At 44.5% G+C, this 89,102-nt stretch carries 61 protein-coding genes and 1 pseudogene; 14 read left to right on the top strand and 48 right to left on the bottom strand.

Annotation, left to right across the window (positions count from 1 at the left end; translation table 11 throughout):
* The first annotated feature begins 246 nt into the window (after window positions 1-246).
* On the top strand, window positions 247-3,087 hold the full coding sequence (locus RDN93_RS04770; protein ID WP_308744431.1) for a glycoside hydrolase family 3 N-terminal domain-containing protein: 2,841 nt from the start codon (window positions 247-249) through the stop codon (window positions 3,085-3,087).
* A gap of 23 nt (window positions 3,088-3,110) precedes the next feature.
* On the top strand, window positions 3,111-4,262 hold the full coding sequence (locus RDN93_RS04765) for a lactonase family protein (RefSeq protein WP_308744430.1): 1,152 nt from the start codon (window positions 3,111-3,113) through the stop codon (window positions 4,260-4,262).
* 173 nt (window positions 4,263-4,435) lie between these two features.
* On the opposite strand, the gene RDN93_RS04760 is transcribed toward RDN93_RS04765, so the two are convergent.
* The 9 genes from RDN93_RS04760 to RDN93_RS04720 all read right to left on the bottom strand — a co-directional run bounded on the left by RDN93_RS04760 (window position 4,436) and on the right by RDN93_RS04720 (window position 24,796).
* On the bottom strand, window positions 4,436-6,937 hold the full coding sequence (locus RDN93_RS04760) for a hypothetical protein (RefSeq protein WP_308744429.1): 2,502 nt from the start codon (window positions 6,935-6,937) through the stop codon (window positions 4,436-4,438).
* Between the two features lie 11 nt (window positions 6,938-6,948).
* Entirely contained in the window at window positions 6,949-9,297 is a 2,349-nt protein-coding gene (locus RDN93_RS04755) for a beta-galactosidase (protein WP_308744428.1), read from the bottom strand.
* A gap of 42 nt (window positions 9,298-9,339) precedes the next feature.
* Window positions 9,340-10,851: a RagB/SusD family nutrient uptake outer membrane protein gene (locus RDN93_RS04750; RefSeq protein ID WP_308744427.1), complete on the bottom strand. Its 1,512-nt coding sequence runs from the start codon at window positions 10,849-10,851 to the stop codon at window positions 9,340-9,342.
* Between the two features lie 12 nt (window positions 10,852-10,863).
* Window positions 10,864-13,956, bottom strand: coding sequence for a TonB-dependent receptor (locus RDN93_RS04745; protein WP_308744426.1), 3,093 nt, complete (start codon window positions 13,954-13,956; stop codon window positions 10,864-10,866).
* Window positions 13,957-13,968: 12 nt separating this feature from the next.
* The gene (locus RDN93_RS04740; protein ID WP_308744425.1) at window positions 13,969-15,318 is read right to left on the bottom strand and encodes a hypothetical protein; all 1,350 of its coding nucleotides are present in this window, start codon (window positions 15,316-15,318) and stop codon (window positions 13,969-13,971) included.
* A gap of 12 nt (window positions 15,319-15,330) precedes the next feature.
* On the bottom strand, window positions 15,331-16,947 hold the full coding sequence (locus tag RDN93_RS04735; protein ID WP_308744424.1) for a glycosyl hydrolase 53 family protein: 1,617 nt from the start codon (window positions 16,945-16,947) through the stop codon (window positions 15,331-15,333).
* 76 nt (window positions 16,948-17,023) lie between these two features.
* Window positions 17,024-20,305 (bottom strand): DUF5107 domain-containing protein, encoded by a 3,282-nt coding sequence (locus RDN93_RS04730; protein WP_308744423.1) that lies wholly within the window; start codon window positions 20,303-20,305, stop codon window positions 17,024-17,026.
* Between the two features lie 158 nt (window positions 20,306-20,463).
* Window positions 20,464-21,846: a sugar porter family MFS transporter gene (locus RDN93_RS04725; RefSeq protein WP_308744422.1), complete on the bottom strand. Its 1,383-nt coding sequence runs from the start codon at window positions 21,844-21,846 to the stop codon at window positions 20,464-20,466.
* A gap of 133 nt (window positions 21,847-21,979) precedes the next feature.
* On the bottom strand, window positions 21,980-24,796 hold the full coding sequence (locus RDN93_RS04720; RefSeq protein ID WP_308744421.1) for a sugar-binding domain-containing protein: 2,817 nt from the start codon (window positions 24,794-24,796) through the stop codon (window positions 21,980-21,982).
* A 171-nt stretch (window positions 24,797-24,967) separates the two neighbouring features.
* Here RDN93_RS04720 and RDN93_RS04715 point away from each other — a divergent pair, with 171 nt between their 5' ends.
* Window positions 24,968-25,858, top strand: coding sequence for an AraC family transcriptional regulator (locus tag RDN93_RS04715; RefSeq protein WP_308744420.1), 891 nt, complete (start codon window positions 24,968-24,970; stop codon window positions 25,856-25,858).
* Here RDN93_RS04715 and RDN93_RS04710 read toward each other — a convergent pair whose 3' ends face one another.
* From RDN93_RS04710 to RDN93_RS04670, 9 genes are all read right to left on the bottom strand, one after another.
* Window positions 25,859-28,084 (bottom strand): beta-N-acetylglucosaminidase, encoded by a 2,226-nt coding sequence (locus RDN93_RS04710; protein WP_308744419.1) that lies wholly within the window; start codon window positions 28,082-28,084, stop codon window positions 25,859-25,861.
* 166 nt (window positions 28,085-28,250) lie between these two features.
* Complete coding sequence (locus tag RDN93_RS04705; RefSeq protein ID WP_308744418.1) at window positions 28,251-28,898, bottom strand: M23 family metallopeptidase; 648 nt, start codon at window positions 28,896-28,898, stop codon at window positions 28,251-28,253.
* A gap of 33 nt (window positions 28,899-28,931) precedes the next feature.
* Window positions 28,932-29,597, bottom strand: a complete 666-nt coding sequence (locus RDN93_RS04700; RefSeq protein ID WP_308744417.1) for a phenylalanine--tRNA ligase beta subunit-related protein — start codon at window positions 29,595-29,597, stop codon at window positions 28,932-28,934.
* Window positions 29,598-29,652: 55 nt separating this feature from the next.
* A complete protein-coding gene (gene pgeF / locus RDN93_RS04695) occupies window positions 29,653-30,465 on the bottom strand; it encodes a peptidoglycan editing factor PgeF (RefSeq protein ID WP_308744416.1) in 813 nt (270 codons plus the stop codon).
* Window positions 30,462-31,628 (bottom strand): GTPase ObgE, encoded by a 1,167-nt coding sequence (obgE, locus tag RDN93_RS04690; RefSeq protein ID WP_308744415.1) that lies wholly within the window; start codon window positions 31,626-31,628, stop codon window positions 30,462-30,464. Before obgE ends, pgeF begins: the two co-directional genes overlap by 4 nt.
* A 73-nt stretch (window positions 31,629-31,701) precedes the next feature.
* Window positions 31,702-32,271 carry an adenylate kinase gene (locus tag RDN93_RS04685; protein ID WP_308744414.1) on the bottom strand — a complete coding sequence of 190 codons (570 nt, stop codon included), beginning with the start codon at window positions 32,269-32,271 and terminating at the stop codon, window positions 31,702-31,704.
* A 58-nt stretch (window positions 32,272-32,329) separates the two neighbouring features.
* A complete protein-coding gene (hpt, locus tag RDN93_RS04680) occupies window positions 32,330-32,866 on the bottom strand; it encodes a hypoxanthine phosphoribosyltransferase (protein ID WP_308744413.1) in 537 nt (178 codons plus the stop codon).
* Between the two features lie 41 nt (window positions 32,867-32,907).
* Window positions 32,908-34,452, bottom strand: coding sequence for a peptide MFS transporter (locus tag RDN93_RS04675; RefSeq protein ID WP_308744412.1), 1,545 nt, complete (start codon window positions 34,450-34,452; stop codon window positions 32,908-32,910).
* A gap of 245 nt (window positions 34,453-34,697) precedes the next feature.
* Window positions 34,698-34,922, bottom strand: a complete 225-nt coding sequence (locus RDN93_RS04670) for a winged helix-turn-helix domain-containing protein (RefSeq protein WP_308744432.1) — start codon at window positions 34,920-34,922, stop codon at window positions 34,698-34,700.
* A gap of 594 nt (window positions 34,923-35,516) precedes the next feature.
* On the opposite strand from RDN93_RS04670, the gene RDN93_RS04665 reads away from it, so the two are divergent.
* The 3 genes from RDN93_RS04665 (at window position 35,517) to RDN93_RS04655 (ending at window position 38,478) form a co-directional block, all read left to right on the top strand.
* Complete coding sequence (locus RDN93_RS04665; protein ID WP_308744411.1) at window positions 35,517-37,028, top strand: NAD(P)H-hydrate dehydratase; 1,512 nt, start codon at window positions 35,517-35,519, stop codon at window positions 37,026-37,028.
* Window positions 37,029-37,101: 73 nt separating this feature from the next.
* The gene (locus tag RDN93_RS04660; protein ID WP_308744410.1) at window positions 37,102-38,169 is read left to right on the top strand and encodes a DUF4831 family protein; all 1,068 of its coding nucleotides are present in this window, start codon (window positions 37,102-37,104) and stop codon (window positions 38,167-38,169) included.
* 24 nt (window positions 38,170-38,193) lie between these two features.
* On the top strand, window positions 38,194-38,478 hold the full coding sequence (locus RDN93_RS04655) for a hypothetical protein (RefSeq protein WP_308744409.1): 285 nt from the start codon (window positions 38,194-38,196) through the stop codon (window positions 38,476-38,478).
* Window positions 38,479-38,613: 135 nt separating this feature from the next.
* On the opposite strand, the gene RDN93_RS04650 is transcribed toward RDN93_RS04655, so the two are convergent.
* The 15 genes from RDN93_RS04650 to RDN93_RS04580 form a co-directional block, all read right to left on the bottom strand.
* Window positions 38,614-38,961: a PqqD family protein gene (locus tag RDN93_RS04650; RefSeq protein WP_308744408.1), complete on the bottom strand. Its 348-nt coding sequence runs from the start codon at window positions 38,959-38,961 to the stop codon at window positions 38,614-38,616.
* A gap of 7 nt (window positions 38,962-38,968) precedes the next feature.
* Entirely contained in the window at window positions 38,969-40,357 is a 1,389-nt protein-coding gene (locus RDN93_RS04645; RefSeq protein ID WP_308744407.1) for an MFS transporter, read from the bottom strand.
* Between the two features lie 255 nt (window positions 40,358-40,612).
* Window positions 40,613-41,008 carry a preprotein translocase subunit SecG gene (gene secG / locus RDN93_RS04640; RefSeq protein WP_308744406.1) on the bottom strand — a complete coding sequence of 132 codons (396 nt, stop codon included), beginning with the start codon at window positions 41,006-41,008 and terminating at the stop codon, window positions 40,613-40,615.
* Window positions 41,009-41,014: 6 nt separating this feature from the next.
* Window positions 41,015-41,773, bottom strand: a complete 759-nt coding sequence (locus RDN93_RS04635) for a tetratricopeptide repeat protein (protein WP_308744405.1) — start codon at window positions 41,771-41,773, stop codon at window positions 41,015-41,017.
* 5 nt (window positions 41,774-41,778) lie between these two features.
* Complete coding sequence (locus RDN93_RS04630; protein ID WP_308744404.1) at window positions 41,779-42,306, bottom strand: LptE family protein; 528 nt, start codon at window positions 42,304-42,306, stop codon at window positions 41,779-41,781.
* Window positions 42,293-43,537, bottom strand: coding sequence for a sigma-54 dependent transcriptional regulator (locus tag RDN93_RS04625; protein WP_308744402.1), 1,245 nt, complete (start codon window positions 43,535-43,537; stop codon window positions 42,293-42,295). The genes RDN93_RS04630 and RDN93_RS04625 overlap by 14 nt, the downstream gene beginning before the upstream one ends.
* A gap of 84 nt (window positions 43,538-43,621) precedes the next feature.
* On the bottom strand, window positions 43,622-44,716 hold the full coding sequence (gene pdxA / locus RDN93_RS04620) for a 4-hydroxythreonine-4-phosphate dehydrogenase PdxA (RefSeq protein ID WP_308744401.1): 1,095 nt from the start codon (window positions 44,714-44,716) through the stop codon (window positions 43,622-43,624).
* 4 nt (window positions 44,717-44,720) lie between these two features.
* Window positions 44,721-45,761 carry a DUF4837 family protein gene (locus RDN93_RS04615; RefSeq protein ID WP_308744400.1) on the bottom strand — a complete coding sequence of 347 codons (1,041 nt, stop codon included), beginning with the start codon at window positions 45,759-45,761 and terminating at the stop codon, window positions 44,721-44,723.
* A gap of 18 nt (window positions 45,762-45,779) precedes the next feature.
* Window positions 45,780-46,814: a 23S rRNA (adenine(2503)-C(2))-methyltransferase RlmN gene (rlmN, locus tag RDN93_RS04610; RefSeq protein ID WP_308744398.1), complete on the bottom strand. Its 1,035-nt coding sequence runs from the start codon at window positions 46,812-46,814 to the stop codon at window positions 45,780-45,782.
* Window positions 46,815-46,955: 141 nt separating this feature from the next.
* A complete protein-coding gene (locus RDN93_RS04605) occupies window positions 46,956-49,097 on the bottom strand; it encodes a SurA N-terminal domain-containing protein (protein ID WP_308744397.1) in 2,142 nt (713 codons plus the stop codon).
* A 119-nt stretch (window positions 49,098-49,216) separates the two neighbouring features.
* Window positions 49,217-50,473: a hemolysin family protein gene (locus tag RDN93_RS04600; protein ID WP_308744396.1), complete on the bottom strand. Its 1,257-nt coding sequence runs from the start codon at window positions 50,471-50,473 to the stop codon at window positions 49,217-49,219.
* A gap of 53 nt (window positions 50,474-50,526) precedes the next feature.
* Window positions 50,527-51,141, bottom strand: coding sequence for an LPS export ABC transporter periplasmic protein LptC (gene lptC, locus RDN93_RS04595; RefSeq protein WP_308744395.1), 615 nt, complete (start codon window positions 51,139-51,141; stop codon window positions 50,527-50,529).
* A gap of 43 nt (window positions 51,142-51,184) precedes the next feature.
* Window positions 51,185-52,510 carry a hypothetical protein gene (locus tag RDN93_RS04590; RefSeq protein ID WP_308744394.1) on the bottom strand — a complete coding sequence of 442 codons (1,326 nt, stop codon included), beginning with the start codon at window positions 52,508-52,510 and terminating at the stop codon, window positions 51,185-51,187.
* 63 nt (window positions 52,511-52,573) lie between these two features.
* Window positions 52,574-53,863 (bottom strand): outer membrane protein transport protein, encoded by a 1,290-nt coding sequence (locus RDN93_RS04585; protein ID WP_308744393.1) that lies wholly within the window; start codon window positions 53,861-53,863, stop codon window positions 52,574-52,576.
* Window positions 53,850-54,581 (bottom strand): type III pantothenate kinase, encoded by a 732-nt coding sequence (locus RDN93_RS04580; RefSeq protein WP_308744392.1) that lies wholly within the window; start codon window positions 54,579-54,581, stop codon window positions 53,850-53,852. The genes RDN93_RS04585 and RDN93_RS04580 overlap by 14 nt, the downstream gene beginning before the upstream one ends.
* A gap of 192 nt (window positions 54,582-54,773) precedes the next feature.
* Here RDN93_RS04580 and RDN93_RS04575 point away from each other — a divergent pair, with 192 nt between their 5' ends.
* The 5 genes from RDN93_RS04575 to RDN93_RS04555 all read left to right on the top strand — a co-directional run bounded on the left by RDN93_RS04575 (window position 54,774) and on the right by RDN93_RS04555 (window position 62,771).
* On the top strand, window positions 54,774-55,961 hold the full coding sequence (locus RDN93_RS04575; RefSeq protein WP_308744391.1) for a DUF4105 domain-containing protein: 1,188 nt from the start codon (window positions 54,774-54,776) through the stop codon (window positions 55,959-55,961).
* Complete coding sequence (locus tag RDN93_RS04570; RefSeq protein WP_308744390.1) at window positions 55,961-57,535, top strand: alkaline phosphatase family protein; 1,575 nt, start codon at window positions 55,961-55,963, stop codon at window positions 57,533-57,535. The genes RDN93_RS04575 and RDN93_RS04570 overlap by 1 nt, the downstream gene beginning before the upstream one ends.
* A gap of 105 nt (window positions 57,536-57,640) precedes the next feature.
* Window positions 57,641-60,961: a preprotein translocase subunit SecA gene (secA, locus tag RDN93_RS04565; protein ID WP_308744389.1), complete on the top strand. Its 3,321-nt coding sequence runs from the start codon at window positions 57,641-57,643 to the stop codon at window positions 60,959-60,961.
* 195 nt (window positions 60,962-61,156) lie between these two features.
* On the top strand, window positions 61,157-62,263 hold the full coding sequence (locus RDN93_RS04560; protein ID WP_308744388.1) for a DUF6340 family protein: 1,107 nt from the start codon (window positions 61,157-61,159) through the stop codon (window positions 62,261-62,263).
* A gap of 61 nt (window positions 62,264-62,324) precedes the next feature.
* Entirely contained in the window at window positions 62,325-62,771 is a 447-nt protein-coding gene (locus tag RDN93_RS04555; RefSeq protein ID WP_308744387.1) for a hypothetical protein, read from the top strand.
* 617 nt (window positions 62,772-63,388) lie between these two features.
* Here the strand turns inward: RDN93_RS04555 and RDN93_RS04550 are convergent.
* The 7 genes from RDN93_RS04550 to RDN93_RS04520 all read right to left on the bottom strand — a co-directional run bounded on the left by RDN93_RS04550 (window position 63,389) and on the right by RDN93_RS04520 (window position 77,015).
* Window positions 63,389-65,512, bottom strand: a complete 2,124-nt coding sequence (locus tag RDN93_RS04550) for an alpha-N-acetylglucosaminidase (protein WP_308744386.1) — start codon at window positions 65,510-65,512, stop codon at window positions 63,389-63,391.
* 72 nt (window positions 65,513-65,584) lie between these two features.
* Complete coding sequence (locus tag RDN93_RS04545) at window positions 65,585-67,918, bottom strand: beta-galactosidase (RefSeq protein ID WP_374047363.1); 2,334 nt, start codon at window positions 67,916-67,918, stop codon at window positions 65,585-65,587.
* Between the two features lie 81 nt (window positions 67,919-67,999).
* On the bottom strand, window positions 68,000-69,562 hold the full coding sequence (locus RDN93_RS04540) for a DUF4874 domain-containing protein (RefSeq protein WP_308744384.1): 1,563 nt from the start codon (window positions 69,560-69,562) through the stop codon (window positions 68,000-68,002).
* A gap of 28 nt (window positions 69,563-69,590) precedes the next feature.
* Window positions 69,591-70,901 carry a SusE domain-containing protein gene (locus RDN93_RS04535; protein WP_308744383.1) on the bottom strand — a complete coding sequence of 437 codons (1,311 nt, stop codon included), beginning with the start codon at window positions 70,899-70,901 and terminating at the stop codon, window positions 69,591-69,593.
* A 16-nt stretch (window positions 70,902-70,917) separates the two neighbouring features.
* Window positions 70,918-72,432: a RagB/SusD family nutrient uptake outer membrane protein gene (locus tag RDN93_RS04530; RefSeq protein ID WP_308744382.1), complete on the bottom strand. Its 1,515-nt coding sequence runs from the start codon at window positions 72,430-72,432 to the stop codon at window positions 70,918-70,920.
* Between the two features lie 12 nt (window positions 72,433-72,444).
* Window positions 72,445-75,828: a TonB-dependent receptor gene (locus RDN93_RS04525; RefSeq protein WP_308744381.1), complete on the bottom strand. Its 3,384-nt coding sequence runs from the start codon at window positions 75,826-75,828 to the stop codon at window positions 72,445-72,447.
* Between the two features lie 170 nt (window positions 75,829-75,998).
* On the bottom strand, window positions 75,999-77,015 hold the full coding sequence (locus RDN93_RS04520; RefSeq protein WP_308744380.1) for a FecR domain-containing protein: 1,017 nt from the start codon (window positions 77,013-77,015) through the stop codon (window positions 75,999-76,001).
* Between the two features lie 136 nt (window positions 77,016-77,151).
* Between RDN93_RS04520 and RDN93_RS04515 the strand changes: the two genes are divergently transcribed.
* Window positions 77,152-77,727, top strand: a complete 576-nt coding sequence (locus RDN93_RS04515) for an RNA polymerase sigma-70 factor (protein WP_308744379.1) — start codon at window positions 77,152-77,154, stop codon at window positions 77,725-77,727.
* Between the two features lie 61 nt (window positions 77,728-77,788).
* On the opposite strand, the gene RDN93_RS04510 is transcribed toward RDN93_RS04515, so the two are convergent.
* Window positions 77,789-79,684 (bottom strand): ATP-binding protein, encoded by a 1,896-nt coding sequence (locus tag RDN93_RS04510; protein WP_308744378.1) that lies wholly within the window; start codon window positions 79,682-79,684, stop codon window positions 77,789-77,791.
* A gap of 118 nt (window positions 79,685-79,802) precedes the next feature.
* Window positions 79,803-82,442, bottom strand: a complete 2,640-nt coding sequence (locus RDN93_RS04505; protein ID WP_308744377.1) for a valine--tRNA ligase — start codon at window positions 82,440-82,442, stop codon at window positions 79,803-79,805.
* A 254-nt stretch (window positions 82,443-82,696) separates the two neighbouring features.
* Here RDN93_RS04505 and RDN93_RS04500 point away from each other — a divergent pair, with 254 nt between their 5' ends.
* Entirely contained in the window at window positions 82,697-83,749 is a 1,053-nt protein-coding gene (locus RDN93_RS04500; protein WP_308744376.1) for a DUF3810 domain-containing protein, read from the top strand.
* An 86-nt stretch (window positions 83,750-83,835) separates the two neighbouring features.
* Window positions 83,836-84,624, top strand: a complete 789-nt coding sequence (gene mazG, locus RDN93_RS04495) for a nucleoside triphosphate pyrophosphohydrolase (protein WP_308744375.1) — start codon at window positions 83,836-83,838, stop codon at window positions 84,622-84,624.
* A gap of 118 nt (window positions 84,625-84,742) precedes the next feature.
* Here mazG and RDN93_RS04490 read toward each other — a convergent pair whose 3' ends face one another.
* From RDN93_RS04490 to RDN93_RS04465, 6 genes and pseudogenes are all read right to left on the bottom strand, one after another.
* The gene (locus RDN93_RS04490; protein WP_308744374.1) at window positions 84,743-85,198 is read right to left on the bottom strand and encodes a hypothetical protein; all 456 of its coding nucleotides are present in this window, start codon (window positions 85,196-85,198) and stop codon (window positions 84,743-84,745) included.
* Window positions 85,199-85,224: 26 nt separating this feature from the next.
* Window positions 85,225-85,602 carry a hypothetical protein gene (locus RDN93_RS04485; RefSeq protein WP_308744373.1) on the bottom strand — a complete coding sequence of 126 codons (378 nt, stop codon included), beginning with the start codon at window positions 85,600-85,602 and terminating at the stop codon, window positions 85,225-85,227.
* 47 nt (window positions 85,603-85,649) lie between these two features.
* The gene (locus RDN93_RS04480) at window positions 85,650-86,201 is read right to left on the bottom strand and encodes a sigma-70 family RNA polymerase sigma factor (RefSeq protein WP_308744372.1); all 552 of its coding nucleotides are present in this window, start codon (window positions 86,199-86,201) and stop codon (window positions 85,650-85,652) included.
* Between the two features lie 25 nt (window positions 86,202-86,226).
* A complete protein-coding gene (locus tag RDN93_RS04475) occupies window positions 86,227-87,774 on the bottom strand; it encodes a L,D-transpeptidase family protein (protein ID WP_308744371.1) in 1,548 nt (515 codons plus the stop codon).
* Complete coding sequence (locus RDN93_RS04470) at window positions 87,764-88,702, bottom strand: ribonuclease Z (RefSeq protein WP_308744370.1); 939 nt, start codon at window positions 88,700-88,702, stop codon at window positions 87,764-87,766. The genes RDN93_RS04475 and RDN93_RS04470 overlap by 11 nt, the downstream gene beginning before the upstream one ends.
* 134 nt (window positions 88,703-88,836) lie before the next feature.
* A pseudogene (locus tag RDN93_RS04465) lies at window positions 88,837-89,102 on the bottom strand (30S ribosomal protein S1); the annotation flags it as partial.

The following is an 89,102-nucleotide window of genomic DNA, read 5'->3' as shown; positions in this document are numbered from 1 at the left end:
TAAAATTTTGATAACTGAGATTTAAGTGGAAATTACCGACCCACTGCATGCTTACCTACCATTTCTGCCCGCTGTCAAATCCAGTCAACCCCAAATTTTCATTCGTACAGAATAGCGATTGTTCAGAACGCTTTCCAAGAGTGCAAAGATAGGAAATGTTTTCGGAATTACGAGAAGACGTTAGCAAATATTATATCAAAGCACTATCTTTACGGAGCAAATTTATTCTTAACACAAAAATATATTATGAGAAAACTTTTACTGACCAGCTTATTTCTAGGAAGTTGTGCACTCCTCCCGGCACAAAAAACGACTAGAATACCTGATGTTTATAAACCCGTCCGTACGGAAATGTACAAGAAAGGATGGATAGATTTCAATAAGAATGGTGTTAAAGATACCTACGAAGACCCGGCAGCACCTATCGAAGCACGCATAGAAGATTTGCTCAGTCAAATGACACTGGAAGAGAAAACATGCCAAATGGTGACTCTTTACGGGTACAAACGGGTTTTAAAAGATGACTTGCCTACTTCCGAATGGAAAAAACAGCTTTGGAAAGACGGTATCGGAGCTATTGACGAGCATCTGAACGGTTTCCAGCAATGGGGACTTCCACCGTCGGACAACGAATATGTATGGCCAGCTTCCAAACATGCCTGGGCACTGAATGAAGTACAACGTTTTTTTATCGAAGAAACACGGCTTGGTATTCCTACCGACTTTACCAATGAAGGGATTCGCGGAGTGGAGAGTTATAAAGCTACCAACTTCCCTACCCAACTGGGCTTGGGACATACATGGAACCGGCAACTTATTCATCAGGTAGGACTGATTACCGGACGTGAAGCCCGTATGCTGGGATATACCAATGTATATGCCCCGATACTCGATGTAGGACGCGACCAGCGTTGGGGACGCTGCGAAGAAGTGTATGGAGAATCTCCTTATCTAGTTGCGGAATTAGGAATCGAGATGGTGAAAGGCATGCAGCATAATCACCAGGTAGCAGCTACCGGAAAGCATTTTATCGCTTATAGCAACAATAAAGGCGCACGCGAAGGAATGGCTCGTGTCGACCCGCAGATGTCACCGCGCGAAGTGGAGATGCTTCATGTCTATCCTTTTAAAAGAGTTATCCGTGAAGCAGGATTACTCGGTGTGATGAGTTCTTATAATGACTATGACGGCTTTCCGATTCAGAGCAGCTATTACTGGCTGACTACCCGCTTGCGCGGAGAAATGGGATTCCGCGGATATGTCGTTTCGGACAGTGATGCCGTAGAATATCTTTATACCAAACATGGGACTGCCAAGGATATGAAAGAAGCCGTTCGCCAAAGCGTGGAAGCCGGATTGAATGTGCGTTGTACGTTCCGTTCGCCGGATTCGTATGTATTACCTTTAAGGGAGTTGGTCAAAGAAGGGGGATTGAGCGAAGAAGTTATCAATGACCGTGTACGCGACATTCTGAGAGTGAAGTTCCTTGTCGGCTTATTCGATAATCCTTATCAGACGAATTTGAAAGGAGCGGATGAAGAAGTAGAAAAGAAAGAAAACGAAGAAGTCGCTTTGCAAGCCTCCCGTGAATCTATCATACTCTTGAAAAACGATAAGAATGTATTGCCGCTGGATGCTTCAAGTATCCGAAAGATAGCAGTCTGCGGTCCGAATGCGGATGAACATTCGTATGCACTCACTCATTACGGCCCTTTGGCAGTAGAGATTACCTCTGTCCTAAAAGGTATTCAGGAAAAGATGAAAGACAAAGCAGACGTACTTTATACCAAAGGATGCGACTTGGTAGATGCCAATTGGCCGGAATCCGAATTGATAGACTATCCTCTGACAGATGAAGAACAAAAAGAAATAGATAAAGCTGTCAGTCAGGCAAAACAGGCAGATGTAGCAGTCGTAGTATTAGGCGGCGGACAGCGTACATGCGGAGAGAACAAATCCCGTAGCAGTCTCGACCTGCCCGGTCGTCAGCTCGATTTGCTGAAAGCGATAGTAGCTACCGGAAAGCCTGTTGTACTAGTGCTAATCAACGGGCGCCCGCTTTCTATCAACTGGGCGGATAAGTTTGTTCCTGCTATCCTTGAAGCCTGGTATCCGGGCTCCAAAGGTGGAATAGCGGTAGCCGACGTGCTTTTCGGAGATTATAATCCGGGTGGGAAGCTGACTGTCACTTTCCCGAAAACAGTAGGACAAATCCCGTTTAACTTCCCTTGCAAACCCTCATCACAGATTGACGGCGGTAAGAATCCGGGACCGGACGGCAATATGTCACGCGCCAACGGTGCATTATATCCTTTCGGATACGGGCTAAGTTATACTACTTTCGAATATTCCGACTTGGAAATCTCTCCGGTGGTTATCACTCCCAATCAAAAGACTTATGTCACTTGTAAAGTTACCAATACCGGAGAAAGAGCAGGGGACGAAGTAGTACAACTGTATGTGCGTGATGTACTGAGCAGTGTCACCACTTATGAGAAGAACCTTGCCGGATTTGAACGGGTACATCTGAAACCGGGCGAGACAAAAGAAATTACTTTCCCTGTCGACCGTAAAGCACTGGAATTATTGAATGCCGATATGCATTGGGTAGTAGAACCGGGTGATTTCACATTCATGATAGGAGCCTCTTCTACGGATATTCGTCTGAACGGAACGCTGACTGTTGTTGAACCGGGGCAAACACCTGCCGCAAACACAACCAAAGCCAGCAGCCCTGTCAGCGCCAGCACCAACGCAGAAACAGCGGATAATGTTATTGACAATAATTTAACTACATCCTGGGAAGGCAATAAAGGAGATTACATTACCTTTACCTTACGGAATGGAGCTAAAATAGACGGAGTATCCATTGCCTTCTCCCGTGATAACGGACTGGAGACAGACTTTGAGATACAACTATCCAGTGGCGGCGGACAATTCCTCACTGTATATTCCGGTACTGTGAAAGAGTACAACAAACTGTTGGACTTCCGTTTCAAAGGAACTACCGCCAGCGATTTACGCATTGTATTAGATAGTGACCGGATAGGGGTAGCAGAGGTAAAACTACCTCAATTAAAGAAGTAATAATCAATACGAAAACAACCCATATGATAAAATTTATCGCCACTATCTGTATAATCAGTATGACCACAATCAGTTGCACATCAAAAAAAGCTGCCCGGACTGAAAGTCCCGAATCAGTGAATCAGGAGTTAACAATGCTCGTAGGCACATATACCATAGGAGACAGTAAAGGACTTTACAGCTACCGTTTCGACGAAGAAACCGGGACAGCCACCGCACTCAGTGAAGTGGAAGTAGAAAACCCTTCCTATCTTGCACCTTCTGCCGACGGAAAATTTGTGTATGCAGTCAGTGAGTTCAATAATGAACAGGCTGCCGCCAACGCATTTGCCTTCGACAAGGAAAAAGGGACTTTCAAATTGCTGAATTCACAGAAGACCGGTGGAGAAGACCCTTGCTATATCATTACGAATGGAAAGAATGTGATAACCGCCAATTATAGTGGCGGCAGTATCTCCGTTTTTCCCATCGCAAAAGACGGTTCACTCCTGCCCGCTTCCGATATTATAAAATTCGAAGGTTCGGGAGCCGACAAAGAACGGCAGGAAAAGCCACACTTGCATTGTGTCCGTATCACTCCGGACGGTAAATACATGTTTGCCGATAATTTAGGGACAGACCAGATACATAAGTTTATCATTAATCCGAACGCAGATGCAGAGAACAAAGAGAGTTTTCTCAAAGAAGGTTCTCCTGCCGCCTTTAAAGTGGAAGCCGGTTCAGGTCCCCGACACTTGACGTTTGCCCCGAACGGCAACTATGCTTATCTGATAAACGAACTTTCGGGCACGGTAATCGCTTTCGGATATAAAGATGGAAGCTTGGAAGAGATTCAGACAATAGCCGCCGACACAGTCGGAGCAAAAGGTAGTGGCGATATTCATATCAGCCCGGACGGTAAGTTTCTATATGCCAGTAACCGGCTGAAAGCGGACGGTATCGCTATCTTCCGTATCGACTCTGAAAACGGGAAGTTAACGAAAACAGGCTACCAACTGACAGGGATTCATCCGCGTAACTTTATCATTACGCCTAATGGAAAATATCTATTGGTGGCTTGCAGGGATAGTAATGCGATTCAGGTTTATGAAAGGGATACAGATACAGGATTACTATCGGATATACATAAAGATATAAAGGTAGACAAACCGGTTTGTGTGAAATTTGTGCCGTAACTTATGGCATAACTGACAAAAAAGTTAGCCACAGCCTATTCAGACAAGGGATTATTCTCACCACAGTGAGAATAAATACTCATAGGAATGAGAAAAAGTTCTCACTGCGATGAGTATTTTTTCTCATTGCAGTGAGAATACTTGAGAATTTTTGATACGGTTTCACTTGACTATCAACGGAACAATAAATCTATTCTTTCCACAATAATTCCCTTGTTCTTCCGGTTGCCGATATCGTAAAGCTCATCCCGAAGTGAAATCTGAACAAAGTCGATAATCTTCCAATCCAATGCAATACCATTATTCTCTTGTGCGGAAGCCGGATACCAATAAGGATTCACTCCCGGCCAGTCCTGAGGCAACATAGCCGCTTTAGTAGGTACAAGGTCAGATACCGGAATTAGAATATCTGATGCTTCGGCTTTCAAATCAAACGCAGTACCATATCCCCTGCCCTCTTTATCAACAAGGTTACAGATTGCTCTATCCGTACCGTTCAATCCATGAGCACGGATACGGATATACGCAGGAGCCGTCCTACTCTTACTTCGACAGGCCATCCGGTCACCTATATAATGGGAGAAAGTCACATCACAAGGAGCTATATAATCTTCCTTTTTCTCCAAATCTGAAACAAAAAGCCGAAAAGCAGGCAGTAATTCCTCTCCTGACACTACCGTGCTGAACTGTGATTCGGGACTTCTGAACGTACGTGTACGACGGATATGTTTCCAGTTGTCCTGTGCCCCCAAAAGGGATAAAGGAGTTGTTTCGTTTACCAAACGCATAGCATAAGTAGCTTGCTCATAATAGTCCCACCGTTCGGGAGTACAGTATGTCTTTTCCGGAAACAAGATTGTATCTTCTCCCGTGTCTACACCAAAATGATATTCATAATCCCCTTTAGCAAGCCAACTTAAATCGACTTTCGCTGTATAAAAGAAACCGTCTTCCGCTGTCATTGGTACGCTTTTGCATCCCCAAGGTTTCAGCATCAGGTAGACGTTTACCTGTTGAGGACGTTTGGGGCCGAACACTTCACACCGGAATGTCACTTCCTTATCAGAGGTAAACTCCGCCCACGTATGATTAACTATTTTCCACTCTTTCATCGGAGTTTGATAGAAATCCTTGGCGGGAAGTTCTTCCTTACTAACCAATTTCCCATCCGTCAGCAGATACTTTCCGGGCAAGACAGCCATTTCTGTTTCAAGACCGGGGAGCTGTATCTTTATTTTCCGTTCATTATACGCTGACTTTCTTGATACCCTATGCTTGTTCAGCATTTTGTAAGGGTCGTCAACTTCCATAATATCAGGGTAAATTTCCAGTTGCCAGGTATTATTACTTTGTTTATCCAGGAAATAAATACCTGTCCCCGAATAACGCACCACCGGAGAAGAGCCTACCCCGGCAATATGCTTCAATGCTTCCGGATTCTTGGGACGGGTGGACGTAGTATTTGAATAATAGAACATATCTCCGGAGTTCAATTCACTCAACTGCCCATCGTAACTCACCCGAAAGTTATCGAAAGTATTATTATCAGGATAATACCCGAAGTGCTTGCCACGCGGAACACGACGCATCACTTCGGCGGCAATCATACCGCTCACCGCTTTTGAAGGCGTAAAGACCATATTGAAAAAATGAGTCTGCCAGCCTAAATTCATCGGAGCCGTACGCAGCATATCATAAGAAAAGACTGCAGCAAACTGAATACCGCCCCGCCGGAACTCGCGAGCCATAGCCGGATACATAAAACCGGAAGCCATATCAGTAGCATCAAACTCATAAACGATTTTCGCCTTTCCGCTCAAATCGGGATGAAGCATCTGCTCGTAACGGTCAACAAACAGCAAGCCGTTCCCTTCAATAGAATGATTGTTGTTCAACGCACTCGGATACCAGGCATAGGTAGAGCCTTGTATGTCCGATTTCCGAATGGCAGAAGCTACGCGGAAGTCCTGACTGACATTGTAGAAAGTCAGTTTTTTACAACCGGTGCTACGGATTGCCTTACACATCCGGTTGATATATCGTACCATGCCGGAAATATCTTCCGGGAACTGGGCAGGTTCGTTGATAAGCTCGACAAACAGAATGTTCGGTTCATCCTTCAGGCAATGACCGGTGTACGGATTACGATGATTCAGCAATTGCTTTATATAGTTTTCCTGTGCACGAATGGCCTGTTCATCATGAATCAGTGCACTTTTCGGATAATACTTCGCCAGCCCCGTATTCGTCGTGTCACTCATTTCCGGCCATTGTGAATCATAAGTCACGATGGGACTAAGCAGCATATAAATGTCCCTTTTACTCGCTTCGGCTATAAGATAGTCCAACAGATGCAAATGTTCATTTTCCTGCAAATTTCCTTGGCGGTCTGTATTCTGATAGTCTCCCCAAAAGCAAAGACGTAATCCGTCCCAGTTCATGCGCTTGAAATGTTCCAAGTCTTCCACAATCATTTGTTTGCGTTCACCGCCAACATAACCTGCCGCACGGAAATCGCAAGCTGAAGGCAGGCAATAATTGGCACCGAACAAGGCTACTTCCTTTTTATTTTCCGTCCAACGTATCACACCCTGCTTGTCCATATATACCTTCTCGGCACAATACCCCATTGTGCTGAGAAGAGTAACCAATAATGTAAATAAGCTTTTCCTCATAAATTTAGGAACTATTTATTTATCTTCACTTGATATTGAGGGATAATTTCCACGTTCTTAATCTCAAGCACTTGTCCATCTCCTTTAAAAGCAGGAATTGCAGACTTGGGAAAATCTTGCAAACAAGTAGCGTCCGAACGCAAAGGACGGAAGTAAAACGACATAGCTTCTTTGTTCATCATTTCTTTGTGGCGATTAAGGCCAATCATCCATGGCTGGGCATGCCAGAATTCATCCTGTACCATCTTTCCACCGAGAAAAGCCATCGCCACATCGCCCGTATAGTCTATCTTCATGAAGTACTCATTCACCTGCGGCACATGGACGGTATCGCAGAAGGCTACGGTGACACGACGGGTTGTTATCCTCTCTACGCGACATTCGGGACTGACAGTTTCAACTTGTACTGTCTGTTGTTGCCATCCCTTTGCCGAAGGATACAGGATATAGTCAAAGGCATTATTACCAAGTTGTTGCAAAGTAATGCCCTCCGCTGTCGGCAGTACGGTAGCAGTCGTTATCAGCAGCTTCCCGTCCACCTTGATAGCATTGAGTGCCTGTTCGTGATTCAGTGTCGTTATCTTTATTTTCTTACCGTTGCGGGGTGTTATGGTGACAGTACTTCTGAGACCGCTTGTAACGGCATATTTAGCCTTACCTTTGACCGTTCGGGCATCAAAACAATACTCTGGTTTCATACCTTCTGGGGCGAAGAAAATGTAGTGGTCGACACCGTTATCATTGATTTTCATCAGAGGTTGTGCCGTAGCATAACGGAGTTTGGCATTTCCGAGCATCATGTTGAACGGCAAAATCATACTTTCATCTTTCGGCAACATAAAAGTTCCCTGTTCGGGTATGCGCAGTGTTTCACCACGAAGATTCAGTTGCAGTTGCAGTCCATCCATATCATGACGCAATGTGTCATGGTCCTGAAAGTTTATCATAAAAATGAATCCGCTGTCGTCTTTCATCCGGGCAGCGTAACGCAACTCGTCACGATTGTCGGGTGTCATCTTTTCCCAACCGTCCGGCAACACAGTTTCCATAGGAGCAAGATAACTGCCGAAGTCGGCAAGAAACGAATGGATGGTACGCAGGTAACGATAAGACGGATGTTCCAGTCCGAACTCGCCAAGGGGAGCCTGGAAATCATAGGAAATCTTGGGCATTCCCATCGGTTCGTCCTGATAGCTTCCTATATTATCCTGACGTAACGGAGTGCTACCGCCGTGGTACATATAGTATCCGATACCGTTGCTTCCACTACCGAGCGTACGAATCATTAATGCCTGGGCCGCACGTGCCGTAACGATAGGTCTGCGCCGATAAATCATCTGTATGCCGGCACCCATTTCTGCACAGAATGAAGGAAACCGTTCCGCATCGTAACGTACCGGAGCATAATCAGGTACACGGTGTATATCCTTAAACATACAGAACGGTGACATTCGCGGTTCTTCCCAAAAAGGATATGTGTAGGCAGATGTCACGGGGATTGCTTCATTGTCGATAACAGCCGCATTTCCCCAACCAGTGGCGGTATAGAAGGGAGTGATGATGCCTTCTTCCTGTGCTATTTTTTTAAGAGTACGCATATGTTCTTCCCCAAGTTCGGCAGTAGTGACTTTCTTATCCATCACACTTACACCAATCATTGCATAGTCAATGTCATAACTTGCCACTGTAAAGTCCAGCGGTTCACCGGGATAATTTACCCCCCAGGGAGATGCGGAATGTTGCATCTCATTTTCTATCTGACAACCGATTATCGGGCCACCGTCCTTATAATACAATCCTTGCAGTTGCCGGCCTATCTCATGATAGAGCCTTTTTACATAAGAGAGGTATAGCGGCTGATTGCTGCGTACATCCACCGGACGGGCGAAAAGCCAATCAGGCATAGAGCCGTTACGTATTTCACCATGACAGAAAGGACCTATGCGCACTATTACCGGCATATCATGTTTTTTGCAAAGTTCTATGAAATGACGTAAGTCCTTATTGCCACTCCAGCAAAACTCACCTTCCTCTTCTTCATGCAATCCCCAGAAAATATAGGTTGGCAATACATTCACCCCACCGGCTTTCATCTTTATAATCTCCTGTTCCCATTGCGCACGTGGATAACGGGTAAAATGGAATTCTCCCATAACGGGTATCACAGGCTTTCCGTCAATAGACATATAATAGCTATTTACGGAAATGTTTCCACCTGACGGGTTAGTACCGCCCATTTTAAGGTGCCCCGTATATATAGTCTTCTCTTTTGCCGGAGCAGAAAGCTCATATATCTGCTGTGCATGAAAAGTTGTAGCGTATAGAGCAAGTGCCAAAGCTGTATAAATCTTATTTTTCATAATAACTGTTTTTTATGTAATTCTTATGTATAGGTCTTATCACTATCTATCATAATTATTTTGCTTGATAGCCCCTTTCGACTCATCAATGAAACTCTGTGGAATCCAAAAGCGATTGTGCCCTTCGTGCACATTGAAGTAGCCACGACCTTCGGATTTATTAATTGCGTCAATGCGATTATTCGCATATTCCACGTACTTCCCGAAACGAATCAAGTCCTGGCGGCGAAGACCTTCGAGATAGAATTCATGTCCGCGCTCTAAAAGCAGGGCATCATTGAAGGCTTCCTTTGAAGCGGTCTGTGCATCATCCAGAACCGGCAAGTTGGCACGGTTACGAACACGGTTTACCAAAGCAATCGCTTCCGTCGTTGGGTTGCCCTCGTTACGGTTGATACACTCGGCAAGTGTCAACAACACATCAGAGTACCGATAGATAACCACGTCAATACCGCTTTGCCCGTCTTTCATATCCGGGTCCATCCCGTATTTCAGAGGTAACGCCCCTTTTGCCAACTGGCTGCTGTTTGTACGGTCTATCTTCTCCCCTTTCTTATTCGTATAACTAGTCACTACATTTTTCAAGCGCAAATCACCTTCTTCAAATGTGCCATAAAAGTCCCAGGGCATCACATAACCGCCCCAACCAGTCGCCTTTTCAGCCCACGGATAATCAGCGGGAAGCACCTCGACAGTCATATAATTCGAATACCAACTAGCTGTATTATTGCAGGCCAGTTGCAGAATCACCTCATTATTGCCTATTCCCTCTTTGGAGAAAATAAAATTATAATCAGGCTGCAAACTATATACACGCCCTTCCATCTCCATCAACTCGCGGGCTAAAGTTTCCGCTTTGTCAAAATAGCCCTTTATCATGTAATATTTCAGCAGAATCATACGGGCAGCCCCTTTTGTCATGCGTCCGCGCGCTTCCGCCACTTCAGGCAAATCACGAATCGCATCCCGCAAATCCGCTTCCATCATCGCGTCATATTCTTCTTCGGTCAGCCGAGGCAGATAGACAAAAGTCTGAGGGTCGTCCAACACTTCGTCCGAAGCCACCGGTACAGGGCCGAACATATCATAAAGGTAAAGCCCCATCCATCCGCGCAAAGCCTTCGCCTCGCCCGAATAAAGTGCCTTCGCATCTTCACTCACCGGAGAGTTCTCAATACGGCGGATGGTATTGCGCGCTTTGGAAAGGAAATTATAACGTTCGAAATTCGAGTAAGCATGATTCTGAATACTCCCGCCCACAGTGGCATACCATTGCTGGAAATAAAGTTCGTCCGACTCCCACGCCCAGCAGCTCCAAAGCACATCGGTCGTCATATCACCAATAATCTGATACCCCATGTAATCCGCCGAATAAACAGCTTTGAAATCACCGGGATTAAAATCGTAGTAGAGCGAGTTGACCGCCAGTTTCAGGTCAGTCTCCGTCTTAAAGAAGTTTTCCGGAGAGATTTCGGTATAATCCAGACGTTCCAGTTCGCAGGAAGTCATCGAAAACAGCATCAAGGCTGTTATTATATATTTCATTGTTTTCATACCCAGTATATATTAGAATTTCACATCCAGACCGATAGCAAACGAAGACTGGTTCGGATAAGCTCCGATACCGTTTCCAGTTTCAGGGTCCATTCCCTTATAAGGAGTAAATACAGCCAGATTGCGTCCGGCAGCATACAGCCTGACTGAACGAATCTTGTTCTTAAACCATTGTGCGGGGAACGTATAACCGATTGATACATTATCCAACCGCAGATACCAAGCCTTTTCGAGGAAAAAGTCACTCTTGCTCGGGTCCACCCCAGAAGACGCTTCCGCCACTCCCGGCAATGTCCCCATCGGATTGGCAGGCGACCAGCGGTTCTTCACTTCTTTCAAGACATTGATGCCATACGTAATGTCCTCAATACCATATATGGACTGTAACTTGATGTCGTTCACCTTCCATCCGTTCAAAGAGCCGTACAAGTAGATGTTAGCGTCCCAGTTCTTCCACCGGAATGTATTGTTGATACTGAAAGGAATCGGAGTGTTATTCGCCAGTACCACCATATCCGCCTCATCCAATATTCCGTCTTCGCCCGCAACCCGGATATAGCGACCTTCGTTATCACGCATTTTTTCTCCATTCTCATCGAGTTTATAACCATACAAGTCCTGATAAAGAATAGCTCCGGCACCGGATTTCTGCAAATGCTTGTAGGACTGGTCCATCTGAATCAGACCGTTCGTTTTGTATCCGTAGATGTTGTCCCATCTTTCCACATAGTCCTGATAAACGGCAGGAATAAAATCCGGGTCGCGCTTCGTGGTGTGGTTACGGTAATAGGAAAAATTGACGTCAGTAGTCCAGCCAAAGTTCTTGTTGTCAAAGTTCACGCTATGAATACCTATATCAATCCCCCGTGCACGGTAAACGGTTGCCGAATTATAGTCTATCGCCTTCACCTCGTGATAAGACATCAAATCTTTAGACAGAATGACATCTTTGCGCAGACGTTGGTACAGGTCAATAGAACCGGACAGGCGGTTGTTGAAGAAACCGAAGTCAATACCGAAGTTATAATCGGTCAGCGTCTCCCACTTCAACTTATCGTTGCCCAGCTTGGAGATAGCCATGCCATTCACCAGGCTTCCGTTAGGTGCAAATGCACCTTGCGAAACTTTATAATAGGTATTGATGCCGGTCAGGTTGCCCGCATTACCGGTTTGCCCCACACCTGCACGAACTTTGAGGTTAGTCAGCCAACTGATATCCTTCATCCAGCTTTCTTCATTCATACGCCAGGCCGCCGATACTCCCGGGAAAGCGCCCCATTGGTGTTCCTTCGAGAAGTTGGACGAACCGTCTACGCGAAGATTGACGGTCAGCACATATTTGGATGCCAGCGAATAATTCAGACGTGCCAGGAATGAAGCCATCTCACTGGCTCCTTTATACGAACTGATAGTCGGCTTTTCCTGTTCGCTCGTCCCGATATTGTTCATCAAAGAGCCGTCATAAGGGAATTGCGAAGCAACAATACCCATCCCTTCCCAAGAAGACCTTTTATATTCGAAACCTGCCATCAGGTTTACATCATGAATCTCATTGAAAATTTTGGTGTAATTGGCAATGGCGTTGAACAGGTTCATTTGCGATTTGGCATTCTGCTTGGAAGCCTGCCCGTCCATGCTATATCCCTTTTTCGTTGTGGTGGGAATGTATTGGTCGGCCTGCACATCTTTCATGTCGAAGCCGACGGTAGCCTTCAACAGCAAATCCTTGATGGGGCGGAACTCCAGATAACCACTGACAAAAAGGTCACGGCTCACTGTCTGGTCGGTTATGTCCAACAGGGAAACCGGATTCGGATAAATGTCGCGAATCGGATTAACCGAGAACTTTCCTTCTTCGTCATATACCGGTACGGTAGGAATAAATGTCATTGCCGAATAAATCAATGCCGAATTGTCCTGCCGCTCATTGCCCAATGGCACGTCGTGATATTTAATCTGGGAGAAAGTAGAGTTGATACCGGCTTTCAGCATGCGGTTGATAGTCTGGTCGACATTCAGACGCCCGGTGATACGGTTCATCGAGTTGTTTTTGGCGATTCCCTGATGGTCATAATAACTCAATGAAAACAAATATTTCGTAGCGTCCGTACCGGCAGAAACCGAAAGGTTATGTTCGTTTACGATACCTACACGGGTCACTTCATCCATCCAGTTCGTTCCGTCGCCTACAAAATTAGCAATCTGCCCGCCGGTATATTTCTTTTCATCCCCACGTCCCAGTTCATCAAACACCTTATTCTGTTCAATCATGAAATCACGCGCATTCAGAAAGTCCGGTGTGTCTTTAATGTACTGGAAAGCAACCGAACCGGAATAAGAAATGTCGGGTTTACCTGTTTTCCCCCGTTTGGTAGTAACCAGAATCACACCGCCCGAAGCATCCGAGCCGTAGATGGCAGCAGCCGAAGCATCTTTCAGAATATCAATCGTCTCTATATCATTAGGATTAAGGTTAATCAGGGCATTGTCTTTCTCACCACCGCTATATGCTGTTCCTGCCGTCACCGTTTTGGAAGAAGCCTGCGGCACACCGTCAATCACAATCAACGGGCTCTGCCCGGAAAGACCGCCCCGGATGGATATATTCATCGAAGCACCCGGATTGGCACTGTTTTGCGTGATATTCATTCCCGATGAACGTCCACGCAACATGGAGCCAACCGAGGCTGACGCAGCCGTCGGCAATTCATCCGCTTTGACAGAAGCCACCGCACCGGAAATACTACTTTTCTTAGCCGTACCGTAACCGACCACCACAATCTCATCCAACGTTTTATTGTCTTCTTTCAATATAAACTCCATCGGTGTGGCGCTGGCTTTCTTCTCCTGAGAGATATAGCCGATATACGAAACCGTCACCGTTGCTCCCGAAGGCACATCCGAAAGATTAAAACGACCGTCCAAATCTGTGATAGAGCCATTGGTAGTGCCTTTCACCACTACACTTGCCCCGATGATAGCTTCACCCGCCGGGTCTTTCACTACTCCTTTCACCTGAATACTCTGTGCAATCAGTGAAGTAGCCATCAACAGGAAGGACAATAGAAGTCCCGCCTTTTTCGTAATTGAATATCTTCTTTTCATACCTGTTTCATTTTATTCTGTTACTTTCTTGATTGTAGCCCACAGTTCGGCTGTATCGAAGGTGACTTTCACTTTCCCGGCATAATCGGTCGTGAAACTGATACAACTTCCCGTTGCCGATTCAAACCACCAGTTGCCGGCCGTATCAGCGCGGAATACCCGTGCCCAACCGCTCGTGTAGAAGCAATACTGACGGTCGCCGGCATAATCGCCTAAAACGGCAGTCTCCACCTCATAACGATAAGTATCCGTCTGTGTCATCTGGTCGGAAGCTCCCCAATCGGCAAAGCTGAAACCCGTGCCCGACATCCAAAGAGGTTCGGTGCAAGTGCCCGACGGAATCTCCATATTCCAAAAACTGTACGTATGCCCATTCAAATCAATCCAAACGCTATAATAACCTTTCTTCGGAAGAATGACAGGAACTACATAACCATTCTTATTCATCAGTTTACTGCTGACATAAGGGCTCGTTCCGTACAAATCTCCATCCATCGACTTCACCGGTACAAAGAAAATCTCCGTATTATCAGCCGGAGCGTAGAATTTGCCTTCATATTGATATTCCCCTTTACGGTCCATGTAGCGATAATAGCCGTTCACGTAGTCATCAGGATTCTCACCGGCGTTGACAATATACATCTGCGCATAGTCCTGAATCGGGTCTTCGTCTTCCGCCAGCATAACAACGACCGTCGTATTGACAACCGTTTCATTTCCACCGGTATCCGTTATAGTCAAAGTGACCGGAAACTCTCCCGTAGTAAAATCGACAGTACGTTTCAATTCACCACTCCGCCCTGTGGCTTCCGCTGTTTCGTCTATTTGCATGCCCGGTATTTGCAGACGGATATTCTTCAGTGCACGGTCGTCGGTAAACTTCACGTTCAGATTCCAGATTCCCTTATTCGTCGCAGTATTGAAATCCACCGCTATACGTGCCGGAAGCTGTGTCTGCATAACCGGACTTTCCATATCCGCAACATAAGTCAATAAAACATTCTTCTTTGTCTCCCATCCGTTCACATCACGAATCGTTATCAATAGATGTTCCTCGAAAGTCGCGGTTTCCGGCACAATCAGCCGATAGTCATAATTAAAAACCTTAGGCTTCTGTCCATTCAAATCATAGACTTTATGTATCCCCCAGTTTTCACAATTCAATGTAATACTAGCCAGACCGGCATAGTTGGAAGCTGTTCCCGACACTAACACCGTATCACCGGGAAATGTCTCTATCTCTTCATTTGCCACATAAAGACCGGGAGCCACATCTTCCTTATCATCATCACAACTGACTGCCGGACAGACGAGTGCCAGCAACAGAACTAGTTTTCCGATTGTTATTAAAACGTTCTTCATGGTATATTCTTTTTAGTTATTATACTTGAATGCATCCAACACTTCCAATCTATTCCCCGAGAAATCGAACAGAGTGGTATTGCTAACATAATTCTTGGCACCCAATTCCCATCCCATGCCTTCAACTTCAATAAAAACAGGGTCCCAATAAAGAAAGCCAAGTATGCGACAGTCTTTCGCCTGCTTTATCTCCTTCACAAGTTCGAATATAAAGTTCTTTTGCCCGAGGGGAGAGAAATCCGGATACGGGCCATTATCCGACAATTGTCCCGGAGTTCCGTCAGGCAAAGTTCTGTTCCAGCTATAGCCGGTTTCCATAATCAGGATATCCTTATCGAACTTGGCAGAGATATAATCCGCCCATTCGCGCATCTGTGCAGCACTTTTCTGTGTCCAGAAAGGATAGTAGGAAGCTCCGATTACATCATATTTGGTATTCCTGTTCTTCAGTTCGCCAAAATACCAGTTATATTGGGCTTTGTCCCCGGCGGCGTTCAGATGAATGATTACTTTCGAATCTTGCGATACCGCCTTCACTGCATCATAACCCGCATTATACAATTCGGAAAGTTGGGCGAAGTTTTCGTAACTGCCTTCGGGATATAATATGCCGGCTTGTGTTTCGTTGCCTAAAGCCACAAATTCGGGAGTAGTACCCTGCGCTTTCATCTTATTCATAAAGCTGAAAGTAAAATCATAGAGCGCTTTCTTTAATCCGGCAAAGTCCAGTCCTTCCCAATCATGCGGTTTAGTCTGTGTTTCTCCATTCGTCCAGTAATCGCTATAATGGAAAGTCAGTTGTATCTGCATACCGGCTTCTTTAGCCCGTTTGGCCAGACGTAAAATATCATCAGGACCGGAAATACCTTCGGGCAAACGGTTCGACGGAGAATAATCTGGATTTCCGGGGTCATTGTACAGACGGAGACGGACGATATTAAAACCATTGTCCTTGAGAATCCCGATGCAGTCTTTTTCTTCCCCGTTTTCATAGAACTTGCCGCCCATTTGTTCTACATAAGTCAGTTGTGATATATCACCGCCTTTCAGCAGGTTATATTCCTTCTCCGTTTTCTTCAAACGCAGCCCGTCGAAACGGCTCCAGTTTGCTTCGGCAGATTCACTGTATATTTCAATTTCGCATTTTCCGCCTTCTACTTTTATTCCGCGCACATAGGAGCGAATCCAAGTAGAGGGAGATGCCTGCAATGAAGTTATTTTCTTTGTATCATTGCCGGCTGCCACATAACAGGCTATTTGTCCTCCGGTACTCTTATAATAAAATTCAAGGTCATAAACGCCATCTTCCAGACCGTTGACAGTCTGACGGGTGGATACCTTATATGCCGAAGCTGCCCCATAGTGTAAAGCATAGCTTCCTTCACAACCTCCCTTCACCACTTTTGCAGCAGAATTATCCCCGCTGACTGTCCATCCTTTCGGAGAAGCTGTTTCAGCAGCATCTTCCTCAAAACTGCCGTTGGGTACTTTCACCACTACAACAACAGGTTCAGGGTCGGCAACTGCCACGGGGTCGTCCGAACAAGCGACCATAGTACACACAACGGAAAAACCAATGGCAATAAAGCCGGTAATTTTCATTATTAAACAGTTTTTAATAGTTCTCATATCATTGTTATTTAAGGTTTAATATAAAAACAGGAGTTCGTGACGATGCCTTTCTAAGCATCGTCACAAAGTTGTCCTATCCTATCAGGCTCCGAAAAGCCTGAATACCCTGATGATTAATATCCAATCTTTCTACCTCACTTAATAACCGGACGGATTTCTCCTTTTGGCCCAGTCCCCAATATCCTAATGCCATCATATATTTGCAGTGAATTACATTCCTTATCGTCAAGTCATCCTCCCAAATCAACAAGTCGGGTAGCGACACTGCAAAATAATCCATTTTAATCTTGTCAAACAAGTGTTTTTCGCCATAAGAAGTCAATTTATGAAAGCGGCCGTTAGCCTCATCCATACGCCCGAGTTTCAATAATGCCAAGCCTTGATAGAATATTTTATCGGGTTTCGCATCGTTGTAGTACATGGCAGCGGCAGGTTCGGTCGGTCCGATGATTGCCTGTTCCCAGCACTCTGTTGCTTTGTCATGTTGCCCCAAGCCTTCGTAGGCACAGCCCAGGAAGTAGTAGAAATCATTCTCTTGTGCGCCATATAATTTACCCTCACCGAGATGATGCGGATATACCAGGCATTCTTGCAATAATGCGATAGCTTCCTGATAATTACCGGCTGCCAATGCCTGTTTTGCCAATTCCACACGTGCCAGTTGATATTGGGCAGGCACTTTTCCTTCCCCACCCTCCCAGGGATGGAAGTTATGCGCGTCCAGTACCGCTTTCGCCTTTTCGTACTCGCCCGTTTGATTCAATAAGGTGATTTCTTCCAATATAAGGTCATCACGCAGCTTTATCAGTTCAGGATATTGTTGCAGGAAAGCCAGGCGTTCTTTGTGCGAACGGCGGACACGTTTGTAAAGCTGGTCAAGTTCCATCAAGATACGTGCGTCGGTTGTGTCAAGACGGAAAGCACGTTCCATACATTCGATAGCTTTCGCTTCCTCATTCTTTTTATTGAAAGATACCAGAGCCAGATTGCGCCACACGGTCGGAAAAGTATCGTCCAGCCTTACGGAAGTTTCCCATGCTTCCATAGCCAGGTCATACTGGCGCTTGTCGTAGTAAAGATTACCCAAATAGTAAGGAGCTCTCGCATCGTCCGGATTCTGTTCCATGGCACATTGCAAGGCAAGAATTGCTTCCAAACGGTTGGGGAAACAGTAATCGGGACAAGCCTTGACTGCGTCCGCAAATGCTTGTTTCACTCCGGGAAGTCCTCCCTGGTGCAGACACCAACCCAGGTAATAGTAAGTCATCGGAGTGACAACACCTTCGGCAATAGCTATGTTCCATAAAGAAGCCGCTTCCTGCCAACAGCCTGCGGCGCAATAGTCAAGAGCTATTTCATCATAGTTGTGGGGTTCGTTGCGCATCATTTCTTTCAAGACAGTCAGTTCGTCGGCTACGTTCGTTATCAAATACTTCTCATAGCGACAACCAAAGTTGAATTTATCAATAGCCAATGAGTCTTCAATCAGTTGCAGGGCTTCTCCGGTTCTATTCATCCGGCGGAGAATAGCAGTTTTTAAAGCGCGGGCTTTATGATTATGCCAGTTGCGGATAAGCGAGCGGTCAATTTCGTCCAATGCATCTTCCAAACGATTTTGCAGGATAGAAATCTGCGCACAGGCAAAGTATCCGGCATCCTGCCAGGCGGCATTCCAACAAGATTTATAGAAACGGTCGTAAGCCTCATTGTAACGTCCCTGATATTTCAGGGCAAGTCCGAGATTATAAATAGGTTCTCCGTCGTATGGATTCGGATTACGTTTCTGCAAGGTCTTTACGGCTGTAAGCAGATATTGCTCCGCTTTATGGAAACGGCCTTTACGGATATACCACAGACCAAGCGCGTTATTACTACGCACATCAATCGGGTCACGGCGCAATGCTTCTTCATAGTATTCGACGGGATTGTATGTGGCATGCCTGTATTGTTCCAAGTGTAAACCGGTCAGATAAAGCTGTTCGGTAGTTTTTATTTCTTCCGGAAGCAGGGCCGCTTCAGCGGCATCGGGAATAGGTTTTACTTCTTCCGGTTCCGCATGCCAATAAAGTAGTTCCTTTCCGTTTGCCGTGATTTCAAGAATCAGTTTGTCGAGCTTCTTGCCATTCACATTTACCGTTTCATCCAGCAGTTCTTCCGGGGTGACGGTTACTTCCTTATTATAATATACTTTGCTGTCTTCATCTTTCAATACTACGTTTATAGTTTGGCGTGAAGTTGCAAATATCTTGAAACGGACACTGTCCTCTCCTTCCGGTTCAATGTTCATCAACAAATCTCTGCTGGCATTCTTCACCACTCCCAATTCCCGGTAAGGCAGGAAATATTGAACAAAGCTCTTTTCTTCGTAAGGTTGCAGCCAGGTAAAGTCCGGTTGGTTTTCGGTATATACACCTGCCATTAACTCAATATACGGTCCGTCTTCGTCGGTCAGGTTACGGTCCCACGCGCGACCGAAATCACCGTTCCCCCAAGTCCACTGTTTCTTGCCCGGAGAAATGTGGTGGTTGGCTACATGAAGCATGCCGGCACGGGTATCGTTCTCATATCCACCCTCGAAGTTAAAGCGGGAGTTGACGGCCATATAGGAAGTAGGAACTTTGATATTCTTATAGTTCGAGATGTCTACTCCGGCAGAATAGTCCATCTTGTAGTAAGTACCCGTTGCGATGGGGAAACTGGATACGGCACGTTTTCCATGGTCGAACACGGCATTGATATCGGGCGGGAATACGCTCTGATAGTAATCGTTTACCGCTACGGCGGGGTTTGCCCACCACAGGAAAGTCTGCGGTACTTCGGTACGGTTGTAAAGCACCCCTTTGATTTCAAGAAAAGCATGTCCCGGACGAAGTGTAAACCCTGCCATTCCTTTCTGGTGAAACATACGCTCCATTTCATTCACCCATACCGTGACACTCCCGTCGGCATTTTCCTCAATAGTCGTATCCACAGGCATGTAGGTGCTGGGGCGGTGATGTTGAGGCCAGTTAAACTCGATGCCGCCTGAAATCCACGGTCCGGCAAGCCCTACCAGAGCAGGCTTTATCACATGATTATAATAAATAAAATGACGTTGCCTGATTTTATCATATGCCATCTGTACACGTCCGCCCAATTCGGGCAGAATCATGACTTTAATGTATTCGTTTTCGATAAAAATAGCATTGTATTCCTTATCCACTTTCTCATCGGACATCGATTCAATCACAGGATAAGGATAAACGACCCCGCTGCTGCCTTGATACACACGCTTCTCCAAGAAAATTGGATTCTTCTCCGGTTTGCCTACTTCATACGTAGGGATAACCACCTTTTCTTTCCATGCTTTTACCATCGTATTATTGATTATAAATTTGTTTTTTTATTCGTTGACAAAGAAATCAAGAGACAAAGAGGGTGAGGGACAGGGAGATTTTACATTCTCCCTGCCTGATTGATAATGTTATCCAATACCTATTTACTTACTTATTAATTTGCCAACCTGTTATTTTTTTATTTGATTAAATCCTTTTCCAATGCTTCCAGTGATTTACCTTTCGTTTCGGGCAATGCACGGAAGAAGAACAGATAGCCGACAGCACAAATGGCTGCATAAATCCAGAATGTACCGCTGCTTCCCAATAAATTATTCAGTAGCGGGAAAGTGTATGTCAGCGTGAAACTACCTACCCACAAAGCAAACGTACAGGTTGCCATCGCAACGGCACGCACCCGGTTAGGGAAGATTTCGGCAAGCAATACCCAAGTGATAGGCCCTAGAGACATCGCATAGCAAGCGATAGCCAAAACAACGAGTACCACCATAAAGAATCCGCTTACTTCGAAGAAATAGCAAGTGCCAAGAATGAGATAAATACCTGCCAACCCTCCAGCTCCCAACAACATCAAGACGCGGCGTCCCAAGCGTTCAACTGTATAGATAGCCACAAAAGTAAAGATTACATTTGCCACACCCGTCACCACAATATTAAAGAGAACATCTCCCAACGAATATCCTGCGGACTGGAATATCTCCTGTGCATAATTGAAGATAACATTCGTGCCGCACCACTGCTGGAACACCGCCACAATAATACCAAGAACAAGTACCTTGCGGAATGGACGACTGAACAATAACCGTAATCCTCCTTCCGACTTCGAAGAATCGGTTTCTTCTACCAGACGAAGTTCCTGGTCGGCATAATCGTCACCACCTATTTTACTAAGCACACTCCATGCTTTCTCTTCTTTTCCTTTCATTGCCAGCCAGCGGGGACTTTCGGGGATGAAGCATGCCAACAACAGGAATATCGCAGCAGGGAAGGCAGCCGCCCAAAACATCCATCGCCATCCCATTTGCCCGTTCCATGAAGCACAAATATCCACAGGGGAAAAGCCAGCGGGAATAGGTTCCGCAATCAGCCAGTTAGTGATTTGAGCACCCAGGATACCGAGTACAATCGTCAATTGATTCAGTGAGACGAGTTTTCCCCTGATTGACGTAGGAGCTACTTCGGCAATATACATGGGAGAAAGTCCCGAAGCGATTCCGATGCCGATACCGCCTAAAAAACGGGCTGCCAAAAACCAGCTAAATACGGAAAACGCTCCGGTAGCGTAAGCGGAAGACAAGAATATGAAAGCAGAAATTATCAGGAGAGACTTACGGCCATAACGGTCTGCCATCATACCCGCCACCATAGCGCCAATTAAACAACCGAGCAAAGCGACGCTCATAGCAAGCCCTTGCATGGCAGGTACATCGGCAATATCGAAATAAAGTTCGTAGAAAGGTTTCGCTCCCCCTATCACTACCCAGTCGTAGCCGAAGAGAAGTCCGCCCATTGCAGAGACTAAACATATAAAATAGACAAACTTTTTATTATAACTTTTCATACCATTAGAAGATTTATTATTGATACTGCAAAGATAGAGCATGTCAAGAGCATAAAAAATAGAATTTCATTCGATAAAGATGGACAATTTTATTTTTTACTGTTTCTTCCGAACACCCGACATTCCTTTGTTTCTAGTCCAATCCCCTATAAATGGACGTCGCTTTTGTTTCTATTACTTCACCTTCATTCTTTAGTATCAGGCTTCTGATATCATCCTCACCAAGCACCGTCCGGGGAGCAAAACTTTCTGAATTCATATATGTAACCAGACTGTAAAGCATCTGTTGTATTTCGGGCTTGTCACTTCCCTCGGAAAGAATATCCATAGCACTCATTATCAGTTTGCCCTTTCCACATCTGGTTTCAAAGACAGACACCAGCTTTCTGTTATTCGTAAAATTATCAACAGATTCCACAATCGGCTCAACCGGTGGCAACGAATCGGCAACGAGCACCTTCGACCTTTTCACCAAATTCCACCATTGCCAGTTACTATGCATTTCCGTAGGGAAGTGCCGCAAAGCTACATGCCGAGGATTGCACAAAAGTCCCATTGTTCCTGCCTGCTTTGGAAAATGAACAGGACTCCAGAAGACGGGAAGAAACTTCCCTTCCAATCCTTTCAGATAATTTACTTTGGGAGAAAGCAATACTTTTCTTCCTTGATTTAATGCTGCCAGAGCTTCTTCTACATTCTGCGTCAGCAGGACATCTCCGACATTCAATGATTCGATATGAGGATATACCCAAACCGACCATGTGTTTTTCCATTGAGTTCCTTCGATGGATACTGTGAAATACAACCTTGAAGCTTTACACACACTTTTAAGCTCTGCACGAATGTCCCCGCATTGTGTCACGTTTCCTTTGGATATACTTTCAACATCCAGTCTGCCGTTTGAAATTTGCGTCCCTGCTTCATCGGCCAACTGCCACAATATCCGCTTATTGTCGATAGCCGTATCCGAATAATTGGCAACTTCAATAGATGCAGCGAATGTCTCATCTCCCGAATAAGTGGCTTTGGCGAAACGAGCCAGCGGAACAACCGGCGCACAGAACTGCCTGAAAACGGATGGTTCAATCAGCCCTTTTGAATCCCAAAAAGCATCTAAAAGTCCGACCAATGCAGTTCCCTGCCCCGGGAAGTCATGCAAATCCAACAACTGAAAACCACTGAACTTTTTAGTTTTCATCGCTCTTTCTATCTCTTCCTTGTATAACAAGACCGCCAACTTTCCCGATGCTTCCAAAAAGTCTCCCGCTTTCGAATATAATCCTTTCCTCTGCAAATCCTGTTTGACAGCCTTAAAATTCAGAGGTTCCAATACTCCCGTGTATTTTTCTATTTCTTTCAGATTTGGAAACACCGCATACTGCCCAATCTCGTGAGAGATAAGAGGAACATTCATGTCCTGCATGGCAGCACTGTAATCTTTATAGAAACAAGGCGGCTCTTGGTCGAAAATACCTTGTCCCCTCACCCAGCCTTTATCCGTCCATTGCGTAACAAAGAAGTCATCTTCCGGCTCCGGTTTCGCTCCATGTCCTTTTTCAAAAGTAAAAGTAGAAGTTGTGTATAAGCGCCTGCTGTCTCGCCCTTTCATGTATCTGACCATGTCATTCAGCAGTTTAAAGTCATACTGAAGCTCATTGCCGACACTCATCATACAAAATGACGGATGATTTCCATAGGTTTCGATTATCCGGTCAAATTCGTTATAAAGAAACTTGGTCATAGCCTCATCCTTGCCGATAGTATAAGACCAGTTCGGCAGTTCCACCTGCAAATAGAAGCCTAACTTATCCGCAACACTAAATGCCGCTTCCGGCGGACACCAGGAATGAAATCTCAAATGGTTCAGCCCCCACTCTTTAGCCGTAGTAAAGACTTTCATCCAACCTTCTTCAGTCATCGGCGGAGTACCCGTCAGAGGAAAAATGCAACATTCCAATGTTCCGCGCAGGAAAATTCGATTGCCGTTGACTGTCAGGATACCTTGACCGTTATCTATCTCACGCATCCCGAAAGAAACATCTTTCCGTTCGGTTTTCTTCCTGTCAAAACGGCAAACAACAGACAAGTTATATAACTCAGGAGTAAACTCATTCCATTTCTTTATATCCATACCCAACTGACAGTCATATTCAAGCTTCTGCCTACCTCCTTTCAGTGTAACCTGAAATTCTTTTTCTTCAAATTTCTGTCCAACACTGGGTTGCCCGACCTGCAAAGTAAGTTTCACTTTCTCCTGTTTGTGTCCGCTATTCTCCAAGGTAACAGCCACGCGTATCTTCCCGTTCCTGACATCAGGATAAACATTCACATGCTCAATACGGATTTTCTGCCGGGTGGTCAGTTTCATTTTACCCAACACTCCATTCCACATAATCTGAGTGTCATTGGTATAGGCATGCGCCAAGTCGTTCGCAGAAATATCATATCGCTTTCGATTGTCAATACGCAAAGTTATCATATGTTTACCTGCCGGCAGACCTTTCGGTAAGACAAACCGGTGGGGAGCAATCAAGCTTTCCTGCGCACCCGCCACTTCTTCTCCGCCAATCCACAAGCGGCTCTGCCACAGAACCCTTTCGAAAGAGAACTCCAACGGTTGTCCCGCCATACTTTTTGGGATATCAATCTCACGGTTATACCAGGCAACTCCTACATAAGAGTTCTTACGAGTCAGACGAAGCAACTGCGGTTTTTCCAGTTTGGGAACAAGCTGGTTGGGAATCCCTTTTTGAGCTAAGTCCGTAGTTCCGGGCAGGCTTATACTCTCAGAGAAGGATTTCAGATACCATTCCTCTTTTTCTCCCACATTCATACTATCTAAAGCCAATCCCCAGTTTCCACTCAAGTCCAACAAACTTTGGGCAGTAGAAATACTGGAAATTCCTAATAATACTATTAACAAGAAAGATTTCATATTATAACTTTTCATACCATTAGAAGATTGATTAATTAATATTGCAAAGATAGGAGTGGTTGAGTAGACAAAAAATAGAATTTCATTTTATAAAGATGGACAATCTTATTTTTAATGTATTATTTGACAGATAACATACATTGTTATATATTTGCGCAGAACAGTCGAATCATATACTATGAGATTATGGTAAAGTTGAAAGATGGATTTACCGGAGAAAGAGCCTTGGTGCTTCCCCGCATTATCGTTGACAAAATGGAAGAAGACCCTCTTACTTCCATGCTGCACATCACCGACATCGGATATTATCCGAAAGCCAAGCATCATTTCCGGGAACGGAAAGAGCCTGTCAACCAATATGTATTTATCTATTGCATAGACGGAGCCGGATGGTATCGCATCGGCGACCAGGAATATATGGTATCCGCCAACCAGTACTTTATCCTCCCTGCGGGAGTTCCCCATGCCTATGCTTCCGACAAATCGTGTCCATGGACTATCTACTGGATACACTTCAAAGGTATCCTTGCACCGTATTACGCACAGGAAGCCGGCAGACCGATGGATATTCAGCCCGAACTACATTCACGCATCAGTACCCGGATTAACCTGTTCGAAGAAATATTCAACACGCTGAAAAACGGATATAGCAATGAGAACCTGCGCTATGCGTTCTCCATGTTCCACTTCTACCTGGGAACATTACGATACATACAGCAATACCGTAACGCCGCAAACAATGATTCGCAGGAAGACGAGAATATAAGCGAACTGGCGATTCATTATATGAAAGAAAACATGGAGAAACATCTCACCTTGCAGGATATAGCCGCCCAAATCGGGTATTCTCCTTCCCATTTCTCCATGTTGTTCAAAAAGAAAACGGGGCATAGCCCACTGACTTACTTCAACCTATTAAAGATACAACAAGCCTGTCTGCTGCTCGACACAACAGACATGAAAATTAACCAGATATGCTATAAGATAGGTATAGAGGATACCTATTACTTCTCCCGCCTATTCAGCAAAATCATGGGAATGTCGCCACGGGAATACCGCAAGTCGAAGAAAGGGTAATTACATCCCCTTTTCTATCGTCAGCACGAACTGGCGCAGATACACTTCTTGTTCTTCATTGCCCGTATTTGTAAACCGGACAAACCTCACCGGAGCTTTCTGCAATCCCGCTGTAAGCTTGCTGCCTTTTTGTATCAGGTCTATCGCCTTCCATTCCTTACCGTCTACGGAGATTTCAAAACGTCCCCATGCAGATGGCTCTTTCTTTCCGAAGTCGATTTGTATGCTCTCTGCCGGATAAGTATTATCCAGTTCTATTTCAAGCATTTTTCCCGCTCCCCATTTCACCACTTCATTGGACGGTGAAATAAGCACCCGGTTCACTTTTATTTGCAACGGCAGGTTCTTTATCTGGTCTACGTCACTTATAAGCCTGTGCGGCATATAGTCTGTAATAGCATCCAGAGAAGTTCCGTTCTTTTGATTATAGCGTTCGACGGTAATTGCAAAAGTGCGGTCAATCAATGGTTTTATCACTCTTGTAGCTGTCTTTACTCCCGGTTGGTAGGGGTTCTGATTGTACGTTTGGTCAATATCAAACATTTGTTGCTGCAAGGCTTTCACATGGTTATACTTCCGAAGGAAATAAGAATGAGAGAAGTTATCCCGGCTCTTCACCATATTCAACACTTCTTTCCCGGTTTCAGCCAGCAGTCTGAACTGATACAGCCAAGGGGTTATCTCTTGAATCAAGGGTTTATTTTCTGTATTAATCAGCAGGATATCAGCAGATTCCGTCATGCGTTCGAATGCATTCTGCAATGCTTCAAAGTCTGCCATTTCATACTTCCCATTCTCCACATAGCTTTTAAGGAAACGTTCGGCAGCAGGCTGAATGTCCTGTGATTCTTCACGGCGGTACTGATGCCCGTTGACGCCCAAGTCAGCATTATGTATAGCAAAACATTCAAGTTCTTCCGCAGCATCCGGCAGGATAGTACGGATAGCAGCTTTCCATGTTTGCCAGGTATCATACTTCGTAGGGTTCCAGGCATAGCTTGCCACACTGTAAATAGCAATTTTAGACGCTTCAGCATGCTCCATCGGATTCGTGACGAAGCCGGACATCTGACCGGAAATCGTGGTGTCATTGCCATAAACCGGGCCGAGAAGCAGATGGTCGCGTACATAATCAGATACAGGGAAATTCCACCAAATGTATGCCGGACGTTTGATGCGTTCGTTAATCCAAGAAATGCCGTCACGGGTTATGTCGGAGACTACACGGTCGCCCGTCCACATGATTTGAATGGAAGGGTTCAGTTTCTCTCCTAAGGTAGTCAGGTAGTTGCCTTTCGGGTTCGACCAGCTTTTATTGTACTCGGTGGGACACATGATAAGCGGAGTCACATCCTGTTTCACCTGCACAAAGTTCTCGTCGATATAGTTCAGAAGTTCCGCCTGTTTCTGCGGATTGGTTCCTTCGCCGGAAATATCATCAAAGAAGACGGCGAATGAACGAACTCCGAGCTGGTACATTTTCTCGAACTTAGCCAGCAGTATATCACGGTCTTGCTGATTCCATTTGATATCCTGTCCCGGATGGATGGCCCATACAAAATCCACCTCATTGTTATTGGCTACCGTTACCAGTTCTTGCAACTGCGCGGCTTCTTTCGCGGGATAAGGCAGACGCCAGTTCGGAGCACTGTGATACGGGTCGTCTTTCGGACCGTATATATAGGTATTCATTTTGTTCTTGCCATAGAACTCCAGTTGGCTGAGACGCGCCTGATGGCTCCAGGGAGTTCCATAAAACCCTTCCACTACACCCCGATAACGGACGGAAGGATAATCCTTAATCTCCACTTCCGGCAATTTTCCATCTTTCAGCAGTTGCGCAAAAGTCTGTAAAGCATAATAGGTACCCCGTTCGTCACTTCCTGCCAGTACAATTTCCTTATCGGTCACTGACAGATAATAGGCTTCATCGCGATTAGGAATCAAGCGACCATACTTCCGTACACTCTTGTCTCCTTTCTCACCGATATAGATACGGAGCCCTTGTTTGGTGCTTTGCTTACCTGAAAGCAGTTCTTTTAGGACTTCCACAGCATGCGGATTTGCCTCTTTTTCACCTTCCAGTTGATAGATGGCGGGCAGGTCGATGATCTTGTCACGGGTAATAAGCTCTTGGGGAGCAGGTTGTAAGTTAATATTCTGCGAAAATGCAGTTACAGTACACAGGAGACAGGCTCCCAGAAAGTAAATCTTGTTGTTCTTCATAAATAGTAATAAGGGGGTTAGTTATTAGAACATAAACAGTTACACAAAGAAATACAAATTAATCAAAAATAGCAAGTTTATCGGATATAGATAATACAGAGTTTAAGACAAAAAAAGATTTATTACTTTCATTGTCCATTCACCAACCATAAAGATGCACTCTTCATTACTTTTTAATCTGATTATTCTGTGCGACGCGGTTATCGGGAATATGCGTTTTCACTACAATCCCATTCCCGTTTTTTGTACACTTAACGCATCCTTTCCGCAAGGTCTTTTCTTTCATATCAAAGATAAGGTTCGGATTGAAGTGCTGTCCGTTGATACGGGTTTCAAAGTGCACATGCTCCGTAGTGGCACGACCGGTACGTCCCGTCAGTCCGATAGGCTGTCCGGCTTTTACGGTATCGCCGCTTTGGACGAGGTTCTTGAAGTTATGGCTATAAAGGGTTTCCAATCCGTTGGGATGGCGGATGACAACCAGGTTTCCATACGCATAATACGGTTTCGACATACGGACTATGCCGTCGAAAGCAGCACGAATCGTATCTTTCGCGCACGTTTTGATATCTGCGCCCGAATGTCCCCCACGAGTTCCGTAGGCAGAGATTACTTTGCCACCGGGCAATGGAAAGGCATATTCATGTTCCTGCAAAGAATCCAGATGCAGATAGAGATAGTTACTTTTAGCAAATAATCCGGGAGTAGCCACCCGGACATCTTTTATCTCCCTGGCAGAGAAAGGAGATTTATTCTGTGCGTGGATGATAACAGGCAATAATAAGACTGTAAGTGAAATAAGTATGTTCTTCATGTATTTTTTCTTTTTCAACTCAGACAGAGTTGATTATTCAAAGAATAAAAGCTCGCCGCCGTCCGATTCCGCATAGTCTCTTAACAAGGACTGAATCATTTCGGCAGCTTCTTTCAAACCTTCTTTTCCATTGTAACCGTTGACGATAGCAAGGATATGAGTAGTTCCGACGTCCATCTTTGTACGTTCATGGTCGCTTGTAGGCGTTCCGATTCCGCCAAAAGAATCACGATATACGGGCAGCCCTTCGATATTCAACACTCCGCGCCCAATGCCTTCGAACGGTTCTTTCGCTCTTCCGATACCGAGTTCGAGATGCGTGCCTTGTATCTTATCGGCATCGAAACCACCGATAGAGTGTCCCGTGCGGAGAGAAACAAGATTGATTAGGTCTACCAATGTATCAATCTGATATAAAGGAATCCCACGCATCAGACGACGACGCAAGGCTTCTGCCGACGGACGGTAACGTCCGGGGTCTTTTCCGCAACGCTTATACGCTTCGCGGGTAGCGGCAATAACCGGTTGACGCTTGATGTCTTCCATTTGTGTAGTGGAAGTCAGTTGTTCGGTGAAAGCATTGATTTCCTTCCAAAGACCTTCGCAATAAGCTGTGTTCTTTACTGCGGCATACACGGCTGCTCCGGCAAAAACCGGACATGCATTCTTTATTTCCTGAGATACTTTTATTTCAAACATAACTTATCATAAACCAATTATCAGCGTAAAAAAACAACGTTGCAGATGCCGAATCTTACTTTCTAATCATTATCCCCGACAATATACGGCCGGAATCAATACCCAGCCGACGTGCCGAAAAGAATTCATCATGATGAATATAGGTGCAGATACCGGCTACTTCAATCTGTTCCGCAGGCACTCCCGCATCAAGCAGTTCAATCCGGTTGGCTTCCCACAAGTCTATATGATATTTGCCCGTTTCCTTCTTTTTGATAGAGATGGCGGACATATCGAAGCCGCTTTCTTCAAAAGCTTCATAAACCTCATTACCCACTTCAAAGGATTCAAGCGAAATGCTCGGACCGATACAGGCTACCACATCTTCACCTTGAGTTCCGAAATACCGGTTCATGTGCTCCATCACATTGGCGACGATATGTTTCACCGTTCCTTTCCATCCGGCATGGACGGCAGCTACTGCCCGTTGTTTTCTGTCATACAACAACACAGGCACGCAATCCGCAGTCGTGACACAAACACAATATCCCGGCACATTGGTAATCAATGCATCCACTCCCTGCAGAAGTTGCCGTCTTCTTTCCAAAGAATCTTCAAAAAAAGATTCACCAATAACCAAGCTCTCACAACCATGCACCTGTTCCGGAATAAGTAATTCCTTAATCTGATGCTCCATTAGTTGAAACAACTCATACTGATTACGGTTGACGTTCACACACGAGTCCTTGGTATAAGGAGAGCAATTAAACGAACCATAAGTTCCTTTACTGACACCACCACGACGCGTAGTTACAAAATGAACTACTCCGGGGTATGCCTTCAACGACTCGTACCCCAGCAGCTCGTTATATTTTGTAAGTGAAATCATTTATCTTCCCAATCTTCTTCTTCGTATTCATAATCGAAATCATCGTCGTCGCTATCAACATCTTCGTCATATTCATAGTCGATGTCTTCATCTTCACCCATGTCTTTGAGTTCCTGTTGCAGACGAGTCACGTCCTTCGGACGATGAACGATTGCTTCTATTTTATTGCTTTCCTTGTTCAGTTCTTCCCAAAGAATATCCTTCAATACGGAAATTCCCAAACCGGAAACAGAAGAAATGAATACGTGTGGTATGCCTTCCGGCAATGTCGGTTCAATCTCGTCCATCAATTCCTGGTCGAGCATATCACTCTTGGTGATAGCCAATACACGTTGTTTGTCCAGCATTTCAGGATTGAAGGTACGCAGTTCGTTCAGCAGGATATCGTATTCTTTACGAATATCGTCGCTGTCTGCCGGAACCATAAACAGCAGCAATGAGTTACGTTCGATATGACGCAGAAAACGCAGTCCCAAGCCTTTACCCTGGCTGGCTCCCTCGATAATTCCCGGAATATCCGCCATCACGAAAGATTTTCCATCGTGATAGGAAACGATACCCAGATTCGGTTCGAGCGTAGTAAACGGATAATCGGCTATTTTAGGTTTTGCCGCCGAAATGGAAGAAAGCAGTGTAGACTTTCCCGCATTGGGGAAACCTACCAAGCCGACATCGGCAAGCAGTTTCAACTCCATGATAACGGTCATTTCCTGCATCGGTTCTCCCGGCTGCGCAAAACGTGGAGCCTGGCGGGTTGCCGTCTTGAAATGACTGTTGCCCTGACCGCCGCGGCCGCCTTTGAGCAAAATCACTTCCTGTCCGTCTTCCGTCACGTCACAAAGATACTCTCCGGTTTCGGCATTGTAAACCACCGTTCCGCAGGGTACTTCTATTATTTTATCCGCGCCGTCTTTTCCGAAGCTACGTCCCTTGCTTCCCGATTCGCCATGACCTGCCATTGCATGACGGTCATACTTCAAGTGAAGCAGTGTCCAGTAGTTGCGGTTGCCGCGCAGGATGATATGACCTCCTCTTCCGCCATCGCCCCCATCGGGACCTCCGTTAGGACAATATTTCTCGCGCCTCATGTGCGTAGAGCCTCTTCCGCCCTTGCCCGAGCGACAGTATATCTTTACGTAATCAACAAAATTCGATTCAGCCATATTCTTTTCTGTATGTTAAAACAGTCAGTAGCCAAAGCAAGACACTCCGGCTACTGACTTATTTGAATAATTATTATAATTTATCTACTGCTTCGCAGATTTCTGCAAAGATACCTTCCATAGTACCCAAACCGTTAATGTGCTGGTATTTCTGTTCGTTCTTGTACCAGTCAATCAGCGGGGCAGTCTGTGAATGATATACATGCAGACGTTTTTTGATAGTCTCTTCGTTGTCGTCCGCACGACCGGAGTCTTTGCCACGTTTGATAAGACGTACCATCAGCTCATCTTCGGGGACATCAAGGTCTACCATAACAGAAACATCCTGTCCTCTTTCAGCCAACATTTTCTTTAATGCTTCCGCCTGTGCAATTGTTCTCGGGAAACCGTCGAAAATTACACCTTTGCTATCTTTAAAGCTATCGAATACGCTTGCCAGAATATCAATCATCAATTCGTCAGGAATCAATTGCCCCTGGTCGATGTAACCTTTAGCGGTTTTACCCAGCTCTGTGCCGTTCTTGATTTCCGCACGCAATACATCTCCTGTCGAGATGTGGTTGATTCCATACTTTTCTACAATACGTTCGCTCTGTGTTCCTTTTCCTGAACCCGGAGCACCGAAAATTACAATGTTCAACATCTTGTTATTTACAATTTAACGATTTACTATTTACCATTTAACTGGTACCTATTTACTATTAATCTACTACTGTATAAATGTCGGGATAATTACGTCCGAAGCCGTCATAGTCGAGCCCATAGCCTACGATGAAGTCATTCGGAATTTCCATCGCTACATATTCAATGTTGAGGTCTACCTTCAACTTCTCCGGTTTCACCAACAGGGAAGCGATATGAATTGCTTCGGGATTACGCGTACCTAATGTATCCAGCAAGCGTTGCATGGTCAGTCCCGTATCCACAATGTCTTCTACAATGACAACCGTACGTCCGGCGATGTCTTCATTCAGACCGATGACCTCTTTAATCACCCCGGTGGAAGTCACCCCCTGATAAGAAGCCAGTTTCACGAATGAGATCTCGCAAGGGATTGTGATATGCTTCAACAAATCAGCGGTAAACATGAACGAACCGTTCAACACACTAAGGAAAAGCGGATTCTTACCTGCCAAGTCGCGGTTAATTTCGTTCGCTACGCGAATCACTTCTTTCTGAATATCTTGTTCCTTAATAGAAACGGTAAATAATTTGTCTTTTATCTGAATGGTATCCATAACCGGTTATTTTAAAAAAGTTGTCGCAAAAATACAATTTTTTATTCTACCCCGTGCATCATCTTCTGTAATTTCTTCGAAAGAAGGAACAGAATCAGCGAAGCAACACCCGACATGACGACGAACAACATGAAGAAGTCGTACATCGTGGCAATCTGATAACCGAGGATTGTTTTCACCTTTCCATCTTCGGGATAAAGCCCGCTCAACATGCCTGCAAACTTGTTGGCAGTGGCATTGGAAAGATACCATATACCCATCATCAGAGAAGCAAAACGCAGGGGAGTCAGCTTGTTTACCATAGAGAGTCCGATAGGTGACAAAGCTATTTCACCCATTGTATGGATAAAGTAAAGTCCCGTCAGCCAAATCATGCTGACTTTCACTCCGGGGATGGCATCTTTCACTCCAAAGCAAATGAAAAGATACCCCAAGGAAAGAAGTAACAGACCGATAGCTTGCTTCGTCGGAGAAGCAGGCTCCATATTCCGTTTGCTAAGGAAGCTCCATACCCCCGGCATAACATAGGCGAGAACTACCACAAAAAGAGGATTGAAAGACTGGAACCAGGAAGCAGGCATCTCCCAGCCGAAAATACTACGGTCGGTCTGCTCGGAAGCAAAAAGCGTCAGAGAAGCACCTGCCTGTTCGTATGCCGCCCAAAAGAATATGACAAAGAATGCTATAATATAGATAACGAAGATACGGCTACGCTCTATTTTAGTTAATGAACCGTCAAGCAGAATAAGAACGGGGAAAACGATACAAGCCGTAAAAATACCGACACTCACCCAGTCGCCGTCAAAAGCATAACTGAAAAAGGCCAACAGGGCAGCAGTAAGGGCAATGATAATTACTATGTTACGTATTTTTGTTCCTTTGTCCATCTTCGGATGGGAGATGTGTTCGGCTTTATCTTCTTTTTTCTCCCTCTTAGCATCCGGAAGGATACCAATCGGTTCGCCGGAAGGAGAGAAAAGGTATTTATTCTTTTGAGTTTCAAAAAGAATAACGGTGAACAGTGTCATGATTCCGGATGCAAGAAATCCCCATTTAAAGTCATTCGGATTTCCGGTATCACCCAAATAACCACAAATCAACGGAGCGGCAAAGGAACCTACATTGACTCCCATATAGAAGATAGTGTATGCTGCATCGAGACGCTTATCTCCCGGTTCATACAGTTGTCCTACCATAGAAGAGACTGTTGGCTTGAAACAGCCGTTACCTAAAATCATAAACCCGAGCCCGCCATACATCATCCAGTGGGCAAGCTCCTTATTTTCTAAAGTAGATGCACTCATAAACATAAGGAACTGCCCCACTGCCATCATCATCGCTCCCCAAAATACGGAACGACGGATACCCCAGTATTTATCGGCAATGTACCCGCCAATCAAGGGTGTCAGATAAACTAATCCGGTATAGCTACCGTAGATGGATGCTGCGGCTTCTTTGTCAAACAATAATGCCTGCGTCAGGAAAAGAATAAAGATGGCACGCATTCCGTAATAACTGAAACGTTCTGCCGTGCTGGTCGCGAAAATCAGATAAAGACCTTTAGGATGTCCTTTCAATGCACTCATGAATTTATGTGTTTTAGTAGTTTATGAGGTGCAAAGGTAGGAAAAATAACAATAAACAAGTCAAAGTCGATAAACTCTTGTAGGAATCGCTTGTGAGTATTTATTGGATAGGTGGAAAAAATCAGAGAAAAAAGTAAAGAAACAGGATTTCAGGCACAGCTACTCCCACTTATCCACCTCATTAAGCTTTCAACGGCATAAATAATCAAGTGGAGTTCCACCTTAATTTTAAATTAATCATCACTTTAGCCAAAAGTAAATTCGACATTTTCGATACTGGCAAAAAGCATTCCTTCCCTTTTTCTCAGAAAGATTTTGCTTTCCCTAGCCAGCCAACCAATAGCAAGAGCTACGTCTTCGAAAGTCAAACCTAACTCACGGCACAAATCGAAGATTGAAAGTTCACCTTTTTCATTTAAGATGCGCCATACTTTTCCTGCATTCAAGCCAATTCTAGTCTTTTCCATAATGCAAACTTTTAGAAGATTAAACAATCAGTTATTATATGATTTAATCATTGTGAGCATAGGAAAATAATGTTATTCGCATTACCTACCTACAAAGATAACATTTTTTTCGAAAAATGCAAATAACCAAAAGCAATCGTAGCAAAAGATTGTTTCATTTCTGTACGGTTATGAACTAATTTCGAACTTGTGCTAATTTGTCGTTAATACTGAATGAATTTATGATTGATGATGCATGATTTTATTCGTCTGACAATTGTTGCTTTTTCGTCTGACAGTTGTCAGACGGAAGAATAACAGTTGTCAGACGAAAGTTCAACAACTGTCAGACGAATAAATTTATATATAACGGGGATTAAATCATTGCATACTGCCAATCTAATTTTAGAAAAACTAAGATTAGTTCATTTCCGTACCGTTTAGCTCATTTCCGTACGGTTTTGAACTAACTCTTAATGTAATCAGCCTACCCATAGACAATCAAACCATATCCTACACGCTATCCAACCATGATTAACACGTTTTCTTCCCATAACAAACGGGAAAAGTCAGAAGAATCATGTACATTTGTGGTTCGAAAACTAAAAGAACATTGCAATGAAAATATTTCCAAGTAGCAGCATCAAGAAATTGGATGCTTATACCATTGAACACGAACCGATTGCGTCAATAGACCTGATGGAACGTGCAGCAACAGCATTAACCAAAGCCATTACGGACAGATGGAATACGGAAACACCCGTCACTGTTTTTGCAGGACCGGGGAATAACGGTGGAGACGCCCTTGCCGTAGCCCGCATGATGGCTGAAAAAGGATATAAGACAGAAGTATATCTCTTTAATACGAAGGGCAATCTTTCGCCTGACTGCCAGACAAACAAAGAACTGGTAGAAATGATGGAAGAAGTAACATTCCACGAAATCAGTACGCAGTTCGTCCCACCGGTCCTGACACCCGACCATCTAGTGATTGACGGACTATTCGGTTCAGGACTGAACAAACCGCTAAGCGGCGGATTCGCAGCCGTAGTGAAATATATCAATTCCTCTCCCGCCATGGTAGTAGCCATCGACATTCCTTCGGGACTGATGGGAGAAGAGAATACGTTCAACGTCAAAAGCAATATTATCCGTGCAGACGTTACTTTCAGCCTGCAACTGCCGAAACTAGCTTTCCTCTTTGCGGAAAACACCGAGTTCGTAGGCGAATGGGAATTACTGGATATCCAGTTGAGCGAAGAAGGAATCGAAGAGACGGAGACAAACTACGAAATGCTGGAGATTGAAGAAATCCGTTCGCTTATCAAACCCCGCAAGCAATTTGCCCATAAAGGAAATTTCGGCCATGCACTGCTGATAGCCGGTTCGAAAGGAATGGCGGGTGCATCGGTATTGGCTGCCCGTGCTTGTCTGCGTTCCGGTGTAGGATTACTCACCGTGCATGCTCCGATATGCAACAACGACATTCTGCAAACTTCCGTACCCGAAGCAATGGTAGAGACTGACGCCAGCGAAAACTACTTCGCCGTACCTACCGACACCGATGACTATCAAGCCGTCGGCATCGGTCCGGGCTTGGGACGGAACGAGGAAACGGAAGCTGCCCTCATCGAGCAACTGGAACATTGCCAAACTCCCGTCGTACTGGATGCCGACGCACTGAATATCCTCGCCAACCACCGCCATACACTTACACACCTGCCAAAAGGCTCTATCCTCACCCCTCACCCGAAGGAACTGGAACGCCTTACCGGAAAATGTCAGGATTCTTATGAACGCCTGATGAAAGCCTGCGAACTGGCCCACACCGCCCATGTCCACATCATCCTGAAAGGTGCTTATTCCGCCATTATCACTCCCGAAGGCAAATGTTACTTCAACCCGACAGGGAATCCGGGAATGGCAACCGGCGGTAGTGGTGATGTACTGACCGGGGTTATCCTGGCATTGCTGGCACAAGGATATCCTACCGAGGAAGCTGCTAAAATAGGCACTTATATCCACGGACTGGCAGGAGATATCGCCCAAAAGAAACAAGGCATGATTGGACTGATAGCAAGTGACATCGTCACCTGCCTGCCCACCGCCTGGCGACTTGTAAGCGAATAAAAGTTAAGAACTTACAGTTTTTTCAATAACTTCATTAACTTTGTTTTCAAAACCAGTTAAAAGAGAACCGAATATGAAAAAGTTGATTATAGCAGCGGGCCTACTTATGGCAACTTCCGCTTACGCACAAACCGAAGTACTGACCGGCGTCACCCGTGGCAAGGACTATGGAGTGGTATACAGTCTTCCCAAAACCCAAATAGAACTTGAAATAAAAGCCAATAAGGTAACTTATACTCCTGGGGAATTTAGCAAATATGCCGACCGCTATCTGCGGTTGAACAATGTATCCGCCGAGCCTGAAACGTATTGGGAACTGACCAGCGTAAAAGTTAAATCGGTAGGAGTGCCGAACAGCGAAGCCACTTACTTCGTAAAACTGAAAGATAAAACAGTAGCTCCCCTTATGGAACTGACCGAGAATGGTATAGTGAAATCCATCAATGTACCTTACAGTCCAAACAGTTCCACAAAGCAAAGTACTCCGACCACTCCCGCTCTCCAAAAGAAAGCGAATCCCCGCGACTTTCTGACCGAGGAAATTCTGATGGCAAGTTCTACCGCCAAAATGGCGGAACTGGTAGCTAAAGAAATCTACAATATTCGCGAAAGCAAAAATGCTTTGTTACGCGGACAAGCAGACAACACACCTTCAGACGGTGCACAACTTAAAATCATGCTCGACAACCTGAATATGCAGGAAGATGCCATGACCAAAATGTTCTCCGGCATACAGGATAAGGAGGAAAGGACATTTACCGTACGCCTTACACCTGACAAAGAGTTCAATAACGAAGTTGCTTTCCGCTTCTCCAAGAAACTGGGCGTAGTTGCCAACAATGATTTGGCAGGAACTCCGTTCTATATCAGCCTGAAGGACTTGAAAACGGTCAAGATACCACAAGAGGACGGGAAAAAGAAGAAGGACCTGGATGGGATTGCTTACAACGTACCCGGACAGGCATTGGTTACACTGACCGACGGCAAGAGGAAACTATATGAGGACGAACTTCCTGTTACCCAATTCGGTATAATAGAATATCTGGCTCCGGTATTGTTCAACAAAAATTCTACTATCAAAGTATACTTTGACCCGAACACAGGCGGATTAATCAAAGTAGACAGAGAAGAAGGCAAATAAGAAACCTTTAAAAAAGAAAAGAATATGGGTGGTGAAGGACATATGCTCGATATGATACGTCGGTTAAGCGAAGGGCGGGAGGCTTCCCGCCTGCGACGCGAACGTACCAGCGAGAAGTTAAAGCATATGAACCAAGTCGGCGGACATTCCTCGTTGCCTGATACAACGTCGGAAGAAATGGGGCGTATCATCCAAGATTCTGAAAAGAAAAAGGAAAAAGACAGTAACTATTTTGTATGGGGAACGCTCATCATTATGGGCGTATTGGTTGCAATTGCCATAATATTTTGGGCTGCATTCATCAAATAAACGATAATTAAAATTCAGGTACAGATAACATGAAATCCACGGTTTTCTGAAATATGACCGTATAAAGCAACAGCGTAATCCATGTCATCTGTACCTAAAATGCCAACATACCGATTGGAAAACCTTGCTCCGACGCTACGTCGGCACCATCAACTTTATAAATCCATCTTTCCGCATCTGATACAGATAAGCAGATACGCGCGACTCATAACCCGCTTCATTCTGAAAATGCCCTGCAAGTTCTTCTATAATCTCGCGAACCGTGCGTTTTCCGTCTATCAGCTCCCATACAGTCGTACCGTGTTCTTCCAAATGCACATGATGCTCTTTCGACATTCCCTTCGGCACGAGCAAGCGTTGCATCCACGAATACTTAAAACGGGGAAAGGAGAGCACAATAGTCTCTCCTTCCCGTTCTGCTGTAATATGTTCACTGCGACAGGGAATGACCTCTAACAGGTTTATTTTCTCTTTAGCAGCCATAGTCTTATTACTTCTGAATATTTGCTTCTTCCAGTCCGTAACCTTTCTTCCTGTTCTCCGCTTTCAACATCAGAGCAACGATCAGGGCCAATACCCCAAAGAGAGCAAAAATACTCATCGGCAACGTATAGTCATAAGTCTGTGCACCATCTACCACCGGACCTTTACAATAAGAGTTCAACACCCATCCGATCAACAAAGGTACACCCATCAATCCCCAGTTCTGCACCCAAAAGATCAGGGCATAAGCCGTACCCAACTGTTTTTCCGGAATAATCTTCGGAACAGAAGGCCACATAGCCGAAGGCACCAGTGAGAAAGCAAAACCTAAGATAATCATAATGATAGTAGCGAACCACCACACATTCAAGATAGGCAAAGCAAACATGGTATGTACAAAAATCAACATGACAGAACCTATCACCATCAAGGTAGCTCCCTTACCGATACGGTCATACAACGAACCGAACAACGGGGTCAACACAATAGCACCAATCGGCAGCAATCCGGGGATTGTTCCCGCCAGCTTCGGATCTACGTTATATTTCTGCACCATCAAATCGGCTGCATACTTGATAAACGGGAATACCGCCGAATAAAACAACACACATAACAGTGCAATCAACCAGAATCCTTTGTTTGTGACAATATATACGATATCTTTCATACGGAACGGCTCTTCCGGCTCCAAGCCCTCTGCGTCCAGAGATGCGTCCAGTTTCTTATCGTAGAAAGTATAAATGAAGAAAGCAATCGTACCGACACACAACATTATCAGGCAAAACAGAATCGGAGCAGGAATATTGGTATGGAATGCACCGCTCTCATCCGTATATCCGAAAAAGTCAGCCAAGGGCACTGTCATCACCATTGCCAAGGTTGTTCCGATACGCGCCGTAGCCATTTCAAGTCCCATAGCCAATGCCATCTCCTTGCCTTTGAACCACTTCACGATAATCTTGGAAACAGTGATACCCGCAATCTCCACGCCAACGCCGAAGATGGCATATCCCAATGCAGCCAAAGTAACTTGCGTCTTGAATCCGAAAAGCATGGCACCTTCCGGAAAGGTCGTAGAAATTGCATAATATTTTAATCCGCAACCCAAAACCATCAACATACACGCTCCCATTCCGGTAAAGCGGACACCCATCTTATCCAGAATGATACCGCCGAAAATCAACATCAGCAGGAATACATTAAACCAGCCGTAAGCACTCGTGAAGAAACCGTAATCAAGACTATCCCATAATAATTCTTTTTCGAGCATGGGTTTGAGCGGAGACATTACGTCAGTGAGGAAATAGCCGCATAGCATAGTAAATGCGACCAATGCTAGAACACTCCAGCGTAGTACTGCGGAGTCATTCAATTTCTTTTTCAATTGTTCTGTCATTGTTATATTTTAAGGTAATTAATAATATCATAACGGGCAACAAAGTTAATTAAATCTCCATTGTTTTCATCAAAATAAGATAGTTTTATTATAATATTCAGGCACGGATGACACGGATTTCACGATTTTAAGAGATTGATTAATCAAAAACCGTGTAATTCCGTGTAATCCGTGCCTATATAAAAAATCATGAGAGAACGTTTTCCGCTCTCTCATGAATGGTTTTACCCAAATATCTCTATAACCCGAAGCGAATTACTCAGCAGCAGGAGCAGGAGTTTCAGCAGCCGGTGCCGGAGTTTCCGTAGCAGGTGCGTTAGTAGCAGGAGCTTCAGACTGAGGCGCAGCCGTACCTGCGGGTAAGTTATACGGGTTAGTTTGTTGTTCTTTCTGTGCTTGTTCCAACACTGCATCTGTAGCAACAGCAGAACGAGGAATAACATAAGCGGTAGCAATGCTCATTACAACCATGAAGATGGCCAGCCCCCATGTTGCTTTTTCCAGAAAATCTGTAGTCTTGCGTACGCCCATAATAGCGTTAGATGAAGAAAAACCGGAAGCAAGTCCGCCTCCTTTAGAGTTCTGAATCAGCACGATGAAGCACATCAACAGGGCTGCAATCACCATTAAGATAACGAATAATAAGTACATTTTTAGTTATTTTGAATTAGCGTTAATAATCAATTTCTCCAAAAATCTGATTTGGTCTGCAAAGTAAGCATTTTTTTTTGGATATTTCAAGCTTAATTTTTTAATTATTTCAAGAGCTTTTGAATATCGTTGCTGTTTAACATAGATTTTAGCCAAGGTTTCTGTAAAACAGCTATCATCTTCCTCTTCTTCCGCACTTGCTTCGTCCGAAGGGGTAACAGATTCCTCCGCTTCTTCCCGCAAAAGTTTCATTGTACGGGGAGAGTCGCTTTCGCTCTTTTCTATAAAGTCGTCAATCAGTTCGAATCCCTTCAATTTAGGTGCTTCTTCTACCGATTCATCCGCCGCGGGAACCTCTTCGAGCAAATAAGAAGTATAATCCACCGAATAATCAAATCCGGTTTGGGCGGTCACTTCTTCGGGAGCCGTAGACAAGAAAGCATCAATCAATGCCAGTGTACGGTCTACGGAAGGTTCATCCTTCAGTACTTCCGCCAGGGGCACCCCCTTTTTCCGGGATTGGAGATCAAAACGGCTTCCTTCAATCAATTGAAACAGTTTCCGTCTGTCGGCGATATAAAGAATGGCTTTCCGCAGTTCCCCGCCGAAATTAATATCATGGAGAATATACAGATTCTTGAGATACAACAAGCGGAGCGACTGAAAATACGGATATCTTGCAAGAAGATTGCGCAGTTCGTACAAAGTATCCCTGTTCAGCGTTTCAGGATGCTGAATCCATTGTTGAAAGTTAGCAGAAGTCATTTATATTACCAGTTTGCTACGGTTGCATTGAATATTTGATCGGTTATCTCTTTAGACATTTCGGCAATTAACCCGTCCTGTACGGCAGTCAGCAATTGGCTGGAGTCGTAGACACGGAAAGCGGAGAATTGTTGTTCGAAGTCCTCGGCGTGGTTGGTGTTGTTGACAAAACGGACATTGACCGTAATGGTCAGCTTCGTTTCCGAAGAATAACCATCGGCGGATACTGCCTGGTTGTACTGATTGTATCCCGTGATTTCGCCCTCAATCTGCAAGTCTGCATTCTGGTTCGGTTTCAACAGTTGCAGACGGGTCTGACGGATAAATATATCTTTCAAGTCCTCATTAAACTTCGTTGCCAGCGGAGCATATACGTACTCCGACTTGATCGGGAAGTCGGCAATAGAAATCGTCTTCACCTTATCGTAGTTGATAGATGAACCGTTAAACTTATAGGAAACAGTGCACGCAATGACCACTACCGGCAGAACGACCAGTAGCAAAGGGCGTGTTATCTTCTTAATCCAAATCATATTCTTTTATTTTTCTATAAAGTGTACGCTCAGAAATATTCAAATCCTTGGCGGCACTCTTTCGTTTTCCGTGATGCCTTTCAAGCGCTTTGCGAATCATCTCTTTTTCTACTTCATCCAGTGACAAAGGAGCTTCTTCGACATACTCTTCCGTATCCTGTATGTCATCATCCTCCCTGCAAACAGCGGGTTGAGGTTGCTGTACGGCATGGATAATGGCAGGCACGGACGGTTGATGAGAGGCCGTCACCACCGGAGTAGCAACTACCGCTCCTACCTGGCCCACCTGTCCGGCACGTTCAGCCATCAGGTTGTGCACCATCTTCTTAAGTTCGGCCACTTCCTGACGCATATCAAACAGAACGGAATAAAGAATTTCCCGTTCGCTTTCAAAGCCTTTACTTTCACGCGTTCCCATCAATGCAGGGAGGCGTTGCATATTTTGAGTAGGAAGATAGGTCTGCAAGATAGCAGCGTTAATCTCCCTGTTCGTTTCGATAATCGAAATCTGCTCCGTGATATTCTTCAACTGGCGCACGTTGCCCGGCCATGAATAAGCCAGCAGTTCCTTTTTCGCATCCTCTGTCAACTGAATAGCCGGCATCCGGTACTTCTCCGCAAAGTCCGCCGCAAATTTACGGAACAACAGAAATACGTCTTCTCCCCGCTCACGCAAAGGCGGTATCTGAATGGGCACGGTATTCAACCGATAATATAAGTCTTCACGGAAACGTCCCTCTGAAATGGCCTGTACAAGGTTGACATTGGTAGCCGCCACAATACGCACGTCCGTCTTCTGCACTTTGGACGAACCTACTTTCAGAAACTCACCGCTCTCCAGTACACGAAGCAAACGCGCCTGGGTAGGCATCGGTAACTCCCCTACTTCGTCAAGGAAAATAGTACCGCCGTCCGCTTCACCGAAATATCCTTTCCGCTCACCGATAGCACCGGTAAAAGCGCCTTTCTCATGACCGAACAGTTCGGAATCAATCGTACCCTCCGGGATAGCTCCGCAGTTGACAGCAATATACTGTCCGTGCTTTCTCCGGCTGTATTGATGAATAATCTGTGGAAAACTCTCCTTTCCGACACCGCTTTCTCCCGTAATCAGCACGGACAAATCGGTAGGAGCTACCTGAATGGCAACATCGATGGCACGTGACAATGCTTCGGTATTACCAATAATACCGAAACGCTGTTTCACTTGTTGTATCTCCGCTCTTGTCACTTCGTTTAGGGTTTAGTGGTTAGCGATTAGTGATTAACCGCCCAATTAGTAACAGTTAATCACTAACCACTACCCCGTTAATCGTTAATCTTCGTCTACTGTATCCAGTTTTAGTTTGTCACTATCATCCCGTTTCTCGTAATACTGTTTCCTTAATGGATTGGTACGAGCCGCTTTCTCCCGTTGGCGATTGCGGAACACGTCGATGGCAACGTAGATTGCCTGGCGGAAAGAATCTTCACTTGCCAGCCCCTGGCCTGCAATGTCATAAGCGGTGCCATGAGCCGGAGAAGTGCGCACTACCGGCAGACCTGCCGTATAGTTCACGCCATCGTCCATAGCCAACGCCTTGAACGGAGCCAGCCCCTGGTCGTGATACATAGCCAGGATACCGTCGAAATGAATATAATTACCCGAACCCATAAAGCCGTCGGCCGCATAAGGGCCATAACAAAGGATTCCTTTTTCTTCCATTTCCTTCATGGCAGGAATAATTATTTCCTGTTCTTCCATGCCCAGCAAACCACCGTCTCCAGCATGAGGATTGAGTGACAGCACTGCAATGCGCGGTGCACCGATACCGAAATCCTGTTTCAGGCAATGATGGAATATCATCAGTTTCTCCTGAATCAGTTCTTTGGTAATCGCGGTCGCAATCTCCCTGACAGGGATATGCGTTGTCACCAACGCCACGCGGAAATCATTCTTCATCAGAATCATCAATGACTTCTCGCCATTGCCCAGACGCTCTTCGATATACTCCGTATGTCCGGGGAATGAAAATTCTTCCGAATGAATCGTATGTTTGTTGATAGGAGCAGTCACGATTACATCAATCAGCCCTTCGCGATAATCTTCAATGGCACGTTCCAAAGCTCCCAAGGCAGCTTTCCCCGCTTCGGGGTCGGGTTTGGAAAATTCCACTTTCACTTCATCATCCGTACAGTTCAATACACTCAAACGGTTGTATCCCGCTTCGGAAGCCGTATTGATGATACTGAAATTAGTCTGTATATCCAATGCTTTCCGATGATAAGCAGCCACTTTCGGTGAACCGTAAATAATCGGAGTGCAAAGTTCCAACATGGTAGGGTCTGAAAATGTCTTTAAAATCACTTCATAGCCTACCCCGTTTATATCTCCCTGGGTAATGCCAATTCTTATTTTGCTATCTTCCATGTTTTTATTTATTAGTTTGTTCCGCCCCTTTGGTTACTCCACCCAATGGAATCTGATTCTGCTGAACTTCATTCGGAAGTTTCAGTGTATAAAGGGATGCTTCCATCTGGCGAACCAGGTTGCGTTTCATTTTATCCGGTGAATAAACAAATATTTCTGCTGTAATAATCCGCTGGTTTTTCTCGTCCAGGCGAGTATGCGATACATACGGACCACCCATGAAGTCGCCTTTCATACGCCACAGTCCGCGCGCTTCGAGTGTGTAGCTGTTCTGTACGTTGATGGGACGGACATCAGTCAGCAAGCTGTCGGTCGACATATAAACGCCTTCTTTGAATCCGGGAATATTGGCTTGCATCACGGAGTCACGCTTGTGAACGAAATATTCTTTAGTAAACGTATCCTTATCAGTATAAGGATAAGAGTACATTACAAAGTTACGGTCGGCAGTGCCCGTATTGGTAGAAGCCCAGAAGAAGTCTTCGCCCGTCTTGGAGTTGGTCAACTCGGCAGGCAGCCAGATGTTGCATCCGAAAAGGCTATCCACCTTCTGTGAGATAAAATTGCTGTGCTTCTCTTCGAGCAAAGTAATCTGACGGTTCATTTCCGCACGGGTAAAGAAGTCTACAATCGTCTTTTTGTTTTCTTCCACAAACTTCTCGAACTCCTCTTCGTTCGGAGCCTGGATAGTCAGAATCATCTGCGGATTAGCATACACATCTTTCGCGTATTTGAAAGAAGCCTTCGTATATATATCCTGTATGTCTACAATAATAATGTTACGTATCAACTTCAACGTAGAATCATAATCTTTCGGTGAAGTGTACATGATACGGAAAGAAGGTTCCGATTGCGGCAAACCGGGCATATCAGAATCGAGTGCATCATGCAAAGCCCTTCCGGCTGCACGATCCCAAACACCGTGATCTACTACTACCAAAAGCTCGTATGCACGTCCACTAGAAGTGTGGTTTCCTTTCAGACCACAAGAAGCAACGACAAAGGCTACCAAAGCGATGCTCAAATAAAAAAAGTACTTTTTCATGATGTTCGGTTTTATATATTAATTCTGATTATTTCCCTCTTGTTTCGCTGTCGACAGCATGCCGCAGGCTGCAAAAATATCTTCTCCTCTTGAAGAGCGGATAGTAGTGAAAAGCCCGTGTGATGTCAGATAGTCACGGAAGCGGATCATCGTATCCATATCCGTACCCTCAAGGTCTACCCCCGGTATGGCATGGAAACGAATCAGGTTCACCCTGCAATCCAGTCCGCGAAGAAGTTTCAACAACTCTTTGGCATAGACTTGCGAATCATTAAGCCCCTTAAAAACAATATATTCAAACGAAAGTCGGCGTTGTTTGCTAAAATCATAGTTTTTTAACAGTTCCACCATTTCAGTAATAGAGAACGCCTTTTCCGCCGGCATCAGTTCAGAACGCTGCGCAGTCACCGGAGAGTGCAGGCTGATGGCCAGATGGCAGTCATTCTCTTCGATAAAACGCTGCAATCCTTTCCGCAGACCGACTGTGGAAAGCGTGATGCGCTTCGGGCTCCATGCATATCCATAGGAAGCAGTCATTATATTCAATGCTTTCAATACTTCATCGAGATTATCGAGCGGCTCGCCCATTCCCATCATTACTACGTTGGTCAGTTTGTCGCGTTCCGGCAATGAATGGATTTGGTTGATAATCTGGCTGGCAGTCAGGTTGGCGGTAAATCCCTGCTTTCCGGTCATACAGAATTTACAGTTCATCTTGCAGCCCACCTGGGAAGAGACACACAGCGTCGCCCGGTCGTCATCGGGAATATAAACCGATTCGACAAAATGATTCTCACCGACTCTGTACAAGTACTTCACCGTGCCGTCCACAGAACGCATTTCATCTACCGGAGCGGCTGCCCCCACCTCGTAGTTCTGCTTGAGTAACTCCCGGTGTTTCAATGACAAATTAGTCATTTCGTCAATCGAGGCCACCTTCTTTTCGTAGAGCCAGGATGCAATCTGTTTGGCGGCAAAGCCGGGCATCCCCAGTCTTTTCACCAGCGATTGAAGCTCAACAAGATTCATTCCTAAAAGAGGATATTTAGACATTATTCTTTCCGTTCATGGTTTATATTTGCAAATGTAAGGAAATAAAGTCGATTTCCGTATAGTGATAATGTAAAAGTTAACAAAAAAGGTCGTTCCCGAAAGAGGAACGACCTTTTGCAGTTATCGTTTTACGATTTAATCTTAGAAGAACAGGAAGCGTGTATCTTTCACATTTGCTTTCAGATACAAGTCGTTCATCAGACGGCTGGCGAAACGAGCGTGCATATTAGCCAATGTAGCTTCTTCTGTTTTAGCATCGAATGTTTCGTTCAACTTGTCTTTACCATATACCTGCAGGACAAAAACTCCGGCGTTACCCTTGATAGGCGCGCTCAACTTGTTCACTTCAGATACGGAAGCGTAAGCACCTACCAGCGGTTCGCTACTGCGCAATGCAGATACATAAGCAGGAGCCGCGAATGTCACCATCTTCAAAGAGTCGCTCACAGCATCAGCCATAGACTTATACTGGTCGAATGAAGTAGCGTTAGCCGCTTTCATGTCAGCCATGATTTTTTCCGCCTTCTTATCTTTAATGATTTCAGCTCTCAACTGTTCTTGTACGGCTTTCAACGGACGGTATCCTTCCGGTTTGATGCTTACCAGACCGACTACAATCATGTGGTCGCTTTCGCCACATTCGTACAGACCTGAAACTTCACCCGGTTTCGCTTTTTCAAATGTCCATCTCAAAGCCTCTTTTGTACCTCTCACACCGCCGATGCCATGTTCAGAGCTGTTCAAGTCCGCTCTGTCAAGCAGTCTGTATCCGGCTTCTTCTGCGTTAGCTACCATCTTTTCAACGGTAGGATTAGCAGCGATAAACTGGCTGAAATCGTTGTAAGCACGGTTGTATGTTTCTTTGCTGAACTCTACTTCACGCTTGATAACAGCTACTTTATATTTATCTTTTACAGATTTCTTGTTAGTCACCTGGAGAATTACGTTCGCTTGCCCCATCGGCAAGTTTACCAGTTCATTCACACCTGTATTGTTGATAGTAGAGATGAATTTCAAGTTGTCACCATCAATCTGTGCACCTTCATACTGTGCGGCAACCAACCAGTTAGCGTCACCCGTCTGACCGTATTTCTTAGCCAGATCTACAAAGTTAGCACCACCTTTGATAGCGTTATAGATACTATCAGCCAATGTTTTAGTCTTCACTGCATCTTCTGCATATACCTGAATCTGACGGAATTCGACAGAGTCGGCAGCAGCAGCCTTGGCAACTATTTTGAAAGAGTTGATAGTATTGTCAGTGCCATTGTAGTAAGGGCCGTAAACAGTACCTACGGAAGCGGAATCCAAACGTGCCACTACATCTGACGGGAACACTGTCTTGTTATAGAACAAGTCTACATAAGGAGCTTCGGAACCAGTCGAACGAATGAAAGATGTATAATCATCTGTCGTAGTAGCCAACTGTGCAGTTGCTTCGTCTACTTCCTTCTGGATAGCAGCTCTGTCTGCCGCACTGGCAGTCACCTGTACATCAATGTATTTGATGTCACGAGTTTCCTGATATTGCTTGAATTGCTCTTTCTTCTTGTTATACAGTTCTTTCAATTCCGATTCTTTCACCACGATAGTAGAGTCTACTACTGAAGAATAAGGAACGCCGGCCAGCAATACATTGTATTGGTTTACTCTTGCGTCGAAAGCATCCTGTGCTTCCACCGGGTTAGAAAGAAGAGCTTTAGATACCAATGCCTGGTATTTTTCAGCCAGACGGCTCTGAATCAACGTTTTCTGGATGAACGACCAGTATTTATACATATTGTTGTATTGTTCAGCATACTGTGCCGGCATCTGTGACTCGCTCATCTTGGCATATTCCACGAGGAACTTGTTCAACATATCCTTGTCGAAGTTTCCTGTTTGCGGATTCTGGAAAGGAGTCTGTCTCAGCAAAGGATGAACACCCGCCTTCAGGATATCCTGAATTTCAGCAGTAGAAACAGTCAGTCCCAATGCTTTAGCTTCTTTTTCAATCAGTTTATTGTTTACGTAGGAACGCCATACTTCATCGCGCACCTGATTGGTTTGGTCATCGTTCAAGGCGGTCACTCCACGCATGAGTTTCACCACTTCGGTATACTCTTCTACCAAATTCTGATACTCCTGAGCGGAAAGAGCGTCTCCGTTCACCTCACCTACGTCATGCGCCTGATGCGGCTGCATTACCTTCCATGCGTCACCCGCAATAAAAGCAAACAGCGCCAAGCCGATAACAATCACCAATAGAGGTCCTTTCGACCTAATGTTTTGTAACGTTGCCATTTTGATTAATACGATTTATGTTTATTATTATTTCTTTCTTTTGTCGTTTTAGCGCACGAAGATACAAAAAATGCTAATATGCATCTATTTATTAGCCAAAAATTTCTTGATTATCGCTATTATTCCAAGACTTTCAGGCGCACAAGTTCTATTTTCGTCGCCGTAACCTTGATTATCTTGAACTGATAACATCCTACTTGTATGACTTCATGCAACTTCGGGAAACTCTGATATTGGTTCAGGATCAACCCACCCACCGTCAGATATTCATCCGACTCAGGCAAATCAAGTCCGAACGTTTCATTGACTTTCTCTATTTCCAGACGGGCAGACAATACATATTCGTGTTCATCAATCTGCTTACAGATATAGGAAGTATTGTCATGTTCGTCTTCTATATCGCCAAAAATTTCTTCCACCAAGTCTTCCAGCGATACAATGCCGGACGTCCCGCCGAATTCATCTACCACTACGGCAATCGTTTTCTTCTGTTGCATGAACAGCTTCATCAATTTGTGGGCGGACATCGTTTCAGGTACAATCGGTACCTGCTTTACATTGTCGTGCCAGTCTTTTGGAGCACGGAACATTTCCGACGAATGGATATAACCGACTACATTGTCGATATTCCCGTCATATACAATAATCTTGGATATACCGGACTCTATAAAGCGGTTCTTCAATTCGTCCAGCGAAGTGGTCAGGTCGACAGCCACTACCTCCGTACGCGGGACGATGCAATCACGGATTTTTATATTCGAGAAATCAAGCGCATTCTGAAAGATTTTCACTTCCGTATCCAGTTCCTCTTCATTCTCGGCATTGTCAATGCTGCTCTGCACAAAGTAATCCAAATCGACTTTTCCGAATGCTATATCGGAAGCATCCTTATTTACTTTCATTCCAAAAACACGAAGGAACAAACAGGATACGCCGGAAGCGAATTTAGAAACAGGATACAAAACGACATAACAAATAATAAGCGGAACAGCAAAAACATTCAACACCAGATTGGGATTAATCTTGAAGATTGTTTTCGGCAGAAACTCTCCGGTCACCAATATAATCAGAGTAGAGATAATAGTCTGCGCCGACACCATCAGGAAATGATTGTCAATGAATCCCGACAACAGGTTGTCACCGATAATCTGCGCCATCAGGATACCGTAGATAACCAATGCGATATTGTTCCCCACCAACATGGTAGAGATAAATTCATTCGGATTCTTGAAGAAGATAGAAAGGATACGGGACGTTACTCCGCCCTTTCGTTCCATTTCAAAACGCAGTTTGTCTACCGAAACAAAAGCTATCTCCATTCCTGAGAAGAAAGCGGAGAAGACCATGGTGATTATTAGAGAGATATAAATATTCATAAGTTTTGATTTACGATTAGACGATTCACGAGGTACAATTGATATTACTTCGCCTATTTCGCAGCATCTTTATTCACAGAATCCGGCAGTGCTTTTGTTTCCGGTTGGGGAGGGCCACCCGCTTCATCGTCCACATAGAAAATACCTTCTATATTACGAATGGTATAAACAGTCATTTGTTGGTTGGAGTCGAACCCTTGCCCGGTGATAATCCTGTCCGGTTGCTGGATACGTATGAACTTGTCGGAATATACTTTTTGAGTGGCTTCGTTCCAGTATAGCAGTTCCGTATTAAAACGTTCCCCTTTCCGGTTTTGTATATCTACATTCCCCATCAACTTCCAAAGCCTTTCTTTGTCATAGTAATAGGCAGTATCCGCTTTGATACTGGCTTCTACATGAAAGATCGAGTCGAACTGTTCGAGGTATACTCCTTTTTCAAAGGCCCAATAAGAAGGTTTCTTACGGTCATAAACCTGCCACTCCTCCGTATTCACCCTGTAACGTGTCACGCCCGAATCGGATATAAGAGTAGTGACTCCCAACGTACTCATCATCGGAAGAGAATCGCGTTCGGTGATAGCCTCACCCACTGCTTTCGTCTTACCGCCGCATGAAGGAAATAAAAGAAGCATAACAATTGTCCCAAGGACAATTGTTATGCTCATGCTTTTATGCAACAAACGTTTACTTCGTTTTCGCAACATATATTTATCTAATCGTTGTAGTCTCTCCGATCCAACCGCCGATAGTAATGCGGTCGCCTTGCTTGTAACCTAACATAAAGAGATCCTTAGCCTGCGGAGTATGAGCAGAATATCTGCCAATTAACTTGTTTGCTTCTTCAGCTACACTTGGGTCTACTTGTTTTGCACGTTGCAATTTGTCGATTACTGCAAAATAGGTACATTTATTCAAAGCGTTTTCATCACTCCAGTTAGGACTCATTGCATAAAGATTAGCAATCAGGATATAAGGAGCACCGTAATTTTCGTTGAAACTGATAGCTTTCTGACAATAAGCTCTAGCTTGAGAAAGTTTCTTGGCAGAAGCCAATACGGCAGCAGCAGCATATGCTTTTTCAGCTTTCGTCGCATTTTCAGTCTCCAAATTGATAGCTTCATCAAAGAACTTCACAGCACCATCGATATCACCTTTCTTGAATGCCTGGTAAGCACATCCCGTAGCAGCTTCTGCAGTCGGTTCTATCTTGTATGAATAATAAGCTGCCTGCTGGTAAGCTTCGCTTTCAGTACACTTCATCATCTTCATGATATCGATTACTTTCTTCAAGTATTCCAAGTCTGTCTGATTAGCTTCCACTTTCGGACCATAAATGCCTTGCAATGATTCGCAGTCAGCAGTACCACTGTTTACGAACAAAGCAACCAGGTTATCTTTGATACCTTGCAAGTTTTTCTTCTTTGCCTCATTAGTTTCAGCAGCAATACCAGTATCAGCATATTCGGAGGCAGCCAGATAATCCTGGATAAATTGCTCCTTATGGCTAGGATCCGCTTTCAGTTTATCCAATGACATTTGCAAGAAATAGAACAAAGTAGCAGCAGCCGATTCGGCCTTCACTGCATTAACCGACTGGCTCAACCATTGATAAGCCTGATTAACATCAATTTTCGGAGCCAAAGCGATATAGTCTACAGCTTTGATACCCAATGCTTCGTCAGCAGAAGATACTTTTGTACCTTTAGCCAAGAAATCAGGCGTGTATTTAATACGCAAATCGTGCGTATTCATCAATTCATTGAAATATTTCTGGTATTCCGGATTATTCTTGTCCTTGATTTGTGCCATCAAGCCTTTCAGAATTTTATATCCGTCGGTAAAGGTATAGAAACGGAGTGTAGGACAGTTTTCCAACACAGCTTTCCAAGGAGTATACGCATCTTTAAAATTACCTGCACGCACAGCTTCATGCGAAATACTACTGTTCGAATTACAGTTAGACGCATCCTGTGCTATTGCAGTGGTTGCCCCTGCTGAAAGGACCAACATAGCCACAAGCGTTTTAATCTTCATTGTATTTAAATTTTAGTTGTTATTATAAAGTCGTCTATTCTCTCTCACGTTATTTCAACTCAATTATTCTACCCTGCGTTTGAAGAACCAACGTTCATTGAACGTCAATCCGATACTCACACGGAAGATATTCTCGTTCACAAAAGCAGCTTCCTGACCACTGACATGGACAAACTGTCCGCTGACACTGAGGATAGAACGTGAACGAGGTACAGGCAAACCGAAACCGGCAGTTACACCATATTCACGGGCAGCCTTTTTGCCGTCGATCTTATAATACGGAGTCGTATAATAAGCTCCCAAACGATATTTGATGTGGGACAGGTAAGAACGTCCTATCAAATTAGGAATGTATTCCGCTCCCACTGATATTTTATGACGATCGCAATAGGCATAAGTTTCATCAAATTCCTGACGCATGGCATCATCCGTTGCAGCTACACCGAATTTAGCCTTAGACCATTGCTGCAAACTATAATCCATACCGACTGTCAAGCGTTTGTCATAATTGTACGTGAATCCTCCTCCAAAGATATTCGGAAGTTCCAACGTAGCATCCAAATTATCACTGCTGGTCGCACTAGCCTGAGTTGTCACTGTATAGTCATTATTCAGTTTATGCTTTGGAGAAAAAACTGCTCCGATTGTCACTGAATGTTTTTTACCCAAATCCAGCGTATATTGTGCCCCGAAATCCAGTTTGTAATCCGAGACAGAAACTCCCACCTGTTGTATATAAGAGCTAGAACTAGTTGTCTCAGGATAAATTACAGTTCGCGTACGTGTTATATCACCCCAAAAATAAGAAGCGTTCACACCCACTGAAAGGTTTTTAAGCACTTTCACACCTATTCCCCCGTAAAGCTGATGTAATCCACCATCTCCGGTAAAACTTCGGGTGTAATTCAACACATTGCCTGTTTTCTGGTCGGTCGACGTCTGAGCGTCTGATACGCTATATCCCACATTAGAAAACGGCAACAACCCTACACTCATCCCTATCCTGGGATGCAAACGGAACTGCATTGCCAAATAGTCGAAACTGGAGTTCTTAGCATTCAGCTTCACACCGCCACCACTAACATTCATATTTTGCAGACTGACCCCTCCTTCAAAAAGGAAAGTCAACGAATCAATGGCTGTATACGAAGCAGGGTTCAACGGATTGATCTGTGCTCCATCCCGGAGTCCGAAAGCAATCCCCCCCATCGCCTTGCTATTTCCGAAACTCTGATCGGACAAGTCGCCATAGCCATATCGTGTATAAGGAGAGTTTGTATTATTTTGAGCGATTGCCACTCCGGTAACCATCGTGAGCAAAAGCGCACATAGTGTGTGTTTAAATCCTACCATTATTATAGTTTAAAATTCTATTTAATCCTTTCAACACTAAAAATCTATCTGCAAAGATGACACTTTTTACGTTCGTATCAAAAGAAAAATCATCTCCGCCCGTTAAAAAAACCAAAAGTTCAGGATATTTATGCTTCATAGACTGAATATAACCTGAAATTTCGAATTCCATGCCTTTCAAGACTCCGGCACGTATAGCAGTTTCGGTATCCCGCCCCATCGGAAGTTGACGTCCGTTGGCATCCACCATAGGCAAGCGTCCGGTAAACTGATGAAGTGCCTTGAAGCGCATCTGCATGCCGGGAGAAATATTACCACCATGATACTGCCCCTTCGAGTCAATAAATTCGTAAGTAATGCACGTCCCTGCATCAATAACTAATATATCATTATGGGGAAACTGTTCATTGGCACCTACCACAGCAGCCATCCGGTCATACCCCAGCGTTTCGGGAGTTTCGTACAAATTGACCACCGGCAAAGGTGTTTTGTGATTGAGCCATAGCAAAGGAAACGACAAAACAGCCAACTCTGCAAGTATCCGCTCATTCAAATCAATGACAGTAGCCACAATCCCCTGCTCTATCGGATATTTGGAGCAAAGAGTTTGCAAACAGCCCAACGATTGATTGGATTCGGCCAACACTTCCACCATCTCCCCATTATTGAAGAGGGCGACTTTTGCCATTGTATTCCCTATGTCGATAATTAAATTCAATGCATTTTCATCTTTAGCGGGCGCAAAGGTAAAGTAAAAAAAGAGAAATTAAAGCATATAGAAGGAATTATCTTGTTTTTCATTTTAGATTTTTCAGCCAAACAAAAAAACTATCCAGATAAAACAGACGCTCTGTTTTCCGATTCCAACAATTCTTTGTATATTCGCCGCAAAAATAAAACAAGCCTACTGATGAAACGGTCTTTTTTATATTCTATCTTCTCTCTTTTTCTGTTGCTTCTGCCCTTCGGACAAACAACTGCCAATAGCAATGACTCCATCCGTCTCAGCCTGCTGACTTGTGCACCCGGTGAAATAATATACACCCTATTCGGGCACACCGCTATCCGTTACGAAAACCCCTCACAAGGGATTGATGTCGTATTCAATTACGGATTATTCAGTTTCGACATCCCTAATTTCGAACTCCGCTTCTCTCTTGGAGAAACAGACTACCGATTAGGAGTTGTCGACTACCCCCATTTTGCAGGAGAATACGCATTCTTTAATCGCAGCGTATGGCAGCAAACTTTGAACATGACCAATGAAGAGAAAATCAAATTAATCCGATTGCTGCAAGACAATTACCGTCCTGAAAACCAGGTGTACCGTTATAATTTCTTTTACGATAATTGTGCGACCCGCCCTCGCGACAAGATAGAAGAAAGCATTGCAGGAAAAGTGATTTATCCCGCAGAGCCACAGGATGGCTCACGTTCTTTCCGCGACATTGTACATCAATATTGCAAAGGGCATCCGTGGGCACGTTTCGGCATTGATTTATGTATCGGAAGCGAAGCAGACCAACCTATCACGCAACGACAGATGATGTTTGCACCTTTCTATCTGATGGACGCTTTTGCCGGTGCACAAATTAAGAACGACTCCATCCAACGTCCGCTCGCTGAAGCCGCCGAACTGGTGGTAGACGCGACTCCCGAACCGGATGAAAGCAGTTGGATACCCACTCCGCTACAATGCGCGTTACTATTATTTATACTAACGGCCGGTGCTACCATCTACGGCATCCGGCGGAGAACCGGATTATGGGGAATCGACCTGTTCCTCTTCGGTGCGGCAGGTATCGTGGGATGCGTCCTTGCTTTTCTTGCCCTCTTCTCCGAACATCCGGCTGTCAGCTCCAATTTCTTGTTGCTGGTGTTCCATCCGGGGCAACTTTTTTTCCTGCCATACATCATTTATTGTGTCCGAAAAAGGAAGAAATGCTGGTATTTGACCTTGAATCTAGCCGTTTTAACACTTTTTATAGTGCTTTTTCCACTAATTCCGCAAAGATTTGACTTTGCTGTTGTACCTTTGGCACTCTGTTTGCTGATACGTTCAGCGAGCAACTTAATAGTGACATCTAAAAAGAAATAATGAAAGGACTACTGACTTCCCTTATCACCGTACTCACCTTCACAGGGCTACAAGCTCAGTCGCTTCCTACTGCCCCTAAACTTGTGGTAGGATTGACGATTGACCAACTGCGTACGGACTATCTGGAAGCATTTTCGTCACTCTACGGCGAAAAAGGCTTCAAGCGTCTCTGGAAAGAGGGAAGAGTGTTCTGTAACGCCCAATATACTTTCAGCGGTGTAGACCGTTCTTCGGCCATAGCCGCCATTTACAGCGGCACGACTCCTTCCATGAACGGAATCATCTCCAAACGATGGATGGACGTATCTACCCTACGCCCCGTCAACAGCACGGACGACACAGCATTTATGGGTTATTATACAGACCAGACCTGCTCACCCGCCAAATTACTGACTTCCACCATTGCCGACGAGCTCAAAATTGCGACTCAGGGCAAAGGGCTCGTATATGCCATCGCTCCCAAATGTGACGCAGCGATTTTTGCTGCCGGACATGCCGGGAACGGTGCTTTCTGGATTAATCCCAACACAGGAAAATGGAGCGGAACCACTTATTACGGAGAATTTCCCTGGTGGGCAAGCCAGTACAATGACCGCCAAGCCATTGATTTCCGTATTGCAAACATTACTTGGGAACCTGTTTTCCCACGTGGAATGTACACTTTTCTGCCAGATTGGCGGGACATGGTTTTCAAATATAAATTTGACGATGACCGTAACAATAAGTACCGGCGTTTCATCACCAGCCCTTTTGTGAACGATGAAGTAAACGCTCTTGCCGAAGAAGCACTGAACAAAAGTTCGATCGGCATGGATGACATTACTGACTTATTGGCACTCACTTACTACGCCGGAAACTATGCGCATAAATCCGTACAGGAATGTGCCATGGAAATGCAGGACACCTATGTACGTCTCGACCGCAGTATAGCCAACTTACTTGAGTTGCTTGACAAGAAAGTAGGTCTGCAGAATGTACTTATTTTCATCACTTCCACCGGATATACGGACAGCGAATCAGCCGATTCGGGACTTTATAAGATTCCCGGCGGAGAATTTTACCTCAACCGTTGCGCAGCTTTGCTGAATATGTATCTGATGGCTACCTACGGTGAAGGCAAATACGTGGAAACGCATCATAACCAGCAGATTTACCTGAACCATAAGTTGCTGGAACAAAAGCAACTGAACTTGACGGAGGTACAAGAGAAATCCGCCGAATTCCTCATGCAATTCAGCGGAGTGAACGAAGCATATTCCGCCAACAGGCTTTTACTGGGTTCATGGACTCCGGAGATTCATAAGATACGTAACGGATACCATCGCAAACGTTCGGGCGACCTGGTAATCGACGTCCTTCCCGGATGGACTATGGTGGACGAAAACAGCAGCGAAAGTAAAGTAGTACGTCATTCGTTTATTCCTTCACCGCTGATTTTCATCGGTCACTCGGTGAAGCCGGCTATCATACAGACTCCTGTAACTATCGAACATATTGCGCCTACACTGGCACATTTCATGCGCATCCGGGCTCCCAATGCCTGTTCTGCCGCACCCATTACCGACTTACGGTAAAAGTTTACTCATAAAAACAGGGTGCAAAACATTAATAAATCAGCATTTTAATGTAACTTTGCGCAAGAAATTTTAAATAGATAAATAATAAACATACTTATACAAATGGGATTTAATGAATTTTTAAGCTCGATTTTCGGAAACAAATCCACGCGAGACATGAAAGAAATCAAGCCCTGGGTAGAGAAAATCAAAGCTGCTTACCCTGAGGTTGAGAAACTAGACAACGATGCACTCCGTGCAAAAACGGAAGAAATCAAAAAATACATCTATGAATCGGCTACTGCCGAACGTGCGAAAGTAGAAGAGTTGAAAGCAAGTGTCGAAAGTATCGAACTGGAAGACCGCGAAGAAGTCTTTGCACAAATAGACAAGACGGAAAAAGAAATTCTGGAAAAATATGAAAAGGCACTGGACGAAGTTCTGCCCGTTGCTTTCTCTATTGTCAAAGCTACCGCCAAACGTTTTGCTGAAAATGAAGAAATAGTAGTGACCGCTACCGATTTCGACCGTCAGCTTGCTGCTACAAAGGATTTTGTACGCATCGAAGGCGATAAGGCGATTTATCAGAATCACTGGATGGCCGGTGGAAACGACACGGTATGGAACATGGTTCACTACGACGTTCAGTTGTTCGGTGGTGTCGTTCTGCATAAAGGTAAAATCGCAGAAATGGCAACCGGTGAAGGTAAAACCCTGGTAGCCACTCTCCCGGTATTCCTGAACGCATTGACCGGAAACGGTGTGCACGTGGTGACTGTGAATGATTATCTGGCAAAACGTGACTCCGAATGGATGGGACCTCTTTATATGTTCCACGGTCTGAGTGTGGACTGTATCGACAAACACCAACCGAACTCCGATGCACGCCGCCAGGCATATATGGCTGACATCACGTTCGGTACGAACAACGAATTCGGTTTCGACTACCTGCGTGATAATATGGCTATCAGCCCGAAAGACCTGGTGCAACGTCCGCACAACTATGCCATTGTCGATGAGGTTGACTCCGTTTTGATTGACGATGCCCGTACTCCGTTGATTATCTCCGGCCCTGTACCGAAGGGTGACGACCAGTTGTTCGAGCAACTCCGCCCATTGGTAGAACGCCTGGTAGAAGCACAGAAAGTACTGGCAACCAAATACCTGTCCGAAGCCAAGAAACTTATCGCATCGAATGACAAGAAAGAGGTGGAAGAAGGATTCCTTGCGTTGTATCGCAGCCACAAGTGTCTGCCGAAGAACAAGGCTTTGATTAAGTTCCTCAGTGAGCAGGGTATCAAAGCCGGTATGCTCAAGACGGAAGAAATCTACATGGAGCAGAACAACAAGCGTATGCACGAGGTTACTGACCCGTTGTATTTCGTAATTGACGAAAAGCTGAACAGTGTAGACCTGACAGATAAAGGTGTGGACTTGATTACCGGTAATTCTGAAGATCCTACTTTGTTCGTTCTTCCCGACATCGCCGGACAACTCTCGGAACTGGAAAATGTACCGAACCTGACCAACGAAGAAAAACTTCAGAAGAAAGATGAATTGCTGACTAACTACGCCATTAAATCGGAACGCGTACATACCATCAACCAGTTATTGAAGGCATACACCATGTTCGAGAAGGATGACGAATACGTAGTTATCGACGGACAAGTGAAGATTGTGGACGAGCAGACCGGCCGTATCATGGAAGGCCGCCGCTACTCCGATGGATTGCACCAGGCTATTGAAGCCAAGGAACGTGTGAAAGTAGAAGCCGCTACGCAGACTTTCGCTACGATTACTTTACAGAACTACTTCCGTATGTATCACAAGCTGTCCGGTATGACCGGTACTGCCGAAACGGAAGCAGGCGAACTTTGGGACATCTACAAACTGGATGTAGTCGTTATCCCGACCAACCGTCCGATTGCCCGTAAGGATATGAATGACCGCGTTTACAAGACCAAACGCGAAAAATATAAAGCTGTAATCGAAGAAATCGAACGATTGGTTCAGGCAGGACGCCCGGTACTGGTAGGTACTACTTCGGTAGAAATCTCCGAAATGCTGAGCAAGATGCTTACCATGCGCAAGATTGAACACAGCGTATTGAATGCGAAGTTGCACCAGAAAGAAGCTGAGATTGTAGCGAAAGCCGGTTTCAGTTGCGCGGTGACAATCGCTACCAACATGGCAGGTCGTGGTACCGACATCAAGCTGAGTCCGGAAGTGAAAGCTGCGGGCGGTTTGGCAATCATCGGTACGGAACGCCACGAATCCCGTCGTGTAGACCGCCAGTTGCGTGGTCGTGCAGGACGTCAGGGCGACCCGGGTTCTTCCGTATTCTTCGTGTCACTGGAAGATGACTTGATGCGTCTGTTCTCTTCCGACCGTATCGCAAGCGTAATGGACAAGCTCGGTTTCCAGGAAGGCGAAATGATTGAGCACAAGATGATTTCCAACTCCATCGAACGTGCCCAAAAGAAAGTGGAAGAAAACAACTTCGGTATCCGTAAACGTCTGTTGGAATATGACGACGTAATGAACAAACAACGTACGGTTGTTTATACAAAACGCCGCCACGCATTGATGGGTGAACGTATCGGTATGGATATCGTGAATATGATTTGGGACCGTTGCGCAAACGCCATCGAAAACAATGATTTTGAAGGCTGCCAAATGGAACTGCTTCAGACGTTGGCTATGGAAACTCCGTTCACCGAAGAGGAATTCCGCAACGAGAAGAAGGATAAGTTGGCTGAAAAGACTTTCAACATTGCGATGGAGAACTTCAAGCGCAAGACTGAACGTCTGGCTCAGATTGCCAATCCGGTCATCAAACAGGTATATGAGAACCAGGGACATATGTACGAGAACATCTTGATTCCTATCACGGACGGCAAACGTATGTATAACATCTCCTGCAACCTGAAAGCGGCTTACGAATCAGAATCCAAAGAGGTGGTAAAAGCATTCGAGAAGTCAATCCTGCTTCACGTTATCGACGAAGCATGGAAAGAGAACCTGCGCGAGCTGGACGAACTGAAACATTCTGTACAGAATGCAAGCTACGAGCAGAAAGACCCGCTGTTGATTTACAAACTGGAGTCCGTTACTTTGTTTGACGCAATGGTCAACAAGATTAATAACCAGACGGTAGCTATCCTGATGCGCGGACAAATCCCTGTGCAGGAAGCTCCGGACGAACAAGCTGCCCGCCGTGTAGAAGTACGTCAGGCTGCTCCCGAGCAACGCCAGGACATGAGCAAGTATCGTGAAAACAAACAAGAGTTGACTGATCCGAATCAGCAGGCTGCTGCCAACCAGGATACTCGTGAACAGCAGAAACGTGAACCAATCCGTGCAGAAAAGACTGTGGGACGTAATGATCCCTGCCCATGCGGAAGCGGTAAGAAGTATAAAAACTGTCACGGTAAAAACGCTTAAATAAGTTAGGAGCTGAGAATGGAGAGTTGAGAGTCAGGAAACGAATGTTTTCTTTGCGTAGGATTCTGTATTTTTAATCTCGATTCTCTATCATCATATTTATAAAGAAAGTCTCAAACGGTTAAAAACTGTTTGAGACTTTCTTTTATTCTTTCAAAATAGTACTTTTGTCAAATTACTAAATAGAACAAAACTATGGCAAAATCTTATTCACTGGCTTTCGTTTCTTTGTTCCTGCTGGCATTGAGTAGCTGCCAAAGCCTGGAGCAGATTTCCATTGATTACCTGCAAGCTGCCGACCTTAGCTTCCCTCCCCAACTTCGGAAAGTTGCCATCGTAAATAATACCAGCAATACGCCGGATAACAAACTGATGGCACAAACTGAAAAAATCAAAGAGAACTCACCGATAGTAAGTCGTGCAACGGCTTACGTGAATGGAGACACTAAAGTGGCAACAGAGGCACTGGCCGAAGAGATTGCGCATCAGAACTACTTTGACGAAGTGGTGATTTGCGATTCCGCTTTGCGGGCAAATGATAAGTTGCCGCGTGAAAGCACGCTGAGTCAAGAAGAAGTACACAAATTGGCTTCGGATTTAGGAGTGGATTTAATCATTGCCGTAGAAAATCTGCAACTCAAAGCGACAAAGACTGTCCGTTACCTGGATGAGTTCAACTGCTTCCAAGGAGCTGTGGACGTCAAGGCATACCCTACAGTCAGAATTTATCTACCCGAACGGAGCAGACCGATGACTACGCTTCACCCTAACGACAGCATCTTTTGGGAAGAATTCGGTGCTTCGGCCATAGAAGCTGCTACGCATATGATTCCCGACAGGAAGATGTTGCAGGAAGCTGCCGAATTTGCAGGAACGATTCCGGTGAAGTATATTGTTCCGGTGTGGAAAAAAGGAACACGGTATCTTTATACCGGCGGTTCGGTACCGATGCGGGACGCCGCCGTTTATGTACGCGAAAATTCATGGGACAACGCGTATGAACTTTGGCATCAGGCTTTCGAAGGAACAAAGAGCGAAAAGAAGAAGATGCAGGCTGCCCTCAATATCGCGGTTTACTATGAGATGAAAGACAGTTTGGCACAAGCAGTGGAATGGGCTGAAAAAGCTCAGCAGCTAGCCAAGAAAATTGAGAAAAAGAATGTATCGGAAAATATGCATGCCACCATTGACGATGTGCCGAATTATTATCTCACCAGCCTGTATCTGGCGGAGTTGAAGGAGAGAAACAGCCAATTACCTAAGTTAAAGATGCAAATGAGTCGATTTAATGACGATTTTTAAGAAAATCGTATATCAAATCTTATTTTTTTTATACCTTTGAACTAACAAAAAGAAGGAACCCATGAAATTGAGCCAACAATCACTATCTATTATCGAAGCGGCTATCCAAAAGGCAGTCGCTAACTATACATGTAACTGCGAGCAAACGACCGTTACCGACATTCATCTCCAACCGGATCAGACTTCGGGACAACTTACTATTTACAACGATGATGATGAAGAGTTGGCAAACATCATGATAGAAGAATGGGCTACGTATGACGGTGATGATTTTCTGGAAAACGTGGAACCTTCCCTACGTACCATCCTCTGCAGAATGAAAGATGCAGGCGACTTTGACAAGGTGACTATCCTGAAACCTTACTCGTTCGTATTGGTGGACGAAGATAAGGAAACGGTGACGGAATTGCTGCTGGTAGATGATGATACGATATTGGTGAATGACGAGCTGCTGAAAGGACTGGATAAGGAGTTGGATGATTTCCTGAAAGAGTTGCTGGAAAAGTAAAATCTCATATACGGCAATAAATCATATACGGCAATAATATTGTGGCTTGTCGGCAGAAAGTCCTCTATGCGCTTAACCGGAGGTTCACCGGTTTCACTTTATTGCTAAATACCCGATGAATAAAGCCATAGCGGGTGAAAGCAAGGAAAAAAGACAAAGAGAAATTACCTTTCATCGCTTTCACCTTCATTATCGTTTCGCTTGCAGTGTCTATTGGACATATAGATCCAATATGTTGGATATATATAGCTGACACGTTGGGCATATAGATCCAACACGTCAGCTATATATACCCAACATATCAAGTAGTACTACCTGATAATTAAGCTATTAACACTTGACAACTCTACTATTAACATATTGATTGACAGATTATTTGCCATTACCTAATTTCTTTTTGGTTATAGCATATTTCTTTTAGCTTATAGCATAATTGAATTAGCTCATAGCATATCGAAAAAACAAAGGTGAAAGAATGAAGAACGGTTCCAACCGGATTTTTCCTCTCTCTTTCACCCGCTATCGCTTTATCCATCAGGGTTCCAGCAACAGGGTGAACCCGATGAACCCTCGCTAAAAGTACAAGAAAAGAATCGCTACTATCTTATACTTTTAGATTAATATCCATGCGATTTCTCTGCCCAGGCTTTTTCCATTTCATAGAAATTAACCGCCTCACCAACAGACTTGCCGTCCAATTCCTGCTGTTTCTGCTCAAAGAAAGCCTTCCAACGCGGATAATACAAATCTTTCAGAAGACCGCTCCATTCACGATGAGAATAATCATGCAAGCCTCCCTGATTGGCAGCAATGCTATCACCCCAGACAGTGATTAATGCAGACGCATTCCATTCGTAGAGTTTCTTTTCTTCGTCAGTAGTCCCTAGAGAACGTGCGGCAGTCAGCCAGGAAGAAACGGAAAACTCTTTCCGGGTAGACAGTAAACTGTCTTGCGAGAGAATGAGGTCAAGGAACTGCCGTGTCTGCTTCCGGAAATTCCCTTTGTCTTTCCGGTCATAACTCTGAGATATCTCTTCGAGCAATACATTACCTTTATCAGCATTACTCTGACGCACTATATCCACCAAATCATATTCAAAGTTATTATTCCCCTTGTACTGTCCGGCAACAGAAAGCAGCATACCGGCAGCTTTTGATGTAGAATCAGGCGAGTAGAACAGTTTGGCATATCCCCATGTCGATGTCCTGTCCAAATGAAATCCCGGACGGGCACACAACAAGGACTCTACCGTTCCTTCACCCTGATAGTTTTTAGGAGCATTATAAACCGTATGCTCCAACGCTCTCCATGCTTCCAGAACTTCCGGTGATAATTCACCACCATAACGGGCCTTCAGATATCCTTGCAGCCACGCGTCCGGTGAAAAACGTCCGGCACGCCACGGCAACTCATACAACAATTCGAACATCACCGGATTATTCTCAATACCCTCGGGAGTAGCCCCTACTCCACGCAATGTTTTCCCATTTGTATGTGCACACGCATCATAATATCCGTTCACCAACTGATTCATCCGCCCGTGCAGACCGACATTACCACCGAAATTGAGCAACATACAATAAAGCCAGTCATGTTTGCCAAAACCTTTTTCACGATACCACATTGAATCCGGATCACCCCACTGGGGAAGTCTCTCGCTATATAAATCCAGTACCAGCATATCCCCGGCATCCAACGCATCAACCATAGCCGGACGCGGATTTGCCTGCCATGCCTGAATCACCCAAACTGATTCCGGATTTGCTTTCTTCATAGCTTTCATTATGGAAGCCCCAGCTTTTGCCAAGTCCACTCCTTCCGTATTTCCGCCTTCGTGAAAAGGATCCATACTGTAATATTTAGCTTTTCCGTAAAGTTTCTCCAATTCTTCATAGTACATCGCTGCAAAGGAATCGAAATGCTCGTCTTCCGAAGAGAGGAAAGCCGGACGCGGGAAGCCGCACCATTTGCCGGGGTCAGCAATCTGATACCCCAGTTTCTCGCCTATATTACGGGGAACCATCCCTGCATAACCTGGAAATACGGGCTCAATACCCAGCTCCCGCATACGGGATACTATCTTCTTTTGAAGTGCTTCTTGCTGCTGATACCAACTATCGGGGTTCGGCCCGCCCCATCCTTCCAGATTATTCATCTGCCACCAAGCCATAAAAGCCGGACCGGAAATAAACTCATTGATTTCCTCTGTTGTATATCCGACACGTTTCAACAGATTGTACCATACAACTTCCATTCCTGTAATGCTCAAAGGCATATTAATGCCGTGCAATGCCATCCAGTCTATCTCCTTCTCCCAGCGCTCCCAATCCCAGAAAGCCATAGAGTAGGAATAGGTACAATAGTTCAGGTAGTAACGGTTCTTCATAGCCGTCTCCTGACGTATTTTCTCTTCAGGAAGCGGCAATACTTCCGGCAATTTCTGAGACGGATTATTCCAAGAAAGATGGATACCGGCCACATATTTCAGATACCAGTTCAGCCCGGTGGCCAATGATAAATCGGAATTTCCGGTTATCAGAACTTTACCGTTCTCCGAAGATATTTCAAAGTAATCCTTTGCCGGGTTGCTTCCGTCAGCAATAATCCGGAAAAGAATCCGACCGTCCGAAGTACCTTCCGTCACACGCCCAGCCAAAGAATTGACCGACAGTTTCTCTGACTGACAGCTACATAGCCATATAGTCCCGAGTAATAAAGTCAACACAAAACGCATATACATAGTAGTTTATTTTTTAGATTCTCCAAATATAATAAATAAGAGTCAACTATTTTTCAATTAATCACGTTTTAATCAATGAAACAAGAAGAATTGCGGACGACCATATATATTTACGTCTTTCACCTTTCCGGATAAGAACGAACCCTTACGAACTTTAAAGCGGATAGCAGAAACTTTATATATTTCCTTCATATCAATGATAATCCGGTGAGGATGATGGGAACCGGTATCCGCATCCGTATGCCAGAAAGAAGAAATATCTCCGTCAAATAGATTCTCTCCTATTCCCAAGTTCTTATCAACCAGCTCGCTGCTCACATAAACAATCTCCCATTTTTTCTTATCAATCGTCCGCCCCTTATCGTCCAGCAGCTCCACTTCCGAAATACAGGCCTGATTATCTTCTGTGTAGGAAGTAAGAGTCTCGATGCAGAAGTGACGGAGGGTAGTTGCAACAGGGAAGTCGAATGGCTGCCATTCATTGGTTTCTTGCAAAGCGGTCTTCAACACGATGTCACCGTCTTCTAGAATCGGGGTGCCCATTATTGCACGGTGTTGTCCTTTCTGATAGTTTTTATCCCTACCCAGGCTATCCAGAACAGGCCGATCCAATCCGCGCAAAGCGCGATTGCCCGTATCTTCCATTTCAAAGACAATAATTTCGTTCTCTCCTTCTTTCAACCATGGAGCGGGCAGATAAAGCGTTTGCTGAGGGCCGATGTTCCAAAAACGTCCGAGTGATTTCCCATTTACCCACACAGCCCCTTTTCCCCATTGGCTCATATCGACAAAACAGTCACCTTTCTGCTGAACCGTAAATGTCCCTTTATGGAAAGCGGGAACTCCTTTGATAGTCTCACCAAATTTTATCTCCGAAACTTTCTCTTTATATAAAGGTAAGGGAGTAACAGACCATCCGGCCAATTTCTCATCGCCCCACAGAACCTGGTTGGTGATACCTTTTCGATTGAACAGTATATCGGGGCCGTAATTCACACGCCCGGTGTTTTCAACCAGAATCTCCAACGTAGCGGGTGCTTTCTGTACATTCAATGTCACGCTATTCTGATTGTAACGGCGATCCAGGCTAGCCACTTGTTTGCCATCTATCAGAATCACGGCATAGTCGCGCAAATCCTGTATGACAAGTTTTTGCTTTCCTGCTTTTGGAATGGTTGTCTGATAATGAATATATCCAAAATCAACGCCTACATCCTCCATTGACAGTATCTCTTCCGATTGTGTAGTCTGATGAAAAGCGGCACCCAAAGGGGCACTTTCCTTTAATTCGACTGTAGCGAAAGTGGTGGTCGGATTATCGGCAGGCACTTCCGGCAATACAGTCCCTTCAGGCAGGTATTTCTGAATCACTTCTCTGAATGCATGGTATTTGGGATAACAATTTCCCCACTCGCCCAAAGGTGCGTCATAGTCATAACTTGTCGGCTGGGGCTGATAACCGCCGCCGGTATTGGCTCCATTCGTGTACCAGAAATTTGTTCCGCCATGGAACATATACATACTGACAGATACTCCGTGGCTCAGCATCCAGTCCAATTGTTCGGCAGGACGCTCATAAGCGACAGACGAATGACGCTTTCCCCACTCGTCAAACCAGGCAGGATAGAATTCTGCCACAAAGTAAGGGCCGCCCAGATGATACTTATCCACCACTTTGAAAATATCTTCACCGAATACACCATTTAGTGTGGGCAATGCACCGTCAATATGTCCGGCTTCTACTTGTCCGCCACCGTCACAGGTGAACAACGGAACATTAAAGCCCGCCTCTTTTATCATATCACGAATAGCGGCGAGATACTCTTTATCCGCCGCATACGAGCCGTACTCATTTTCCACTTGCACCATGATAATGTTACCGCCATTGTTGATAGTCAAGGGAGATAATTGCTTGCCGAGTTCCTTGATATATCGTTCGCAATAGGACAGGAAACGCGGGTCTTTGCTACGGTAGGTCATGTCTTTTTCCTTCAATAGCCATGAAGGATATCCGCCGAAATCCCATTCCGCACATACATACGGTCCGGGACGAAGAATGACATACAGTCCTTCTTCCTGTGCCGTACGGACAAATCCGGCAATATCCGCCTGTCCGCTGAAATCAAACTCGCCCGGCTGCCGCTCGTGAAAGTTCCAGAATACGTAAGCAGAGACAGTGTTCAATCCCATCGCACGCGCCCTACGGAGACGGTCACGCCAATACTCGTGCGGAATACGGGGATAGTGCATTTCTCCACAAATCAATTGCACCTCTTTTCCGTTGATATTAAAAGTACCATTTTCTATTTTAACCTGTTCTCTGGGGGAAGAACAGGCTGAAACCAAAAATGATACAATTAAGTTAAGTATAATAAATACCTCGTTTCGATTTTTATTCATCTTCATTCAAATATATCATAAGTATTGTGATACTCCGGCCTGTCCATAAAACCGGCTTTTCCCGGCCGGAGCATCCACCAGTCTGCATCAGAAGGTAACCTCACCGAAAATATTCACTGCATATTTTCCTGCATCATCATACCAATGAGCCAGTTTGTTTGTAGGAGCAAACTTAACGGCATAAACCGGATTGTATTTCAAATCAGCCACTTTCTCCGGCATCCAGATTCCGACCTTGTATGTTCCGCTCAATCCGGCAGCCACACTTCCTTTTATGGAATACCTCGCAGCCTGATTGGGCTCTTCATTGGTGGAAGGAATCCAGTTTTTCGGATCGACATCCAGCTTTATCTCTTTTACTACCTGCCCATCACCGGAAACAAGTACCAAATAAACCTCTTTAGGATTAACCACCGTAGCAAAACCGGTATTAGTAATCGTCAGGTCATATTCCAGATTTCCACTTTTCGCCTCAACAGCCGATTCGTCCTGCAGATTCAAACGATATCCCAAATGGTCGCGTACAAAATCATAAAAAGAACGAACGACCTCATTTCCGTCTGCATCTTTAAAATAACTCTCATCAAAGAGAATGTTATTGTCATTCAGTAAGGCAGGATTCAACTTCACCCGCTTCCAGCTCATGATGTTCAAATCATAATTCTGCGTCACATCAAATGCCGAATAACGGTGTTCGCGCAAGATACGCAATGACTTCATCGGAGTTATCAACTCTGCCAGCCCCCATTCCGTATTCTCATTATAAGGGATTTCACCACTCATATAGAAATTATTCGCCTTTACCTCTTCCGTTACTTGCTTATAGTCGTCTGTATTGGGGATAAAGTCATTGCCCGGTGCCAGAGGATGTTCGCCGGCCGTAAAATAATCGTTCGCATACCCGATGCGTCCGCGATACTCTTCCTGTTCCAGTGTCAATGCTTTTTTATGATTTGGATAACGCATTTCTACACAATAAGGTGCGGGCAAAGCTCTTAATAAAGCACTGACAATTGCATTCTTCGCACTCTGGTCGTTCACTAACGGAGAAGTATGCCACTCTCCCCAAGCACCGATAAACCCAACCTGCATCGCAGCTATTTGTCCGATGTATTCATTCAACAAAGGAGTCAGTTGCTCAATATGCCGGAGAATCCATTGCTTGGATTCACCACCGGAAGTATTAAGTCCGGCATGATTATATGCAAAACGAAGAATTGCTTTATATCCCTGTGCTTTCATCAACTCGAATATCTTACGAATATTATCCAAAGCCTCAGCGTCCAGGTCTTTGCTCACCCACTTGGTCAGATAAATATATTGCTGTACAAGAGTCAGGTTGTCGTCCTTTGCATCGAATTGCTCAACTTTCTTTGTATACAAATCATTCGCATAAACCTCATAATCATTATACGGACTTTTCATCTGGTCAGCAAGCAAGTTACATTCCAAGTGGAATCCCCTATCGGGATTCCTTAGTGACTCAATCGGTACAATGTTTCCTACCACTTCCGGAGTTTCCGGTTCACTTGTACCTTCTTCTCCATACTGCCCGGCATACACATCTATCGTATCGGAACAAAAGCTACACATAACACCTAATAATAAGGTAGATAACAGAGTCATAGTTTTCTTTATATTGATTAGCATGATTGATATACTTTTAATTTTCACCTGATTAATTTTCATTGTAGATAAAACGTGCAGGAGCACCTGTCGTCCAGGGACTCCACAATGTCGCCCCGCCATCGTGAAGAATACATTGATGAGACATATCATCGGTCACCAACAGATAACAATACTGTCCGGTATGATTAGTGATTGCAGTACCGCTCCATTGTCCGGAAGCAGTCAAATTGAATTTCCATTCATTCAAATGCGCCTTTCCTTTCACCGATTCATAATATTCAGTATCTTTCAATACATTCCACTGTCCTTCGGCGGTTCCTGCTTCAGCAAACAAGTTCTTATATTCCTGTATGGTTGGCAAATGCCATCCTTCAGGTGCTATCTTGTCACGAATGTCATAATGATAATGTACTCCGTAAGCCTTCACTCTACCTTCTCCCAAAGATGCCGGCGTGTTCATATAATTGCCAGTCTCAATATCCGTTCCGTCAGGATATTTAGTTGTCCGCAGATTATCTGCCAACCAAACCAATGATGTTCCGTCATTGTAAAAAATGCGAGCCACACGATAAGTTATTTTCTCATCACCGCGGACATCTATAAAACGCATCATTTCCGTCATATTCAACACGCCGGAAGAACGAGATACCAACTGCCCGTTATCTGCCTTTACATTCCAGTATACAGAGTTGGATGTCCAACGCTTGATAGAAAGTTGATCAAGGATTGCCTGCAGCTCTTCATGAGTCAACGAAGATTTACCTGCCGCGATTCCCACACTCTGTTCGGCAACCGTTTGCTTCATTTCCGGATCCAGTGAGAAACAGAGCGAATATGAAGTTGACTCCGGCCATTCCTCAGTATCCCATTCAAACTGTATAGCCGTCTCGGGAGCATCCTCAGCCAAAGCGACCACTGACATATCTTCCGGCTTTAACAATTTACTGGCCATACGTATCACACGAACAGTACGCACATCCGATGCTGCGGCTGTGGTATTACCGGTTTCTTTCACCGTCCAGTATAACACCACTTCCTGACCTGTCTTAATCCCCAGTTGAGAAAAAGCCTGATCGGCATTCAATGCAGACAAAGCAAAAGAAGTGGATTTACCGGCATCAATCACCACCGGCAGTTTGAAGTCTCTGGTAGCACTGAGCAACAGTTTGGCTCCATTTTCCAAAGGTTTCTCCCATGAAAAAACATACTCATTGATTGAGAAATCATTCAAATCAATAGCCGCTCCATCCTGAGGCGCACTCAAGTAAATATCCGACATCGGAATAATCACATTGTACTTGTCCTCTTTACATCCGGCAAGTAACAAAATACCTAATAGACTATATAATAAATGTTTCATAATACTATCTGTTTTTTTAGTAACCGGGATTCTGAATAATAATGCCTTGTCCTTCAGTAATCAAATGAGTGGGCAACGGGAATTTCTCATATTTATATTGTCCGTCCACCTTCGTTTCGATTTTACCTGTCGGTTGTCCGGCAAATCGGGCTTTGGCAAGTGCCGCTTCTATGAATTTTCCATGACGGATCAAATCCTGCCGGCGCACACCTTCAAAATAGAACTCATGTCCGCGCTCTTCCAGCAGTTTATCAAGGAAATCATCCACAGAAGCAAAGTCGCTCAATTGATAGGCTTTCAGGCCGCCGTGAGTGACACGAACCTGGTTCAATAAGTTTACCGCTTCCTGAGTTATGCTATTTCCGTTACGGACAATCGCTTCTGATAGTAAAGTCAACACATCGGCATAACGGTAGATTGGCATATCTATTTCACACTTCTCGCCCACTACTCCTTCTATCTTATATTTCACCGGAATGGCACCATAAAAAAGCGTCCCTGTTGTTCCCCCGTCACGGTCGGTAGCACGGCTGTGATATACGCCTTCCGTACCGGTATATTCTCCTATAATTCTTTCACGCCTTTTGTCTTTCGGGTCAAAAGATTCGTAGGCAGGCCAGGATATTTTATATCCTCCCCAAGCAGTCGCTGACATTCCGGCAGGAAGCGGATAATCCGATGTCAGCACGTGTGCAAACCACTGCTGCTCCATGACGCCGGCTTCGGCAATGCAAGAGAATATAACTTCCGAGTTCTTTTCGCCCGACAGAGAGAATAACGAGTGATAATCGTCCACCAACTTGTAGCCATATTCCGATTTCGTTAATTCACGTCCCATCTTCTCAGCTTCATCCCATTGCTTGGTCATCATATAAAACTTCAGCAGCAATGTGTTGGCAAGCCCTTTTGTGAAACGCCCGTAATCCGTATCTTCATATTTATAAGGTAATATGGCTGCCGCTTCCTTCAAGTTGGAAACAATATACTCACGCATGGCTTCTTCGGACAAACGGGGAATAACAATCTCCGCTTCCGGCTTCTGTAAAGTCTCCAGGTCGGCAACAGGTATCGGGCCATACATATCATACATCAGAAAAGCCATAAAGCCACGTCCGCATTTCAGTTCGGCTGCATAACGCTCTTTCAGGGTTTCATCCATATCCACATTTTTGATACGTTCCAGTGTCAGAGTCATAGAAGCCAGGTATTGGGAGTAATCATACACACGGCGGTAGTCTCCGTCAATGTGCCAGTCGTTAGCTTCGTACGAGTTATACACAGTAGTCCACCCCCAAGTGTTTTCCACATAGTCGGTCACCATTTCCGAAGTCGTCACATACCCTGCCGCTACTTGAAAAATTCCCCACGGAGAAAATACATAGTAAGCACTCGAATTGACCAAAGCATTTACGTCCTCAGCATTTTTCGGGAACATTCCCGGGTTAATCTTATTATATACTTCCTGTTCCAGCGTACAAGACGATATGAGGAACAAGAGAGTGGCTATTGCAGCATAAATTGTCTTTTTCATGTCCATTACTTATTAGAAAGATATTGATACACCAAAATTATAAGAGGTCACATTAGGATACGCATAGGTTCCGTTGTCCGTCTCAGGATCCAGACCTGTCCAGTTAGTAATCACAAACGGATTGTTCACGTCTACATACACACGGAGATTATTCACTATTTTCTGACTGACAGGGATTTTATATCCCAGCGTTATATTCCCACAACGAACGTAATAGATTGATTTCACATAGTAATCTCCCCAACCGTTACCACCTCTGACGTACGTCGGATCGGTAGCCGTCAGATTGTTACTGTTGAATGCTTTCAGCGCATAGGTGGAAACGTTGATACCATTATCCATACGTGTCCATCCTTCATAATAACTGGCTCCTCTCTTTCTGCCCGCTTCACCATAGAAATAGATGTTCAAATCAAAATTCTTATACCGGAATGAATTGTTCAAGCCATAGATAATCTTCGGGTCGCCATTACCCATATACACTTTATCCGCATCATCCAGGACACCGTTACCGTCACGATCTTTCAATATCATCATTCCCGGAACCAAGTCTTTCTGAGCATCCGGCGCTTTCTCTCCCGGTTGCAGGATACCGATTGCTTCGTATTCCCACCATGCACGTATCGGGTCATCTTCTTTTTCATAAGCTCTCGGTTTCCAATTCGGGTCGCGCTTCAGCCAACGATCGTTATAGTGTGAGAGGGTCAATGTGGTATCCCATTCAAAATCTTTGGTAATGACATTCACCGTATTCAATGTGATTTCCACCCCCTGGCTCTGTGTCGAACCGATATTTCCCGCTATTTTATTAACTTCATTATAGAAAGGCAACGATTTTTCCTTTACTAACAAATCTGTAATCTTACGTTTAAAGTATTCGGCTGTCAACTTGAACCGATTATTGAATACCCCAAAGTCCACACCTACGTTAAATTCCGTCGTTGTTTCCCAAGTCAAGCTCTTATTTCCCAAATCCGAAGCATATACACCGGTGGATTCCGCACCTCCGATAATTGCACTTCTCCCCACTTCATAATAATCATAAATACGATAACCTACATTAGAGTTACCAGTCTGACCGTAAGAAGCTCTCAACTTCAACATAGACAGCCACTTGGAAGCGCCTCGCATAAAGTTCTCCTCACTCATCATCCACCCTGCCGACACAGAAGGGAAATATCCCCAACGGTTTTCGGGTGCGAAATTGGAAGCGGCATCGGCGCGTACCGTAGCTTCCAGCAAATATTTACCTTTATAGGAATAGTTGGCACGAGCAAACAAAGAAGCAATACTGTTTATTGAAGCCCATGAACCCACAGAAGGTTTCTTATAATTACCCGAACTCAAACTGTTATACCCAAATCCGTCTACCAGGAAATCCTCATTTCCCGCACTCAATCCGTCATTCTTGAATTTCTGGAAAGAATAACCTCCGATAGCCTTTACATTATGGTCGCCAAAACTCTTTGTGTATTGAGCTGTCAGCTCCATCAAATAAGTAGTGCTGGTTTCTTGAGAAATATCCGCTCTACCGTTCCGATTCTTTCCTTGTAACGTGGTTTTCGGCAAATAACTTGAACGCTTCTGAAAACTACGATCGGCTCCCAATTGCATCTTCAACTCTAATTCCTTAATAGGTTTCACCAAAACAAAGGCAGAACCTATCAACCGGTCTTTCACCGTGTTATCCTTTATATCCAACAAGGATACCGGATTCGCCACAAAAGGACGTTTCGGGTCAATGAAATAATTGCCTTCGGAGTCATAGATAGGAATAGTAGGATTGGACTGGATAGCACCGGTCAATACCCCGGAATATTCATTGGCATTATCTCCCAAAGGTACGTTATCATATTTATTCTGTGAATAAGTAGCTGTCAGGCCGAAAGAAACATATTTGCTGAGTTCCTGATCCAAATTCAAACGGGCAGAGAAACGGCTTACCCCATTATTCTTAACAATACCTTCCTGGTTCATATAGTTGATAGAAGCCAGATAACGAGTTTTCTCCGTACCACCGTTAACGGAAAGATTGTGCTGCTGGGTAAATCCGTTACGCATCACCGCATCCAGCCAATCGGTACCGTTTGCCAACAATATCTCATCATTGCTATAAGCCGGTTTATACTGCGTGGGCGGAGTATCCTGCTTGTCCACATATCCTTCATATATTCCCATTCCGTTCAGTTTCAACCATTCCTCATACATCTGCTTATTGTACATATCCATATACATACGGGTATCGAGCATCTTATAATTTGAACGGGCTACCTGTACAGAACCCATACCGGAATAAGTCACTCTGGGCTTCTGGCTCTTACCACGCTTCGTCGTAATCAAGACAACCCCATGACCGGCACGCGCACCATAAATGGCCGTAGAGGCAGCATCCTTCAATACCGAAATAGACTCGATATCATCCGGATTCAATGATTCCAACACATTATCAATATTACCGGCTTCATAATATCCATTGCCCGAATTCAAACTACTGGAAGAAGAGACGGGAAAACCATCGATAACAAACAAGGGGTCATTACCCGCTCCTGTAGAAGCTTCGCCACGAATACGGAATTTAGCCTCACCACCCGGTTGAGCCGAGATTTGATTGACACGGAATCCAGCCGCCTTACCTGCCAATGCGCGAGATACATTCGGTACGGTATTCATTTCCACATCGCCCATATTTACCATAGAAACAGCTCCGGTCAGAGTCTTCTTGCTCTGAGTGCCATAGCCTACCACTACTACCTCATCCAGTTGCCTGGAGTCTTCCTGCAAAACGATTTTCATATTTTTACCGGCTTGTACTACAACAGTTTGCGGCTGATAACCGATATATGAAATTTCCAATTGTGCTTTCGATGAAGATACGGAAAGTTTGAAAAGACCGTCAATATCTGTTATCGTACCATTTCCCTGTACACCTTTTTCCAGTACACTGGCTCCGATTATCGGCTCACCGTTGACGTCCAATACCGTCCCCGATACCGTAATCTTCTGCTGCGGCAACTGTGCTTCAACAGACAATATAATCTTCTTGTCCAGTACGGAATATTTCACATTAGTACCAGCAAATATTTCTTTCAATACACTGAATATATTGCTTTTATCTGCATATACAGAGACGCGACGATTCAAATCCACATGTTTATTATTGAAGAAGAAGTCAAAGTCCGACTGCGCTTCAATCTCTTTCAAAATATCCTCCACACGCAGGTTGTGAACATCAATACTAATCATTGCTTTCTGAGCATAACTATCGGCTGCATAACTCAATCCGATAGAGCATACAAAGAATAAAATCAACAGTCTCATAGATAATGGGATTTTTTTTGAGGTTAGCCAAAGCGACTTTACCACCCATAAAAATTGGATGCTAAAATAATTTTGCATAAATTTGTAATGACTTAAAGTTAATAAAAAGTTTATCTAAGCTTGTCGCCAAACAAGCATCAAAAAGATTTACCGATTTCCATACGGGAAGATACGCCAATATCATCCCGTATGTTTTTTATTTAAGGGGGTCTGTCTTTCATTGCATTTCAGTTTTTAAGGTTGTCAAATCAATATATTTCTATCTTACTTTTTTCATCTGTTATATTCGGGGAGTCAAGATAACGCCAACGGATTTGAGAGGAAAGCTGGAAGTATTCAAGGATACGTTCCAGGCGTTGGTTGGTGAATGTACCTGTAAATGAATCTCCTTTCAAACGATTGTTTTTAATGATAAACTCTACATTATACCGTTTTTCCAACATTCGCAAGCCTTCTTCCAAAGGAGTGTTTCTGAATATAATCTTACCTTCTTTCCAAGCTGTCTCCGATTCACCGGAAGTGGCATAAAGTTGTACCTTAGTGTCTTTCGAATCATAGACCAATTTCTGTCCGGGTGCCATTAGTACTTTCTTCGAAGTATTATCGCATTTGTAGATAAAGCCTATTTTTCCTTCTACCAATGTGGCCGAAACCCTATTTTCTTTTTCGTATGCTTCTACATTGAAATGAGTGCCCAGTACTTCTATTTGTGACCGATGAGGTGTAGAGACTATAAATTTCTTTTCCGGATTCTTGGCAACTTCGAAATAAGCTTCTCCCTGTAAGTTTACGTTTCGCGTATCTCCGTCAAAGCGTGACGGGTAACTTAGTGTTGATTCCGAATTCAGGAAAACAAGTGTACCATCGGGTAATGTCAATGAGGTTGTCATTCCGGGATTAGTCTTTATCTCCATCATTTGTGCCAATTCTTGCTCACCGTTTCCCCAATACTGCAACATCAAAGTAACGAGGAGTGGAATGAACAAAACTGCTGCCGCCCGTTGCGCCCATTCCCACCACATCGTTTTCTTCTTACTTGTCATCCTGCTTTTTACCCTCGACAATGCTTTCTCTGTGTCGACTTTCTTCATTACCTGAATGGTATCCGCAGCCAGATAAAGCGTATGAATCTGCTTTGCTATCCGCCGGTTTTCTTCCGATTCACTCATCCAAGTCTCGACCTGCAAACGTTCTTCCTCCGCCACTTGCCCTTCACAATAACGGGGAAGCAATTCGTCTATTCTATTATTATCTGTATTATCCATATTCTGTTTTTCTTGTCTTTTATATATGAGACAAGAGACTCCGGATAGATTCCTAAACTAAAATCCATTTTTTTTCTGAAAATCTTTGTTTTCTTATAAAAAAGCTATATTTGCAGTGAAATTACAAAGCTAATACATGAAAGAAAACTACCAGTCAGAGAACATTTTTTTGTTATCAGCCATCCGACACGGAGATATGAAAGCATTCGACACGCTCTTTCGGAGATATTATCCGATATTGTGTGCGTATGGTCACCGGTTTGTTGATCTGGAAGATGCGGAAGAGATTGTGGAAGATTCTCTTTTATGGATTTGGGAAAATCGGGAAACTCTGGTTATCGAATCTTCCCTTAATTCTTATCTTTTTAAGATGGTGTACCGCAGGGCCTTAAACAAACTCGCCCACATCGACGCCACCCAACGTGCCGACACCCGCTTCTATGAAGAGATGCAGGAAATGCTGCAAGATACGGACTACTATCAGATTGAAGAGCTTACCAAACGAATTGAAGAAGCCATTGCAACACTACCCGAAAGCTATCGGGAAGCTTTCGTGATGCACCGTTTCCGGGATATGAGCTATAAAGAAATTGCGGAAACACTGGGCGTATCTCCCAAAACAATAGATTACCGCATTCAACAGGCGTTAAAGCAGCTACGCACGGACTTGAAAGATTATCTTCCGCTACTATTACCACTCTTATTTCCTTAAAACCGGCTGAATTTACAAAATCCTGCCGGATACTTATGAAATTCATCAATTTATTAATTTCTTATTCCTGCCGGTAAGGCAAAGTAAACCAGAAAGTAGAACCTTTACCTTCTTCCGAGTCCACTCCAATCTCCCCTTTCAAGCGCTCAACGATAGTATGACAGATAGAAAGTCCCAGTCCCGTGCCTTGTATGAAAGGATTGTATTTCACAAACCGTTCGAACACATGGGCACATTGTTCATGTGACATCCCACAGCCAGTGTCCGACACATAAAAGTAAATCATTCCGTCATCTACCATACGATACCCCATGCGGATAGTTCCCACCTCAGTAAATTTGATAGCGTTGATTGCAAAGTTGGAAAGCAACTGTATCAGACGGTTCTTATCTATATAAAAAGTACACTCCGGCAGCCGTTCGGCAAAAGTAAACGTGACAGTATCGTTTTTCAGACGCAACTGCATACCCTGTTCGATTTCGGTGAGAGTCTGATTCACATCAATCAATGAAGGGCAAAAATCAAATGTTCCGGCTTCAATCTTCGATAAGTCCAGAATGTCATTAATCAACTGAAGCAACAGGTCTGTATTGGTTTCGATGATATCCGCATATTCACGCATCTCCGCACGGTCTTCTATTTCGGGAAGCATATTGGAGAAACCGACAATCGCATTTAATGGCGTACGAATTTCGTGGCTCATATTGGCAAGAAAGGCAGACTTGAGCTGGTTGGCCTGCTCTGCCTTCTCCATTGCTTCACGCAAGCGGCTATATGCTTTTCGAAGAAGACGAATATAATAGGTAATAGCAACGACCAAAATAAACAAGAAGATAGAACCGGAAAGGATTTCGGCACGATATTGCAGAAAAAATGCTTTGGGCTCATTAACGTAGAAAGCATTCTTCGGATAGCGCGATGAAGGGATATTGTAGGATTTCAATACCGGATAAGAGAGATAGGCGTTCCCTTTTCCTCCCACTTTGCCCGGGATATTCCGCGCTTGCTCTCCATTCAAGATAAGTTCCAGGTTTTCCAATACAGCATCACAAAAAGATTCTGTTGAAACATAATAGCCGCCGGCATACGTATTATTCGACAAGTCTTCGGGAGAAAGAAGGAATAGAGGAGACGGGCTGAAATTGGTGATAATCTCCTGGATATGGTCAAAAAGGTAGTTGTTATCGTTTTCGTTGTGTGATTCAAACCACGAATAATAAATGATTCCCGTATTCGGTTCATAGCTGCGTAACGTATCCAGCAGCATTTCTGTCGATAAGTGGGTGGTGGAAAGAAGTTCCAACTGTAAATCAGGGAAGTTTTTCTCTACCGCTTCTTTGACGTCTCCACGGGTTTCTTCACTTATATATCTGTCGTCTGAAATGAATGCCAAACGTTTCATATCAGGTATCAGTTGATAAATCAGTTCGATTGTTTCCTTTGCATAATAATGCTGCTTCAAGACTGTTATGTTATACCCCCGTCTCCATTCTTCACCGGAGACGCTGTTCGTTTCCGTCAACGGAGCATGCGACAACAGAACATCCAAAGATGCAGGCAGGCGGTCGCGGGCATTCGTCACAATCACCGGAACATCCTTCCAAACGTCATCAAATAATTCACGGCAAACAATCCACCCCGGATCTCCAATCAGCACAACAGCACTAGGCGGAACCGGATACTTCTGCCGTAAATGACCGACTATGGCATTCGCTTCCATCCTGTTTGCTAAAGCAGGTACGCTAAGTGACTCCGCCTTGACAGATATATCCTTCTTCTGAAGGGCATCGTGCACATACCAATAAAAATGTTTAGCCCAAGGTAAATTAAAATTAATGGAGTTCAGTACTAATACTTCTTTATTTGAATTTTCGGTCCGAGCCGACATGGGTGATAAGATTCCTTCAATAATAAGGAATAATCCGAAAAATGAGAGAACCTTCAACACTTGTTTCATCTATAGATGTTCTATAATATTAGTTGGAAACAAAGATAACATTAATTTCTTTTTTCAAAAAGAAAGGCATCCCAAATCTGATTGAGATGCCTTAATTAATAAAATCAGGTGTCAGAAATTATGCTTTCTTCAAGGCTGCAATACTTTCCTTCAAAGAATTGATGATACTTTCAGCGTCCGCCTGTTTCTTACGTTCCATTTCGAGAACGGCTGCCGGGGCATTATTTACAAACTTCTCATTGCTGAGTTTCTTCAACACTCCCTGCAAGAATCCTTCTTTACGTTTCAATTCTGCTTCCATACGGGCGATTTCTGCTTCTACATCAATCATATTGCCTAATGGTACGGCAAACTCGGTTGTGCCTACCATGAAAGAAGCGGCTCCTTCAGCTTTGTTTTCAACGACTTCGATAGAAGATAGATTACACATCTTCTGAATGACCGCATTGAATTCTGCAACCGGATTCTCACCCAGTATCTGTAACTCAAGCGCTTCTTTCTGTGCTATATTCTTCTGAAGACGGATGCTACGGATATTACCGATGACTTCCTTCACGACTTCAAACTGTGCAACATCGTTGGTATCAACATATGTATCCATGCTTAAAGCACTCACCATCAAACTTTCTCCCTCTTCTGCATTGCGCTCATACATCTGTTGCCATAACTCTTCGGTGATAAACGGCATAAACGGATGGAGAAGATGCAGCAAATTATCCAAATAACAAAGGGTAGCGTTATAAGTGGCCCGGTCAATACCCTGTCCGTAAGCCGGTTTTATCATTTCCAAATACCAGGAAGAGAATTCATCCCAGAACAATTTATAAACAGCCATCAATGCTTCGCTCAAACGGTACTTCTTGAACAAGTCCGCCACTTCTGCCGCTACTTCGTTCTGTTTAGACTCGAACCAGTGGGTAGCCAGTCTTGCTGCTTCTGTGGCTTGAAGGCTATCGTCAACCGTCCATCCTTTAATCAGACGGAAAGCATTCCATATCTTATTACAGAAGTTACGTCCCTGCTCGCAAAGCGCATCGTCGAAAAGAATGTCGTTTCCGGCAGGAGCCGAAAGCATCATACCCATACGCACACCATCGGCACCGTACTTCTCAATCAATTCCAACGGGTCGGGAGAGTTCCCAAGAGACTTGGACATCTTACGTCCCTGCTTGTCACGAACGATACCTGTAAAGTAAACGTTCTTGAACGGCATCTGTCCTTCGTATTCATAACCTGCCATAATCATGCGGGCTACCCAGAAGAAGATAATATCCGGCCCGGTCACAAGGTCACTTGTCGGATAGTAGTATTTGATTTCTTCGTTGCCCGGATTGTTGATTCCGTCGAACAGAGAGATAGGCCACAACCAGGAAGAGAACCAGGTATCCAGACAGTCTTCATCCTGACGGAGATCGTCTATCGTCAGGGCAGCATTGCCGGTCTTTTCTTTAGCTTTCTCCAAAGCTTCTTCGGGAGTTACAGCTACTACATACCCACCTTCCGGCAGGAAGTAAGCGGGAATACGATGCCCCCACCACAATTGGCGGCTGATACACCAGTCTTTGATGTTCTCCATCCAATGACGGTAGGTGTTCTTATATTTTGCCGGATAAAACTTCAGTTCGTCGTTCATTACAGGCGGCAATGCCATCTCTGCAAAATGCTCCATTTTGAGGAACCACTGCATAGACAGTTTCGGTTCGATCACTACGTTGGTACGTTCGGAGTATCCTACTTTATTCGTATAAGCTTCCGTCTTTTCCAGCAAGCCGGCAGCTTCAAGGTCTTTTTCGATTTGCTTGCGGACATCGAAACGATCCATACCGATATACATGCCGGCAGCTTCGCTCAATGTACCGTTGTCGTTGAAGATGTCGATACTGGGCAGATTGTACTTCTCACCCAACATATAGTCGTTCACATCATGAGCCGGAGTCACTTTCAGACAACCTGTACCAAATTCGATGTCTACATAGTCGTCTTCAATCACGGGAATTGCACGGTTTACCAGCGGAACGATTACTTTCTTTCCTTTCAGCCATGCATTCTTCGGGTCGTTCGGGTTGATACACATTGCCGTATCGCCCATGATTGTTTCGGGACGCGTAGTTGCCACTACTGCATAGCGACCTTCTGCGTCACCTTCTACTTTGTAACGGAGATAATACAGTTTTCCGTGCTCTTCCTTGTAGATAACCTCTTCGTCAGAAAGAGCGGTCAGCGCTTTCGGATCCCAGTTTACCATACGGACACCGCGATAGATCAATCCTTTATTGAACAGGTCTACGAAAACTTTGAGTACGCTTTCACTACGTTTCTCGTCCATGGTGAAGGCTGTACGATCCCAGTCGCAGGATGCGCCGAGTTTACGGAGCTGTTTCAGGATGATGCCGCCGTGTTCGTCTGTCCAGTCCCAGGCATGTTTCAGGAACTCATCGCGAGTCAGGTCTGTTTTCTTGATGCCCTGGGCTGCGAGTTTGTTTACGACTTTCGCTTCAGTGGCGATAGATGCATGGTCAGTCCCCGGCACCCAGCAGGCATTCTTGCCTTCCATACGGGCACGGCGAACCAAAATATCCTGGATGGTATTATTAAGCATGTGTCCCATGTGCAACACACCAGTGACGTTAGGGGGCGGAATGACGATGGTGTAAGGTTCACGACCATCGGGTTTCGAACTGAATAAATGATTGTCCAGCCAATACTGGTACCACTTTCCCTCCACGTCAGCGGGATTGTACTTACTTGCTAATTCCATGTTGTTTTATGTATATGATAGATTGTATATTCAAAAATAACGGGTGCAAAATTAATAATTTAAATTCAAATCTTGCCACCCTCAGGCTTGATTCTTCTGTCACAGCTATCTTTTATATGGTTTATAGTAAAAACGACCTTTCATATCAGGTAATATAAGAAAGTTGGAGTTAACAGTTTTTGGATAAAATATAGAGGCATTTTTTCGCATAACGTCTATTAAATGCATATTTTTGTTGACCAAAATCTGAATGAATGATGAAACGGTGGTTGAAAAATAGACATATAGTATTGGGAGTATTACTGCTTTTAGTATGGATGACGCAGTTGATTCCTGCTTTGGCAACTGTATATTCCCATACAATCTATCCCTTTATCTCCTATGGTTTATCAGCTATTTCCAATCTATTCCCTTTTGCGATAGGTGATTTATTTATCTTCCTCAGTATCGTAGGGGTTATTGTCTATCCTTTTTACGGTCGTTTTCGCAAGAAACTGCCTTGGAAGAGAGTTTTGTTGCATGATGGAGAGTACCTGTTATGGATTTATGTGTGGTTCTATCTTGCCTGGGGACTCAATTATTCTCAAAAGAACTTTTATCAGCGGACTGAGATTCCTTATATAGCTTATACGCCAGAGAATTTCAAGGAGTTTGTGAATGATTATATCACGCAACTCAATCGTTCTTATACTCCGATAAATAGTATCAACCAGGATTTGGTACGTGAAGAAACCGTACGGCTATACAATCAGCTAAGCGACAGCCTTCGTGTGCACCGTCCGCCACACGAATCTCCTAAAGTAAAGACTATGCTGTTTACCCCGTTTATCTCGATGGTGGGCGTGACCGGCAGCATGGGGCCTTTCTTCTGTGAGTTTACTTTGAACGGGGATTTACTTCCTGCTAATTATCCGGCTACTTATGCTCACGAATTGGCGCATCTGCTGGGTATTACAAGCGAAGCTGAAGCTAATTTCTATGCTTATCAAGTTTGCACCCGTTCTCAAGCTATGGGGATTCGTTTCTCCGGTTATTTCTCGGTGCTCGGTCATGTCTTGCGGAATGCGCAGAGACTGCTTTCCGAAGAAGAATATACACAACTTTTCAATCGTATCCGCCCGGAAATCATCCAACTGGCAAAGGATAATCAAGCGTATTGGGCAGCCAAATATAGCCCGGTGGTGGGTACTGTACAGGATTGGATATATGATCTTTATCTGAAAGGGAACAAGATAGAAAGCGGTAGGCAGAACTATTCGGAAGTGGTAGGGCTGCTGATTTCTTATCGGGAGTGGAAAAACAAATAAGATAAACTGCACTATGGAAGTGCATAAAATAGTAACTTTGTGCACTTTTATAGTGCACTATTTATGAAATCAAAAAAAATATAACAATGTCACATACCAGACAAGAACAGATGGAAGCTTTCGGACGCTTCCTGGATATTCTCGACGAACTGCGTGTCAAATGTCCCTGGGATCGTAAACAGACGAATGAAAGTCTGCGTCCCAATACGATAGAAGAGACTTATGAACTTTGCGATGCGCTGATGAGAGATGATAAGAAGGATATTTGCAAAGAATTGGGAGACGTGTTGCTACACGTTGCTTTCTATGCCAAGATAGGTTCGGAAACGGGAGATTTCGACATCAAAGATGTTTGCGACAAGCTGTGCGACAAACTGATTTTCCGCCACCCTCACGTATTTGGAGAAGTAAAAGCAGAAACGGCAGGAGAGGTATCCGAGAATTGGGAACAGTTGAAATTAAAAGAAAAGGATGGCAATAAGAGTGTATTGAGCGGTGTTCCCGCTGCCCTGCCCTCACTTATCAAAGCGTATCGCATACAGGACAAAGCCCGCAACGTAGGTTTCGACTGGGAAGAACGCGAACAGGTTTGGGATAAGGTGAAAGAAGAAATCGGAGAGTTTCAGGAAGAGGTAGCCAATATGGATAAGGACAAGGCAGAAGCCGAGTTCGGAGATATCATGTTCAGCCTTATCAACGCGGCCCGCCTTTATAAAATTAATCCCGACAATGCATTGGAACGTACTAATCAGAAGTTCATCCGCCGCTTCAATTATCTGGAAGAACATACCATCAAAGAAGGAAAGAACCTGAAAGACATGACTCTTGAAGAGATGGATGCCATTTGGAATGAGGCAAAGAAAAAAGGGCTGTAAGAACCCGAAGTATCACTAAAAACAGAGGCTCTATTACTACCAAACAGAGCCTCTATCTTACTCAAACAGAGCGTCTAATCCGTATGAATAGACGCTCTGTTTTCTCTTTATCTTTGATTTATTTCTTCTTTGAATCTTTACCGCGGTTCATTCCTTTTATCATCTCCCGATGGAAACGCATTTCCGCCCGCTGTACGAGAAATATCTTCTTGCTGGAAAGAATCTTCTTAAACTTGCTCAAGTAAGTTTTATCAAGTTGGTCGGCAGCGATACGGTTATTGACAACTTTCTCGTTGATTTCTTCGTATTGGGCTTCCGTAGTCTTATCATCCTTACCCTTGCGCATCAAATCCCACGACTCGTCATTCAACTTTTTCTTTTTATCCTGAAGTTCAAAATAAACGGGGAAGAACTTGGCAGCTTCGTCTTTTGTCAATCCGGCCTGTTCAATAATATACGCTTTTTGTTTTGCTCTGAACTCCTCACGGGATAAATGCTGGTCACATCCATCAGCAGCCCAAAGAACAGGCATAAAGCCACACAACAAAACGACTAATGCGATTACTTTTCTCATTTTTATATTCAATCGGTTTTAATAAATCATTCTACACTTGCGTCACTCAAATAAACATATAACGAATAATCATCCAGCATGGCACGATCCAGTGCTACATCAATCATTTCATCTGATATTACTTCAGTATCCACTTCCGTCACTGCTACCTCGTCTACTGTGACAGGTTTATGGTCTGTTGACGCTACCCGGATAATCAAGGCGGCTCCTACAAACATGGCTGCCATATAAAGCAATGGTTTCAGTCTTGTCCATGTGCTGACAGGCTCTTCCTTAAAAACGACTTTCTCTTTTTCAGGAAGCTTATTCATCACCTCTGAAGCCAGGTTTTCAAAGTAACCATCAGGCACTTTGAAGGAATTTCCCTTACCAAGTTTCTTCAATAGGATATCTTCTTCTTTCATACGTTTTTCTCCTCTCTTTTTCTTAGACGTTGCACGTTCTAAAAGGTTTAATCAATTTCTTCTAAAAACTTCTCTATTTTCTTCACCGCGTGATGATAAGAAGCTTTCAATGCGCCAACCGATGTGCCGAATACTTCCGACATCTCTTCGTATTTCATTTCCTGATAGTACTTCAGGTTAAATACCATGCGTTGTTTTTCCGGCAGAGTCATCAATGCTTTCTGTAAACACAGTTGCATCTGGTCGCCCGAAAAGTACGGGTCGCTTTCCAGTTTCTGCACCACCATCGCTTCCGGGTCGTCGATAGCTACGGTAGTCATGGCGCGTTGTTTGTTCAGGAAAGTAAGACATTCGTTCAGCGCGATGCGATAGAGCCAAGTAGACAGCTTCGCCTCAGCACGGAAATAATCGATATTAGTCCATGCCTTGATGAAAGTGTTTTGCAGTAGATCGTTCGCATCCTCATGCGACAGCACCATCCGGCGGATTTGCCAATACAACTGCTCGCTATACTGCGCCACAATCATTTCGAATCCTCGCCGCTGGGTACTCTCCTCTTGAAGGAGTTTCAGAACTTCGCGTTCGTTATAGGGGGTCATAATCTATCGTTATCTGTATGTTTATTTATGGTTTCAAATTCAAGTTGCTCATAGCCTTTAGTATAGACGGATCATATTTATAAATGTCCTCACAATAACTCAATTTATCATCGGCTGACAGATAAACAGTCTGATAATCTATAAATAAAGGTATATATTTCTCTAAACTATAATGTTTCAGTTCACGGTAAGCCTCACTGACAGACAACTTCTTCCCTTCCTCACTCACCGGCTTGATGTCCATTGCAATGCGGATGCGGTCTTCAAGCAATGAATCCTGCTTATTCAATAGAAAGAATGAGAAATCAAGAGCTTTCTGAAGTCGTATACAGCCATGGCTTACTGCCCGGTTTTTGCGTGTGAAAGCCCAGCGGGAAGGAGTGTCGTGCAGGTAGACAGAATGAGGATTCGGGAAACGGAAGATAATACGCCCCAATGAATTTCCTGCCTTATTGTCCTGCTTCACTGTATAGGGTACACCCTTTCCTGCATATTTAGCCCATTTGATACTATGAGGGTCTACTTGCAGACCGGTCTTATTATCATATACCTTCATACGGTTACGGGTAAAGTAAGTCGTATCCCTGCGATAGGTAGGGATAATCTCTTTCCTGATAATACTTTGAGGAACATTCCAATAGGGATTCAGTTCCATATAGTAAATTCTGCTAGACAGTAACGGCGTCTTGTTCTTCACGCTTCCCACGCAGATACGCATTTCCAGAATGGAGTCCGTCTCTTCGTTGATGGCTTGCAACATAAATGCCGCCACATTGGCTACTACATATTTCTTTCCTTTATCCAGAACATACTGCCAGCGCGCCCGTTCCATATTTACCAACAAGCGGTCACGGTAATAATCCGTAGTATCCGTCTTTCCCCAGGCATTCACACGCTCCAGTTCTTCCTGCATTTTCCGGTAGAGCGGAGAAGAGGGTTGCGCTTTACGAAAAGCCGCGTTCGCATTTGTCCGCAAAGAATCCAAGGCAGCCATTGCGAAACTCTTATCATAGTTTTTCAGAGGTATCCGGCTGATTGAGTCGTTCCATCTGTCCTCTAAAGGCAGAAAACCGAATGTCAACTGACACACATACGATAGATAAGCAGCCGTCAACTGATATTCAACACCCGCTAACAGACGGTTCATTGTCTTTCCCTCCTGTAATTGCAATGTCCGTATCTGGTGTAATGCTTTACGAATACTATCCGTAGGATAAAGATGCGGATTAACACCATGTCGGGAGATATTCTCCAGCCAATACAGCATGGAATCCGCCGCTTGCACGGTCGGCTTATCCGAGATCAGCGAATCATTCAGCCAAAAGAAATCACCTTTCTCCTGATAGTAAGCAACCAAAGCCGAGTCCCAGGGAGTTGCCTGCTTATTCTCATTCAGATAAGAATGAATCATCTGATAGATACTGTCTGTACTAATCCGATAAGCGGGGTTAAGTAATTCCCGAAGGTTTGCCAAAGAGTCCGGTATGAGAGATAAAGGCTTCTCTTTTTTGCAAGCCGCCAGGCAACCGATACACAAGATTATCACTCCCCAAAACAACTGTTTACTTTTCATATACAGTCCCTCCGTCGACATCGATACATAAGTTTTCTTTCGCTAAAATAGTTTGTGGAAAAATGGCGGATGCCTCATTGAGTAAAATAGACTCATCCTCATAACGGGCGGAAAAATGTCCGATTACCAACTGTCTCACATTGGCATCCAAAGCAAGTTGCGCAGCTTGTGCAGCCGTTGTATGATAAGTTTCTTTAGCCCGTGCCTGCTCCCCTTGCGCAAAAGTCGCTTCATGGAAAAGCAGATCCACATTCTTGATTTGTTCCGCAATGGCCGGACGATAAATTGTATCGGAGCAATAAGCATATCTGCGTGCCGGAGCCGAAGGGCGGGTCAAACGTGAATTGGCAATTACTTCCCCTTCGGGAGTAACAAAATCCGCACCGTTTTTGATACGGTTCAATTCATAGACCGGCACTTTATAGAAGTCCACCATGTCTCTGATAATGTGATTGGGACGTTGTTTTTCTTCAAAAAGGAAGCCGCAACAGGGAATGCGGTGCTTCAAAGGAATCGTAGTTACAGACACGGAACGGTCGTCATAAACAAGGGTTGGTTCCTTCGCTTCAAATTCATGGAAGAATACTTTATAAGCCAATGTCTTACAAAAGAAGGCAAGCATCGGAGCAAACAACTCTTCAAGCCCTTTCGGAGAGTGAATATGCAAGTCGGCGGTTCTGCCCAGCAGGCCGAATGTTGAAATCAATCCTAACAGACCAAAGCAATGGTCGCCGTGCAGATGAGAGATAAAGATATGATTCAATCGGGAAAACTTCAGCCGGGAACGCCGTAACTGCATCTGTGCACCTTCCCCACAATCAATCATAAATAGTTTTTCACGCAGGTTGACGACTTGGGAGGTCGCAAAATGTCGTGTAGTGGGCAGAGCGGAACCGCACCCTAATATATGTAACTCAAATTTTTCCATGGTATGCAAAGATAAAGCATTTCAGATTCAATCCGGCAAAGGAACGGACAAAATTTCATCAAGGAACCTACAAGGCATAAAAAAAGACGTTCCGATTAACGGAACGTCTTTCTATCTATTAGAAATACTTCTGATTATTTCTTTCCTTCCAACTGTTCTTTCAATGCAGCCAAAGCGTCAATGTCGCCCAGTGTAGTTGAAGCAGCCTGGTTTTGGATCATCGGAGAATCTTCTCTCTTGCCGGATGTCTTCTTAGCACCTGAAGCAGCTTTCTTTTCTGCTCTTTCTTCAGCTTTAGCAACATCTTCGAAGATACGGCTGTGAGACAGGATGATTCTCTTAGCGTCTTTGTTGAACTCGATCACTTTGAATTCAAGTTTCTCATCCAACTGTGCTTGTG

The sequence above is a fragment of the uncultured Bacteroides sp. genome (genome assembly GCF_902491285.1).
Taxonomy (GTDB): domain Bacteria; phylum Bacteroidota; class Bacteroidia; order Bacteroidales; family Bacteroidaceae; genus Bacteroides.
Note: the sequence above shows the minus strand (reverse complement) of the source record. Positions and strands in the feature narration are given on the sequence as shown.

Coding starts and splice junctions, on each gene's coding strand:
- RDN93_RS04770 (WP_308744431.1), top strand. CDS start 247: ATGAGAAAACTTTTACTGACCAGCTTATTTCTAGGAAGTTGTGCACTC.
- RDN93_RS04765 (WP_308744430.1), top strand. CDS start 3,111: ATGATAAAATTTATCGCCACTATCTGTATAATCAGTATGACCACAATC.
- RDN93_RS04760 (WP_308744429.1), bottom strand. CDS start 6,937: ATGAGGAAAAGCTTATTTACATTATTGGTTACTCTTCTCAGCACAATG.
- RDN93_RS04755 (WP_308744428.1), bottom strand. CDS start 9,297: ATGAAAAATAAGATTTATACAGCTTTGGCACTTGCTCTATACGCTACA.
- RDN93_RS04750 (WP_308744427.1), bottom strand. CDS start 10,851: ATGAAAACAATGAAATATATAATAACAGCCTTGATGCTGTTTTCGATG.
- RDN93_RS04745 (WP_308744426.1), bottom strand. CDS start 13,956: ATGAAAAGAAGATATTCAATTACGAAAAAGGCGGGACTTCTATTGTCC.
- RDN93_RS04740 (WP_308744425.1), bottom strand. CDS start 15,318: ATGAAGAACGTTTTAATAACAATCGGAAAACTAGTTCTGTTGCTGGCA.
- RDN93_RS04735 (WP_308744424.1), bottom strand. CDS start 16,947: ATGAGAACTATTAAAAACTGTTTAATAATGAAAATTACCGGCTTTATT.
- RDN93_RS04730 (WP_308744423.1), bottom strand. CDS start 20,305: ATGGTAAAAGCATGGAAAGAAAAGGTGGTTATCCCTACGTATGAAGTA.
- RDN93_RS04725 (WP_308744422.1), bottom strand. CDS start 21,846: ATGAAAAGTTATAATAAAAAGTTTGTCTATTTTATATGTTTAGTCTCT.
- RDN93_RS04720 (WP_308744421.1), bottom strand. CDS start 24,796: ATGAAAAGTTATAATATGAAATCTTTCTTGTTAATAGTATTATTAGGA.
- RDN93_RS04715 (WP_308744420.1), top strand. CDS start 24,968: ATGGTAAAGTTGAAAGATGGATTTACCGGAGAAAGAGCCTTGGTGCTT.
- RDN93_RS04710 (WP_308744419.1), bottom strand. CDS start 28,084: ATGAAGAACAACAAGATTTACTTTCTGGGAGCCTGTCTCCTGTGTACT.
- RDN93_RS04705 (WP_308744418.1), bottom strand. CDS start 28,898: ATGAAGAACATACTTATTTCACTTACAGTCTTATTATTGCCTGTTATC.
- RDN93_RS04700 (WP_308744417.1), bottom strand. CDS start 29,597: ATGTTTGAAATAAAAGTATCTCAGGAAATAAAGAATGCATGTCCGGTT.
- pgeF (WP_308744416.1), bottom strand. CDS start 30,465: ATGATTTCACTTACAAAATATAACGAGCTGCTGGGGTACGAGTCGTTG.
- obgE (WP_308744415.1), bottom strand. CDS start 31,628: ATGGCTGAATCGAATTTTGTTGATTACGTAAAGATATACTGTCGCTCG.
- RDN93_RS04685 (WP_308744414.1), bottom strand. CDS start 32,271: ATGTTGAACATTGTAATTTTCGGTGCTCCGGGTTCAGGAAAAGGAACA.
- hpt (WP_308744413.1), bottom strand. CDS start 32,866: ATGGATACCATTCAGATAAAAGACAAATTATTTACCGTTTCTATTAAG.
- RDN93_RS04675 (WP_308744412.1), bottom strand. CDS start 34,452: ATGAGTGCATTGAAAGGACATCCTAAAGGTCTTTATCTGATTTTCGCG.
- RDN93_RS04665 (WP_308744411.1), top strand. CDS start 35,517: ATGAAAATATTTCCAAGTAGCAGCATCAAGAAATTGGATGCTTATACC.
- RDN93_RS04660 (WP_308744410.1), top strand. CDS start 37,102: ATGAAAAAGTTGATTATAGCAGCGGGCCTACTTATGGCAACTTCCGCT.
- RDN93_RS04655 (WP_308744409.1), top strand. CDS start 38,194: ATGGGTGGTGAAGGACATATGCTCGATATGATACGTCGGTTAAGCGAA.
- RDN93_RS04650 (WP_308744408.1), bottom strand. CDS start 38,961: ATGGCTGCTAAAGAGAAAATAAACCTGTTAGAGGTCATTCCCTGTCGC.
- RDN93_RS04645 (WP_308744407.1), bottom strand. CDS start 40,357: ATGACAGAACAATTGAAAAAGAAATTGAATGACTCCGCAGTACTACGC.
- secG (WP_308744406.1), bottom strand. CDS start 41,008: ATGTACTTATTATTCGTTATCTTAATGGTGATTGCAGCCCTGTTGATG.
- RDN93_RS04635 (WP_308744405.1), bottom strand. CDS start 41,773: ATGACTTCTGCTAACTTTCAACAATGGATTCAGCATCCTGAAACGCTG.
- RDN93_RS04630 (WP_308744404.1), bottom strand. CDS start 42,306: ATGATTTGGATTAAGAAGATAACACGCCCTTTGCTACTGGTCGTTCTG.
- pdxA (WP_308744401.1), bottom strand. CDS start 44,716: ATGGAAGATAGCAAAATAAGAATTGGCATTACCCAGGGAGATATAAAC.
- RDN93_RS04615 (WP_308744400.1), bottom strand. CDS start 45,761: ATGAAAAAGTACTTTTTTTATTTGAGCATCGCTTTGGTAGCCTTTGTC.
- rlmN (WP_308744398.1), bottom strand. CDS start 46,814: ATGTCTAAATATCCTCTTTTAGGAATGAATCTTGTTGAGCTTCAATCG.
- RDN93_RS04605 (WP_308744397.1), bottom strand. CDS start 49,097: ATGGCAACGTTACAAAACATTAGGTCGAAAGGACCTCTATTGGTGATT.
- RDN93_RS04600 (WP_308744396.1), bottom strand. CDS start 50,473: ATGAATATTTATATCTCTCTAATAATCACCATGGTCTTCTCCGCTTTC.
- lptC (WP_308744395.1), bottom strand. CDS start 51,141: ATGAGCATAACAATTGTCCTTGGGACAATTGTTATGCTTCTTTTATTT.
- RDN93_RS04590 (WP_308744394.1), bottom strand. CDS start 52,510: ATGAAGATTAAAACGCTTGTGGCTATGTTGGTCCTTTCAGCAGGGGCA.
- RDN93_RS04585 (WP_308744393.1), bottom strand. CDS start 53,863: ATGGTAGGATTTAAACACACACTATGTGCGCTTTTGCTCACGATGGTT.
- RDN93_RS04575 (WP_308744391.1), top strand. CDS start 54,774: ATGAAACGGTCTTTTTTATATTCTATCTTCTCTCTTTTTCTGTTGCTT.
- RDN93_RS04570 (WP_308744390.1), top strand. CDS start 55,961: ATGAAAGGACTACTGACTTCCCTTATCACCGTACTCACCTTCACAGGG.
- secA (WP_308744389.1), top strand. CDS start 57,641: ATGGGATTTAATGAATTTTTAAGCTCGATTTTCGGAAACAAATCCACG.
- RDN93_RS04560 (WP_308744388.1), top strand. CDS start 61,157: ATGGCAAAATCTTATTCACTGGCTTTCGTTTCTTTGTTCCTGCTGGCA.
- RDN93_RS04555 (WP_308744387.1), top strand. CDS start 62,325: ATGAAATTGAGCCAACAATCACTATCTATTATCGAAGCGGCTATCCAA.
- RDN93_RS04550 (WP_308744386.1), bottom strand. CDS start 65,512: ATGTATATGCGTTTTGTGTTGACTTTATTACTCGGGACTATATGGCTA.
- RDN93_RS04545 (WP_374047363.1), bottom strand. CDS start 67,918: ATGAAGATGAATAAAAATCGAAACGAGGTATTTATTATACTTAACTTA.
- RDN93_RS04540 (WP_308744384.1), bottom strand. CDS start 69,562: ATGCTAATCAATATAAAGAAAACTATGACTCTGTTATCTACCTTATTA.
- RDN93_RS04535 (WP_308744383.1), bottom strand. CDS start 70,901: ATGAAACATTTATTATATAGTCTATTAGGTATTTTGTTACTTGCCGGA.
- RDN93_RS04530 (WP_308744382.1), bottom strand. CDS start 72,432: ATGAAAAAGACAATTTATGCTGCAATAGCCACTCTCTTGTTCCTCATA.
- RDN93_RS04525 (WP_308744381.1), bottom strand. CDS start 75,828: ATGCAAAATTATTTTAGCATCCAATTTTTATGGGTGGTAAAGTCGCTT.
- RDN93_RS04520 (WP_308744380.1), bottom strand. CDS start 77,015: ATGGATAATACAGATAATAATAGAATAGACGAATTGCTTCCCCGTTAT.
- RDN93_RS04515 (WP_308744379.1), top strand. CDS start 77,152: ATGAAAGAAAACTACCAGTCAGAGAACATTTTTTTGTTATCAGCCATC.
- RDN93_RS04510 (WP_308744378.1), bottom strand. CDS start 79,684: ATGAAACAAGTGTTGAAGGTTCTCTCATTTTTCGGATTATTCCTTATT.
- RDN93_RS04505 (WP_308744377.1), bottom strand. CDS start 82,442: ATGGAATTAGCAAGTAAGTACAATCCCGCTGACGTGGAGGGAAAGTGG.
- RDN93_RS04500 (WP_308744376.1), top strand. CDS start 82,697: ATGATGAAACGGTGGTTGAAAAATAGACATATAGTATTGGGAGTATTA.
- mazG (WP_308744375.1), top strand. CDS start 83,836: ATGTCACATACCAGACAAGAACAGATGGAAGCTTTCGGACGCTTCCTG.
- RDN93_RS04490 (WP_308744374.1), bottom strand. CDS start 85,198: ATGAGAAAAGTAATCGCATTAGTCGTTTTGTTGTGTGGCTTTATGCCT.
- RDN93_RS04485 (WP_308744373.1), bottom strand. CDS start 85,602: ATGAAAGAAGAAGATATCCTATTGAAGAAACTTGGTAAGGGAAATTCC.
- RDN93_RS04480 (WP_308744372.1), bottom strand. CDS start 86,201: ATGACCCCCTATAACGAACGCGAAGTTCTGAAACTCCTTCAAGAGGAG.
- RDN93_RS04475 (WP_308744371.1), bottom strand. CDS start 87,774: ATGAAAAGTAAACAGTTGTTTTGGGGAGTGATAATCTTGTGTATCGGT.
- RDN93_RS04470 (WP_308744370.1), bottom strand. CDS start 88,702: ATGGAAAAATTTGAGTTACATATATTAGGGTGCGGTTCCGCTCTGCCC.